This window comes from Kitasatospora xanthocidica (genome assembly GCF_014656195.1).
Classification (GTDB): domain Bacteria; phylum Actinomycetota; class Actinomycetes; order Streptomycetales; family Streptomycetaceae; genus Kitasatospora; species Kitasatospora xanthocidica.
Genome location: NZ_BNBY01000013.1, coordinates 113,237 through 210,510, shown reverse-complemented (window position 1 = coordinate 210,510; position 97,274 = coordinate 113,237). Strand labels below are relative to the sequence as shown.

58 protein-coding genes (1 of these 58 cut by a window edge) are annotated in these 97,274 nt (G+C 75.1%); 16 read left to right on the top strand and 42 right to left on the bottom strand.

The window, feature by feature from the left end:
- Window positions 1-82 precede the first annotated feature (82 nt).
- The 3 genes from IE332_RS23435 to IE332_RS23425 all read right to left on the bottom strand — a co-directional run bounded on the left by IE332_RS23435 (window position 83) and on the right by IE332_RS23425 (window position 3,675).
- Complete coding sequence (locus IE332_RS23435; protein WP_189919751.1) at window positions 83-1,213, bottom strand: aminotransferase class I/II-fold pyridoxal phosphate-dependent enzyme; 1,131 nt, start codon at window positions 1,211-1,213, stop codon at window positions 83-85.
- 95 nt (window positions 1,214-1,308) lie between these two features.
- The gene (locus tag IE332_RS23430) at window positions 1,309-1,944 is read right to left on the bottom strand and encodes a helix-turn-helix transcriptional regulator (RefSeq protein WP_189919749.1); all 636 of its coding nucleotides are present in this window, start codon (window positions 1,942-1,944) and stop codon (window positions 1,309-1,311) included.
- 120 nt (window positions 1,945-2,064) lie between these two features.
- Window positions 2,065-3,675, bottom strand: coding sequence for a beta-propeller fold lactonase family protein (locus IE332_RS23425; RefSeq protein ID WP_189919747.1), 1,611 nt, complete (start codon window positions 3,673-3,675; stop codon window positions 2,065-2,067).
- Window positions 3,676-3,927: 252 nt separating this feature from the next.
- On the opposite strand from IE332_RS23425, the gene IE332_RS23420 reads away from it, so the two are divergent.
- Window positions 3,928-4,371 (top strand): RrF2 family transcriptional regulator, encoded by a 444-nt coding sequence (locus IE332_RS23420; RefSeq protein WP_189919745.1) that lies wholly within the window; start codon window positions 3,928-3,930, stop codon window positions 4,369-4,371.
- Between the two features lie 89 nt (window positions 4,372-4,460).
- Entirely contained in the window at window positions 4,461-5,642 is a 1,182-nt protein-coding gene (locus tag IE332_RS23415; RefSeq protein ID WP_189919743.1) for a globin domain-containing protein, read from the top strand.
- Window positions 5,643-5,822: 180 nt separating this feature from the next.
- On the opposite strand, the gene ddaH is transcribed toward IE332_RS23415, so the two are convergent.
- Both ddaH and IE332_RS23405 read right to left on the bottom strand, forming a co-directional pair.
- Window positions 5,823-6,650 carry a dimethylargininase gene (ddaH, locus tag IE332_RS23410; RefSeq protein ID WP_189919741.1) on the bottom strand — a complete coding sequence of 276 codons (828 nt, stop codon included), beginning with the start codon at window positions 6,648-6,650 and terminating at the stop codon, window positions 5,823-5,825.
- Window positions 6,651-6,902: 252 nt separating this feature from the next.
- A complete protein-coding gene (locus IE332_RS23405) occupies window positions 6,903-7,796 on the bottom strand; it encodes an MBL fold metallo-hydrolase (protein ID WP_189919739.1) in 894 nt (297 codons plus the stop codon).
- 219 nt (window positions 7,797-8,015) lie between these two features.
- Between IE332_RS23405 and IE332_RS23400 the strand changes: the two genes are divergently transcribed.
- Complete coding sequence (locus IE332_RS23400) at window positions 8,016-8,798, top strand: SGNH/GDSL hydrolase family protein (protein ID WP_189919737.1); 783 nt, start codon at window positions 8,016-8,018, stop codon at window positions 8,796-8,798.
- Between the two features lie 7 nt (window positions 8,799-8,805).
- Here the strand turns inward: IE332_RS23400 and IE332_RS23395 are convergent, their stop codons facing one another.
- On the bottom strand, window positions 8,806-9,216 hold the full coding sequence (locus IE332_RS23395; RefSeq protein ID WP_229928847.1) for a ribosomal maturation YjgA family protein: 411 nt from the start codon (window positions 9,214-9,216) through the stop codon (window positions 8,806-8,808).
- A 361-nt stretch (window positions 9,217-9,577) separates the two neighbouring features.
- On the opposite strand from IE332_RS23395, the gene IE332_RS23390 reads away from it, so the two are divergent.
- Entirely contained in the window at window positions 9,578-11,083 is a 1,506-nt protein-coding gene (locus tag IE332_RS23390) for a DUF2252 domain-containing protein (protein WP_189919735.1), read from the top strand.
- Window positions 11,084-11,116: 33 nt separating this feature from the next.
- Here IE332_RS23390 and IE332_RS23385 read toward each other — a convergent pair whose 3' ends face one another.
- Genes IE332_RS23385 through IE332_RS23375 form a run of 3 tightly spaced genes read right to left on the bottom strand, consistent with a single transcriptional unit; the run spans window position 11,117 to window position 13,935 of the window.
- Window positions 11,117-11,803, bottom strand: coding sequence for an alpha/beta fold hydrolase (locus IE332_RS23385; RefSeq protein WP_189919733.1), 687 nt, complete (start codon window positions 11,801-11,803; stop codon window positions 11,117-11,119).
- Window positions 11,804-11,830: 27 nt separating this feature from the next.
- The gene (locus IE332_RS23380; protein ID WP_229928846.1) at window positions 11,831-13,375 is read right to left on the bottom strand and encodes an MFS transporter; all 1,545 of its coding nucleotides are present in this window, start codon (window positions 13,373-13,375) and stop codon (window positions 11,831-11,833) included.
- The gene (locus IE332_RS23375) at window positions 13,372-13,935 is read right to left on the bottom strand and encodes a helix-turn-helix domain-containing protein (RefSeq protein WP_189919731.1); all 564 of its coding nucleotides are present in this window, start codon (window positions 13,933-13,935) and stop codon (window positions 13,372-13,374) included. Before IE332_RS23375 ends, IE332_RS23380 begins: the two co-directional genes overlap by 4 nt.
- Window positions 13,936-14,205: 270 nt before the next feature.
- On the opposite strand from IE332_RS23375, the gene IE332_RS23370 reads away from it, so the two are divergent.
- The gene (locus IE332_RS23370; protein WP_189919729.1) at window positions 14,206-15,459 is read left to right on the top strand and encodes a DUF5685 family protein; all 1,254 of its coding nucleotides are present in this window, start codon (window positions 14,206-14,208) and stop codon (window positions 15,457-15,459) included.
- A 7-nt stretch (window positions 15,460-15,466) separates the two neighbouring features.
- On the opposite strand, the gene IE332_RS23365 is transcribed toward IE332_RS23370, so the two are convergent.
- From IE332_RS23365 to IE332_RS23350, 4 genes are all read right to left on the bottom strand, one after another.
- Window positions 15,467-15,631 (bottom strand): hypothetical protein, encoded by a 165-nt coding sequence (locus IE332_RS23365; protein ID WP_189919727.1) that lies wholly within the window; start codon window positions 15,629-15,631, stop codon window positions 15,467-15,469.
- Window positions 15,624-15,767, bottom strand: coding sequence for a hypothetical protein (locus IE332_RS23360; RefSeq protein ID WP_189919725.1), 144 nt, complete (start codon window positions 15,765-15,767; stop codon window positions 15,624-15,626). Before IE332_RS23360 ends, IE332_RS23365 begins: the two co-directional genes overlap by 8 nt.
- A gap of 96 nt (window positions 15,768-15,863) precedes the next feature.
- Window positions 15,864-16,700: an HAD family hydrolase gene (locus tag IE332_RS23355; protein WP_189919723.1), complete on the bottom strand. Its 837-nt coding sequence runs from the start codon at window positions 16,698-16,700 to the stop codon at window positions 15,864-15,866.
- Between the two features lie 329 nt (window positions 16,701-17,029).
- Entirely contained in the window at window positions 17,030-17,593 is a 564-nt protein-coding gene (locus IE332_RS23350; protein ID WP_189919720.1) for a TetR/AcrR family transcriptional regulator, read from the bottom strand.
- Between the two features lie 103 nt (window positions 17,594-17,696).
- Between IE332_RS23350 and IE332_RS23345 the strand changes: the two genes are divergently transcribed.
- Together IE332_RS23345 and IE332_RS23340 are read left to right on the top strand one after the other, a co-directional pair.
- Complete coding sequence (locus tag IE332_RS23345) at window positions 17,697-18,179, top strand: nuclear transport factor 2 family protein (protein ID WP_189919718.1); 483 nt, start codon at window positions 17,697-17,699, stop codon at window positions 18,177-18,179.
- A 195-nt stretch (window positions 18,180-18,374) separates the two neighbouring features.
- A complete protein-coding gene (locus IE332_RS23340; protein WP_373313805.1) occupies window positions 18,375-19,463 on the top strand; it encodes a hypothetical protein in 1,089 nt (362 codons plus the stop codon).
- A gap of 48 nt (window positions 19,464-19,511) precedes the next feature.
- On the opposite strand, the gene IE332_RS23335 is transcribed toward IE332_RS23340, so the two are convergent.
- Both IE332_RS23335 and IE332_RS23330 read right to left on the bottom strand, forming a co-directional pair.
- Window positions 19,512-20,036, bottom strand: coding sequence for a hypothetical protein (locus tag IE332_RS23335; protein WP_229928845.1), 525 nt, complete (start codon window positions 20,034-20,036; stop codon window positions 19,512-19,514).
- 175 nt (window positions 20,037-20,211) lie between these two features.
- Window positions 20,212-20,748: a MarR family winged helix-turn-helix transcriptional regulator gene (locus IE332_RS23330; protein WP_189919713.1), complete on the bottom strand. Its 537-nt coding sequence runs from the start codon at window positions 20,746-20,748 to the stop codon at window positions 20,212-20,214.
- Between the two features lie 101 nt (window positions 20,749-20,849).
- On the opposite strand from IE332_RS23330, the gene IE332_RS23325 reads away from it, so the two are divergent.
- On the top strand, window positions 20,850-22,184 hold the full coding sequence (locus IE332_RS23325) for an MFS transporter (protein WP_189919781.1): 1,335 nt from the start codon (window positions 20,850-20,852) through the stop codon (window positions 22,182-22,184).
- Between the two features lie 10 nt (window positions 22,185-22,194).
- On the opposite strand, the gene IE332_RS23320 is transcribed toward IE332_RS23325, so the two are convergent.
- The gene (locus tag IE332_RS23320) at window positions 22,195-23,091 is read right to left on the bottom strand and encodes an alkaline phosphatase family protein (RefSeq protein WP_189919711.1); all 897 of its coding nucleotides are present in this window, start codon (window positions 23,089-23,091) and stop codon (window positions 22,195-22,197) included.
- A 334-nt stretch (window positions 23,092-23,425) separates the two neighbouring features.
- Here IE332_RS23320 and IE332_RS23315 point away from each other — a divergent pair, with 334 nt between their 5' ends.
- Window positions 23,426-24,718, top strand: coding sequence for a serine hydrolase domain-containing protein (locus IE332_RS23315; protein WP_189919709.1), 1,293 nt, complete (start codon window positions 23,426-23,428; stop codon window positions 24,716-24,718).
- Window positions 24,719-24,804: 86 nt separating this feature from the next.
- Here the strand turns inward: IE332_RS23315 and IE332_RS23310 are convergent, their stop codons facing one another.
- On the bottom strand, window positions 24,805-27,132 hold the full coding sequence (locus IE332_RS23310; protein WP_189919707.1) for an ATP-binding protein: 2,328 nt from the start codon (window positions 27,130-27,132) through the stop codon (window positions 24,805-24,807).
- A 412-nt stretch (window positions 27,133-27,544) separates the two neighbouring features.
- On the bottom strand, window positions 27,545-30,244 hold the full coding sequence (locus IE332_RS23305) for an AfsR/SARP family transcriptional regulator (protein WP_189919705.1): 2,700 nt from the start codon (window positions 30,242-30,244) through the stop codon (window positions 27,545-27,547).
- 476 nt (window positions 30,245-30,720) lie between these two features.
- On the opposite strand from IE332_RS23305, the gene IE332_RS23300 reads away from it, so the two are divergent.
- Window positions 30,721-33,555 (top strand): AfsR/SARP family transcriptional regulator, encoded by a 2,835-nt coding sequence (locus tag IE332_RS23300; RefSeq protein ID WP_189919703.1) that lies wholly within the window; start codon window positions 30,721-30,723, stop codon window positions 33,553-33,555.
- A gap of 54 nt (window positions 33,556-33,609) precedes the next feature.
- Here the strand turns inward: IE332_RS23300 and IE332_RS23295 are convergent, their stop codons facing one another.
- Together IE332_RS23295 and IE332_RS23290 are read right to left on the bottom strand one after the other, a co-directional pair.
- Window positions 33,610-34,272 carry a sigma-70 family RNA polymerase sigma factor gene (locus IE332_RS23295; RefSeq protein WP_189919701.1) on the bottom strand — a complete coding sequence of 221 codons (663 nt, stop codon included), beginning with the start codon at window positions 34,270-34,272 and terminating at the stop codon, window positions 33,610-33,612.
- A 228-nt stretch (window positions 34,273-34,500) separates the two neighbouring features.
- Window positions 34,501-34,854, bottom strand: a complete 354-nt coding sequence (locus tag IE332_RS23290) for a hypothetical protein (RefSeq protein WP_189919699.1) — start codon at window positions 34,852-34,854, stop codon at window positions 34,501-34,503.
- A gap of 322 nt (window positions 34,855-35,176) precedes the next feature.
- Between IE332_RS23290 and IE332_RS23285 the strand changes: the two genes are divergently transcribed.
- Window positions 35,177-36,139, top strand: a complete 963-nt coding sequence (locus IE332_RS23285; RefSeq protein WP_189919697.1) for a hypothetical protein — start codon at window positions 35,177-35,179, stop codon at window positions 36,137-36,139.
- A 755-nt stretch (window positions 36,140-36,894) separates the two neighbouring features.
- Here the strand turns inward: IE332_RS23285 and IE332_RS23280 are convergent.
- From IE332_RS23280 to IE332_RS23265, 4 genes are all read right to left on the bottom strand, one after another.
- Entirely contained in the window at window positions 36,895-38,154 is a 1,260-nt protein-coding gene (locus IE332_RS23280) for a S8 family serine peptidase (RefSeq protein WP_189919694.1), read from the bottom strand.
- A complete protein-coding gene (locus tag IE332_RS23275; protein WP_189919692.1) occupies window positions 38,151-41,516 on the bottom strand; it encodes a right-handed parallel beta-helix repeat-containing protein in 3,366 nt (1,121 codons plus the stop codon). Before IE332_RS23275 ends, IE332_RS23280 begins: the two co-directional genes overlap by 4 nt.
- Window positions 41,517-41,641: 125 nt before the next feature.
- The gene (locus IE332_RS23270) at window positions 41,642-43,195 is read right to left on the bottom strand and encodes a hypothetical protein (RefSeq protein WP_189919690.1); all 1,554 of its coding nucleotides are present in this window, start codon (window positions 43,193-43,195) and stop codon (window positions 41,642-41,644) included.
- 79 nt (window positions 43,196-43,274) lie between these two features.
- The gene (locus tag IE332_RS23265) at window positions 43,275-43,712 is read right to left on the bottom strand and encodes a hypothetical protein (protein WP_189919688.1); all 438 of its coding nucleotides are present in this window, start codon (window positions 43,710-43,712) and stop codon (window positions 43,275-43,277) included.
- A gap of 96 nt (window positions 43,713-43,808) precedes the next feature.
- On the opposite strand from IE332_RS23265, the gene IE332_RS23260 reads away from it, so the two are divergent.
- Window positions 43,809-44,498, top strand: coding sequence for a DUF6308 family protein (locus IE332_RS23260; protein WP_189919686.1), 690 nt, complete (start codon window positions 43,809-43,811; stop codon window positions 44,496-44,498).
- Window positions 44,499-44,521: 23 nt separating this feature from the next.
- Here the strand turns inward: IE332_RS23260 and IE332_RS23255 are convergent, their stop codons facing one another.
- Window positions 44,522-46,975 (bottom strand): hypothetical protein, encoded by a 2,454-nt coding sequence (locus IE332_RS23255; protein WP_189919684.1) that lies wholly within the window; start codon window positions 46,973-46,975, stop codon window positions 44,522-44,524.
- A complete protein-coding gene (eccCa, locus tag IE332_RS23250) occupies window positions 46,975-50,937 on the bottom strand; it encodes a type VII secretion protein EccCa (protein WP_229928844.1) in 3,963 nt (1,320 codons plus the stop codon). The genes IE332_RS23255 and eccCa overlap by 1 nt, the downstream gene beginning before the upstream one ends.
- A gap of 271 nt (window positions 50,938-51,208) precedes the next feature.
- Between eccCa and eccD the strand changes: the two genes are divergently transcribed.
- Window positions 51,209-52,558 (top strand): type VII secretion integral membrane protein EccD, encoded by a 1,350-nt coding sequence (gene eccD / locus IE332_RS23245; protein ID WP_229928843.1) that lies wholly within the window; start codon window positions 51,209-51,211, stop codon window positions 52,556-52,558.
- A 69-nt stretch (window positions 52,559-52,627) separates the two neighbouring features.
- Here eccD and IE332_RS23240 read toward each other — a convergent pair whose 3' ends face one another.
- The 12 genes from IE332_RS23240 to IE332_RS23185 all read right to left on the bottom strand — a co-directional run bounded on the left by IE332_RS23240 (window position 52,628) and on the right by IE332_RS23185 (window position 88,631).
- Window positions 52,628-53,257: a type VII secretion system-associated protein gene (locus IE332_RS23240; protein ID WP_189919680.1), complete on the bottom strand. Its 630-nt coding sequence runs from the start codon at window positions 53,255-53,257 to the stop codon at window positions 52,628-52,630.
- A gap of 49 nt (window positions 53,258-53,306) precedes the next feature.
- A complete protein-coding gene (locus IE332_RS23235) occupies window positions 53,307-76,277 on the bottom strand; it encodes a scabin-related ADP-ribosyltransferase (RefSeq protein WP_229928848.1) in 22,971 nt (7,656 codons plus the stop codon).
- Between the two features lie 85 nt (window positions 76,278-76,362).
- Window positions 76,363-76,656, bottom strand: a complete 294-nt coding sequence (locus IE332_RS23230) for a hypothetical protein (protein ID WP_189919675.1) — start codon at window positions 76,654-76,656, stop codon at window positions 76,363-76,365.
- Complete coding sequence (locus IE332_RS23225) at window positions 76,649-77,098, bottom strand: YbaB/EbfC family nucleoid-associated protein (RefSeq protein WP_189919673.1); 450 nt, start codon at window positions 77,096-77,098, stop codon at window positions 76,649-76,651. The genes IE332_RS23230 and IE332_RS23225 overlap by 8 nt, the downstream gene beginning before the upstream one ends.
- A gap of 142 nt (window positions 77,099-77,240) precedes the next feature.
- The gene (locus IE332_RS23220) at window positions 77,241-79,637 is read right to left on the bottom strand and encodes a hypothetical protein (RefSeq protein WP_189919665.1); all 2,397 of its coding nucleotides are present in this window, start codon (window positions 79,635-79,637) and stop codon (window positions 77,241-77,243) included.
- Window positions 79,638-79,748: 111 nt separating this feature from the next.
- Window positions 79,749-80,117: a hypothetical protein gene (locus tag IE332_RS23215; protein ID WP_189919663.1), complete on the bottom strand. Its 369-nt coding sequence runs from the start codon at window positions 80,115-80,117 to the stop codon at window positions 79,749-79,751.
- Window positions 80,118-80,133: 16 nt separating this feature from the next.
- Window positions 80,134-80,451 carry a WXG100 family type VII secretion target gene (locus tag IE332_RS23210; RefSeq protein ID WP_189919661.1) on the bottom strand — a complete coding sequence of 106 codons (318 nt, stop codon included), beginning with the start codon at window positions 80,449-80,451 and terminating at the stop codon, window positions 80,134-80,136.
- 32 nt (window positions 80,452-80,483) lie between these two features.
- Window positions 80,484-80,813, bottom strand: a complete 330-nt coding sequence (locus IE332_RS23205) for a hypothetical protein (RefSeq protein WP_189919659.1) — start codon at window positions 80,811-80,813, stop codon at window positions 80,484-80,486.
- Window positions 80,814-80,886: 73 nt separating this feature from the next.
- The gene (gene eccB, locus IE332_RS23200) at window positions 80,887-82,425 is read right to left on the bottom strand and encodes a type VII secretion protein EccB (protein WP_189919657.1); all 1,539 of its coding nucleotides are present in this window, start codon (window positions 82,423-82,425) and stop codon (window positions 80,887-80,889) included.
- A gap of 119 nt (window positions 82,426-82,544) precedes the next feature.
- Window positions 82,545-84,962 carry an ATP-binding protein gene (locus IE332_RS23195; protein WP_189919656.1) on the bottom strand — a complete coding sequence of 806 codons (2,418 nt, stop codon included), beginning with the start codon at window positions 84,960-84,962 and terminating at the stop codon, window positions 82,545-82,547.
- 334 nt (window positions 84,963-85,296) lie between these two features.
- The gene (locus IE332_RS23190; protein WP_229928842.1) at window positions 85,297-86,934 is read right to left on the bottom strand and encodes a serine/threonine-protein kinase; all 1,638 of its coding nucleotides are present in this window, start codon (window positions 86,932-86,934) and stop codon (window positions 85,297-85,299) included.
- Window positions 86,934-88,631, bottom strand: coding sequence for a serine/threonine-protein kinase (locus tag IE332_RS23185; RefSeq protein WP_189919654.1), 1,698 nt, complete (start codon window positions 88,629-88,631; stop codon window positions 86,934-86,936). Before IE332_RS23185 ends, IE332_RS23190 begins: the two co-directional genes overlap by 1 nt.
- 278 nt (window positions 88,632-88,909) lie before the next feature.
- On the opposite strand from IE332_RS23185, the gene IE332_RS23180 reads away from it, so the two are divergent.
- Together IE332_RS23180 and IE332_RS23175 are read left to right on the top strand one after the other, a co-directional pair.
- Complete coding sequence (locus IE332_RS23180; protein ID WP_189919652.1) at window positions 88,910-89,143, top strand: hypothetical protein; 234 nt, start codon at window positions 88,910-88,912, stop codon at window positions 89,141-89,143.
- A 167-nt stretch (window positions 89,144-89,310) separates the two neighbouring features.
- Window positions 89,311-90,147 carry an alpha/beta fold hydrolase gene (locus IE332_RS23175; protein WP_189919650.1) on the top strand — a complete coding sequence of 279 codons (837 nt, stop codon included), beginning with the start codon at window positions 89,311-89,313 and terminating at the stop codon, window positions 90,145-90,147.
- Window positions 90,148-90,302: 155 nt separating this feature from the next.
- Here the strand turns inward: IE332_RS23175 and IE332_RS23170 are convergent, their stop codons facing one another.
- The 4 genes from IE332_RS23170 to IE332_RS23155 all read right to left on the bottom strand — a co-directional run bounded on the left by IE332_RS23170 (window position 90,303) and on the right by IE332_RS23155 (window position 96,508).
- Window positions 90,303-91,343, bottom strand: a complete 1,041-nt coding sequence (locus IE332_RS23170; RefSeq protein ID WP_189919648.1) for an AraC-like ligand-binding domain-containing protein — start codon at window positions 91,341-91,343, stop codon at window positions 90,303-90,305.
- Window positions 91,344-91,466: 123 nt separating this feature from the next.
- Window positions 91,467-92,504: an alpha/beta hydrolase gene (locus IE332_RS23165; RefSeq protein WP_189919646.1), complete on the bottom strand. Its 1,038-nt coding sequence runs from the start codon at window positions 92,502-92,504 to the stop codon at window positions 91,467-91,469.
- A gap of 164 nt (window positions 92,505-92,668) precedes the next feature.
- Window positions 92,669-93,640 carry an AraC-like ligand-binding domain-containing protein gene (locus IE332_RS23160; protein ID WP_189919644.1) on the bottom strand — a complete coding sequence of 324 codons (972 nt, stop codon included), beginning with the start codon at window positions 93,638-93,640 and terminating at the stop codon, window positions 92,669-92,671.
- 138 nt (window positions 93,641-93,778) lie between these two features.
- Entirely contained in the window at window positions 93,779-96,508 is a 2,730-nt protein-coding gene (locus tag IE332_RS23155; RefSeq protein ID WP_189919643.1) for a BREX system ATP-binding domain-containing protein, read from the bottom strand.
- A gap of 288 nt (window positions 96,509-96,796) precedes the next feature.
- Here IE332_RS23155 and IE332_RS23150 point away from each other — a divergent pair, with 288 nt between their 5' ends.
- Window positions 96,797-97,274: the 5' portion of a phosphocholine-specific phospholipase C gene (locus IE332_RS23150; protein WP_189919641.1), read on the top strand. It continues 1,583 nt past the right edge of the window; 478 of the gene's 2,061 nt are visible here — the first part of the coding sequence; it begins with the start codon at window positions 96,797-96,799; its stop codon lies beyond the right edge, outside the window.

Genomic DNA, 97,274 nt, shown 5'->3' with positions numbered 1-97,274 from the left:
CACCGATGGACTCGGTGACCGGCGCCCCGGCCGTCCGGGCGTCCGGTTCATCCGGTACGTCCGGTACGGCCGGCGGGCCCGGTCAGCGCTTGCGGAGCCAGTCGGCGAAGGCCTCCAGGGCCGGGGCCGGATCGCGGCGGGCCAGCCCCAGGCGGAAGCGGTCGGTCGGGGTGGGCGTCAGCTCGGAGCGGAAGATGCTGGCGGGCAGCAGCAGGACGCCCGCCTGTTCGACCAGCGCGGTGCAGAAGTCCTCCACGCCGTCCGCCCCGAGGTACCGCGGGAAGGCGACGCAACCGCCGTCGGGGGCGCGCCACTCGAAGAGGTCGGCGAACTCGGCGAAGAAGGCGTCGAACAGCGGCAGGTTCTCCGCGATGATGCCGCGGTTGCGCTCCAGGATCCGCTCGCGGGCGGTGATCGCGATCCGGGCCAGCACCTCGCTCGGCGCCGAGTTGCAGATCGTGGTGTAGTGCTTGGCCCGCTCCAGGCGGGAGCGCAACTCCCGGTCCCGGCAGGCGATCCAGCCGATCCGCAGGCCGGGCAGGCCGAGCGCCTTGGAGGTCACGTTGAGCGAGAGGGCGCGCTCGGAGAGGTCGGCGGCCTGCGGCAGGGTGCGGGCCGGGTCGCGTTCCAGGCCGCGGTAGACCTCGTCCGAGAAGAGCCGGATGCCGCGCTCGTCGCAGATTTCGGCGAGCCGGGCGAGATCGGCGGCGGGGATCACCGCGCCGGTCGGGTTGTTGGGGAAGTTGACCGACAGCACTTTGGTGTCGGGGCGCAGCGCCGCCTCCACCGCGTCCAGGTCGAGCGCCCAGTCCCGCCGCTCGTCCAGGGCGACGCCGGTGACCTCGCACAGGGCGAGCGGAATGGTCTCGGCGGACTGGTAGCCGGGGGTCACCACCACCGCGTGGTCGTCCGGTTCGAGCAGCACCCGCATGGCGAGGTTGATGCCCTCCTGGGCGCCCCCGAAGCAGATCACGTCGTCCGCGTCGACCCGCTCGTACATCCCGGCGATCGCCCGGCGCAGCCCGGGATCGCCGAAGGTCTCGGTGTAGCCGAGGCTGAGGGACTCCCAGGCCTCGCGGTCCTCGGGGCCGGCCAGGGCGAGCAGTTCGGGCAGCGTCATGGTCTGGGCGTCGGAGGCGGTGAGGTGGTGGCGGGCGGTGAACTCCCAGCGCGAGAGGTGGGTTTCCAGCCGGAAGTCGGGGAGCTGGGGCATGGGGGGCTGTTCCTTCCTGGGGGCTCAGCAGCTCAAGGGCTCAGCGGCTCACGGGCGCAGGGGCGCAGGGGCGCAGAGGTGCGAGGGCGCGGAGCTCACGGGCCGGCCGGGTGCTTGAGCTCGGCGAGCAGGCTGTAGGCGGTCGAGCGGGAGATCCGCAGCGCGGTGGCGACGACGGGGACGGCGCGGCGGACGGCGAACACCCCGGCCTCGTCGAGTTCGCGCAGCACGGCCAGCCGGTCCTCGCGGGTGAAGCGCTCCAGCGGGCGGCCCTGCGCGCGGACGCGGCCGCCGATCACGTCGTTCATCCGCTCCGTCCAGTCTCGTTCGAAGAGCGGTTCGGGGCGCGGTGAGGAGGGGGCGGCGAAGCCGGCCAGCAGCGCGGCGGCCTGTTCCAGCGGACCGCGGTCGAGGTTGACGCAGAGCACGGCCGAGGGCTGTCCGGCGTCGTCGCGCAGCACGGCGCTGACGGAGGAGAGCCGGCGGCCGTCGGGCAGCGCCTTCTCGTACGGGCCGTAGACGTCGGGGGCGGAGGGGTCGACCTCGTCGAGTTCGCCGAGCATCGACGGGTCCCCGGGGGCGCGGGGGGTCATCGGGTTCCAGATGGCGAGCACCCGGTCGGTGGCGGTGTCGTGCAGCACCACCTCGGCGTACGGGCCGAGCAGCAGGGCGACCGCGCGGCAGACCGGGGAGAAGGTCCGGACGCGCGGGTCGGGGTTGTCGGCAGGCATGCTCGGACTGTACGTCCGGTCCGGACGTTTCGTCCAGGGCTTCCGACGGCGGAGGCCCCGCCGGAACGTTCCGGCGGGGCCTCGGCGGCGTCGCGCCCGGGGGTGTCCGGGCGGGCGGCGCTACGTGCAGGTGATCGACAGTCCGAGGACCGAGGAGCAGCTGCGGGTGTCCTTGCTGGTCCCGGGCGACGGGTCGACGGGCGTGCCGGCGGTGCGGGCCACGGTGATGTCCCAGCTGCGGACCAGCGAGAACAGGCCCACGCTGACCGTGAAGTGCCGGGTGGTGCTCGCCCCCTTGGCCAGCGGGGCGGCGAGCGCGCAGGTGAGCTTCCCGGCGGCGACCGCGCAGTCGCTGGAGGTCGTGGTCAGCCCGCTGGGCAGGGCGGCGGCGACCGTGGCGGTGGTGATCGGGTCGGGGCCCTGGTTGGTGAGGGTGACCGTGTAGTCGACCCGGCTGGCGAGCAGCTTGGTCACCGGGGTCGCGGTGAGTGCGACGGCCAGGTGCGCGCTGGGCGCCGTGTAGGTGAAGCGGTCGGCGGCGACGGCCGCGCTGGTGCCGCCCGGGGTGGTGACCTGGACGTCCACCGGCCCGGTCACGGTGGTGGCCGGTGCGGTCGCCGTGCAGCTGGTCCTGGTGCAGCTGAACGAGGTGGCGGCGCCGGCCGCGCCGAAGGTGACGGCGGTGGCGCCGTTCAGGTCGGTGCCGGTGACGGTCACCGTGGTGCCGCCGACCCCGGAGCCGCTGTTCGGGGTGACCGCGGTCACGGCCGGGACGGGCAGCGGGAAGTGCAGCACCTGGACGGCGCCGACGGTGAAGTCGGCGAGGTAGCCGTGCCGCCCGTCGGCGGTCAGCGCCAGGGTGTACGGGCTCGCGCCCACCGGGGCGGTCGCGGTGACGGTCCGGCTCGCGGTGTCCACCACGCTCAGCGTGTTGTCGGCGTAATTCGACACGTACGCGGCCGTGCCGTCCGGGGCGACGGTGACGGCGTACGGGCCGGAGCCGACCGCGACGGTGCCGAGCAGCGTGTTCGCCGCGGTGTCGATCACGGCGGCGGTGCCGTCGTCGCCGTCGGCCACCCAGAGGTTGCCGCCGTCCGGGCTGAGCGCGAGGCCGAAGGCGCCGTGACCGACGGGAACGGTGGCGTTCACCGTGCTGCCCACGGTGTCGACGACGTTCACCGCCTTGTCGGCGGAGGCCGCGACGTAGAGCCGCTTGCCGTCCGCGGAGACGGCCAGCCCGTGCGGCTCGGCGCCGACCGGGACGGTGGCGGTCACCGCGTTGGCGGAGGTGTCCAGCACGCTCACGGTGTTGGCGGCGGCGTTGCTCACGTAGGCGCGGGTGCCGTCCGGCGACAGGACCAGGCCCCAGGGCTGGGCGCCGACCGGCACGGTCGCGGTGACGGTGCCCGTCGCGGTGTCCACCACGCTGACCGTGTTGTCCAGGTGGTGCGTCAGGTAGGCGCGGTGTCCGTCGGGCGAGAGGGCGACGGCGTAGGAGCCGGTCCCGGCGGTGAAGCTTCCGGTCACGGTGTTGCTCGCGGTGTCCAGCACGCTGACCGTGCCGCTGCTCTGGCTGGTCACGTAGGCGTGGGCGCCGTCCGGGGTGAGGGCGACGCCCGCCGGGTAGGGCGCCACCGCCACCTGGGCGGCGACGGTCGGCGGGGGCGCGGCGGCCTGGGCGGACACGGGCTGGGACAGCAGTGCGGCCGTGGCCGCTGCTATCGCGGTCACGGCCGTCACGGTCCGACGGGGTGCTCGGCGCGTTCTCAAGGTCTCTCCAGGAGGATCGGCAGTGAAGATCGGCGGTAGGGGCTCTGGGCCGCACGAAGCGTAGAAGCCGCCCTGACCACCCGTCAGGGAGTGACCACTAATGTCGCCAACTGTTCAGATTCGACCGGTTCGCTTCGACGCCTCCGGGATCGAGCCGGTCGGGATCGTGCAGAAAATTGGAGTTGTGGAGTCGTATTCGCTAGCGTTTCGAACGTGAGGCTGACCAAGAGCACCGACATCGCCCTCCGCATCGCCATGCGGCTGGCGGTCCTCGGCGAGGGCGACAACCCGACCACCCGCGAGGTGGCCGAGTCGGTCGGCGTGCCGTACACCCACGCCGCGAAGGTGGTCAGCCGGCTGCAGCACCTGGGGGTGGTGGAGGCCCGGCGCGGTCGCGGCGGCGGGCTGATGCTCACCTTCGCCGGGCGCACCGGTTCGCTCGGACTGCTGCTGCGGGAGCTCGAAGGCGTCGGCGACGTGGTCGGCTGCGAGGACGACCCGCCGTGCCCGCTGCGGGCCGCGTGCCGGCTGCGCGGGGCGCTGCGCACCGCCCAGGAGGCGTTCTTCGCCTCGCTCGACGGGCTCTGCGTCGACGACCTGGTGGCCGCCCCCACCGGACCGGTGCTGCTCGGCCTCACCGCGCGGCCCATCGACTGATCCCGATCCACTGATCGACCAATTCACCCGCCCAGGGCCGCAGGCCGCGCTTGAATACGAATCTCAGATGCCAGTTAGGAGCCAGACTGATGCTGTCCGCGAAGTCCGCCGAGGTCATCGAGGCCACCCTGCCCGTCGTGGGCGCCGCCATCGGCGACATCACCCCGCGCTTCTACGACCGGCTGTTCGCCGCCCACCCGGAGCTGCTGCGCGACCTCTTCAACCGGGGCAACCAGGCCAACGGCACCCAGCGCCAGGCGCTGGCCGGCTCGATAGCCGCCTTCGCCTCCGCGCTGCTCGCCCACCCCGACCAGCGGCCGGACGCGATGCTCGCGCGGATCGCCCACAAGCACGTCTCGGTCGGCATCGCCGACGACCAGTACAAGACCGTCCAGGAACACCTGTTCGCCGCCATCGTCGAGGTGCTCGGCGAGGCCGTCACCCCCGAGGTCGCCGCCGCCTGGGACGAGGTCTACTGGCTGATGGCCAACGCGCTGATCGCCGTCGAGGGCCGGCTGCGCGCCGAGGCCGCCGCGGGCGGCGACCCGGCCGACCTGTGGCGCCCCTACACCGTGATCACCCGTCACCAGGAGACCGGGACCGTCACCAGCTACCTGGTCCGCCCGGCCGACGGCCGGCCCGTGCCCGCCGCGCGCCCCGGCCAGTACGTCTCCGTGCGCACCGAACTGCCCGACGGCGCCCGGCAGATCCGCCAGTACAGCCTCTCCGGCCGCGCCGACGGCGCCCTGCGCTTCACCGTCAAGCGCGAGACCGGCGGCGAGGTCTCCGGCCACCTGCACGACCACCTGCGGACCGGCGACACCGTCGAGCTCTCCGCCCCGATGGGCGACATCGTCCTGGCCGACGGCGACGGCCCCGTCCTGCTCGTCTCCGCCGGCATCGGCAACACCCCGATGACCGCGATGCTCGACCACCTCGCCGCCAACGGCTCCACCCGCCGGATCGTCTCCGTGCACGGCGACCGCGACCAGCTCGGCCACGCCTTCCGCGCCGACCTGGAGCGGCTGACCGCCGAGCTGCCCGACGCCACCGCCCACGTCTTCTACGAGCACCCGCTCGGCGACTGGCCGGCCGGGCGCACCGGGCTGGTGGACCTCGCCTCCGTCGAGGTCCCGGCCGGCACCACGGCCTACCTCTGCGGCCCGCTGCCCTTCCTGCGCGCCGTCCGCGAGCAGCTGCTGGCCGCGGGCGTCCCGGCCGCGGACATCCACTACGAGGTCTTCGGCCCCGACCTGTGGCTCGGCGCCTGAACCCCGGCGCCCGGGGCTGACTCCGGCCCCGGTAGGTCGAGTTCCCGGCACGGCACCGGCACCGGCACCGGCTCGCTCGTGGTCGTGACGGGCGGGCCGCTGCCGCGGCACGGCAGCGAGCTCGACCGGGCCTTGGGCTCGACCGGGCGGCGGATGCGCACGGGCCGCGCGCCCCGGGGCTCAGGCCTGCCTGAGCTCCAGGGTGCAGCACTTGGCCCCGCCACCGCCCTTCAGCAGCTCGGAGACGTCCACCGGGATCGGCTCGTAGCCGTGCTCGGCGAGCCGGCCGGCCAGGTTCTTGGCCGTCTCCGGCAGCAGCACCCGCCGGCCGTCGGAGACCGCGTTCAGCCCGAACACCTCGGCGTCGGCGCGGTCGGCGAGGATCGCGTCCGGGTAGAGCGAGCGCAGCAGGGCGCGGCTGTCGGCGTCGAAGGCCTCCGGGTAGTACATGACGTGGTCGTCGGCGAGGACGGCCAGCGCGGTGTCCAGGTGGTAGAAGCGCGGGTCGACCAGGTTCAGGCTGACCACCGGGACGCCGAACAGCTCGCCCGTCTCGGCGTGCGCGGCGCGCGAGCTGCGGAAGCCCGTCCCGGCGAGCACCCGGCGGCCCACCACCAGGTGGTCGCCCTCGCCCTCGTTGACGTGGCCGGCCCGGCGGACCTCGCGGTAGCCGCGTTCGCGGAACCAGGCCTGGTAGGCGTCCGACTCGGCGGCGCGCTCCGGGTAGCGGAAGGTCGCCACCAGTGCCCGGCCGTCCAGCACGGTCGCACCGTTGGCGGCGTAGACCATGTCGGGCAGGCCGGGCAGCGGGTCGATCAGCTCGACGGTGTGGCCGAGGCGGCGGTACGTCCGGTGGAGCCGCTCCCACTGGCGCAGCGCGAGCGCGGTGTCGGTGGGCTGGGACGGGTCCATCCACGGGTTGATGGCGTAGTCCACGGTGAAGTGCGTCGGCCGGCACATCAGGTAGTGCCGTGGCCGGGCGGTGCGCACCGGGGTTTGCGTGGGCATGGCTCAACCGTCCTTGGGATCGCGGGGAGTCCGGGTTCCGGCGTGCGGAACGCCGCTCTGTCGCAGAGGCGGCTGCCCCGGCGGCACCGTTCGCACACCCGCGCGGGCGCTCCCGGTGGACGCACGCCCCCGCGCACCCGGCGCGAGCCCCGGCGCACGGGCTCTCCGGCCGTGGCTACCGGTAACCGGCCGTCGGCTGGCGGCACTTGGCCCTCGACCACCCGCCCTTGGCAGTCGGCTCTTGGCCGCCGGCTACCAGCGGACCGCCGTGAAGTCCACCGGCGCCGACCGCAGGGTCCGGCAGCGTTCGGCGAGCGAGCGCAGCCGCCGCTCCGCCTCCTCGACGGGCATCCGGCGCCGGTCCCCGTGGCCGGGCAGCAGCCACTCGAAGCGGAGCGCGCCCAGGCTGCGCCCCAACGAGGCGGCCTGCTCCTCGATCGAGAACCAGGTGATGGCCTCGTGCACCTCCACGTCCCCGGTGGTCCGGGACCAGTAGAGGCTGTCCCCGCTGAAGCAGTACCGCTGGTCGGCGACGAACAGCACGCTGCCCCGGGTGTGGCCGGGAAAGGGGTGCGCGACCAGGCCGGGGGCGATCTCCACCGGCTCGGTGCCGCGCAGCACCCGGTCGGCGTCGGGGGCGGCGTCGAGGTCGCCCTCGTGGATCCAGAGCCGGGCGCCGAGCCGGTCGGCGTACTCCCGGCCGTGCCTGGCGTGGTCGCGGTGGGTGAGCAGGACGTCGGTGACCGGGCCGAGGGCGGCGTAGCGCGCGGCGAGGGGCTCGCTGTAGCGGGGCGTGTCGATCATCACCCAGCCGGTCGGGCGGCGGCAGAGGTAGGAGTTGGCGCCCGCGGTCAGCCGGGAGTTGTGGCCGAGCAGCAGCACGTCCTGGTCGAGCGCCAGCGGGAAGGGGTCGCCCGCCGGGTCGAGCGGGCCGGTGCCGGGGCGGATGGAGCGGGTCGGGCAGGCGTGCGCGGCGGCCCGCAGCTGTGCGCGCTCGGCCTCGTCACGCGGCTGGCGGACCAGTTCGGAGCGGCCGGCGTGCTCGCGGACCAGGTCGGGCGCGAGCTGACGGGCGACGTCGCAGTTGGTGCAGCGGTCGTCGATGGACCAGTTCTCGGGCACGGCGGAGCTCGGGTTCACGGCCATGGCTGTCTTCCCCCAGAAGGACGGCGGCCGGGGCGGCCGCTCCCTCCGAGCATCGGCCGGACGGGCCCGAAAGCGGAAGGGGGTACGGATCTTGTGCTTTCCCGGGCACGGCGCTCTGGGCCGCGCGGAGGGACCGAGGAGGGTACGTGGTCCATCTCACGTGCCACCAGGGTCACCTACGGTGGCGTAGGTCACTTGATTGGGTGAACTATCTCTTTCATGCCGCACCTCCAGGAGACCCTTGACCTCAGTTCGTACGTCGCCCTCGGGGACAGCTTCACCGAAGGCCTGAACGACCCCGGTGCCGACGGCCGGTTCGCCGGGTGGGCCGACCGCCTGGCCGGGCTGCTCGCCGACGGGCGTCCGCCGGGCGCGTTCCGCTACGCCAACCTCGCGGTGCGCGGCCGGCTGCTGGACCAGATCGCGGCCGAGCAGGTGCCGGAGGTCCAACGGCTCCAGCCCGACCTGGTCACCTTCTGCGCCGGCGGCAACGACATCCTCCGGCCGGGCGCCGACCCGGACGAGGTGGCCGAACGCTTCGAGGCCGCCGTCGTCCGACTCACCGAATCCGCCGGGACGGTGCTGATCTGCACCGGTTTCGACACCCGCGACGTGCCGCTGCTCAAGCACCTGCGCGGCAAGATCGCGACCTACAACGGCCACATGCGGGCCGTCGCCGACCGCAACGGCTGCAAGGTGGCCGACCTGTGGTCGCTGCGCGCGGTGCAGGACCGCCGGGCCTGGAGCGAGGACCGCCTCCACCTGTCCCCCGAGGGCCACCAGCGGGTCGCCCTGCTGGCCGCCCGCTCGCTGGGCCTGGCCACCGAGCAGGACCCGGAGGCGCCCTGGCCGGACACCCCCGTCCTCACCCCCGCCGACCAGCGGCGCGAGAACATCCAGTGGGCCCGCGAGTACCTGATCCCCTGGGTCGGACGGCGCCTGCGCGGCGAGTCCTCGGGCGACCACGTCGACCCCAAGCGGCCCGACCTGATGCCTCTCTGACGCTCCGTCAGACCATGCCGGGTGCTGCGGCGCGGACCCCCCGCAGCACCCGGTGCACCAGCGCGCCGAACACGGCGCCGACCAGGTACCAGAACAGGTCCGGCGGATTGAAGGTCGAGCCCAGGACGAGCCGGGCGAGCGTACTGCGGCGGCCCCACGCGTCCGGCAGTCCGGTGAGCTGGAACAGCTCCACGGCCCAGCTCAGTGCGGCGGCCGTCACGGCGGCGCGCGCCGGGCGCACCCGTGGCACGACCAGCACCACCAGGGCGTACACCAGGACGGTGTAGAGCGCGTCCCCCGCGTATTTGGCCACGTCCCCGCCCGCCACCGCCCGCACACCCAGCCCGGCCACCACCGTCACCACCGCCGCCGACGCTGCCACCAGGCGCGCACGCACCGTCCCCCGAAGATCATCCACGCCCCCACGCTACCCGCCCCCCAAGGGCACCCCGACCGGCCCCCGCCGGCGCCACGCACGTGCACCCCTCGGCACCTCGCCACCACCGAACCCGCGCGAACCACACCCGCCCCGCCGGAACCACCGCACCGCCCCGGACGCCCCCGCCGCACGACCACACCCGCGCGCCCTACCCACCCCCACGCCCCCTCAGCACCGCGCCACCGCCGCCCACGCGCGCCCCACCACCGAACCCGCACGAACCACACCCGCCCCGCCGGAACCACCGCCCCGCCCCGGACGTCACTCCCCCCGATGAACCATCCGCGCAGGTCGCGGGCGGGTGAGGACCGGAAGGGACGGGCGGGGCGCGGTGGCGCGGATGACCGAGGCAGTGGACGGGGCGGAGCCGAAGGTGGCGGAGGCCCGGGGCGGGACGGCCGTCGTGCCGCAGCGGAGTGCGGGCGGGGCGGGCGGCCCGGCGGAGCGGGCCCGGCGCGGCTTCGCGGTGGCCGGGTTCGCGTCGGCGCAGGACGGGCGGAACCGGGAGCGAGGCAAGGAGTTGCGGCTGCGGGTACCCCGCGAGCGGCACGCGGAGTTCGCCGCCGCCCCCGGGCGGCCGACGGCCGTGGAGGCGCTGGAGGCCTCGAACGCGGGCCGGATAGCCGAGTTGGTGCCGATCCGGGTGGGGCGGATGGCCGCCACCCCGTTCGCGTTCCTGCGCGGCTCGGCCGGGCTGATGGCCGCCGACCTCGCGGGCACGCCGGTGACCGGGGTCGGCGCGCAGCTGTGCGGCGACGCGCACGCCGCGAACTTCGGCCTGTACGGCGACGCGCGCGGCCAACTCGTCCTGGACATCAACGACTTCGACGAGACCGTGCACGGCCCCTGGGAGTGGGACCTGAAGCGGCTCGCCGCGAGCCTGGTGCTCGCGGGCCGGGAGACCGGTGCGAGCGAGACCACCGCGCGGGAGGCCGCCGAGCACGTGGCCGGCTCGTACCGCCGGACCATGCGCACGCTCGCCAAGCTGCCCGCGCTGGACTCCTGGAACGCCGTCGCCGACGAGCAGTTGGTGTCCTTCGCCGAGGCGCACGACCTGGCGGACGTGCTGCGCAAGGTCGGCGCCAAGGCGCTCGGCAACACCAGCGCGAAGTTCGCGGCCCGCAGCACCGACCGTACGGCGGACGGCGGTTGGCGTTTCGCCGCCGCTCCGCCGGTGCTCACCGAGGTGTCCGACGCGACCGCCCGGGCAGTGGCGCACTCGCTGGGCGCGTACGTGGAGACGGTGCCGGCCGAGGTCCGCACGCTGCTGTCCCGCTACCGGGTGCAGGACGTGGCGTTCCGGGTGGTGGGGACGGGCAGCGTGGGCACCCGCTCGTACGTGGTGCTGCTCACCGACCACCGGGACCAGCCGCTGGTGCTGCAGGTGAAGGAGGCCCGCCCGTCCGTGCTGCTGCCGTACCTGCCGCAGGCCGAGCAGGCGGCGGGGACGGCGGAAACGGCGCGGGACGACCACGAGGGCCGCCGGGTCGTCCTCGGCCAGAAGCACATGCAGGTGGTCAGCGACACCCTGCTGGGCTGGACGACGGTCGACGGACTGCCGTACCAGGTGCGGCAGTTCCGCAACCGCAAGGGGAGCGTCGATCCGGCCGCGCTGCAGCCTTCGCAGCTGGACGACTACGCGCGGATCACCGGCGCCCTGCTGGCCCGGGCGCACGCGCACACCGCCGACCCGGGCCTGCTGGCCGGGTACTGCGGCAAGGGCGAGGCGCTGGACGAAGCGATCGGCGCCTTCGCCGTCGCCTACGCGGACCGCACCGAGGCCGACCACGCCGATCTGCTGACGGCCGTGCGCAGCGGGCGGCTGCCCGCCGAGCACGGCGTCTGACCGTCGGCGCGAGTCGGCACGCGCCGGCGGACGTCAGAGGGACAGGAACGGCGCCACCACGGCGACGTACTCCTCGGGCCGGGCACCGTGCACCAGGTGCCCGGCCTCGACGGTGACGAGCCGGCAGTCCGGGATCAGCCGGGCGAGTTCGGCGATCCGCTCCTGCGGGACGTAGCTGGCCGGGCCGCCGGCGACCGCCAGGGTGCGCGCGGTGATCGAGGCGAGCCCGTCCCGCCAGGCCGGGTCGGGGTCGTCCAGCTGCGCCTTGACGGCCCTGACCATCGCCCAGTCGAAATGCACGCCTTCGTCGGGGTCGTCCGGCACCGCGCTCGCCGGGCGCGGGTACAGCGCGGGGATCTCCTCCAGGACCAGGCGGTCGATCCGCTCGGGCGCGGCCTGGGCGAGGAGGTACGCGACGGCGCCGCCCAGGGAGTGGCCGATCAGGTCGACGCGGTCCAGCCCGAGCGCGTCGAGGAAGGCCAGCACGTCGTCCCGCATCGCCGGCAGGCCGTACGCCCCCGGGCGGCCGCTGTCGCCGTGGCCGCGCAGGTCGAGCGCGTACACCCGGTGGCCGGGGGCGAGCCCGGGCAGCACCACGTCCCAGTCGGAGGCGCGCTCGCCGAGGGCGTGCAGCAGCACCAGCGGCGGGCCGTCGGCGGGCCCGCTCACACGGTAGGCGAGCGTCACCTCGGGCAGGTCCACGGTCCGTACGTCGATCATGACGACCACCGTACGGGCCGGGGCCCGCTAGCGGGCCGCTGTTCGCCCTCGGCCGAGCGCGGCCGACTGCTCCCCCGGCCGGTCACCGTGCTGCTCCTCGGGCCGGTGCCCCGGCCGGTCCTCGGGCCGCTCCTCGGACTGCTCCCGCGCGGTGGCGCGGCCCGCGAACACCGAGGCCAGGGCGGCGAGGCCGGCCACCGCTGCGCAGACCGTGCTCGCGGCGAGGTAGGCGGAGCGGTGCCCGCCGCCGCCGGCCGTCTCCCGCAGGTAGACCCCGGACAGCGCCGAGACCGCGACGGCCGCCGCGATCCGCTGCGCCATCTGCAGGATCGCCCCGCTCACCCCGGCCGCCTCGGCGGGGGCGTGGCGCAGCACGAAGGCCTGGTTGGTGGAGCCCATCAGGCCGATCGCGGCGCCGCCGAGGAGCTGCAGGAACGCGAGCAGCCAGGGCAGGGCGGCGGCGGATGCCGCGTGGGCGATCAGCCCGCCGGCGAGCATGGTGAGGGCGGAGCCGGTCATGGCGACGGTGACGGTGCGTCGGCCGAAGCGCTGGACGACCCGCCAGGCGAGCGCGGAGGCGACGCCCATGGCGACCGCTGAGGGCAGCGCGACCAGTGCGGCGCCCATCGGCGACAGCCCGAGGCCGTCCTGGAGGAACATGGCGAGGACGAGCGAGGCGGCCAGCGAGGAGCCGAACTGGGCCATCGCGGTGGCCGTGCCGAGCGCGTACGGCGCGGAGCGGGTGAGCGCGGGGTGGATCAGCGGGTGGCCGCCGGTGCGGGCGTACCTGCGCTGCCACCGGACGAGCGCGCCGAGCAGGAACAGGGCGGCGGCCGCGAAGGCCAGCCAGCCGGTCCAGCCGGGCGGCTGCACGAAGGGCAGCATCAGGACGAGGGTGAGCGCGCCGACCAGGAGGAGGCCGAGCAGGTCGAGATCGGCGTGCCTTGTGCTGGGGCGGGGCTTGGGCAGGTGGCGGGCGGCGAGGACGACGGTGGCCAGGCCGAACGGGACGTTGAGCAGGAAGGTCAGCCGCCAGCCGTGCTCGGGGCCCGCCGCCGCGAGCACCGCGCCGCCGATCGGCGGGCCGAGGGCGAACGCGAGTCCGCCGGTCACGGCGTACATGCCGAGGGCGCGGGTCCGCAGCTGGCCGTCGAACACGTCCTGGAGGGTGCCGATCATCTGGGAGTTGACCAGGCCGGCGCCCGCACCCTGGACCAGCCGGGCGGCGATCAGCACCCCGGGGTCGGTGGCCGTCGCGGAGACCAGGCTGACCAGGGTGAACAGGGCGAGGCCGGAGACGAAGAACCACTTGCGGCCCTTGACGTCACCGAGCCGCCCGCCGGGGATCAGTGCAAGGCCGAAGGCCAGGGAGTACCCGGCGACGATCCACTGCAGGTCGGCGGGCCGGGCGTGCAGGGTCTCGCGCAGGGCGGGGATGGAGGTGTTGAGCACGGACTGGTCGAGCAGCGTGGTGAAGCCGCCCGCGACGCAGACCAGCAGGACGCGGCGCCCGGCCGCGTCGAAGCGTTCCTTCGCGACCGGGGCCGCTATCGGGCCGGCGGACGCGCTCACGGCTCGACCACCACCAGCGCGTACCGGGCGTCGCCGGGGCCCAGGCTGCGGAACCGGCTGGTCCCGGCCACGTAGCGCAGGCAGTCGCCGGGGGCGAGCGACTGCGCCTCGCCGTCCGTGGTGAGCTCCAACCGGCCCTCGAACAGCCAGAGGTGGTGCTCCCGGCCGGGCACGCAGGCGCGGTCGTACGCGATGTCGGCGCCGGCGGGCAGCCGCCCCTCGATCACCTCCGCCCGCAGCGAGCCGTGCGGCGGCGAGACCGACCGGCGCACGAACCCGGTGGTCCCGTCCCGCCACACCTGCTGGTCCCCGGCCCGCACGAGTCGCGCCGGGCCGGCCTCCACCTCGGCGAGCAGCCGCGACATCGTCCGCCCGTACACCGCGCACAGCCGCCCGAGCAGCGCCGCGGTCGGGCTGACCTCGGCCCGCTCCACCCGTGACAGCGTCGACCGGCTGACGTCCGCCAGCCGCGCCAACTCCTCCAAGGTCCAGCCGCGTTCGAGCCTCAGCTCGGCGAGCCGCTGTGCCAGCCGTTCGTCGGCGGCCGTGTCGATTCCCATATTCGCGATGCTATCCCGAATATGAGATCCACTCTCCCGGATTCCCGTCTCCCGGATTCCCGGCGGCGCCGGGGAACCGCCCGGCGGCCCCGATGAACACGGTCGAGGCCGGACACGGCCGCCCCCGCCGGGGAACCGGCCTCCGGCTCGCGGGCCTCCTGGCCATCGGGGGTCGGCCTTTGACGAGGGGTCGGCCCAGGTGTGCTGCGGATCATATGATGTGCGGCGAATCGTGGCCGGTCAGCGGCCCGAAAGGCGAGGGGGACGATCGTGTTCGGCATCATCAGACCGTGCAGGCACCGGCTGTCCGAACGGCTGCAGACCTCCTGGATGGCCCACCTGTGCGGGCTCTGCCTCGCGCTGCGCGACGACCACGGCCAGCTCGCCCGGACCGCCACCAACTACGACGGCCTGATCATCTCCGTCCTGGTCGAGGCCCAGGCCGCCCGGGAGGACTCCTCCTGGCGCCGCACCGCCGGTCCCTGCCCGCTGCGCGGCATGCGGACCGCCTCCGTCGCCAAGGGCGAGGGCGCCCGGCTCGCCGCCGCCGTCTCGCTCGCCCTCGCCTCGGTGAAGATCCGCGACCACGTCGACGACCGCGACGGCGTGTTCGCCCGCCGTCCGGTCGCCGCCGGGGCCCGGGCGGTCACCCGGCGCTGGGACCGGCAGAGCGCCGGCACCGCCTCCACCGTCGGCTTCGACACCGCCGTCCTGCTCGACGCGGCCTCCCGGCAGGGCGAGCTGGAGCGCACGCTGCGCCCCGGCGGATCCGTCCTGCTGGTCACCGAACCCACCGAGACCGCCACCTCGGCCGCCTTCGCGCACACCGCCGTGATCGCCGGCCGCCCCGGCAACGCCGCCCCGCTCGCCGAGGCCGGGCGGCTGTTCGGCCGGCTCGCCCACCTCCTCGACGCCGCCGAGGACCAGAGCGCCGACGCCGCCTCCGGCGCCTGGAACCCGCTCACCGCCACCGGCACCGACCGCGCCGAGGCCGAACGGCTCTGCCGCGACGCCGTCCACGGCATCCGGCTCGCACTGGGCGAGGTCGAGCTGGCCGACCGGGCCCTGGTCCACGTCCTGCTGGCGCACGAGACCGAGCGCGCCGTCGACCGGGTCTTCGGGGCCCGGCACGCGGCGAGCTGCCGCACCGGGCACGGCGCCGCGGGCGAGCACCCTCACCAGGCACCGCCCCACCAGGCCCCGCCCGGTCAGGACCCCGGGGCGCCCGTCCCGCCGTGGATGCCGCAGGGCCCCGGCTTCACCCCGCCCGGCCAGAAGCCGCCGCGCCCCCGCAACCTGCTCGCCGGCTGCGCGGTGTGGGCCCTGATGGCCTGCACGTGCCAGCTGCTCTGCTGCGACCACAACGACCCGTTCAGCCGCGAGCCCCGCAAGGGCTTCTGCGAGCGGCACGACTGCTGCGACTGCCCGGACTGCTGTGACTGCTGCAACTGCTGCGACGGGTGCGGCGACTGCTGCAGCTGCTGTGACGGGTGCGACGGCTGCGATTGCGGATGCGACTGCTGAACCTCCGTCAGTCGGCGGCCACGGCGCCCACCGTCCCCTCCTGATCGACCGGAACCGGCCCGGGGTGCCCCCGCAGCACCCCGGGCCGCTCCACGTCCGGGTACTCCCGCGCCTCGCCGCGCCGCCACAGCGGAACCACCGCCACCGGGCGCCACTCGACGAGCTCAGGCATCGCGCCCCGCCGCCTCCCGGTCCGCCACCAGCGAGTGCTCCAGCTTCGCCAGCAACTGCCGGAACCGCTCGGCGTCCTGCTCCGTCATCCGCCCCTCGGGCACTGCCCCCGGCCGCTCGGCCGCTCTCTCGTCCATGTGTCCGACCCTAGGCGGTCGCGATCAATGGCCGATAAACGTTCCCTGGAGCCGGAATCGAGCGCCCACGACGGGCGACGGCGGGGGCGGGCGTGCTCAGCCCTCCGGGAAGAGGCCCTCCAGGACGGCCGCGACGCCGTCCTCGTCGTTGCTGGCGATGACGTGGTCCACGCTGGCGAGGACCTCGGGGTGGGCGTTGGCGACGCCGTAGGAGGTGCCGGCCCAGGCCATCATCGGCAGGTCGTTGGGCATGTCGCCGAAGGCGATCGCCCGCTCCCGGGGGATTCCGTACCGCTGCGCCAGCTCGCCGAGCGCGGCGGCCTTGCTCACGCCCCGGGCGACGGCCTCGACCAGCCGCACCCCGTTGGAGTGCGTGACGGTGACCAGCTCGCCGATCGCCGGGCGCACCAGCTCCAGCAGGTCGTCGGCGGAGAGTTCCGGGTGGCGGCCGAGCAGCTTGGGGGCCGGGCGGGCGAACAGGACGGCGTCGTCCAGGCGTCGCACGGTGGTGTCGGCGTCCCAGTCGCCCGCCTCGTAGTGGGCGTCGCCGGCCAGTTCCTGGGCGTACTCGACGGCCAGTCCGATGCCGGGGGCGACCTCGCGCAGCAGCCGGGCGGTCTCGCCGAGCACGTCGACCGGGATCGGGCGCTCGGCGACCACGGTGCGGGTGCGCATGTCGTAGGCGAAGGCGCCGTTGGAGCAGATCGCCACGCCCCGGTGCCCGAAGGCGGCGGCTATCTCTCCCATCAGGCGCGGGGGGCGGCCGGTGACCAGGACGACGTGTCCGCCGGCCCGTTCGACCCGGGCGAGGGCGGCGACGGTGCGGGCGGAGACGGTGCGGTCGCCGCGCACGATCGTCCCGTCGAGGTCGGTGGCCACCAGGCGCGGTGGTCGTAGCGGGGTGACGGTGGCCAGGGTGCCGGGTGTGGTCATGGGTCGGGGCTCCGTGCTGGTCGGGGTCGGTGGAGTCCTCCGGGTGCGGGGCGCGCCTCGCTCGGGCGCCCGTGCCGCGGTGTGCGCGGACGGAGGGGCGCGGGGCTCGCGTGCGGCGACCCGGCGCGGCGGTGCAGGGAGCTCGCGGTCCGGGCCCGGCGGTGGCCGGGGCCGACGGCCGCCAGACGGCAGGACCGTACCACCGGCACGACCGGTTCGGCGACGACCGACCGAGGGGCCGGTTCGGCCGTCCGCCGGCCCGGCGGGCCCTTTGGGCGGGCGTGCGTGCCCCCGGCCGTCGCCCGCCCCGGGAGGGAGACCGCCGAGGGCTAACCCGCCAGCGCGGCGTCCAGCAGCAGGCGGGCGGCCTCCTTGGCGTCGGCGGCGGCCGTCGGGTCGCCGTGGAGGGCGGCGGTGGTGATGGCGCCCTCGGCCAGCAGGGTCAGGTGGGCGGCGGTGGCGGGCGGGGCGCCCGCGGCCTCGGCCAGGCCCGCGAGGTAGCCGCCGAACTCCTCCTTGTGGTGCCGCGCGGCGGCCGCGACGACGGGCGTGGTGGCGCCCAGTTCACCGAAGGAGTTGACGAACGCGCAGCCGCGGAAGCCGGGTTCGGCGAACCAGAGGCCGAGCCAGTCGAAGACCGAGAGCAGTTGCTCCCGCGGCGTGCCGCCGGCCCGGGAGACGTGCACCGCGAGGCTCGCCCGCCAGCGGCCGTCGCGGCGCAGCAGGTAGGCCTCGACCAGGTCGTTCTTGGACGGGAAGTGCTGGTAGAGGCGGCGCATCGTCATGCCGGAGGCGGCCCGGACGGCGTCCATGCCGACCGCCTGGATGCCCTGCCCGTAGAACAGCTCCTCGGCCGCGTCGAGGATCCGGGTCCGCGGGTCTTCGTGCTCCATCTGCCGTGCCCTTTGCGCGAGAACGATAGTTCTCCTATCGTAGCCACTGAAGTGAGAACGATCGTTCTCACTGGTGGAATACCCGTTCTCGAGGAGTTCACCCATGGCCGCACAGCACGACGGACAGCGCCCGCCCCTGCCCCCGTTCACCGAGGAGACCGCCCGGCAGAAGGTCCGGGCCGCCGAGGACGCCTGGAACACCCGAGACCCGCGGCGCGTCGCGCTCGCCTACACACCCGACAGCCGCTGGCGCAACCGCTCCGAGTTCCTCACCGGCCGCGAGCGGATCGCCGAGTTCCTCGCCCGCAAGTGGGACCGCGAGCTGGAGTACCGGCTGATCAAGGAGCTCTGGACGCACGACGGCGACCGCATCGCGGTCCGCTTCGCCTACGAGTGGCACGACGAGGCCGGCCGGTGGTTCCGCTCCTACGGCAACGAGAACTGGGAGTTCGCGCCGGACGGCCTGATGGCCCGTCGGCACGCCTCCATCAACGACGTGCCGATCACCGCCGAGGAGCGGCTCTTCCACTGGCCGCTCGGCCGCCGCCCCGACGACCACCCGGGCCTCACCCGGCTCGGCCTCTGACGGCCCGCGCCCCCGAAGGCACCGGACGTCCCGGAGGCCCCTGGAGCCGCCGCCCGCAGGGCCGCTGACGCCGTGCCGAGGAACCGGCCCGCACTGTTCCACGTCTGTGACACGGCACGAACCGGTCATAGACCTGGCGCTGGGACGCTTCCTTCTCGAAGGCGAACAGCACCTGAGGGGGACCCTGGAATGTCCGTGCGCAACAGATTCGGCACCGCCGCCGCGATCGCCCTGATGACCACCGTCGGCGCGGTCCTGCTCTCCGCCTGCGGCCCGGACACCAGCGGCTCCGGGGCCACCGCGGCCCCGACCGGCACCGCCCCCGGCTCGACGGCGGGGACGTCCGCCCCGGGCTCGACGCCGGGGACGTCCGCGCCCGGCGCGCCGTCCCAGCCCGGCACCCCGTCCCAGGCGGGCAGCCCCGCGCCGGGTGGCAAGGAGGTCAACGGCACCTCCGCCGCCAACCACCTCACCATCAGCACCGGCACCCAGACCGTCGCGATCAACGGCGCCACCGTCGACTTCGGCACCGCCGTACGCGACCTCGCGTGGTCCCCCGACGGCAAGAAGGCCGCGTTCGTCAACGGCAACGGCGACCTGGTGACGGCCAACCCGGACGGCACCGGGAAGGTCACCCTGGCCAAGAACCCCGGCGGGGAGACCTGGTCCCACCCCACCTGGCTGCACGCCACCCGGGAGCCCGGCGACACCTCGGGCACCGAGGGGCTCGAACGCTTCAACACGATCGTCTTCGCCGCTACCAAGGGCGGCGTGCTGAAGCTGGAGCGGGTCCCCACCAAGACCCCCGGCGCCACGCCCGAGGAGCTCACCCCGCACAACTCCGAGGGCGGCAACGACAACCTGCCGCAGCCGCCGCAGACCGGCAACACCTGGGCCAACGCGGGCGGTCACCGCGGCGCGATCGCGTACGCCAACACCCCGGCGAACGAGGTGTACATCTACGACGACTACATCCGGCCCGCGGCCCGCGAGCTGGCCAAGGGCTCCCAGCCGGCGCTCTCCCCCGACGGCGAGCACCTCGTCTTCGTCCGCTCGGTGAACGGGCACGACCACCTGTTCACCCGCTCCACGGCGTGGGACCAGAAGACCGAGAAGGACCTCACCCCCTCGGCCACCACCGACTTCACCGAACCCGCCTGGTCCCCGGACGGCAGGACCGTCGCGGCCCGCACCCCGGACGGCATCAGCACCCTGCCCGCGGACGGCTCCGCCGCGCCGACCCAGGTCTCCACCATCAAGGGCCTGCCCGCCTACCGGCCGTAAGCACCACCGGCCGTAAGCACCACCGGCAGTAGGCACCACCGGTCCCGCCTACCGGCCCTGGCCGGGCTTCGCCAACTCGGCGCGCAGCTCGGCCAGGTGCTCGTCGGCCGACTCGTGCGGCAGGAACTCGACCAGGTCGAGGAAGCGGAACAGCACCCGGGTGTCGGTGACGGCGTACTCGTAGTCGCCGAACCCGACCACCGCGCCCAGCCCGCCGCGCGCCGCGCCGCGGACGGCGGCCGAGGTCAGCTCGTCGGCCGGGTCCTCGGCGGTGGCCCGCCGGCGGGCGTTCGGGCGGGCCAGGTAGGGGCAGACCATCGACGCGTAGAGCATGCAGGCGCGGTGCCCGGGGCCCTCCATGGTCGGGGCGAGGTTGCGGTACGGCCGGCCGGCCGCGAGCGCCTCGGCGATCGCCGCGCTCTCGGCGGGCCCGACGACCCGCCACACCGGCCCGCGCGCCATGAACCCGCCGCACACCGAACACCGGCGCCGCAGCGCGCAGTCGGCGCTGCGCCCGTGGTCCGTCAGCGCGAACTGCGGCTCGCCCCCGTGCCACGGCGTGATCGCCGGCACGGGGTACCCCCGCCCGTCCCGGGGCCGCGCCCCCACACCGTCCGGCATCGGCACAAGTTCGAATCGCACGGCCCTATCGATACCAGGGCCGGACCCGCCCGGTCGACCCCGGCCCGGCCACCCGCCGGGGCCGCCCGTGCCGAACTCGCCCTCGACCCGGCCCACCCGACGGCGGTCAGTCCGACCGGCCGTCCTCCGCCGCCTCCTGGGCCAGCATCACCTTCCGCAGCAGGTCCGACAGTGTGCGGCGCTCGTCCTCGGACAGCACTCCCAGCAGCCGGTGCTCCTCCCGTCCGACCACGTCGAGGGCCTGCTGCCATGCGGCGCGCCCGGCGTCCGTGAGCACGATGTCGACCTTGCGGCGGTCCGCCGTGGAGGGTGTGCGCACGATGAAGCCCCGCCGTTCCAGGGCCTCCAGGCGCCCGGTGACGGACGCCGGGGCGAGGTTGAGGTCGGCGCGCAGGTCGGAGGGGGCGGCGTGGCCGCCGCGGCCGGCGAGCTCGTGGAGGGTGTCGAACTCGTGCTTCTGCAGGCCGTAGTCGGCGACGCCCTGTTCGCGGACCCGACGGAAGTGCCGGGTGAGTTTGGACATCCGGGTGACGGCGGCCTCGATGTCCGGGTCGAGGTCGGGCAGCACCGGTTGCCAGCGCTCGACGTGGCCGTCCGTCCAGTCGCGGGGCGGGGTGCGGTGCTGGTGGGGGTGGTCGGCCATGGCAGGAGTCTACAAACCCGGGGAGACGGTACCCCCACGAAGCAACGGCGCCGAAATATTCGTTGCCAAAATTTCGGCACCGAAATACAGTGCGCCGCGTGATCAACCACCCCTTGCGCCTGCCCGGCTTCCGCCTGCTCTTCCTCGGCCGGACGATCTCCACCCTCGGTGACGCCGTCGTCCCCGCCGCCCTCGCCATCGCCGTCACCCGGGCCACCGGCTCCTCCGCCGCCCTCGCCCTGGTACTGGGCTGCGCGATGGTGCCCAGGCTGCTCCTGCTGCCGTTCGGCGGAGTGGCCGGGGACCGCTTCGACCCGCGCCTGGTCGCGCTCACCACCGACCTGGTCCGGGCCGTCGCCCAGCTGTTCGTCGGCCTGGAACTGCTCGGCGACCGTCCGAGCCTGTCCCACATCGCGCTCGCCTCGGCCGTCGGCGGCGTCGCCTCCGCCTTCGCCATGCCCACCGCCTCGCCGCTGGTCGCGGCCACCGTCCGGGGCGAACTGCGGCTGCGGGCCAACGCGCTGCTCGGCACCGCGACCGGCGCCGCCCGTCTCGGCGGCCCGGCGCTCGCCGGGGTGCTGGTCTACACGGCCGGGCCCGGCTGGGCCTTCCTGCTGGACGGCGCCTCCTTCGTACTGAGCGCCGTGCTGCTCGCCCGGCTCCCCCGGCCCGCCATCGACCGCACCGACCGCACCGATCACGCGGGTCACACTGACCGCACCGACCGCACCCCCGACGGCGGACGCTCGCTGCGCCGGGACCTCGCCGACGGCTGGCGCGAGGTGCGCTCCCGGGACTGGTACTGGACCAGCCTGATCGCCCACGGCGTGTGGAACGGCGCCTCCGCCGTCCTGCTCACCCTCGGCCCGCTGATCGCCGCCACCCGGCTCGGCGGCGACGGCGCCTGGGTGGCGCTCACCCAGGCCGGGGCGGTGGGCCTGCTGGTCGGCTCGCTGATCGCCGGGAAGGTCCGCCCCCGCCGCCCGGTGCTGGCCGGGAACCTCGCGCTCGCGCTGTACGGGCTGCCGCTGCTCGCGCTCGCCGGCCCGGCCCCGGTGGCCGTCGCGGTGGCGGCACAGGCGGTGGCGATGGCCGGGCTCGGCTTCCTCAACCCGGTGTGGGAGACGGTGGTCCAGCAGGACTTCCCGGCCGGGTCGCTGGCCCGGGTCACCTCGTACGACTGGCTGCTCTCGCTGGGCGCCGCCCCGCTCGGGTACGTGCTGGCGCCGCTCGCCGCCGACGCCTGGGGCAGCCGGGTGCCGCTGCTGACGGCGGCGGTGCTGGTCACGCTGGTCTGCGCGGGCACGGCGGCGGTGCCCGGGGTACGGCGGCACGGCGTACGGCAGGCCACCGCACGCGGGCCGCTGTCCGGGCCCGAGCCCGAGCCGGTGACCGAGCGGCCACCGGTCCGGGCTCGGGCTCAGGTCAAGCCCTGATCACCGCGGCTCAGTTCCAGATGCCGGTGATGTCGCTCGCGGTGGCCGCGTTGCCCGCGTGGCCGCTGGCGCCCGACAGGTCCTCCAGGGTGCGCAGCACGTTGTAGTGGTTGTAGGTGGTGGCGGAGCTGCTGCCCGGGGTGACGTGGGCGCCGTAGACCACGGTCGGGATCCGGTTGCCGGACAGCTTGTTGTCCTCGTCGAAGGTGACGACCAGGATGCTGTTGTGGGTCTGGGCCCAGGTCGCGTAGGCGCCGAGGTTGTTCTTGATCCAGGTGTCGCCGGTGGCGACCGAGCAGTCGTGCATGTCGCTGCAGAGGTTCGGCACGACGAAGGAGACGTTCGGCAGGGTGGTGAAGTCGGTGGGGAACTGCGCGAAGGTCTTGGCCGAGCTGAGCGGGACGTTGCCGAAGCCGAACCACGGGTTGTGCTTCTGGGCGTAGTTGCCGCTGCTGCACACGGTGCTGCCCTGGCTGGGCAGGGACTCGTTGTAGCTGGCCCAGGTCTTGCCGGCGGCGATGACCTCGGAGGCCAGGTTGGCGCTCTGGAAACCGCCGACGGTCACACAGCTGTCGTCGACGCGGCCCTGGGTGGAGCCGGAGAACAGCGCGTAGTAGTTCGGCTCGCTCGGGTGGGTGATGCCGAAGGACTGGGTGAGGTTGGCGCCGCCCGCCTTGAGGGTGTTGTTGATGTACGGGGCGCTGCTGCTGCCGATGACCTGGGTGTAGGCGTGGTTCTCCATCACCACGACGACGATGTGGTCGGGCGTGGGCAGCGCGGCCGCCTGCGCGGTCGTGGCGGTCGCGGCCCACAGGCCGGCGGAGGCGGCGACCAGGGCGACGGCGGAGCCGATCGCGGTGGCGGTGCGGCGGGAGCGGGGCTTCAGGGCCTTCGTGGACGAAGTCATGACAATTCCTTGGGTGAGGAGCGGCCCGATGAGGGAGAGCTGCCGAGGGGATCCGGCGGAGCAGGAAGCGGGGCAGGGGGCCGGTGCGGAGAGGGCACCGGACGCGCCGGGAGCGCCCGAACAGCATGGGGCGCGGCCCTTGACGCGGGTAGACGACAGCAGGTGAAACCTTGGCCCCGGAGCGGGAAACGAACGGTGCGGCCCGTCGGCCGGCGCACACAACGGACCATGCGGGCGAACCGGTTCACATTGCCTTTCGGTCGCCCGGCCGGTGATAGTGATCGTCGAACGGCGCGGCCCGACGCCGCGTCAGCTGACGAGAGAACCGAGGAACATGGCGAAGACCAGCCTTCTGCGTCCCCTGGCCGTGGCCGCCGCCGGTGCCGTCCTGATGGCGACCGGTGCCGCGCACGCCGCGGCCGCCGACCGCGGCGCCGCCGACGCGCCGGCCTCCGACCTCACCGGTGTGCGCGCCGCCCTCCAGGCCACCACCAAGGCCGGCGCCCCGGGCGCCTTCGCGGTGATCCGCGACCACGGCGACAAGGAGGAGAGCCGCTCGGTGGCGGTCGGCCTGGCCGACCTGGACGGGACCCCGATGAACTCCTCGTGGAGGTTCCGGGTCGGCAGCAACAGCAAGATGTTCACCGCCGTTCTCGTGATGCAGCTGGCACAGGAAGGCCGCATCGACCTCGACAAGCCGCTGCGCGACTACCTGCCCGCGGGCACCCTGCCCGAGGGCTGGGCCATGACGGGCCGCCAGGTCATGGAGCACCGCGCCGGGATCTTCGACCACACCAACGACCTGCTGGAGCAGGCCGGCGAGGAGACCACCAGCGCGTTCGAGGCGCGGATCCGCAGCACGGTGTACGACCCGAGCGCGCTGGCGGCGATGTCCGTCAAGCACGGCGTGCAGTACACCCCCGGCAGCCGCTACTCGTACTCCAACACCGACTTCGTGCTGCTGGGCCTCGCGGTCGAGCACCTCACCGGCCAGCCGTACGCCGAGGTGCTGAACGAGCGGATCCTCCAGCCGCTCGGCCTGCGCAAGACCACCTTCGTGGTGCCCGACCAGGAGATCCAGGGCGCCCACGTCACCGGGTACCTGACCAACGACGACCGCAGCAAGCCGCTGCTGGACTCCACCCGGCAGAACGGCTCCTGGGTGTGGTCCGCCGGTGCCGTCATCTCCGACGCCGAGGACCTCGACCGCTTCCTCGGCGCGCTGATGGCCGGCGGCGAGGGCGGCCTGGTCACCGACGACTCGCTGCGGCAGATGACCGCCGCCCTGCCGACGCCCACCGCCAAGGTCTCGTACGGCCTGGGGCTGCGCCGCATCTCCCTCACCTGCGGGGACGTGTACGGCCACGGCGGCATCGTGCAGGGCTTCCAGACCCAGTCCTTCGCGACGCCGGACGGGCGGCGCAGCGTGGTGGTCTTCGCCAACGCCTCCAACAACGGCGCGGTGACGCAGGGCCTGATGAACACGCTGGAGCCGGCCTTCTGCGGCGCGAAGCCCGCGGTCGCGCCGAAGACGCGCTTCGCGCCGAGCAACGTCGCCCCGAACGGCGACGCCCCGCGTGCCGTCCCGGCGAACCAGGTGCCGGTGGTGGAGGACACCCGGATCTGATCCGGCGGCACTGACGACCGAACGCCCGCTCCCCGGCCGGGGGGGCGGGCGTTCGCGTCGGCGGCAGGACCGCCTCCGGCCTCGACTCAGGGCCGCGGCAGCCCCGCCCGGGGGCCGTCCGCGCTCAGGTCGGTCAGCGCCTCGGTGAGCAGTTCGCGGGCCTCCTCGGCGCGGCCCTGTTCGATCAGCGCGGTGCCGAGCTCGGTCAGGGTCTTGGTCATGCTGTCCGGCCGGCCGACCGCCTCGTAGTGCACCAGGGCCTGCCGGTAGGCCTTCTCGGCGGCCGGCCAGCGCTTCAACGCCGCCCGGTCCAGGCCCAGTTCGTGCGCGGTCATGGCCGCCAGCAGGTTCATCAGCGGTGCGGACCAGCGCTCCACCAGCTCCAGCGCGCCGGCCAGTGCCCGCCGCCGGGTGTCCACGGCCTCCTCGGCCCGGCCGGACTCGCGCAGGCAGTTGGCGGCGCCGCGCAGGGTGACCAGCCGGCCGATCAGCGCGGCGCGGCTGTCGAGCTCGGCGAAGGCGTCCGCGGCCCGGTGGAAGGCGTCGGTCGCCTCGCGGTGCCGCCGCAGGTAACGGAGCCCGGAGGCGAGGTAGGTGAGCGCCCAGCCCTGCTGCTCCCGGTCGCCCAGCTCCTGCGCCAACTCCAGCCCCTGGGAGGCCAGTTCGATGCCGCGCTGGTAGCGGTGCAGACAGGTGACGTAGGTCCAGGCCAGGTAGTTGACGTGCACCGCCTCGGCCCGCCGGTCGCCCAGCGCGCGGGCGGCGTCCACCGAGAGCTGGAACACCTCCGCCCAGATCCCCCAGCTCAGCAGCCGGTCGGAGAACCAGTGCATGGCCTCGGCGGTGTCGATCACCTCCCGGTACCGGCCGGCCCGCTGGGCGTGGTGCAGGGCGGCCAGCCACTCCGGGTGCTCGTACTCCAGCCAGTGCGCCGCCTCGGTGAGGTGGGCGGGCGCGGAACCGGTCGGCCCGGTGTCGTCCTTGGCGTGGTCCGGGTCGAACCGCAGCCCGTAGGCGGCGGCCCGGTCGAGGATCCAGCGCCCGGCCCGGGTGCGGGCCTCGGCCAGCTCCTGGGCCGACTCGTCGACCGCCAGCCGCTCGCCCGCGTAGAGCCGCACCAGGTCGTGCAGCCGGTAGCGGTCCGGGGTGGCGGGCTGCACCAGTCCGGCGTCCACCAGCTGCTCCAGCACCAGTTCGGTCCGGGCCGCCGAGCGGCCCGCGTAGGCGGCGGCGACCACCGCGGTGAAGTCCGGCCCGGCGGTCAACGCGCAGCGGCGGAGCACCAGTTGGGACTCGGCGGGCAGCCGCCGGTAGGACAGTTCGAAGGCCGGGCGGACCGCCAGGTCACCGGTCTCCAGCAGGTCCAGGCGGTTCTCCTCGGCGGCCAGCTGGCGCACCAGGTGGGCGACCGGCTGCTGCGGCCGGGCCACCAGCCGCTGTCCGGCGATCCGCAGCGCGAGCGGCAGGTAGCCGCAGAGCGCGGCCAGTTCGGCGGTGGCGTCGGGCGCGGCCTCGATCCGCTCCCGCCCGGCGATCCTGGCCAGCAGTCCGGCCGCCTCGGCCGGGGCGAGCACGTCCAGGCTCAGCCGGTGCACCGACTCCAGGCCGGGCAGGGCGTTGCGGCTGGTCACGATGGTCACGGCCGGTCCGGAGCCCGGCAGCAGCGGACGCACCTGGCTCTCGTCCGCGGCGTCGTCCAGCACCAGGACCAGCCTCCGCTCGCGCACCAGCGCCCGGTAGAGGCCGGCCCGCTCCTCCGTCCCGGCGGGCACCGCGGCGTCCGCGACACCCAGGGCGCGCAGCACCTGGCCGAGCGCGTCCCGGGCGGACAGCGGCTGGCCGGACATGGCGCCGAGGCCGAGCGAGAGCTGGCCGTCCGGGAAGCGCTCGGCCAGCGCGTGGGCCGCGTGCAACGCGAAGGCCGTCTTGCCGAGGCCGGGCTGACCGCTGACCAGCACCACCCGCGGGTGGGCGGGCCGGTCCTCCGCGGCCAGGCCGGCCAGCACCGCCAGCGCGCCCTCGCGGGCGGTGAAGTCGGCGATGTCGCGGGGCAGGGCGAGCGCGCTCTGGCCCGCGGCGACCGGCGGCACTCCGGGGGCCGGATCCCGGGGCGCGGACTGGGCCACGACCTGCGCCGGACCGGGCCGGACGCCGCGCGGGCGCCCGCACTGCGCCGCCCGGTCCAGCACCTCCGCCTGCTCCCCGTCCAGCCCCAGGGCGACGGCGAGCGCCCGTACGGTGCGCCGCTGCGGCCCGCGGGTGCGGCCGCGCTCCATGTCCCCGAGGGCGCGCAGGCTCACCCCGGCGGCCGCGGCGAGCTCCTCCTGGGTCAGCCCGGCCGCCACCCGGTACCCGGCCAGCAGGCGGCTGAACTCGCCCGTGTCCGCGCCTGCCCCACCGGCCTCAGCCGCCATGCCCGCCCCCACTCACTCGGTCCTGCCACTTCCGCACTTCTGCCTGACGCGCTTCCGCCTGTGGCGCTTCTGCCTGTCGCGCTTCTGCCTGGACGCGTGTCCGGCAGGCGGCACCAGGCAGAAGTATGCCCCGGTGGCGGAACTCCCCGTCATCGGTCCTTCGTCGACGTCCCATCCCTGCTCGGACGGGCCGGCCGGGTCTCGGCGGTCCGACGGCGAAGGCGGTTCCACTTCCCGGAACTGCCGATACTTCCGCCTGCGGTTCCGCTCTCTGGTCAACGGCTCGACGGCGGGGCGCGGTTCACCCGGGTTTCCGGCACGGCCGGGGGTTCCGTCGTACGACCCCGGTTCCGGCGTACGGTCCGGACCACGGGCGGGCGGGAAGCCGGTCGGGCGGTCGGTCAGCCGGACATCAGCCGCCGTCGGCCGCCAGCGCCTCGGCCCGGCGCCGGGCCTCCGCGCCCTCGACCCCGCGGCCCAGCTCGCACAGCAGGTCCGCGAGCAGGCCGTGCGAACGCGCCTCCAGCCCGGGGTCGCCGACGGTACGGCCGAGGGCGACGGCGAGCCGGGCCGAGGAGAGCGCCGCGTCGCGGCGGCCCAGGGCGTGCAGGGCGCGGGCGCGGCTGTGGGTGGCGAGAACAGCATCGGCGCCGCCGGTACGGGCGGTGGCGGCCCGGACCGCCTCGTCGGCGTGGGTGAGGGCCGGACCGGGGGCACCGGCCAGGACCAGGGCGTCGGCCAGGCCGGTGAGCGAGTGCACCAGCAGGTGGTCGGTGGCCGGGGTGCGGGCGGCGGTCACCAGGTCGGTGAGCATGGGCAGGGCCCGCTCGTACCGGCCGGCCCGCAGCAGTGCGGCGGCCACCCGGTCGCGGCAGTGGTGGCGCAGCGCCACGTCGCCGGCCCGGTCGGCCGCGGCGACAGCGCGGTCCAGGTGCTCGGCGGCGGTGCGGTGGGCGGCGCGGGCGACGTGCAGGACGGCGAGGTCGGTGCCGAGCCGGGCGACGGCCGACTCGTCCCCGTCCGCGTGGGCGGCGCTCAGCCCGGCCTCGACGACGGCCCGCCAGTGGGTCCGGTCGTGGCCGGTGGCCTCGTACAACAGGGCCGTCCGGTGGGCGAGTTGCCAGCAGGCGGCGGTCCGGCCGTACTGCTCGGCACAGACCACGACGGCCCGCAGGGCGCTCTCCTCGCGGCGGAACCAGGCCGCCGCCCGCTCGCTGCCGCCGTCGCCCGCCGCGCAGGCGGCCGTCCAGCCGGCGGTGACGTCCAGGTAGTGGGCGATCAGCCGGTCGAGGGCGACGAACCGTTCGTCGCAGGTGAGTTCGGCGGCCTTCCGGGCGGCGTAGCGGCGTACCAGCTCGCGCCGGGCGTAGCGGCCGGGGGCCGTCTCCTCCAGCAGGTGGACGGCGTCCAGCGCGGTCAGCAGGGTGCGGGTGGCGGCGGGCGGGAGGTCGGCGAGGGCGGCGGCGGTGTCGGTGTCGATCACCGCGCCGGGGTGCAGGCCGAGCAGGGTGAACAGCCGGGCGGCGGCGGGCGGCAGCGTCCGGTACGTCCGGTCCAGGGCGGTGGTGAGGCCGACCGGGCCGCGACCGCTGCCGGTGCTGTTGCCGGCGGCGGTACCGGAGAAGGCACCGGAGAGGACGGCCAACCCGGTCTCCTCGTCGGCGAGTTCGCGGGTGAGGTCGCCCGGGGACCAGTCCGGCCGGGCGGCCAGCCGGGCCGCGGCCAGCCGCAGGGCGAGCGGCAGGAGGTCGCAGGCCTCGGCGAGCGCGGCGACGGCGTCCGGGTCGTCCTCCGTCCGGTCCGGGCCGAGGGTGCGGGCGAGCAGCGCGGCGGCCTCCTCTCCGGTCAGCCCGCCCAGCGGGAGCGGGACCCCGCCCGCGCGGACCAGCAGGTGGCGCAGCCGGCTGCGGCTGGTGACGACCGCGACCGGCCCGGCCGCCTCCCCGCCCGCGGGATCCGCCGCCGGCGGGTCGGGCAGCAGCGGGAGGAGCTGCTCGTAGGAGGCCGCGTCGTCCAGCAGGACCGCCATCCGCCGGCCGGCGAGGAGGTCGCGGTAGCGGCGGGAGCGGTCGGCGGTCGAGACGGGCAGGGCGTCCGGGGCGACCCCGAGGGCGATCAGGAACTCGCCCAGGACGTCGGCGGGTTCGCGCGGCCCGTCCGGGTCGAAGCCGCGCAGGTCGGCGCGGAGCAGCCCGTCCGGGAAGTGCCCGGCGCCGCGCTGCGCCGCCCAGTGCCGGACCAGGGCCGTCTTGCCGGCCCCGGCCGGGCCGGTGACCAGGACCGGGCGGCCGGCCCGCGCGGCGGGCAGGGCCGCGTCCAGCCGGTCGAGTTCGGCCTCGCGGCCCACGAACCTGCGGTCGGGGGCTGCCGCCCGGGCCGCGAACCGCTCGCCGGCGCGCCGCAGTTCCGGCCCGGGCGGGCCGGAGAGCCGGGCCACCGCGCGCTCGTACCGCTCCCGCGCCTCCGCGTGCCGCCCCGACTGCTCCAGGCAGCGGACCAGCCGGGCGGTCAGCGTCTGCCGGGACGGGTGGGCGTCGGCCGCCGCCGCCAGTTCGGCGGCCGACTCGCCGCCGCGGCCCGCCCCCAGGAGCCCCTCGGCGAGCTCCTCCAGGGCGCGCAGCCGCAGGTCGGTCAACTGCGGGACGGCCCGCTCGCGCAGCAGGGCGGAGCCGCAGTCCGCCAGCGCCGGACCGCGCCACAGGTCCAGCGCGGCGCGCAGCAGCGGCAGCGCCGGGCCGCCCGGGGCCGCCTCCCCCGGGACCGCGGGCCCGGGCAGCAGCACACCGGCCTCCTCGCACAGCCGGGCGAAGCGCTGCACGTCGACCCGCTCGGGCTCGCCCGCCAGCACGTACCCGGCGCCCCGGGTGTCCAGCACCAGGCCCGGCCCGTCCAGCAGTTGGCGCAGCGCGGCGACGTGCCCCTGCAACGCGGCCCGCGCGGTGGGCGGCGCCGCGCCGTCCCAGACCAGCTCGATCAGCTCCTCGGTGGCCACCGTCTGGTTCAGCCGTACGGCGAGCGCGCTCAGCAGCGCCCTCCGTTTGGGGGCCGACGGCGTCACCGCCGCCCCGTCCTCCCGCCGCACCACCACCGGACCGAGCAGATCGATGTGCACGCGCCCCTCTCCTCCCCCACCCGCGGAATCCCGTCCGAGGATAGGCCCGACCTGGCCGTTCACGCTCGCGCGGAACGGTCGAACGCCGCCGGCCCGGCCCGGTGTGCCGACCGGACGGGCCTGGCACCGGCTCGCGACCCGGGCTCCGGGGCCGGCACCGGCAGCCCGGCGGCGGGCCCGTCCCACGGCCACCTCACCCGCCACGACGGCAGCTCGACCCGGGCACCGGGGCCCACGTCCCGCGCTTCCACCATGGCCGCACGGTATCCGCAGGGTCCGACACGAAGGACCGGGCCCCCTCCCGCCGTCCGCCCCGCCGAGGGCCCGAGACCGCCCACGCAACCTCCGGGCGCCCCCGCCACGTCCTCCCAGGGCAGGGGCGACGAGCCGGCGCGGTCAGGACAGGTTCGCGCATTACACTGCTCCACCCCGGGGGCCACCCCGGGTGTGGTGTGCGGCGATGGTGGGGGTACTCGGTGCGGATTCGGCTGCTCGGCCCGGTGGAGTTGCGGGTCGGGGCGGACGGCTTCGACACGCTGGCTGGGGCGCAGCGGCGGGCGATCCTGGCGCTGCTGGCGCTGGAGCTCGGACGCGTGGTCACCGTGGACCGGCTCTGCGAGGTGCTGTGGGACGAGTGCCCGCCCGCCAGCGCGCGGGCCGCCGTCCAGGGGCACGTCGCCGCGCTGCGCAAGGTGCTCTCCGACACCCCGTTCGAACTGCACACCCGGGCCTCGGGCTACCTGCTGACCGGGCCGTCCGACGAGGTGGACGCGCTGCGCTTCGAAGCCCTGACCGCCCGGGCCGCCGGGCACGCCCGGCGGGACGACCCCGGCGCCGACGCCGAGGCCACCGCACTGCTGGAGGAGGCGCTGCGGCTGTGGCGCGGCGAGGCCCTGGCCGACCTGCCGGACACCCCGCTGCGCACCGCCGCGGTGGACAGCCTGGCCCAGTCCCGCACCGCCGCCCTGCTCTGCTGGGCCACCCTGCGGCTGCGCGGGGGCACCGGAGCGGCCGCCGTCGCCGTCCTGGAGCAGTACGTGCGGACGGACGGGCTGCGCGAGGAGTTGGTGGCGCTGCTGATGCGCTGCCTGCGCCAGGCCGGGCGCCCCGCCGACGCCCTCGCCGCCTACCACCAGGCCCGGCAGCGGCTGGACGAGGAGCTCGGGATCCGGCCCGGGACGGCCCTGCGGGCGGCGCTCGCCGAGGTGCTGGCCGACGACCGCCCGGAGCAGCTGCCCGCTGCTCCGCCCGCGCCCGGGCCCGGGCCCGCCGCCCGGGTCCCCGAACAACTCCCCCGCCGGCCCGTGGACTTCGTCGGACGGCAGGCCGAACTTGACCGGCTCGACCAGGACTGCGGCCCCGACCGGCCCGGCGACGGCCCCGTCCTGGTGGTCGGCCCCGCCGGGGTCGGCAAGAGCACGCTGGTCACCGCCTGGGCGCACCGGGCCGCCGTCCGCTTCCCCGACGGCCGGCTCCACGCCGACCTGCACGGCCTCGCCCCGACCGGCCCGGCCCGGCCCGAGGCCGTCCTCGCCGACTTCCTGCACGCGCTCGGCGTGCCCGCCGGCACCATCCCCGCCGACCGCCCCGCACGCGCCGCGCTCTACCGCGAACACACCAGGGGCCGACGGCTGTTGGTCTTCCTGGACGACGCCGCCGACGCCGACCAGGTCGCCGACCTGCTGCCCGAGGGGCCCGGCTGCGCCGCAGTCGTCACCAGCCGGGGCTCGCTCGAGGACCTGGTCGCACTGGACGGGGCCGCCCTGCTGCGCCTGACCGCCCTGCCCGAGGAGGACGCCCTGCTCCTCCTGGAACGCGCCCTCACCCCCGAACGCGTACGCGCCGAACCGGAGGCCGCCGCCCGCCTCGCCCGCCTCTGCGACCGGCTGCCGCTCGCCCTGCGGATCGCCGCCGCCCGCCTCGCCGCCCAGCCCGACTGGACGCTCGCCGAGCTGGCCGACGAACTCTCCGACGAGCACACCCGGCTGGCCGTCCTGGACGCCGACGGCACCCTCGGACTCACCCCGCACCTTCATCTGACGTACCGTCAACTCTCCGCATCCGCAGCCGAACTGCTCACCTCCCTGGCCGTCCACCCCGGCGGCGAGGTGGACACCCTGGCGAGCGCCGCCCTGCTGCGCACCGACAGCGCCACCGCCCACCGGGCACTCGGCGAACTCGCCGCCCACCACCTGCTCACCGGCACCGCCCCCGGCCGCTACGGCCGCACCGAACTGGTCCGCCTCTACAGCGCCGGGCTGCTCGCCGAACAACCCGAAGCACGGCGGCGGCTGCTCCACGAACGCCTCGCCGACTACTACCTCGCGGCCCTGCAGCACTGCGGCTTCTACCTCGACCCCGGCCAGGAGGGCTCCGACCCCCCGGCCCACCCCCCGCAGGCCCTCCCGCCCGCCGTCGACATCCGCACCGCCCTCGACTGGTTCCGCGCCGAGGAACCCACCGTCCGCGCACTCGTCGACGCCACCGCCGCCACCGACCCCGAACGCGCCTGGCGGCTCGCCCTCACCAGCGGCTCGCTCTACTACGGCGCCAGCCGCTTCACCGACTGGCTCGCCCGCGCCCGGGCCGGCCAGGAGGCCGCCGAACGGTGCGGCGACCCGACCGCGGTCGCGCTGCTGCACAACTGCCGGGCCCAGGCCCTCGTCGCGCTCGAACGGCGGCACGAGTCGGCCGATGCGGCACGAAAGGCGGTCGCCGCCACCGACACCGAGGACGGGCCCCGGGCCGCGTCCGCGCGCGTCCGCGCGCTCGCCACCCTCGCCCTGGTCACCGCGATGCTCGGCGACTCCACCGAGGCCGAACGGCTGGCCGCCGCCGCCACCTCCCTCGCCCTGACCTCCGGCAACCGGCAGCGGCTCGTCGACGCCAAGGTCCACCAGGGCTGGGTCAGCCTGGCGGCCGGCGACCGGGACGGCGCCCAGCGCCACTCCCGCGAAGCCCGCGAACTGCTGCCGCCCGCACCCGTCACCCAGGTCCACCTCTGGTCACTGCTGACCGAGGCGCAGGCCCTCCCGCCGACCGTCCGCGACGACACCGCCGACCTCGCCTGGCACCGCCTCCTCGCCGCGTGCGAGGAGGCGGGCCTGCTCTACCTGCACGCGCTCACCGAGCAGTCCTACGCCGCCCACCTGCTGGCCCGCGGCCGGGAACCGGAGGTCGGCGCCCGGCTGCGCACCGCGCTCGACCGCTTCCGAAGCCACGACCGGCAGGCCGGCTACCGGAGCGAGTTCACCGCCGGCCTGGAGGAGTCGCTCAACCTCCGCTCGGGCGACTGGGGGGCGGGGCACTGAGCGGGGCGGGGCGGGCGGTCAGCCGAGCCCACGAGTGAACCGGGCCCGGAGCCGCTATCCGGCCACCTGGGCGGCGCCGCTCTCCGCGGCCGCCCCCCGCTTGACCGGCGCGTACCCGTGCTCCGCCGCCAGCACCGGGCGCAGCGCCCGGATCGCGTAGAAGTTGCGGGACTTGACCGTCCCCGGCGGCACCCCCAGCCGGGCCGAGGCCTCCAGCACCGACCGGTCCTTCAGGTGGAGCTCCACCAGCACCTCCCGGTGGTGCTTCTGCACCCGCCGCAGCGCCAGCGATATGTCCCGGGCGACCACCACCGTCTCGTACGGGTCCTCGGCCAGCGGCCGGTCCTCCAGCGGCTCCCCGATCACCTCCTTGGCGCGCGCGGACGCCATCCGGTAGTGGTCGATCGCGATCCGCCGGGCCACCGTGAACAGCCACGGCCGGCTCTGCTCCGGCCCGGCGCTCAGCGCCTCCGGGTGCTGCCAGGCGCGCAGCAGGGTCTCCTGCAGGATGTCCTCGGCCTTGCCCCGGTCCCCGCCGGTGGCCCGCAGCAGCGCGCGCAGCAGGTAGCCGCCGTGCAGCCGGTGGATCTCGGCGAGTGTGTCCGGGTCGAGGGTCGGACGGGCGGGACGGGCCGGGGCGGTGGCGGCCCCCACCGCGTCCGACGGGCCCTCGGGCTCGGCGACGGGCGTGGACTGGGCGACGGACGGCTTCGACACGCGCTACCTCTCAGGTCGGGCAGGGGCACGGCACGGGCAGGGCGCCGCTGACCACCGGCCGGACCTCCCCGGCGGCGGCTACGACAGCACACTGCCGGAGCCCGCCAAGTCCTCACCAACGATCCGCCAACGCCCCCGCTCACGGCACCCGGACCGCTCCCGGATGCCGCGTGAGCGCCTGCCCGGACGGCCCTGACGGCCCCGCCCGGGTGCCCCCACCGCCCGTGCTCAGCCGCCGTTGAGCGCCGCGACCAACTCCTGCACCCCGTCCTCACCCCGGTGCTCGATCAGCAGCGCGACCCACGTCGCCAGCCGCCCCCGCTCCGCCGCCGACCACCCCGACACCGACGGATGCTCGTCCACCACCAGCGCCGCCGCCACCCCCAGCAGCCCCGACGGCGCCGAACCCGGCCGCCACCGCCCGTCCGGCACCGCCCGCAGCGCCAGCCGCCGGGCGACCGCGATCACCTCGTCCGCCGCCGCCTCCGGCACCCCCAGCCCGGCCGGACCCGCCACGATCGGCGCGCCCGCCCGCACCAGGGCCGCGACGAAGTCGCGCGCCTCCGGCCCGTCCGCATCCATCCGGTGCCCCTCCCCCGTCCCGATCCCGGGACTCACGCTCGTTCGACCTCGATGGCACCCGACGGGCGCCGGGTGCCACCGGACGACGGTACCGAGCGGTAGCCGGTCGAGCAGGGGAATTGGCGCGGCCCGGCCGTACCGGCGGCCGCGCGGCCCGGCCTCCCGGTACGACGAGGGGCGCCCGGTGCGCCCTGCCCAGCTCAACGGGCCCACCACCACCGGCGGTTCAGGTGAACCGGAACGACTCCTTCGACCGTAGTCCCGGCTGTACGGGACGACCGGAGGCGCCGGTCCGACCCGGCACGGACCGGGAGGTCAGGCGATGGCGTTCACCGACGGCACCCCCGGCACGGGCACCGGCACGAACACCGGCACCCCGGCCGCCCCCGACTACTCCCCCGCCGCCTGGCCCGAACCCGTCGAACTACGGCCCCGCCCCGCCCTCGACCCACTCGGCACCGTCCTGATCCCCGCCCCCGAACGGCAGCTGTTCACCCGCGGCCCCGGCCTCCCCGAGGCACACCCCGCACCGGCCGCCCCCGCCCCGGTGGCCTGGCCACCGCCCGTCCACCGCGCGCCCACCGTCCCCCGCACCACCACCTTGCACGCCCGCCGGCTGCCCCTCCCCGGCGGCGGGACACGGCACCGGCACCTCCTCGACCGCATCCGGGTACCGCTGCGCGCCTGCCACCGGATCGCCGTCCTCGGCAGCCCCGCCGAAGGCCTCACCACCGTCCTCGGCGCCCTCCTCGCCGAACACCGCGCCGACCAGGTCCTCGTCCTCCTCCCCGGCAGCCCGCCCCCGGCGGCGGGGCACGGCACCGGCGGCCGGCTCGTCGTGCACGCCGTACCACCGGACCCCGCCTCCTTCCCCGGCACCCTCACCGAACTCAGCGGCCACTACCCCGTCATCCTCACCGACACCACCACCTCACCCGTGGACCTGCGACCGCCCGCCGTCGGACTCGCCGACCAGCTCGTCCTCTGCGAACCCGCCACCCCCACCGGCGCCCGCAACGCCGACGCCCTCCTCGCCCACCTCACCGCCCTCGGCCACCACGGCCTGGTCCACGGCGCGGCCACCGTCTTCACCCCCGCCCCGCCCACCGACCACCCCCTCGCCGCCCGCGACCTCCTCCCCCACTTCCGCGCCCGCTGCCGCGGCGCCGTCCTCCTCCCGCCCCACACCCCGGCCGACCCCGCCACCCTCCGCCCCCGAACCCGCACCGGCTACCTCGAACTCGCCGCCCTCATCGGCGACGCCATCGCCGACCGCCACCCCTGACTCCGCCCACGGTCGCCTGAGGCGCCGGCGGACGGCGGACGGCGGACGGCGGACGGCGGACGGCAACGAATCACCACATCTCACCGTCCCTCAGCCCGACCCCGAGCCGGGCAGAGGAGGTCCACAGGACGGACACCCCCTCAGCCCGCACCACAAGCCCCGACAGACACCAGCCGCGACAGGCCACCAGCCCTCCTCCACCCGCCACGGATGCCGGCCCCGCAGCAGCCCCCTCCTCATCCGTCATCCGCCCGGACCGGGCCCCATGCGGACACCCCAGCCCTCCTCCCGTGCCGGCCCCGCCGCTGCCGCCGGGCCCGGCGGCAGCGGCGGCGACCAGAGCCGCAGCGGCGAGGAAACAAGGGTGATGCCGGCGGCTTGGGAAGAGGCGGCACTGGCCGGGCGCGCCAGAGGGCAGGGCGAAGGCGCCGCTATGGGGACAGGTCAGTGGGGGCCGGGTCGGTAGAGCAGGTGGCGGCGACGACCAGGACCGCAGCGGCAAGGGCGGCGGGAGCAATGGCGCCAGCGGAACGGGGCCGGCACCCGCCAAGCGGGCGCCCCCTCAACCGTCCTCCCCCTGCCTCGGGCGGCGGCCGCCGTGGCGAGGAAGGCAAGGGCGACGGTGGCGGCTTGGGTCGGGGCGGTGCTGCCGGGGGCATGGCAAGGGTGGTGCGGTGACGGCCGGGTCGGTAGGGCAGGTGAGGGCGGCGAGGGCGGCCGGAACGGGCCGTCCGCCCGCCGGGCGGACCGGACCCTCAGTGCTCCTCCGCGCGGCCCGGGCGCCAGTTGCGGCGGCGGGCGCGGGGGGTGATGGCGGCTGCGGCGGCGATGAGGGCGGCTGTGGCGAGGGAGGTGAGGGCGATGGTGGCGGCTTGGGTGGGGGCGGTGCTGGTGGGGCGGGCCGGGGGCATGGCGAGGGTGGCCGGGGTGGGGGGCGGGGTGGTGGGGGCCGGGTCGGTGAGGCGGGTGACGGCGGCGATGGGGTCGACGGTGCCGTAGCCGTACTGCGGGTCGGTGCTGTGGTAGGCGGTGGATTCGAGGCGGCGGGTCAGTTCGTCGACGGTGAGGGTGGGGCGGTAGCCGAGGGCGAGGGCGGCGGTGGCGGCGACGAAGGCGGTGGCGAAGCTGGGGCCGACGCCGGTGTAGTAGCCGCCGGGGGTGGGGCCGGGGCCGGTGACGGCGTCGCCGGGGGCGGTGAGGTCGACGCGGCCGCCGACCGGGACGGCCGAGGCGCCGTCGGCGAGGGCGCCGCCGGGGGCGAGGTCGCGGACGGCGAGGACCTCGGGGTAGGCCGCCGGGTAGGCGGGTCCGGGTTTGGCGCCGGTCTGTGCGGTGTCGGCGGGTGGGGTGTCGGGTGCGGCCGGGGCGACGATGAGTGCGCCCTTGGCCCGGGCCGCCTTGACCGCGCCGGCCAGGGCGTCGTTGCCGGTGGGCAGGGCGATGCCGACGGTGATGATCCGGGCGCCGCGGTCGGCGGCGGCCGTGATCCCCTGGGCGAGCAGGTCGGGTGTGCCGACGCCGGCCTCGTTGGTGACCGAGACGGCGAGGATCCTGGCGCGCGGTGCGAGCCCGGCGAAGCCGGTGCCTTCGCGCTGGTCGGCGGCGATCAGGCCGGCCAGGAAGGTGCCGTGGCCGACGCAGTCCTGGGTCGGGTCGGCGCCGCCGGGGAGCGGGGCGTGGTCGAGGCGGCCGGTGAGCAGGCCGCCGCCGTCCTTGACGCCGGAGCCGAGGACGGCGACGGTGACGCCTTCGCCGCGGCTGAGCGGCCACACCCGTTCGGGGCGCAGGAAGGTCTGCGGCCAGGGGACGAGCTGGGTGCCCTTGGCGGACGGCGGCAGGCAGCCGGCGGGTCTGCCGCCGGGGTCGCGCCGCTGCTGGGTGACGCCGGGCAGGGCGTCGGGGGTGTCGGCGGCGGCCGCGGTGCCCGCGGTCGGCAGCAGCAGCGCGGCGGCGAGCGCCACAGCGGCGGCCCGGGCAGGGGCAGTGGCCCTGGCGGTGGCGGCGGTGTCCCTCACCCGAAGCTGCCGATCCGCTCGACCGGGATGTCCTGCGGCAGCAGGAGGCTGAGTTCGTCGAGGTCCGCGATGTCGAGCCGGGACAGCCGTCCGGCCTGGCGGGTGATCATCGCTTCCAGGACCTGCCGGGCGAACCGCCCGTTGCCGAAGGAGCGGTCGCGCGGGACGGCGGCGAACAGGGTGCCGAGCGCGGCCAGGGTCTCCGGGGTGCAGCTGTACCCGGCGGTCTCGGCCTGCAGCCGGACGATGGTGACGAGTTCGTCGTCCGCGTAGTGGTCGAAGGTGATCTCCCGGGAGAACCGGGAGGCCAGGCCGGGGTTGGAGGCGAGGAAGCCGCGCATCTCCTCCTGGTAACCGGCCACGATGACGACGACCTCGTCGCGGTGGTCCTCCATCAGTTTCATCAGGGTGTCGACGGCTTCCTGGCCGAAGTCGCCGCCGGCGCCGTTGCGGGGTGTCAGGGTGTAGGCCTCGTCGATGAAGAGCACGCCGCCGCGGGCGCGTTCGAAGGCGTCCCGGGTGAGCTGGGCGGTGTGGCCGATGTAGCGGCCGACGAGGTCGGCGCGGGCGGTCTCGATGAGCTGGCCGGCGGGCAGTACGTCGAGTTCGGCGAGGAGTTCGCCGTAGAGCCGGGCGACGGTGGTCTTGCCGGTGCCGGGCGGGCCGGAGAAGACCAGGTGGTGGCTGATGGTGGCGGCGGGCAGGCCGGCTTCGACGCGGCGGCGGGTCTGCCGGGTGAGGTTGACGAGGTCCTCGACCTGTTCCTTGGCGGCGGCGAGGCCGACCATGGCGCGCAGCCGGTCGAGCAGGCCGGGTTCGTCGGACTTGCCGTTGCCGGCGACGGCCGCGGCGGCCTGTTCGCCGACGTCGGCGGGCAGCAGCTGGGTGAGGGCGTCGTTGTCGAAGTGTTCGAGTACGGCGAGCCGGGAGGCCTGCCGGTCGACCATCTCCTCGAACACCTTGCGGGCGGCCCGGCCGTTGCCGAAGTCGGCGCCCTTGGGCATCCGTTCGAAGTGGACGGCGAGCGCCTCGCGGGTGCCTTCGGCGAGTTCGTAGCCGTGGCCGCCGGCGTTGTGTTCGACGATGGTGGTGAGTTCGTCGACGCTGTAGTTCTGGAATTCGACGGTCCGGCTGAAGCGGGAGGCCAGGCCCGGGTTGGAGGCGAGGAACTCGCGGATCTCGGCCTCGTACCCGGCGACGATCACCACCAGGTCCTCGCGGTGGTCCTCCATCAGTTTGACCAGGGTGTCGATGGCCTCGCGGCCGAAGTCGGGGCCGGTGCCGCCGGATCCGGCGGACAGGGTGTACGCCTCGTCGATGAACAGCACGCCGCCGAGGGCCTCCTTGACGACCTCGGTGGTCTTCAGGGCGGTCCCGCCGATGATGGAGGCGACGAGGTCGGCGCGGGCGACCTCGACCAGGTGGCCGCTGCGCAGCACGCCGAGTTCGGCGAGGATGGCGCCGTAGAGCCGGGCGACGGTGGTCTTGCCGGTGCCGGGCGGGCCGGCGAAGACCAGGTGCCGGCTCATCGGGAGGGCGGGCAGGCCGGCCTGTTCGCGGCGCCGGGCCAGCTTGTTGAGGTTGACGAGGGTGGCGACCTGCTCCTTGACGCCGTCCAGCCCGACCAGGGTCTGCAGGACGGCCTGCGGGCCCTGCGGTCCGGGGTCGGCGGGTGCGGGCGTGGCCGTCCCGTCGGCGGGCTCGGTCCCGCCGTCAGCGGTGGCGGCGGTGCCGGGCGCGGCGGCGGCGACGGCCGCGGACCCGTGGGCGTCGGGCGACCGGTTGTCCCGGCTGTCGAGGTTCTCGATCGCGAGCCGGTCGCTCGGCTCGGTCTGCCGCAGCCCGGCGCCCTGGTTCTCGGCGGTCAGGCAGTCGGTGAGCCGGACGGGCTCCGCGGTTTCGGAGCGCAGCCCGTCCACGGTGTTGTCGGTGAGCTGGCAGGAGGTGAGCGTGGCGCGGGCGCCGCCCGTCAGATGGAGTCCGTGGCGGCGGTTGGTCCGCAGCCGGGAGCGGGTGGCGGTGAGTTCGCCGCCGCGTTCGACGCTGGCGCCGTCGAAGGCGTTCTCGGTGGATTCGACGTCGCGCAGGGTGGCGACGCCCTCGGGGCCGACCGAGACGCCGCAGGACTTGCTGCCGCGCACCTGGCTGCCGCCGAGGTAGGTGTTGGCGCCGTCGCTGATCCGCACGCCGTGCTGCCCGGAGTCGAGCACGGTGGCGTCCTCGATCCGGCCGCGCCCGTCGCGCAGCACCTCGATGCCGTGGCCGCCGGCGGCGGTGACGGTGGTGCGGCGCAGCAGCGGGTTGGCGCCCTCGCGCACCACGATGCCGGTGCCGGCCGCGTCGCGGACCTCCAGCCGGTCGAACTCGGCGGCGCTCTCCCCGGTGAGTTCGACGCCGTCGGTCTCGGCGTCGCGCACCACGGCCCGGACCAGGCCGGGGCCGGCGGACTCGCCGACGTGGATGCCGACCTGGGCGGGGGCGGTGACCTCGCAGTCCTCGAAGGTGCCGCGGGAGCGGCCGGTGATGTGCAGGCCCTGGCCCTGGGGTCGGACGGCGCGGCAGCGGCGCAGCAGCGGGTCGGTGCCGTTGGTGAGCACGTAGCCGTGGCCGCGGACGGCGGTGACGGTGCAGTCCTCCAGGACGACCCGGGCGGTGGAGCCGATGAACACGCCGAGGGCGCTGTCGCGGATCTCGGTGCGCAGCAGGCGCGTGGTGCTCTGCTCCTCCAGGGCCACGGCGGGCTTGTCGGTGGCGGAGATCTCGCAGTCCTCGATCACGCCGCGCGCCTCGCCGTTGGCGCAGACGCCGTTGCCGCGGGCGTCGCGCAGCACGCAGCGCCGTACGGTCGGGTTGGCCCGCTCGCCGATCACCAGGGCGGAGGTGCCCAGGTGCTCGATGACGCTGTCCTCGATGACGCTGGTGCCGGTGGAGGTCTCGACCAGTCCGGCGCCGGCCGGGTTGACCACCCGGCAGCCGCGCATGGCGAGTTCGCCCTGCTGGCGGGTGAGCACGGCGGTCCACGCGTTGCCGGCCACCTCGCAGTCCTGGAGGGCGAGTTGGCCGCGCGGGACGTCGACGGCGGGCAGTTCGTCGTCCTGCCCCTGGAGCACCAGTCCGGTCAACTGGACGGCTTCGGTGAGCACCTGGACGACCGAGCCGCGTCTGGGACTGATCCGCACACTGCCCCGGACGTCCTCGGCGGTGATGCTCACCACCTTGGTGAGGACCAGGTTCTCGTCGTAGCGGCCGGGGCGTACGGAGATCACCGCGCCGCTGCGGGCGGCCTGGAGGGCTTCACCGATCGTGCGGTAGGAGCCGGGCTCCCGCTGCTCCGCGCAGACCGTCAGCACCGGGCGCGACATGCCTGGGGTTCCCTTCGTCGTGGGGCGTGGTGGTTCTCCGCCGTCCGGCCGGGGTGGTTCCCGGCCGGTGTGCGGGCGTGCGGGTCGGACCGGGTCGGACCAGGTCAAACGTGGTCGGACCGGCGTCAGGGCGTGCAGGTGGCCCGGACGGCACTGGCGGCGTGGTGGGCGCCGGCGGCGGCGCCCCAGTCGATGCCGCGGTCGTGCAGGGTGAGGGAGATCGGACCGCGGTAGGTGAACGGCCCCTTGGTCACCCAACTTCCCTGACTGGCCGTCTGGTTGATGGTGAAGGAACCGGCCGAGCCACCGCCGCTCTGCACCGTGTAGTAGCTCGGATTGCCGCCGACCTGCTTGAGGTTGCCACTGGCCGGGATGTAGACGGCCAGGGTGCAGCTGGTGACCTTGTCCAGGGTGAAGCTCCAGACCACCGAGTTGCCCTTGTCGTTGCCGTCACCGGACATCGGCATCGCGGCGTAGGTGCCGTTGCATCCCTCGCCGCTGTAGCCGCCGGAGTAGTTGCGCCAGCCCTTGTCGCCGTCGTCGTACCAGCCGTTGGTGCGGTACCCGCCGCAGTACGGGCCGGCGATCGCGGTGACCGGCGCCGGCGGCTTGGCGGCCACCGGCGGCGGGGCCGGGTTCTGGGCGCCGGCCGGCGGCGGGGCGGGGTTCTGGGCCCCGGCCGGCGGCGGCGTCGGCTGGCTGGGGGCGGGCTTGGTGCCGCCCGCGGCGGCGCCACCGCTCGCGGCGGCCCCCGAACCGCCCTGGGCCTGACCGGTCCCGGCAGCGGAACTCCCGGCGCCCGTACCGGTGTTGACCGCTCCCTTGGCGGGCTGCGCGGCGCCGCCGCCCCCGCCCGACGCGCCGCCCCCGGAGGCGGAGCCGCCGGAGCCGTTGGGCACCGAGCCCGGCTGGTCACCCGGCGCGGAGGAGGCCGCACCGGCGTCCACCGGCGGCACGACCGCCCCCGGCTGCCCGTCCGGGGCGGGGGTGCCCGCGCCGCCGGTGCCGCCGTGCTCGTCGTACCCGGGCACGAAGCCGTTGCCGCCGTCCCCGCCGCCCTGCCCGAACCCGGGCGGAGCGTCGGCCTGGGCGGGCCCCTTCTTGTGGTCGTTGCCGCCGAGCTGGGTCACCACCACCGAGGCGCCCACCAGCACCAGGCCCACGGCGACGGCCGCCGCGATCATCGGACGGGAGACCCGCCCGGGCCGCGGGCCGGGGTCCGTACCGGACTCGCCGGCCGGCTCGGCGACCACGGTGGCGGCCAGCGCCTCGGGCGTGGCGGCGGCGGGCGACACCGTGACGGCCGCGGCGGCGGGTACGGGGGGTGCGGCGGGTGCGGCCGACGGGGTGGCCGGCGGCGCGACCGGGGTCGCGGACGCGCGCTCGGCCGGCTTGCCGCCCTCGGTCCGGGCCGGATTCTCCGTCGGCGTCCCGGCAGGCTTCCCGGCCGGCTTCCCGGTCTCGGCGGCCTTCTCGGCCCTGGTCCCCGTCCCCGTCCCGCCGGGGGCCGCCGCCTGCGCGGGCAGCACCACGGTCGGGGCCCCCGGGGCCGCGGCCGTCTCCGCGGCGGAGGCCGTCTCCGTGGACTCCTCCTCGGCAGCCAGAGCCCAGTTCACCGCCGGAAGCCGGAAGCCGGACGGCTCCCGCCCCGGCTCGCCGCGCTGCTCCTCGCCCACCATGCATCCCCTGTGTTCGACGACACTCCTGTGGGGAGCTACGGCCGGACGGCCCCGATCGGTTCAGCCGGGTCCTGGACGTTCAGCTTCCGACCGTCCAGACCGGTTCCTCGGTCTCCTCCGGCGGGGTCAGCACGAAGGACACCGCCCGCTCCAGCACCGCCGGTTCGGGCTCCGCCCACGGGCCGTCACCCTGGGCGCGGACGTGCGCGAGCAGCTCCGGGTCGGGCGCCAGCCCGTACTCCTCCAGGTAGTACGTCACCGTGTCGGTCCAGATCCACCGGCCGTCGGTGCGGAAGCCCATCGGCACGACACCCCGCCGGTCCGGCTCGACCACGTCGTCCATCAGCATCGTGGTCAGCAGCACCGCCGCGCCGGTCCGCAGGTAGCGGGCGACGGCCTCGCGCTCCTCCCCGGGCTCCAGCCGCGGCCGGTCCGGCGCGAAGCCCGGCCCGGTCACCGGGTCCACGACGTCGAACACCGCCGCCAGCCGGAACCCGTCCCGCACCGTCTCGGTCATCCCGCGCTCCTCCTGCCGAACTCTTCCCTACGCTACGTCCCACGGACGGTCCGGGGTCCGGGGTTCACCGGGCCGGGCACGAGGAGGGAGCCGTCGATGACGGGACTGTGGATCCCGGAGGTCTACCGGGACCGCGAGGAGTCCCTGCGGCTGCTGCGGACGTACTTCACCCGACGCCGGGAGCGGGGCGACCTGTGGTACTCCGGCGCGCACTTCGAGCGGCTCGACGGCGGCGGCGACCGGGCCGGGGTGGCGGACCGCTTCACCGCCGACGACCTGGTCGCCGTCACCATGCTGAGCGTCCAGGTGAAACCGCACGGCGCGGTCGATCTGCTCACCGACCCCGAGGGCCACTGGCACCGGCTGCTGTCGGCGATCCCCCGCGGCGCCCGCCTGGAGGACCCCGCCTCCGACGCCCTGGTGGCACCGGGCGGCCCGGCCTGGGAGCTCTGGGAACGGCTCGCCGACCCGGCGAAGACGTACCCCGCCAAACCCGACGGCGGCGGCCCGGTCGTCGCGGGCAAGCTGCTGGCCCGCAAACGCCCGCACCTCGTCCCGGTCTACGACGAGCGGATCAAGGCGCTCTTCCGGCGGCCCCGGACGGACCGCACCTTCTGGGCCGACCTGGCCGCCGCCCTCCGCGCCGACGGCGGCGCGTTCCGGGCCGACCTGGCGGAGGTGCGCGCCGAGGCCGGGATCGGCGAGGAGATCGGCGTCCTGCGGGTCCTGGACGTCATCGGCTGGATGCACCAGGGCGAACGGGAGCGCGCGGCCGGAGCCCATTGACGGCTCCGGCCCGGGCGCGACCGTCAGTTCGGCCCCGCGCCCAGGTCCAGCAGGTAGCGGGAGGGGTCGGCGGGACGGACGCGGTCGGCGGGGGCGACGGCGTCGCGGCGGGCGAGCCAGGTGCGGAGGCGGTCGGGGCCCGGGCGGACCCCGCCGATCTCGTGCAGCAGGACCCGGGCCGGCTGCCCGCTGTCCGGGTCGGGCGGCTGGACGTCGATCACCTCGAACTCCGTTCCCGGGGCGAAGATCACGGTCGGCGGGTCGCCCGGCTCGCCGAAGGCCGAGCTGCGGCGGCCGCCGACGGACCAGATGGCGAACTCGATCCCGGCGTCCTCGCCGAAGTCCGCCCCCGGCGCCGCCAGGCCGGTCACCGGCGCCCGCTCGGTCACCACCGCACCGGGGGTGTACGCGGCGAGGTCGCACCCCTCGGCCGGGCCGCCGACCAGCACGCCGCCGTAGTGGCTCGGCAGCCGCCGCAGGCCGGCGGCCAGGCAGCGCAGGTACGGGCCGAAGCGGCCCGGTGCACCGGAGCGGGCCGCCGCCAGGAGCTCGGCACGGGGGGCCAGCGGGGTGCAGTCGCCGTGCTGGAGCAGGACGGCGACCAGTTCGGGCCGCGGGTCGCCGGACTCCGTACGGGAGCGGAGGCTCGGCAGCCGGGTGGCGACGTCCTCGGCCCGCCGCGCGAGCCGCTGGTAGGCGGGGCCGAGCTGGGCGACCAGCGCCCCGCGGTCCTGCCCCGGGGTGGCGGGCGCCTCGGCCACCGGCGGCTCGGGCGCGGCGGGTACGGGGTCGGGCTGGGGGTCGGGCTCCGGTTCGGGTTCCGGCTCGGGTTCGATGACCGGGTCGGGTTCAGGCTCTGGCTCGGGTTCGACGACCGGCTCGGGCTCGGCTTCGGGTTCGACGACCGGTTCGGGCTCGGCTTCGGGTTCGACGACCGGCTCGGGCTCGACCCCGACCGCCTGCTCCGGCTCCTCGACGGCAGCGGGTTCCTCGGCAGCCACCGGGCGGGGCTCCGCGGGCACCTCCTCGTACTGCCCGCCGGAGGTCGCCACGGTCACGGCGGGCGTCGGTGCGGCCACCACCTCGGGCTCGGGCTCCACCTCGGGCTCCGGCTCGGGTCCAGGCTCAGGCTCGGGTTCAGGCTCAGGCTCCGGCTCGGGCTCGGGTACGGCCTCAAGGGCAGGCACCGGTTCGGGCTCCGCCTCAAGCACCGGCTCCGCCTCCACCCCCGCCCAGTCCAGCCCGTACAGCCGCGCGCAGAACCGCCCCACCGCCCCGGACTCGACGTCCAGGGTTCCGGCGACGGCGAGGGCGAGCCGCGCCGTGCCGTGGGGCAGGGCGCCGAGGAGGGTGCCGAGGTGGTCCCAGAGCGTTTCGGGGACGGGGCGGCCGGGGGCGCCGATGACGAGCACCGGCTGGGCGGGGTCGGGGCGGCGCAGGCGCGGGCCGCGGTCGGGGGTGGCTTCGGGCCGGAGCCACAGGCCGGCGGCGACGGCTTCCAGTTCCCAGCCGGGGAAGGCCGGGTAGCGGGCCGGGCCGGGTGCCGGGGGGAGGTCGGGGCGGGTGCGCCAGCCGGTGGCGGTGACGGTGCGGTCGCTCGGGCGGGCGACGAGTTCGGTGAGGTACGGTTCCCAGCCTTCGGCGCCGTCCGGGCCCAGGTGGACGTTGCGGGTGCCGACCGGGCCGTTGCGGACGGGGAGGCCGACGGCCGCGCGCACCTCCTGGCGCAGGGTGGCGGACAGGACGGCGACCAGTTCGACCAGCCGGACCGGGTCGGCCCAGGGCGCGCTGAGGGTCAGCCGCCGGTCGGGCTTCCCCGCGGCGGTCTGCAACAGTGCGGCGGCGTTGGCGAGTTGGGGGCCGCTGGGGAGTGGTCCGGCGGGCTCGCCGAGGACGAGCAGCAGGGTGTCGCCGGGTGCGGCGGCCCGGTCCAGTACGGCGGGCCGTTCCGCTCCGACGGCGGCTTCGGTGATCCAGTACGCGCCGCCGGCGAGCGGGGTGACGGTCGCGGCGGCGGGCCAGTGCGGGCCGAGCGGCGCGGTGGCGCCGCCGGGCGGGCAGCGCCACCAGGTGCCGTCGACGGCCGGGAGCGTGCCGTCCGCCTCGACGCTGATCACCGTGTCCGGCGCGATGACGGTCAGTCCGCTGCGCTTGGCGAGCAGTTCGGCGGGCCGTCGGCCGTCGGGTCCGGGCGCGGCGAGTCCGGAGGCGGCGAGCACCAGTGCCTCGGCGCCCCGTTCGCGCGCCGCCCGGGCGAGTTCGTCGAGTGAGGCCAGCAGGACGGGTGCCGCGTCGGCGGCGGCGGCGAGCAGCAGCAGCGCCCGCGGTTCGGCCCGGACGGGCTCCAGTGCCTCGGCCAGTCCGGCGGCCTCGGCACCGGGCGGCGCGATGACGTAGTGCGGTCCGAGCGCCCGCAGCGTCGAGCCGCCGGTCGCGGGAGCCGAGCCGCCGGTCGCGGGGGTCGTGGCGGTGGTCATCAGCCCTCCTCCCCGAGGTGTCCGGTCTGCACCTGGACGGTGCGCCGCCGGGTGATGTACAGCCCTCGCCCGGCCGGGAGCTGCCGGGGCTTGAGGTTGCCGAAGAGGTAGCCCTCCGAGGGCGGGCAGGACATCAGCAGCGAGGGCGAGTTGACTTCCTGGAGCTTGCGCAGCAGCGGGTCGGAGAGGGCGCGGCCGATGCCGTTGGCGCCGCGGGCGACGACCAGGTGGAGGCCGATCTCGGCGCCCTGGGCGAGGTCTTCCAGCAGGGCGGCGAAGGGGTGGTTGCCGCCGGTGGAGCCGACCAGGTCGTAGTCGTCGACGAGGATGAAGAGTTCGGGGCCGGTCCACCAGTCGCGCAGTTTGAGCCGGGCGGGTGTGATGTCGGCGGGCGGGATGCGGTTCTTCATCGCCCGGGACGCGCCGTCGACGATCTGGCGGAGCTTGTCGACGGCCACCGCGTAGCCGAGCCGGTACTCCTCGGGGACGGCGTCGTACAGGCCGCGCCGGTAGTCGACCAGCATGATCCGCGCTTCGGCGGGGGTGTAGGCGGTGGTGATGGCGTTGATCATCAGCCGCAGCAGGTTGGTCTTGCCGGACTCGCTGTCGCCGACCACCAGCAGGTGCGGGCTCTCCTCGAAGTCGTGCCACAGCGGGGAGACTTCGGTGTCCTCCAGTCCGATCGGGACGCGCAGCCGTCCTTCGGCGGCGGGGAGCCGGGCGGCGTCCAGGACCAGTGGCAGCATCCGGACCTCGGGGGCGCGCGGGCCGGTCCAGTGCGCGGCGACGGCGTCGACCAGGTCGGCGACGCCTTCGCCGAGGTCGTCGGTGCGGCCGGAGCCGTCGATCCGGGGCAGGGCGGTGAGGAAGTGCAGCTGCTCGTCGGTGAGGCCGCGGCCGGGCAGCTTGGGGACCTTGGCGGCGGCCCGCATGTTGATCACGGAGTCGATGGCGTCGCCGAGTCGCAGCTCGAAGCGGGTCTGCAGCTGGTCGCGCAGGCCGCCGGTGATCTCGCCCCACCTGGTGGTGGCCACCACCAGGTGGACGCCGTAGTTGAGGCCGCGCTGGGACATCAGGGTGAGCGGCTGGACGAGGTCGTTGAACTCCTGGCGCAGGGTGTTCCAGCCGTCGATGACCAGGAACACGTCGCCGTGGTGCTCGTCGGGCAGTTCACCGGCGGCCCGGCGGCGGCGGAAGGAGGCGACGGAGTCGATGCCGAGTTCGGCGAAGTACTGTTCGCGGCGGTTGATGACGGCGTTGACCTCGGCGACGGTGCGCAGCACCCGCTCGCCGTCGTGCCGGCCGGTGACGCCGCCGACGTGCGGCAGGCCGCGCAGGGCGGAGAGCGTGCCGCCGCCGAAGTCCAGGCAGTAGAACTGGACTTCGCGCGGGGTGTGGGTGAGGGCGAGGCCGGTGATCAGGCCGCGCAGCAGGGTGCTCTTGCCGCTCTGCGGGGCGCCGGCGATGCCGACGTGGCCGCCGGCGCCAGCGAGGTCGGCGGTGAGCAGGTCGCGCAGCTGGTGGAAGGGGCGGTCGACCACGCCGACGGGCAGTGCGAGGGTGCCGTGGCCGCTGGTGTCCTCGGTGGTGAGGCCGCGTTCGGGGTGCGGGACGAGCGGCGGCAGCAGTTCGTCGAGGGTGGGCGGGACGTCCAGCGGCGGCAGCCAGACCCGGTGGGCGGGCGGTCCGGCGTCGCGGAGCCGGTCGGCGGCGACTTCCAGCAGGGAGCCGGCGGAGACCTGCTCCTCCTCGGACTCCTCCTGGGCGACGGCCGGTTGGCGCGGCATCACGTAGTCGGTGCCGTAGGCGACGACCTGTCCGGCGATCGCGGCCTGCTGGGCGGCGCGGCGCTTGGGCCGGTACGGGCCGGAGACGTAGGCGGCCTTGAAGCGGGTGAGGGTGGAGATGTCGCTGCGCAGGAAGCCGTTGCCGGGCTGGGAGGGCAGCTGGTAGGCGTCGGGGACGCCGAGGACGCCGCGGCTCTCCATGGCGGAGAAGGTGCGCAGGCCGATCCGGTAGGACAGGTGGGACTCCAGCGCGCTCATCCGGCCCTCGTCGAGCCGCTGCGAGGCGAGCAGCAGGTGGACGCCGAGGGAGCGGCCGAGGCGGCCGATCATGATGAAGAGTTCCATGAAGTCCCGGTGCGCGGACAGCAGTTCGCTGAACTCGTCGACGACGACGAAGAGCGTGGGCAGCGGGCGCAGCGGGGTGCCGGCGGCGCGCGCGGTCTCGTAGTCCAGGAGCGAGGCGTAGCCGGCGTCGCGCAGCAGCTCCTGGCGGCGGACGAGTTCGCCGTGCAGGGCGTCGCGCATCCGGTCGACGAGGGAGGCCTCGTCGGCCAGGTTGGTGATCACCGCGGAGGTGTGCGGCAGGGTGTCGAGGCCGAGGAAGGTGGCGCCGCCCTTGAAGTCGACCAGGACGAAGTTGAGCACCTCGGAGGAATGGGTGACGGCCAGGGCGAGCACCAGGGTGCGCAGCAGTTCCGACTTCCCGGAGCCGGTGGCGCCGATCAGCATGCCGTGCGGGCCCATGCCGCCCTGGGCGGACTCCTTGAGGTCGAGGTCGACGGGGCGCCCGTCGGGGCCGAGTCCGAGCGGGACCCGCAGCCGCTGCGGGATGCCGCGCTGGGCCCAGAGCCCGTCGACGTCGTGGGCGTGCAGGTCGGGGATGCCGAGCAGGGCGGTGAGGTCGAAGTCGGTGGCGAGCGGTTCGGCGGAGTCGACGCCGTCGGCGATGCGGTAGCGGGCGAGCTGGGCGGCGAGGCGGGTCGCGGCGGGCAGGGTGAGCGCGTCGGGCCGGCCGAGGTCGGTGACGACGTCCTTGCGGTTGCGGTCGGAGCCGACCATGGTGAGCCGGCCGTCCTCGATCCGCAGCCGCAGGGTGGTGCGGCCGGGGCGCCACTCCAGGCTGTCGGAGAGGTCGATCAGGACGGCGTTGCGGTAGCCGGTGAGGGCGGCGCGGCTGCCGGTGTGCGCGCCGGGGCCGTCGAGGACCAGGACGGTGAAGGGTTCGTCGCGGTCGGGTACGGCGTCCGGTTCGAAGCCGGGGCGGCCGGTGAACTCCTCTCCGAGCAGCTGCTCGACCTCGCCGAGGCTGCCCGCGACCAGCCGGACCGGGCCGGCGCCGTCGGTGTCGGTCGGGTGCAGGGCGTGCGGCAGCCACTTGGCCCACTCCCAGTCGGCCCGCCGTTCGGCGTCGGTGACGACGGCGACGGCCAGCTCGTCCGGGCCGTGCACCACGGCGAGTTGGGCGAGCACGGCGCGCACCATGGCGCGGGCGGCGTCCGGGTCGTCGGAGCGCAGCAGCAGGTGGGCGAAGCCGCGCAGGTGGATGGCCATCGGCTGGTCGGCGAGCGTGCCGTAGGCGTGGATGAAGCGGCGCAGGGCGTGGGCGCAGAGCGGCTCCAGGTCCTCGACCGGCTTGGTGGCGAGCGGGGCGAGCGGGGTGGCCAGGCGCTGGGAGCCCAGGCCGATCCGGACGTCGCTGAAGTCCGGGTGGGCGGCCCGGCGTTCCCACAGCCGGCTGGTGCCGACCAGCGACCACAGCTCCTGCGGGGCGGGGTGGCGCCAGGCGAGCGCCTGCCGTTGGGCGTCGATCGAGCGGCGCACCTGGCGGCGCATCTGGGAGAGGTAGCGCAGGTAGTCGCGGCGCTCGGCGCGCAGCTGCTGCTTGCGGTCGCTGGAGCCGCGGATCAGCTGGGTGACCAGCATGCCGACGGCGGACAGCGCCATCATGCCCATCGCGACGTAGCTGAGCGCGCCGCCGCCGTCGCCGCTGCCCCCGGGGTGCAGGAACATGAAGACCATCGACAGCGAGCCGAGCGCCATCGGGACCATGCTGATCACGCTCGCCATGCCGCTCTGCTTCTCCGGCAGACCCGGCGGCTCCTGCAGCTGGATCTCGCCGTCCGGCATCTCGGGCCCCGGACGCCGGGGCGTCCGCTTGACCAGCACCACGCTCACTCAGGGACTCCTTACCGCCGGGACCGTTCCCTCTGGCTGACGGACGGCGTGGCGCGGGAGGTTCAGCGGGCGGCGGGCCGGTTTGAACGCGCCGCGCCGGACGAGCCGTTCAACGGGCGGGAACGCGCAGTGCGCAGAAGCGGTACGCGGAAGCAGTACGCGAAAGCAGTACGCCGAAGCAGTACGCCGAAGCGGTGCGCGCAGGCCGAGAGCAGCACCACCGAGCCGGAGGACAGGCGTGAGCAGCAGTGTCGTCGCAGGACTGTGCCGATTGAGGTTCCACGCGCCGGAGGCGGTCTTCGAACTGTCCGTCCCGGCCGACGTGCCGCTGGCCGACCTGCTCCCCGCGATCCTCGGCCACGCCGGGCCCGACCTCGCCGAGGAGGGGCTGGAGCACGGCGGCTGGGTGCTGCAGCGGCTCGGCGAGGACCCGCTGGACGAGGAGCGCAGCGCCGAGTCCCTGGGCCTGCACGACGGTGACGCGCTGTACCTGCGGGAGCGGCACGGGACCCTGCCGCCGGTGCACTTCGACGACCTGGTCGACGGCGTCGCCACCGGCATGAACGAGCGCGGCGACACCTGGCGCCCGGGCCTGACCCGGATCCTGGCCCTGGCCCTGGCGCTGACCGCGCTGGCGGCCGGCTGGGTGCTGCTGGCGCTGCCCGGTCCGGCCGCGCCGCGCGAGGCGGCCGCGGCGGCCGTCGCGCTCCTGCTGCTGCTCGGCGCCGCCAGCGCCTCCCGGGCGATGGCCGACGCGGGCGCGGGCGCCGCGCTGGGCGCCGCCGCCGTGCCGTACCTGGCGCTGGCCGCGCTGCTGCTGCCGAGCGGGCCGGGCGGTGACGACCTGCTCGGCGCCCGGGTGCTGGCGGCCTCCTCGGCCGGGGCCGGGGTGGCGGTGCTGGCCCTGGCGGCGGTCGGCGCGGCGGCGCCGCTGTTCCTCGGGGTGGCGCTGGTCGCGCTGCTCGGGGTGGTGTCGGGGGTGCTGGTGCTCGCCGGCCTGACGCCCGCCCAGCTGGTCGCGGTGGTCGCGGTGGTGGCGGTGCTGGTCGGCGCCTTCGTGCCGTCGACGGCGTTCCGGCTGTCCGGGTTGCGGCTGCCGATGCTGCCGCGCAACGCGGAGGAGCTGCAGGAGAACATCGAGCCGGTCCCGGCCGAGGCCGTCCTGCCCCGCGCCCTGGTCGCCGACGACTACCTGATGGCCCTGCACACCGCGGTCGGCCTGGTCTGCGCGGCCTGCCTGGCCGTCCTGCCGTTCGCGGACGGCTGGGCCGGGCCCGCCGAGGCCGCCGCCCTGAGCCTGCTGCTCCTGCTGCACGGCCGGGCCGTCGGCAGCATCCGCCAGCGCCTGGCCGTCCTGCTGCCCGGTGTGCTCGGCGCCCTCGTGCTGCTCACCCGGGCCGCCACCACCGCCTCGGCGACCGGGCGGCTCGCCCTGGTGGGCGGCCTGCTGACGGTGGCCGTCGCGCTGCTGGTCGTCGCCTGGACGGTGCCCGGCCGCCGGCTGCTCCCGTACTGGGGGCGCCTCGCCGACATCCTGCACACCCTGTGCGCCCTCGCCCTGCTGCCGCTGGCCCTCCAGGCCTGCGGCGTCTACCACGCGCTGCGCGGGCTCGCGGGCTGAGCCCGACAAGCGTGAGGGCCCGCCACCGTGACGGTTGGCGGGCCCTCTCGTCGTCCCCGGGCGGGGGCGTCAGTCGAACGGGCGCGGCGGGTGCGCCGGCTCCCCCGCGCGGTCGCGGGCGTCGAGGGCGGACCAGAGCGCACCCGGATCCAGCCGCATGGCCGCCGGGGCACCGGGGTTGACCACGATCCCGAGGCCCGGGGGCAGCCGTTCCAGCAGCGTGCCGGGCCCGATCACCGCGTGGTCGGGGTTCCCCGCCGCCTCCAGCCAGGACCGCGCGGAGTACACCACCACCGCCGGCGCGCCGTCCGGGAGCCCGAACCCGCCGACGCCGCCGGACCCGTCCAGCAGCACGGCGAAGCGGGCGGCGGCCAGCGCGCGGTAGACGTCCTCGGCCGGCCCGTACCCGGTCGCGGCCAGCTGGACGGCCGCGTCCACCGGGTCGGTCGGCGCCGGCCACTCGCGCGCCAGCGGCGAGGGACGGTACTCCCCGTTCTCCGCGAACTCCTCGACCGAGCCGTCCTCCCCCGCGCGCCACCGCCCGATCACCGCCCAGTCCGGCGGCTCCCCCTCGCCCCGCCAGTACGGGTCGACCAGCCCGATCCACTGCCCGGGGGCGGCCTTCGCGGCGGCCAGGATCCGCTCGGGCACCGGCGGCGCGGGAACGGGCCCAGTGCGGCCCTGGTCGGAAGCGGTCATCGCGGTCCTCTCGGTCTTCCCGGTCTTCTCGGTGGGGTGGGGGCGGGGATCAGTCACCGTAGTCCTCGAACTCGTCGTCGGAGTACACGGGCGGGTCCTCCAGCTTGCCGTAGACGATCCACTGGCTCTCCGGCGGCACCGGCTCCTCCCCGTCGTCCAGGGGCCGGTTCAGGGGGACGAGCGGCGGGATGATCCGGGTGGGGACCCAGCGCAGGCCGCCCCCGAAGAGGATCTCCAGCTCGTCCGGGCTCTCCGAGAGCCCCGGCAGGTAGGCGCCCCTGGAGTTCTCCGGCACGAACAGGTGCATCCGGATCAGCCGTTCGGCGAAGGACGGGTGCAGGTGGCCCCCCACGGTGGCGGAGACGTAGGTGGGCTCCTCGACGAACTGGTCGTACCGCAGGTTCTCCGGGTGCCGGCGGAGCCCGATGAACGGCGCGCCGCGGCTGACGAGGAGGGGGGTGGTCACCGGGCACTGCTCGATGGCCTCGTCGATGGCGGTGATGTGCTCCTGGATCGCCTCGCCGTGCGGCAGCGCCGTCGCGATGTCCAGCTGGGGGTTCACGGCCCGCGCCATCTGGGCCTGCTTGACCTGGAAGTACGAGAGCTCGTCGGCGGCGTCGCCCTCGCCGTCCTCGCTCGGCTGCGTGTAGAACTCCAGGGACTCCTTGTGGTGGGGTTCCAGGTCGACGACGTTCTGCGTCATCTCCGCCAGTGCCTCGTCCCGGGCCTCGGCCTCGTGCGGCTGGTAGCCGATCCGGCGCAGGAACTCCACCTCCGCGTAACGGGCCTGGAAGTCCCGGGGCATGGCGTGGAACTGCTGCGGGGTCAGCTCCCAGCCGCCGTTGGCGAGGAACCCCTCGGCGGCCTGGTGGCCGGTGATGCCGTGCTGCTGCCAGAGGCCGGTGTTGAGCCAGGCCGCGGACGGCGGCAGCTGGCCGCCGCCGGTCGGCGGCACGGCGCTGTTGTCCGAGTCGGAGCCCACCGCGAGGTCGTTCAGCACGTTCGCGATGTCGTCGACCGAGTGGTCGCTCGCCGAGTCGCTGTCGGTCGAGTGCTCGGCCTCCGCGTCAGTGGCGTCCGCGTGCTCGTCCGAGTGCTCGTCGGCGTGCTCGTCGGCGGTCTGGGCGGTCAGCACCCGCTCCCGCATCAGCTCGACCTGTTCGAAGTCGCGGTGGCTGGGCCAGTACGCCTCGTTCGGGATGAAGACGACCTCTTCGGCGTACACACCCGTCGCCGGGTCCAGGGGGACGTCCTCCACCAGCTCGACGCCCACGACGTACTGCGGGTCGATGCCGCCGGGGAACGCGACCTCGTTCTCCAGCTCCGTGAGGCCCGGCTGCTCCAGCGTGGCCCGGACGTCGATGCCGCCCGGCGCGTCGATCACGTAGCGGCGGTGGGTGCCCCAGTCCACGTGCTGGGCCCGGTCGGAGCGGGTGGTGCTCACGAAGGAGGACGCCTCGTTGTTCCCCACGTAGTCCCGCAGGTCGACGTGGCGGTTCTCCTGCCTCGGCGCCAGGCCCTGCTCGAAGACGTGCTCGTAGTCCTGCATGCCCGGCCGCTGCCGCTCCCAGCGGTACAGGAGGCCGAGGTCGTGGCGCCACATCGGCGGGGTGCTCTGCTCGGCCAGCAGCTCGGCCACGTCGAGGTCGCGGTCGGTCGCGAGGGGGCGGGCGGGCAGCTCCGGACCGGCCAGCGCCTCCTGCGGCGGCGGCACCGCGTACCGGGGCTGCGGGAGGTCGGGGTCGACGCGGACGCCCCGGTCTGCGAGGACGTCGGCCAGCAGGCGGTACCCGGGCTCCTGCGACTGCGACTGCGACTGCACGTGCTGGACCAGCTGCCCGTCCACGTAGTGGAGCTGCTGGCCGTCCGTCAGGTAGTGGACCTCGACTCCGTCGTGAAGGTAGTGGACCTGCTCTCCCCCCGGGAAGAAGTGGATCTCGACGTCGTCCGGGTAGCGGTGGACCACGCGGTCCGCGTACTCCTCGACCACCGGGCCGGCCTGCTCCTGGCCCTCGCCGTGCTCGCCGTTCCACATGTTGTCCAGCGCGTCACCCGCGGGGCGCGGCCCATTGGTCGGGCCACCGGATGAGGGCCCCGACGGCGGTGGCGTGCCCGGGGTGTCGCCGGCGGGGTCCGGGTGGAAGGTCCGGAACAGCCCGGACGAACCGTCCGGGGCGGCCTTGACGTACAGGGCGGCGGTCGACGGACCGTCGGGGCCGGCGGGCCTGCCGCTGACGCCGGTGCGGCCGGTCGGGGCGTGGACGGGCAGTCCGGTCTGCCGGGCGACGGCCTGGGCGTGCTCGGCGGACTCGCAGCTGAGCAACGTGATCGAGGCCGGCCTGCCGTCGACCGGGTCGTGCGCGTCGGCGGCCTTCAGGGCCAGGTCGGCGAGCTTGCGCTTGAGCAGCCCGCCGACCTCGGTGCCGGTGACCCCGTGGGCCTTGGTGCCGTCGGCCAGCGGGAGGTCGAACCCGTGCGGTCCGGCGTGGGCGGCGAAGAAGTAGGTGTGCTTCCCGTCCCACGGCACCCGCTGCGGCGCACCGGTGGCGACGCCGTCGGCGGAGCGGGGGACGAAGGTGGTGACCTCGCTCAGCTCGGGGTAGAGCGCCGACCGCGACGCCCAGTCACCCTCGTCGAAGAGCGCCTGTCCGCGCTCCCGGCCGGTGGCGTCGGTGATCGGGTGGGTGAGCAGCTGCCCGTCGGGGACGGTCCGGCCGTCGTCCAGCCGTACTCCGCCGGACGGCGGCGCGGGCTGCTCGGTGCGGTCCGGACGGGTGCCCGGACCGGCGGTGCCGGCAGTGTCGTCGGTGTGCGCGGTGTGCGCGGTGTGCGCGGAGTTGTCGGTGTGCGCGGTGTCGTCGGTCCCGGAGGTGTCCTCGGCCGGCTCCTCGCGCGCCTTGAGCCGGACGTACGGGACGCCGTCCTCCGCCTCCAGGAGCGTGCGCTCGGTGACCCGCATCCGGGCGCCGGGCAGGAAGAGGACCTCGTCCTCCGCCATGTGCGAGGAGAACGGCGCGATGTCGCGGCCGTTGACGCCGGTGGCCTCCACCTCCAGCAGGACCCGGTACTCCGTCGTCCCGTCGTACTTCCGCATGAAGACCAGCGAGGTGTTCTCGTTGCGGCTGAAGCTCGCGAAGGTGCGGTGCAGGATGACGTCGCCGCCGTAGTCCGGTCCGGCCGGGCGGCCGTTCGGCCGCGACGGGTCGACCAGGGTGCCGTCGCCGCGGAACAGCGTCCCCGTGGACGCGGGCAGCAGCTCCAGGGCGTCCGCCAGCAGGTGGCTGTGCAGCGCCATCTCCTTCTGGATGGCGCCGAGTCGCTCGTCGGTCAGGGACCTGGCGAGGGTCCACGGGTCGGTGCGCCCGGACGTGCCCTCGGCCTGCCGCGCGAGGTCCTCGATCGACTTCGGGAGGGCGGTCCCGTCCTTGTAGTGCTTGGCGATCAGTGTCGCGATCTTCTCGCGGAGCGCGGGTACGGCGCCGGGGCCCGGGTTCTTCAGCAGCACGTTGATCAGCGAGTAGGCCGGCCCGGTGTAGGTGTAGAGCGCCACGAAGTGGGCGTGGCCGAGCCGGTCGGTCACCTCCTTGGCGTTCTCGACGCCGTTACGGGCCATCCAGTCCTGGTAGGCGGGCACACCCTGCGCGGGGGCGGGCTCGGTCTCCGCCAGCATCTCCCGGCGGTTCGTCGTCTCCGCGAGGACCGCTCCGTCGACCTCCCGCGAGGTCGCGGCCCAGTCCAGGTAGGCGCGCTCGTGCGGCAGCCCGTCCGTCAGCGCCGCGGGCGCGGGGTGCTCGGAGACCGGACCGATCGGGCTGCCGTCCCAGCTCTCCACCGGCGGGCGCAGCTCGTACAGCGGCACTCCCGGCAGGTCGCGGTACAGCCCGGTGCCGTCGGCGTGCCCGTGCTCCGGGAACGCCCCGGCGAGCTTCATGCCCGCGACCACCTCGTGCAGCGAGTGCCCGCCGTCCGGCAGCAGCCAGCCGTACAGGGCCCGGGCGAACGGCTCGGGCTCGGCGCCGCCGAGCTTCCGGTAGGCGTCCATGGCCTCGGCCGCGGCGCGGGAGACCCCGGCGACGGTGCGGATGCCCCGGCCCGCGAGGTCCGCGTGCCAGGCCTCGTCGGCCTGCGGGACCTCGGGGCGGTCGGCGCGGAAGCGGGCGGCGGCCCGCTCGTGGAACGCCCGCATCACCTCGGGCAGGCTCCCGTCGGTGAGGAGGCCGGCGGGCTCCTCCGTCCCGGTCTCCTCGGCCACCCGGCGCAGCGCCTCGCGGGCCGCGTGGAGCGCCCTGGGGTCTCCGGCGGCCCAGGTGCCGAGCGCCTCCTCGAAGTCCTCGGCGTGGGTGCGGTAGCCGGGTTCGTCGAAGACGGTGTGCCGCACCGCGGCCGCCACGGGGGGCGTGACGACGGGCGCGAGGGTGAGCTCCTGGAACGGCAGCGCGTCGGGGCCGGGCCCGTCACCGGGGTGCTCCCCCGGCGGGGTGTGCTGCTGGTCGAGGACGGGGGTCTCGTGGCCGAAGCTCACCGCGCCGGTGAGCCGGCCGTGGAGGCGGTACTCCTCGACGGTCGGGTACTCGGCGCCGGCGTGGTCGCCCGTCAGGTAGGGGCCGAGCACCTGGGTCTCGGTGTCCCGGGCGATGCGCAGCCAGGTGCCGCCGGGGACGACGACCGGCCGACCGGACGCGGTCACGCCCACGTCGGAGGCGACCACCAGGTGGCCGGGACGCCCGGGGTCCACCGCGCCGTGCGCGTCGCGCGCCGGGGTGAACCAGACCCGGCCGTCGGCGGCGTAGGCCACCGCCTCGTGCAGGCCGGCGTCCCAGACGAACTGCATGACCTCCCGGACGTACTCCCGGTTCGGTACGGGGTTGAGGTCGCACCCGACGAAGCGCAGCGGCTTCACCCCGTCCCAGGCGTCGGCCTCGTGGAGCTTGAGCAGTCCGCGCGCGATGTCCGCCGGCGCGACCGTGACGTGGTCCAGGACCGGTACGCCGCCGGAGGTGTGCATGGCCAGGGTGAGGTAGGAGGCCGCGTCCGGGAAGTGCGGGAACACCGACTCGGTGAGCGTGCGCCAGTCGTCGCCCCGGCCGCCCACCCAGTAGAGGTCCGGCCGGTCCAGCGGGAGCAGTTCGGAGGCCGGGGCGTTCCCGGGGTCGCGCCAGGCGTGCTCCAGCGCGCCGACGGTCACCGCGTGGCCCGGTCGCTTGAGCCCGTCGACCAGGGTGACCAGGTGCTCCAGGTCGGCAGCCGCGACCTCGTCGCCGTTCGATCCGCGCAGCTTCCGGACGTAGTCCTCCAGGTGCGCCTTGGTGACCGGGTGGCCCGCCGGTACCGGCAGGGCCTCGCGGACCAGGTCGGCGGTGCGGCGCACCCGGGTGAGGCCGTCCAGGGTGATCCGGTCCGCGCCCCGCAGTTCCAGGGCGAGCTTCGCGGTGTGCCAGGCGTTGGTGCTCGCGTCGCGGCGGGCCGCCTCGCCCGACAGCAGCTCGCCGAACCGGCCGGAGAGCGGGCGCCGGTGGTCCGCGCCGATGTGCTCGGCCAGCGGCCACAGGTCCTCGTGGGTGCGCAGCACCGGGATGTTGGCCAGCTCGGCCAGCTTCTCGTGCAGCTTCAGGTCCTCGGGAGTGGCCTTCGGGAACGCCTCCGGCACCGGCCGCTCGGTGAGCTCGATCTGCTCGAAGTACTCCCGGGACGCCGGGTCGAGGACGATCGTCCGGTCACTGAGGTCGAAGGTGCTGCCGGGGCGGAGCAGGACCTCGTGCTCGCCCTGCTGGTGCGAGAACGGCTGGATGTCGAAGCCGCTGCCGCCGCCGTCCACGGTGTAGTGCACCAGGGCGGGGTGGGTGATCGCGAGCTGCGGTCGGGTCTGCATGAAGTTCCGGGCGACGTTCCGTTCGGTGCTGGTGCTGACGAAGTCGCGGTTGCGGTAGGTCGACCCGGCGTAGGTCGGCGACAGCCTGCTGCCGATCGCGTTCAGCGGGCCCACCACCCGCTCGCCGCGCCAGAGTTCCCCGCTCCAGGCGGGCAGCTTGGCCAGTGCCTCGTTCAGCAGCTCGGTGTGCACGAGGAGTTCACGTTCGATCCGGGGGAGCTGCCGCTTCACGGCGGGCCGCAGGGCCTTCCGGTCCGCCTCGGAACGGGCGTGCGGCGGCTGGGTGAGCAACGGTTCGAGCACCGGGTCGTGCCGGAGGACGGACGGCAGGAGCTGCGGGAACCCGTTCTCCAGCAGCCGGTTGATCTGGTACTCCAGCGCGGTCCGCCGGCTGAGCGGGCCGAACCGCAGCATCACGTTGATCAGCGCGTGGGAGGGACCGCTGTAGTACGCGAGCGCGTCGAAGTGCGCGGGGGTCAGCCGGTCGAGCACCTCGTGGGCGGTCATCGGGTTGCGGCCCAGCCAGCCGACGACCGGGGCCGGGACACCGGCCTCGCCGTCACGGGCGGCCTGGAACGCCGCCCGGTTCGCCCGCGAGGCCGCCGCCGTCACGTCGGACCAGCCGCCCTCGGCGCGCGGCGTGGACATCAGCTCGTGGTAGGCCGCCTCGTGCGGCAGCATGCCGTCCTCGCCGAGCGCGGCGCGGACCTCGTGCTGCGGGATGCCGGGGATGTGCTGGTACATCGAGGACACGTCGCCCAGGGCGTGCGCCGGGACCGGGGGCAGGTCGCCCAGCAGCTCGGCGCCCTTGAGGATCTCGTACAGCGAGTGGTCGCGCAGCGGCAGCATCCAGCCGGCCAGGGCCAGCAGCATGTCCTGCGGCCGGCTGTCGCGGACGTCGAGCAGCCGGAAGGCGTTCAGCATCTTGGCCGTGGTGGCCGAGATGCCCGTGCTGACCGGCATGTTCTTGTCGAGGTGGGCCTCGCCGTACCAGGCGGACTTCTCGTTCATGGTGTTGAGCGAGTGGCCGGACTTCCAGCCCAGCGGGGCGTCGCCGCCGTCGTGCTCCTGGAACGTCAGCTCCCTGGGGCTGAGCGGCATGCCGTGCTCGGCGAAGTGCGCCGCCGTCAGGTCGTTCAGCGGCTCCGGGCGCCGCACCCGGGCGTCCAGGCTGGACAGGTACTCCTTGCCGGCCTTGAGCGGCTGTGCGCCCTGCTTGATGACGACGCCGGTGCCGAAGTGGTCCTTGGTGAACATCGAGTCCAGGCCGGGCACCTTGCCGAGGACGGTGACCAGGCCGCCGTTGAGGAAGTCCGCCTGGGTCTTCAGCTCGCGCAGGTCCAGGCCCATCGCCTCGGCCCGGGCGGAGCCGGCGTCCCCCGACTCCAGCAGCGCCTGCAGCACCTTCTTCAGTCCGTGGTCGGAGTCGTTGATGTACGCCGCGTTGTAGAAGGCGGTCATCAGTTCGCGGGTGTTGCCGGTGTCCACCATGGTCCGGAACTCGGCCAGGGTGAGGTCCGTGCCGACCTGGCCGGCGGAGCCCTTGTCGTCCCGGAGGAAGACCTTGTACAGCGTCTCCTGGCCGACGTCCGGGTGGGCGGCCCGCAGGGCGTCGTAGAGCCGCTGCACGGCGTTGCGGGCCGCGGCCCGCGCCTTGGGGTGGTGGTACGCGTAGGCGCCCAGCTTCGCCTCGAAGGCCTCGGCCCGCTGCCGGTGCTCCGGGGTGGCGTGGAGCGCCTGCTTGGGGTCGGTGCCGAGCGGCTGGAGGCCGCGCCGGTCGGTGATCGGGTGCTCGGGCGTGGCCTCGGCCAACGGGTGCGGGTCGTGCAGCGCCGGGCCGTGGACCGCGACGACCTGGACGACGGGCCCGTGCACGGCCTCGCCGGCGCCGACGCCGGCGCCCTCGTTCGCCGGCCCGGCCTGCTCGTGCTGGGGACCGGCCTGCTCGTTCGCGCCGGCCGGGGGCACCCGCAGGTGCAGCCATTCGCCGCCCGGCTCCACCCGGGGCCGGCCGGCGGCGTCCCAGCCGACGTCCCGGCTGACCACCAGGTGCGTACGGCCCTGGTGCGGGGCCACCCAGAGCTTGCCGTCGGTGACGAACGCGTCCAGTTCCGCGTCCGGGAGCCGTTCGCGCAGTGCGGTCAGCACCTGCTCGGCGTAGGCCCGGGCGTCGCAGGCGGCGAACCGCAGCGGCCGCCCGTCCCACTCGCCGCTGCGGTGGAGCTCCGCCAGCCGGTCGGCCAGCGCGTCCGGGTGCAGCGTCCCGCCGTTCCAGCCGGGCGCCCCGTCCTCGGTGACGGCGTGGTAGGCGATGGTGAAGTAGCGCGGGTCCTGCTGGATCCAGCGCACGTTCCGCTCGACCTGCTCGCGCGCGGCGGGGGCGGCCGTCGGGTCGTGCAGCACGTGCACGCCCCCGTCGTGGTGCGGGGTCAGCGCACGGGCCACCTGGACCGCGAGCGGGAGGGCCTGCGGCAGGGCGTGGCCGCCGGGGTGGTCGGGCGTGAACTGCGTCCAGTGGTCGGCGGGCGAGAGGCCCAGGGTGGTGTGGGCGTGCGGGATCTCCAGCTCGATCGGCACCAGGCCGACCGGCGACCCGTCGCCGCCGAGCTCCCGCGCCGTACCGGTGTCGCCGTTGCGGAGGTCCAGTTCGACCTTGACGTAGCCGGTGTACCGGGCCATCGGGGTGGCCGCCTTGGCGTTGGCCACGGTGCGGCCGCCGGCCTCGGTGACCACGCCCGCGCGCTGCCGGTGGGTGACCCCGCCGAGCAGCGAGGCGGTGCCCTCGACGTTGCCGCCGAGGTCGCCCTGGGCACCGGCCTGGGCCCGGACGTTCCACTGCCGCCCGGTCAGCCGGGTGCTCCGATGGCCGCCGCCCGACTCGTTCGCCGGGCTGAGCGCCGCCGCGGCGTTGTCCCCGTGGTACTCCAGCTGGACGAGGGAGAGCCGGACGGTCACCTCGGCGTCGTCGACGAACCAGCGCCGGCCGACCGACGGGGTGGCAACCGGCCGCTGCTGCCCGGCCGGCCCGGTCGCGGGCGCCAGCAGCGAGGAGAGCTGGGCGTGGCTCAGGCCCGCGCTGACGATAGGTTCCAGCCGCTTCCAGGTGCCCTCGCCGAAGAACCGCGGGCCCTCGATCCGGAGCAGGGCGCGCAGGCCCGAGGTGTCGCCGGCCCAGCGCAGCACGTCCCCGGGGCGCAGGCCGGAGGTGAACACCTCGGCCGGCGGCACCCGCACCTCCCGCGCGGCGACCACGCCCTGCCGCTGCCCGCGCGCGGTGGGCCCGTCGGCGGCGCGGTCGCGCTCGGTCAGCACGTCGGCGTGGACGACGGTCTCCGCGACCGTACGGCGCAGCCGCCACTGCGGGACGACGGCGTTCCCGGCCTCGGCCAGGCCGTGGACGGCCGCGCGCAGCCCGGACCGCGGCGGCTGGACGGGGGTCGGCACCGGCCGCCCGTCGCCGGGCAGGTGCACCGCGGGCCGGCGCTCCATCAGCACGGACAGCCGGACGTCGGCCCGGTGCGCCTCGGCCGCGACCTTGGACTTGACGGCGGCCCCGGTCACCAGGACGTCCCGGCGGTGCTCCAGCGTGTCCTGCCGGCGGGTGTGGGTGACACCGCCGCCGGCCACCACGGCCACGCCGGCGCCCAGCGGGTCGGTCGTCGCCAGCACGGTGACGCCGACCGAGTCCGCGTGCCCGCTGCCGGAGTTGGTGCCGACCTCGGAGCTGGTGAAGGCGGTCTGGGCGCCCGCGCCGATGTTGAACTCGACCTGGGGGGCGTCGCCGGACTTGGTGATCCGGTCCACCGAGGCGGTGATCCGCACGGTGCTGCGGCCGTGCGTCAGGACGATCTCGTGGCCGGAGGTCATCGGCTTCAGCAGCGGGTGCAGCCGGTCGAAGTCGAGGGCTTCGAGGAGCTTGGCCCGCATCCCCGTCCAGTCCCGCCCGAGGACCGCCCGGCCCCGGTCCTCCAGGCTCGTGACCACCCGGGTCACGGCTCCCGGCCCGGTGTGCACCAGGCCGTTCCCGCCGTCGAGGTGGATCCGGGTGACGATGTCGGAGGAGCCGAACCGCCGGTCCGGCAGGTGCCGGACGGGCGGGCCGTCGACGACCGGCGGCCGGACCACCTCGCGGTGCGGCGCGGCGATCACGACGGGTGCCACCGCGGTGGTCCCGGCCAGCGGCCGGTGGAGCAGGTCCGGGGCGAAGCGGATCGTGAACGCGGCGTCGCCGTCGAAGAGTTCGGCCGTCTCGGTGCTCTTGCCGCGGCTGTTGGTGCCGCCGGTGCGCTCGATGGTGAGGCCCCGGACGCCGTCCCGGGTGCGGGCGTACTCGCCGGAGACGCTCACGTGCGGGACGGTGCCCTTGAGCGAGAGGCCGCCGCGCCAGCGGCTCATCCGGTCCCAGCTGTAGCCGACCGTGGTGCGCTGCTGGCTGCCGAGCTCGAACTCGAACCCGTCCACCGTGCGCCGGTGCCGCAGGGCCAGCGGGGCGACGGAGACCTCCACCGTGCCCTTCCAGTTCCCGGTGTCCACGGCGAGCACCATCCGGCCGCCCCGGCTGAGCCGGGACAGCGAGGCGGTCAGGCCCGCCGTGTCGAGCTGCGCGGCGAGCCGGGCCGAGGCCCGGGCGCTCACCGGGCCGGCCGTGGCGAGGACCCGCTCGACCTCGCTCAGCACGCTCGGGCCGCGCCGGCCGACGCTCAGCACCACGTCGGAGTGGCCGAGCCGGTCGGGCACGCGCAGGTGCGCGGGGGGCTGCCCGGCGGCGGCCGGCTGGACCGGAGGCTGCGGACGCGCCCCGTCCAGCCGGGGCGCCACCCCGTCGAAGGGGTTGGCGATGACCCGGCTGCCGCGGGCCCGGGGCTCGGTGTGCGCCTGCTCCATGCTCAACGAGGCGTCCAGCCGGACCGGGTCGCCGTGCGGCTTCCCGTTCACCGTCAGGTGCAGCTCGAAGGTCGCGTCGTAGAGCACCTGCGCGCTGCGGTACTTGCCGTTCGCGTAGCTCTTGGCCGAGTCGCCGCCCCGCCAGCCGTCCCGGTCGCGCACCTCGTGGGTGACCGTGGCGGTGCCCTGGAGCGAGTCCTGGAACGGCTTGCCGTTCCCGTCCAGGACGTCCTCCCGGGTGTGCACCGGCCCCTTGCCGAAGCCCTGCGCCGTGACGTTGCGGCTGTCGGAGTTCAGGAACCGCTGCGAGGCGAAGGTGGTGCTCTCCCGGACCGGGTTGAGGTCCGCCGAGGCCTGCTCCCGCCGGTAGGTCAGCGCGGTGGCGTGCGCGGTGACGCCGATGCCGAGCTTGCTCAGCGCGCCGAGCGTGACCGCGGGGGTGCGCAGCGGGACGTCGTGGGTCATGCCGACCAGGTGGGCGCCGACGGCGGACTGCGAGAACGCCCGCAGGACGTCCTGCCGGACCTCGCGCCAGGCCTTCTCGCCCAACTGGGCGCGGCCGATCTCGTCCAGCCGCGCGTGCAGCGGGGCGACGCTGTGCACGTCGCGGACGACGGTGGTGACGGGCAGCCCGGTGTACTCGGCCGCGCCGTGCCAGATGCCGGTCGGCGGGTGCGGGACCAGGGTGCCGGGCGGCAGCGCCGTGGACTCCTGGTGCGCGACGGGGCCCGCCTGCTCGTGGCCCGCCTGGTCCCCGCCGGCGTGGACGGGGGCCTGGACGGTCTCCGAGCGGTCGACCACCACCCGGAACCCGAGCCCGGCGTCCACCGTACGGGCCTGGACGGTCTGCGGCCCGCGGCGCCGGGCGCCGAACTCGACCTCGATCCGCGCCTCGCCGTCGAACACCGCCGCCGTGGACTTGACCTTGGTGCCCAGCCCCAGGTCGTCGCCGCCGCCGTGCAGCCCGACCTTCTCCCGGCCGGTCCTGGCACCCGCGCCGGCCCCGCCGCCGCCGTTCTTGGCCGATCCGCTCGCGCTCAGCGGCAGCGGGAACTGCCACCCCGAGCTCCTGGTGGACTGCTCGACGTGCGTACGGGAGGTGCCGGTGGCGATGTTGAACTCGGTGGTCGGCAGGTCGGCCGTGTGCTCGATCCGGTGGATCCGGGCGTTCTTCAGGGTGAGGACCGTGCTCGCCCCGAGGAGGCCGTCCAGCTCGACGGTGCGGGTCTCGCCCGACATCAGCGCCTTGAGGTCCTGGTGCAGCGTGCCGAGGTCGATCTCCTCGATCAGCTTGGCCTTCAGCGCGGGCCAGTCGCCGCCGAAGTGCTCGGCCGCCTGCTCCTCGAAACCCGCGATGAACCCGGTCATGCCCTTGGCCTCGGGCCGGGGCGCGTTCAGGTCTCCGAGCGGGATCCCCGCCTCGGTCTCCACCGGCGCCGGCCGGTGCGGCACCGCCCACACGTCGGTGACGATGTGCGAGCCGGCCAGCCGCCCGCCCGCCCGCGAGCCGGGCGGCGGCAGCAGCGGCGGTCCGTCGAGCGGCAGCGGCCCACCGGTCTCCCGGAGCGGGACGGCGACCTGCGCCGTCACGTCCACCGGCCCGACCGGCCGCGGCACGGCCGCGCCGGGCACCTCCGCGCCGTGGTGGACGAGGTCCAGGAACGACACCGTCAGGTGGAACCCGGTGTCGTACAGGGCGGCGGTCTCCACCGTCTTGCCGCGGGCCACCATCCGGCTGGCCTGCGCGTCGGTCACCCCGTGCTGCCGGCCGTGCTGGTAGCCGGCGGTCTCGGTGAGGTCGGCGGGCTTGCCGAACTTGAACTTGCCCTGGGCGGCGGCGTTCAGCTGCCAGAGCCGGTCCTTGGTCACGCCGACCGAGGTCTGCCGCTCCGAGCCGTACTCGAACTCGAAGTTCTCGGCCGTCCGGACGAAGCTGCTGCGGCCGACCTCGGCCTCCATCCGCACGGTGCCGGACCAACTGCCCACCGAGAACGGCACGTCCCACCGCTCGCCGCGGGACAGCGCGGCAAGCTTGGCCTGCAGCGTCTCCGCGCCGAACAGGCTCTCGGCGAGCGTCCTGGCCGCCGGCTCCTCGCCGTGCAGCACCTGGCTGAACCGCCGGGTGAGCTGGTCCAGGATCTGCGTACGGGTGCTGCCGAGCCCGATCAGCACGTCCGAGGCGGCCAGGCCGTGCTCGTCGATCCGCGGCGGACGGGCGGGCCCCACCGGGCCCTGGACGACGTGCCCGCCGTCCGCCTCCACCACGGTGTGCCCGGGCTGCGGCACATCCTCGCCGGTGTGCATGTCCTCGCCGGTGTGCACGGACGCGTCGTCGTGCTGCGACGCGACGTCCTCGTGCACCTCCTCGATCCCGTCGTGGTTCGGCGGGACGTCGTCGCGGGCGAACCTCAGGTCGCCGGAGAGTTCCGTGACGACCTGGTGGGGATCGACCTGCTGGTAGCCGCTCGCGGACAGGTCGACCGCGTAGTTCTCCTGCGCCCGGGCGGCCCCCGTGACGTAGGGGTGGATCTCCAGCCACACGCCGGCTCCCTTGGCGATCACCGGGAATCCGCCGGCGTCGAACCCCACCTTGGCCGCCGCCACGAAGGCCCGGCCCCCGGTCGGCTGGAGCTGCTCGTCGGCGTGAGCCGCCGGGACGGGCGCGAACCAGACGTCCTGCCTGGCCGCCCGGATCCTGATGTTCAGGCCCGCGTTGTGGAGCTCCCGCTGAATGGACCGCAGGTAGTTGCCACGGTCGGCCTCGGCGAGGCGGCACGCGTCGAACTCGATGTCCTTCCGACCGTCCCAGTGCCCGTCCCGCTGCAGCGACTGGATCATGGCGCGCATCTCCGCGGGGGCGGGCCGGTATCCGCCGACCGTGGGGTACCCCTCGTGGTCGGTGTGCACGACGATCCGGAACCAGGCGTCCGACTTGCTGAGGAACCCGAACTCCGGCAGCGCACTGCCGTCCAGCACCCATCCGTGCTTGCCGCCCGCACCGTCGTGGAGCGGCCGGCCGGGATCGGACCAGTGCGCGACGGTCATCACGAGCGGCCCGGTGTGCGGCGGCGCTCCGGCCCCGACGGCGTTCCCCGCGGGCAGGCCCGCGTTCTGCGGCGCCACGTTCTGCTGCGGGTCCACCCCGGCCTGGTCGAGCGCGGCGTGGTCGGCCCAGAAGTTCGGCGGGGCGGTGCCGCCGCCGACCGGCAGGGTGTGGAGCGCCGGACCCGCGATGTCGCCCTTGGCCACCGGGTTGACGGTGAACTGGGTGAGCTCGCTGTCGAAGTAGGCAGGAGTGCTCTCCGGGGGCACGCCGTACTTCAGCCGGATCCACGTACCGGGGTCGGCGTACACGGTCTCCCCGGCTCCGTTGACACCGGCCTGCTCGGCGGCGACGACGTGCCAGGTGTCGAAGTCCGTCCGGACGAGCCAGACCTTCCCCCGCGCCGCGTACGCGGTGATCCGGTGGTCCATCCGCCACAGGTGCTCGAGGACCTGTTCGGCGAACGGCCGGTGGCCCTCCGGGTACAGGTCCGTCGCGAGCAGGCGCAGCGGTGTGCGGGCGGGGTCCCACCCGCCCTCGGTCGTCAGCTTGTAGACGGCGTGCGCGACCTCGGCCGGGGTCAGGGGGGCGCCGCCCAGCCGGGGCACACCGTCGACGGTCGGCATCAGGACGCTGAAGTGGTCCCCCCCTTGGAACACGCTCGCCCTCAGGGCCCGCGCGACGGCCACGTGGTTCGGGGAGGCGTCACCGAGCAGGTGCACGGCCTGTCCGACCTGCTCGGTGGTGGCCAGGTCCGCCGCGGCCAAGGCCCTCCGGAGCTGCTCCATCGCCGTGCCGTGGTCGGTGTACGTGATGTCCCGGGCGACCGCCACCAGCCGGCGGAGATCGCGCTTGTGGGCCTCGGTGTTCTGGGTCACCTGCATGGAGAACAGGTGCAGGTCGTCGAGGGTGATCCGGCGGTCGGGCGGGAACCTCAGTTCGGTCCGGGCGAGTGTCACGACCAGCGAGACGTCGGTGAGTTCGGCGCGGCTGGTACCGGCCGCCCCGTGCAGGGTGGCGACGATCCTGGCCGTGTCCCAGGCGTGTTCGGTCGCCCGCCGGACCAGGACCGGGTCGGGCGTGGTCGCCTCGGCGCCGTCGGCGCCCGGCATTCCCCGGTGGGCGCCGATCGCCTTCGCCAGCGGCCACAGGTCCTTGGCGTACCGCAGGTCGGTCCCGTTGCCGAGGCGGGTCAGCTCGGACCTCAGCTCCTCGTGCAGCTTCCGGGGCCACTCGGGCGACCCCTCCGGCCACTCGAACGGTCGCGGTGCCCCGGTCTCCACCTGGTCGACCCGCTCGTACGGTCCGGTGTAGGAGGATCCCCTGCCGATGTGCGTGGACGTGAAGACCGCTCCCGGCTTGACCAGGATCTCCTGTTCCTCGAGCAGGAAACGGGAGAACGGCGTGATGTCGACACCGCCCTCCCCCGCCAGTCGGATCCGGCGGAGGACGCGGTGGGCCAGCCAGTACTTGGTGAGCTCCCGGTCGGGCAGCAGGAACCTCTCCGCCGTCTCGACGAGTCGGCTGGTGCTCAGCAGCGCCGCACTGCTGTGGGTGCTCCCCGCCCCGGTCCCGGCCAGGAGCATTCTCTCCAGGCCGTCCAGCCGGCCGGGCGCCCATTCGCCGCGGTAGACGACCCCGGTCGCGCCCGGCAGCTTGTCCAGCGCCTCCACGATCATCTCGGCGTGGATCCGGAACTCCGTCTTCAGGGCCGGAAGCATCGCCATCGCCATCGCGGAGACCCGCGCGGACTCCTCGGCCGTCCGTGCCTGCGGACCGCTCGCGAGCAGCGGCCCGAGGACCTGGTGGTCCCGGAAGACCGAGGGGAGGTTGTCCACCGGCCCCTTCAGCAGGTTGTCGATCTGCTTGCCGAGCGCGTAGTCCAGTGTCACCGCGCCGTCGTGCGTGAGCAGCACGTTGATCAGCGGGTACGCCGTCCCGGTGTAGATGTTGAGGGCCTCGACGTGGGCCAGGCTCAGCCGCGCCCGGAGCTTGGCGGGCGTCAGCCCGATGGTGCCCAGCCACTCCCGCTCGTGCGGGAGGAGATTGGCGGTGTTGTCCGCCGTCATGCGCGCCCACACCACGGCCACCTGGGCCAGTTCCGCCTCGTGGTACCCGCCTTGGTCGCGCGGCCGGCTGACCAGCTGGTGGTAGACCGACTCGTGCGGGAGCATCACGGACGCCTCACGCAGCGTGCCCTCGGGCAGGCCGGGCACGTGCCGGTACATGACGGCCGCCTCGGTCAGGGTGTCGGCCGGCACCGGCGGGAGCTCCCGGGCCAGGTCGGCGCCCTTGAGGATCTCGTAGAGCGTGTGGTCGCCGAGCGGCAGCATCCAGCCGACCAGGGCCAGCAGCATGTCCTCGGGAGAGACCTCGGGGACCTTCAGCGCCTGGAACGCGGTGAGCATCTTGGCCGTCGTGGCCGACAGACCGACAGTGAGGTGCAGTCCCTTGTCGTTGCGGGTCTCCCCGTACCACGCCGACGCCGTGTTGAGCTCGTACCGGGATCCGCCCGGCACCCAGTGGACGCCGCCGGGCGGATTCGTCACCTGGAAGCTGCGCTCGCGCGGGCTCAGCGGCATGTCCCTGTTGATCACCGCCACGTCCACCGGGATCGGGGTCGGGCGCTCCTTACGGGCTTTGGCGCTGCTCTGGAACTCCGTCTGTTCCGTGAAGGTGGCCTTGTGGAAGGTCGCTCCCGTGGCGAAGTAGTCCCTGGCGAAGTAGCTGGCCTTCATGGACAACGTGGAGGACAACCACCGGCTCGGACTGTTGAGGAACTCCAGCCGCTGCGGCACCTGGGGGTTGTCCATGCCGAGCATGGACAGTCGGTAGTCGGCGGACCCGGGCTGACGGTCGGCCAGGTCGTTCAGCAGGTGCTTGAGGGTGAGCGGGGCCGTGTCCTTGTTCCCCTGGGCGTAGGAGGCGTTGAAGAACGCGGTCATCAGCTCACGGAGGTTGCCGTTCGTCTCGATCATCGTGTGGAACTGGTCCAGGGTGAGGTTCTCGCCGACCTGCCCCGCCGAGGTGACGTCTCCGCCCAGGAAGACCTTGTACACCCGCTCACCGGTCGGGTCCTCGTGCGCGCGCTTCAGCACCTCGTACAGCCGGTTCACACTGTTGCGCGCGGCCCGCAGGGCCCTCGGGTCGTCGTAGGCGAGCTTGCCGACGGCCTCCTCGAACCGCCGCACCGCGGCGTCGTACTCGGGCCTCGCGTACAGGTCCTGCCGTCCGACGCCGAACTCGTGGGCCTCCGGGTCCGGCTCGACGATCCGGTGCTCGGGCCCGGCCGGGTGCTCGGGGGCCGGGTGCCCGGGGTTCGTCGGCACCGGAGCGGAGTCCTCGCCGGGGTGGCCGGTCACATGGGTGACCCGCACCTCGGCGTGGTCCGGCGAGGCGGACAGTCGCACCCAGGACCCGCCGCCCTCGACCCGCGGGAGTCCGGCGGAGTCGAAGCCGACCGTGCGGGCGACCACCAACTCGTGCGTGCCGTCGGCCTTCCCGCGGTCCGGCCGCGACCAGAGCGAGCCGCCCGGCGCGTCCACCTGGACCTTCAGCTCGGGCCGCAGCTCCCGCAGCGCGCCGGCGAAGCGGGCGGCGTACGAGTCCGCGCCGCCCCGGCCCGCGTCGCAGCCGGCCAGGCGCAGCGGACGGCCGTCCCACACGCCCCGGTCGTACAGGTCGAGGGCGGCCCCGGCGAGCTCGTGCGGCGTGACGGGCCGGCCGTTCCGGCTCGGCGCGCCGTCGGGGCCGGTGCCGTGGAAGGCGAGGGTGAAGTGGCCCGGGTCGGCCGGGAAGTGGGCGAGCGCCCGCTCGGTGGCCCGGGGGGCGGGCCCGAGGTCGGCCACCCAGTGCACGCCGGGACGGACCTCGGTGGTGTGCACGGCGTCGGCGGACTCGTGCGGGGCGACCGGACCGTGGACGACGGTCGGCGCCACGACTGGTGCCTCGACGTGCCCGGCCGGCGCGGGGGTGTCGTCCGCGTTGCGGCCGACCGTCCGGACCGGCTCGGCGGGAGCGACGGGCTCCCCGGTCTCGGTCGTGGTGCGGGGGTCGTTCCCCTCGTGCGCGGGGTCGTTCCCCTCGTGCGCGGGGCCATTCTCCTCGCGCGGTTCCGCGTCCTCGCGCGGTTCGGTGTCCTCGCGGCTCTCCGGGCGCTCGCGGCGCCCGCCGCCGGACTCGCGCTGGACCGGGGCCAGGACGTCGAGGATCTCGTCGACGGCGCGCTCGCGGCCGCGGTCCTCCGCCTCGTCGAGCCGGGGCTCGTCGGCTCGGGGCTCGTCGGCACGGAGTTCCTCGGGCCGCGTTTCCCCGTCGGCCCGGGCCTCCTCCGACCGGGCCTCCTCCGACCGGGGCTCCTCGCGGCGGGCGAAGGCGTCCTCGTGGGTGCGCTCGTGGCTGCGCCAGGAGACCTCGTCCAGGTGGGCGAGGGTCCACAGCTCGCGGTAGCGGTCGAAGAACTCGTCACCGTACTCGCGCTTGAGCACGGCGGCCCGGTCCTCGGCGAGGACGTGCGGCCGGGCCAGGTCGTCGAAGCCCCGGGCGGCCTCCCGGAGGGCGGGCGCGACCTCCCGCTCGAAGGCGGCGTGCTCGGCCAGTTCCTCGGCCAGCTCGTCCTGGCGGCGGCGCCATTCGTCCCGGCGGGCCGTCAGGTCCTCACGGGTGCGGAACACCTCGTCGAAGGCGCGGCCGGTCCGGTCGGCGTGACCCTCGGTCAGCCGCTCGGCGGCGTGCTCCGACAGGCCGTCGTGGGTGCGGGCCGCCACGTCGGCGGTGGTCCGGGCGACGCGGTGGGACGCCTCGCGGACGGCCCGGTACATCAGCAGGTCGCGGACGTTGCCCGTGTCGGTGAGACCGTCGATCGCGCGCCGCAGGACGTCCGGGCGGTCGGCGTACTCGGTGACCTCGCGGTCCAGGGCCTCGGCGAGGTCCCGGGCCGCGTCCTCCTTCGCCCGGTGGACGTCCCCGGCGGTGACGCCGAACTGCTCCGCGAGAGCGCTGTCCTCGGGCTGCAGGTGCCAGGACCCGGCCGCCTGCTCCGCCTCGGCGAAGGCCCGGCGGATCGCCGCCTCGCGGGCCGCGTGGACGGCGAACTCGTGGGGCAGCCCGCTGATGTGGCCGCCCAGGGCCAGGGTGAACCGCTCGACGGCCTCCGCACGCCCGCGGCGCGGTCCGGCGGAGGGGTCGAGCGGGCCGGCGATCTCGGCGAAGTCCTGGGTGACCCGCTCGCGCAGCTGCTCCTTGACCGCCTTCACGGCGGCGTCGGACAGCTTCACCGGCCCGGTCACCCCGGCGGCGGCCAGCAGCTCGCGGTCGGTCGCCGACAGCCGGTCGTGCCAGCCCGAGTCCCGGGCCGCCAGGTCGGCCAGCCGGTCGGCCTCGGCGAGGGCGCGTTCCCGGTCGGCGCGCACCGCGAGTTCCTCGCGCAGGCGCTCGGTGAGCCGGTCCAGCGCCTCGCCCGCCCGTGCCCTGGCCTCCTCGACGACGTCCTCGGCCTGCCGGACCGGCCCGGCGTCCTCCGCCGGAGCCGCCGTCGGATCGGGGACGTCCTCCGGCCGGGCGTAGAGCCGGGCCGCCTCGTCCTCCGACCGCTGGAGGAACCCGCCCTCGGCGTCCGCCCGGATCGTGCCCAGGCCGGCCTCCGGGATCCGGCTGGGCTCGTGGGTGGGCCGGGTGCCGTCGCCGATGAGCCGCTGCGAGCCCAGGGAGTCCAGCGCGTGGTCGAACCGCTCGCGGGCCATCCGGACGAAGGCCTCACGCACGGCCGCGACGCGCACCAGGCCGTCGAGGTCGGCGAGGATCCGCTCGCGCTCCTGCGGCCGTTCCGCCAGCTCCCGGTACATCAGGTCCCTGGCCCTGCGGCGCACCGCCGCGGGCAGGTCGGCCGGGGCGTGCTCGGGGAAGCGCACGGAGCCCTCGGCGAACTGTTCGGCCAGCCGTGCCTCCGCGCCCTCGTCGTACGCGTGCCCGCTGTCGTCGGGATCCCTCAGGTGCTGCTCGGCCGCGTCGGAGAGCTTCCTCTCGTAGGTGTCCTGGAGGTCCTCCTGGGTCCGCCGCCACCGCGCCTCGCGCTCGCCGTCCGCCTCGGCGCGGACGTGCTCGGGCGCCTCGGTGTAGTGGTACTCGTGCCCGGGCGTGGATCCGCGCGGCGGCGCCTGCTCGGACCGGGGTTCGTCGCCGAACCGCCCGGTGTCGGGCATCGGCTTGTCGACCGCGCCGCGGAGGTAGTTGTCCGGCAGCTTCGAGGGCTTCGTGGTCACGTGCAGCAGGGGTTCGTTGACGGGCCCCTCGGTGGGCTCCTCGGTGGGCGTCGTCCCCTCGACGGGCGGCTTCTGCTCGGCGTTCCCGTTGGTGTACTCGTGCCAGTTGCCGCCACCCTCGACGACCGGGCGGCCTTGCGCGTTGAAACCGACCTTCCGGGCGACGACCAGGTGTCCGCTGCCGACGCCCGGCGCCGTCATCGTCTTCGCGCCGCTGAACCCGGGCACCACCCAGACCGGCCCGTCGGCGGCCCTCGCCCCGAGTCCGGTGAGCCCCTTGACCTGCCAGACGTGCTCCATCACCTCGGCGACGAACTCGACGTGCTCCGCGCCGTTCAAGCCGCAGGCGACGAAGTCGAGGACCTTCCGGCCCTTGAGCTGCCCGTGCTCGTCCAGGGCGACGATGACGTCGGCCACGTCCTTCGGGGACAGCTCGGCCCCGTCGCGGGTCGGCAGGCCGTCCGCGTTGGTGTGCATCACCAGGGCGTAGCGCGCGGCGTCGTCGGGCCGCTGCTTGAGGGCCCGCAGGGCCGCTTCGGAGGGCGGGTCGCCGACCACCCAGGCGTTGCGGTCCTCCCGGGACAGCGGACGGCCGTGCGTCGAGGCCGCGCCGTAGCCGGGCGCCGACGGGTGCTGCATGTGCTGCGTGGTGGAGCCTTCCGGCGCCGGGTGGGTGGCCGGGGCGTCGTTGCCGGACTTGTCGCCCTGCACGGTGTGGTCGATCTGGGTGGTCTGCTGCCGGGGCGGGTCCGGCTCCTCGTGGACGACCGGCCGCTGCTGGTCCTGCCCCTCGTGCTCGCCGGTGGTCGGCACCCGGCCGGGCGTCTCCGCCGCGGAGCTCGTGGCGTGCGCGGGGGGCGTCACGGGCTCGGCGGACTCCTCCGGCGTCCGCTTCGGTCCCGTCTCCTCGCCGCCGACCGTCGAACTCCGCTTCGGCGGCTCGGGCGTGGAGGTGTCGGAGGACTTGGGCCCGCCGGAGGGGTTCTTCGCCCCGTCGTCCCCGCCGGTCATCTTCGTCCGGTTGCCCGCCGGGGGCTCCGCGGCCGTCTTGTCCCCGCTGCTCCCGCTGCTCCCGTTGTTCCCGCTGTTCCCGCTGTTCCCGGACGACTTGGAGGAACCGTCCGAGTCCGTCTTCAGGTTCTGCGGCCGGGCGCCGTCGAGCGGGCCGGTCCCGTGCTCGTTGTCGCCGACGAAGATCCCCTTCGGCGGCCCGCCGACGCCGCCGCCTCCCTCCGGGCGGGAGACCCAGAGCGAGGTCGGGTGGCCCATCAGGTTGGAGACCACGGCCAGCGGGAAGCGGGCGTAGTTGGGAAGGTGCAGGTCCTGGAGCTTGAGCCGCAGCGGGCCGCCGGCCATGTGGCCCAGGTGGCCGAGCGCGCCCATCGCGACGCCGCCGTAGAAGCTCTCGGCGGAGACGGTGAACTTGTGGTCCTCGCCGAAGGTCAGGTTGTAGCTGCCCTCGGTCAGGATGTTCTGGACGCCGCCCTTGAGGTAGCCGCCGACGCCCTCGCCGAGCCGGAACAGGAACTGCCCGGCGGTCTGCGGGTGCAGGCCGTCCATCAGGCCCACCGCGCGCTGGGCGAGGTCCTGGGTGGCCTTGACCGTCTCCTTGAGGTGCTGCTCCTCCGCCCTGAGGAAGCCCAGGTCCTTCAGCCCGCTGTCCAGCGAGCTGCCGCTGAGGTGCTTCAGCTCGTTCTGGACCTGGCTGATGTTCTTGACCACGGCGTTCAGGTCCGCCTTGATCGCACCGAACTCGACCTTGCCACTGGCCTCGGCCAGTGTCCTCACCAGCTTGTTGAAGGTGCCGAGGTCGATGGCGTAGCGGGCGCCCTCGCTGGCGAGCCGCGAGGCGAGCAGGCGCCCGGCGGCGTTCGAGAGCTGCGGGTCGATGCCCAGCTTCACGAGCTCCTGCTCGAAGGTCTCGCCCATCTGCTTGGTGAGCGTCTCGACCTTGGTGAGCTTCTCCTCGACCTCCTTGCCGACGTCCTTGGTGACGTTCTTCTCCAGGTCCTTCGCCACGTCCTTGGTGACGTTCTTCTCCAGGTCCTTCGCCACGTTCTTCGTGACGTTCTTCCCGAGGTCCTTGACGGCGTTCTTCTCGACCTGCGCGATGGCCTGCTTGAGGGTGAGGGTGGCGTCGTTGCGCAGCAGCGTGACGACCTGCCTCAGCTCGGCCGTCCCGAGCGACTTCAGCTCGTTCTCCGCGAGGTTCTTGAGGTCGGCGCCGGCCAGCGCCTTGAGGTCGGCCTGCAGGTCCTTGCTGAGGCCGCGGCCGAAGATCCGTCCGAAGGCCTTGCCGAGACCGAAGGTGAGCAGCTCCAGCGGGCCGGTGAGCAGGCCGTTGATCGCGCCCATCTCGATGGCCTGGATGAAGGACTCCTTCTCCCAGTGGTCCTTGTGGCCCTTGCCGATCTGGATGCCCTGGATGATCCCGTCCATCACCATGCCGGTGGTGATGGAGAGGAACTCGTGCAGGAGGAGCTGCTTGAACAGCCAGATGAAGATCTGCTTGATCAGCTCGCCGGTGATCTTGTACGCGGCGAAGACCTCCGCGATCGAGCCGCCGAAGGTGATCGGCAGCATCGCGATGGCCCAGGCGATCTGGGCCACCAGCTGGATCAGCTGGGCGATGATCATCCACTTGGCGTACTCGACCTGGTTGGCCACCTTGTGGGCGAAGTCCCCCAGCTGCTTGGCCACTTGCCCGGCAGAGGTGACGTAGTCGGAGCCGCCGGTGCCGCCGATCAGCTGGTTCATCTGGGCCACGAAGGCGTCGGCCGCCTCGCCCTCGAAGCTGTCCTTGCAGACGGCGACGAGCTCCACCAGGTAGGCACGCAACTCGGGGACCTTGCCGGCGATCACCAGGTAGTCGTCGCCCGCGGTGCGCAGCTTGTCCTCGTCCGCCTCCGGCCACTTCATGCCGGTCACGATCCCGAAGAACTTCGCCAGGCCGGGCGGCAGCATGATCGACACGGGGGTGACTCCTGGCGGTGGTAGAGCGGGGGATCGGGGGTGCGCCGCGGCACCGGGATCTGACGGACGGTCAGATCTAGCCGCCGGCCTCGTGGTCGGCGTCGTTCATGATCTGGGACGTGTTCTTCCCGCCCTTGCCGGCGGTGTCGACGGTGTGCTGCACCTTCGCGAACAGCTCGGTGATGGTGGTGGTCGGCTCGTCCACGTTCTCGTGGTACGTCTTGCCGAGCTCGTCGTGGCCGGCCGAGTTCTTGTTGAACTCGTTGATCTCCGTGGTCTTGGCCTGGATCTCCTTGAACAGGTCGGCCAGTTCCGGGTACTTGGCGAACTTGTGGATCAGGTCCGACAGCGCGGTCAGCTTCTCAGCCACGGAACTCCTCCTGCCGGTCGCGCTTGCGGCGCTCCTCGGCGGCGGCCTTGTCGGCGAAGCCGGGGCGCATCTGCCGCAACGGGGTGAAGAGGTCCTCGAGTTCGCTGCCGCCGGTCATCGAGGCGGCCAGGGTCTCGCCCAGGCCCTTGAACCCGGCCATCGTGGTGGCCACCCGGTCGCCGAGGTCGGCCCGTGCGGTGTTCAGCAGGTCGGTGAGCACCTTGCCCAGTTCACCGGGGGCCATCGTGCGGTAGGCGTTGGTGTGGAAGGTCAGCGAGACCACCTGGCCCTGGGCGCCCACCACGGCGGTGACCATCCGGTCCTTGGAGGTCACCGAGGCGGTCGCCGCCTCCAGCTCCTTGGCCGCCGCGGCCATCTTGACCTGCTGCTCCTCCAGCGCGGCCATCGCCTGCTCGATCTGTTCGGCGAAGGACAAGTCCATCCGTCCGCTCCTCCTTCTCCTGCCGAGGGTGCGTCCCGGGCCCGGAGGTGTCGGGCCCGGAACGCACCGGTCCATGGGGTCGTACGGTCCTCTCTACGGCCGCACCCGGCCCGTGGGTTCGACGGCGGCGGGGAACCCCTGCTCAGCGGCCGATGACGCCCGTCACACCGCCCGTGTCGGTGCCCCAGACCTCCTCGTCCTCGGACAGCCAGGTGGTGCGCTGCCGCTCCTTCTCGCCCTGGCCGCCCGCACCCGCGCCGGCACCCGCCCCGGCGCCCATCGGGGGCATCATCGGGCCGCCCATGCCGCCGGTGGTCGGGACGCCCCGGCCCATCAACTGGGACTCCTCGGCCGCGGCCGAGGCCGCGCCCCGTCCGGCGGCGGCCCGGGCCGCGGCGGCCTCCTCGGCGGCCGCTTCCGCCGTCGGCCTGACGCCCATGGCGTCGGCGAGCCGGCCGCCGACGCCGACGCTCGGCGGCCCCGACGCGGCCAGGCCGCCGACGGTCTTGGCCGAGATGCCGCTCTTCCCGGCGAAGGGCTCGCCGAAGAGATCGGTCCCGCCCTTGAGCGAGCCCGCCCCGCCCGAGCCGAAGGAGACGCCCGAGCCGAAGGAGTCGCCGCCGCTGCCCCCGATCGAGCCCGGCAGCCCGATCGATCCGCCGCTGCCCCGGCCGCCGGTGCCGACGCTCCCGGAGCCGCCCGCGTAGGCGTGCTCGGCGTCCGTCAGCAGCTGCTCGAACTGCGAGACGGGGCGGCCGTTGGCGTCGCGGACGGTGCCGTCGGTGTCGATGGTCCGGTCCTTGCCGAGGATCACCGGGTAGCCGTTGGCGTCCTTCAGCAGCGTCCCGTCGGGGCCGGTGACGGTGCCGTCCTCGTTCTTCTTGGAGCCCACCGGCACCTTGAACGGCGCGCTGGAGCCGGTGTTCCCGGTGTTCCCGGAGTTGCCGCCACCGGTCGAGGGCTGGCCGACCACGGTGCCCAGGGGTACGTGCCGGGGCTTGCCGTCCTTGTCGAGGAGCGGCTTGCCGTCCTTGCCGATCAGCTCGCCCTTGCCGTTGACGGTCGTCCCGGCCGGGACGTACATCGGCTTGCCGTCCTTGTCGAGGAGCGGCTTGCCGTCCTTGCCGAGCAGCGGGACCTGGCCGTTGTTGCCGCCGATGCCCCCGATACCGCCGATGCCACCGATCCCGCCGGTGCCCTTGCCGCCGGTGCCGTTCCCGCCGCCGATCCCGCCGGGGCCGCCCTTGATGTTGGTCGGCGGCGGCGGTCCGCCGTTGCCGCCGATCCCGCCGGGGCCCTTGCCTCCGGCGCCGCCACCGCCGGGATTGTTCGGGTCGGGGGCGCCCTTGGGGGGATCGACCTTGTCCTTGGGGAGGTTCATGGTCGGGTTGCCGAACGGGTGCAGCAGTTCGTTGGCCGCCTGGTAGGCGTCCCACACGAGGTTCCCCGCCGCAGTGGCCGCCTCGTCCAGGACGTCGACCACGTGCTTGGTCCACAGAGCCGTCGCCTGGTTGTTGACGAAGTCGGTGAAGGACTGGACGCCCGAGGCGATGGGGCCGGACTCCTTCGACGAGAGGACGTAACCCGGCCCGCTGACGTCCGCCTCGATCTTGGTCGTGTCGAGCACCACCGTGGTGATCTTCTCGACCTCCCGCTGGAAGGCGTCCCGGACGCAGGCGTACGGCCAGGCCCACGAGTTGTTGTGCTCGTCCGACGGAGCACGCGCGATGTCCTCGGCGTAGTCCTTGTAGTTCCAGTCGGACGTCTTCTTCTCCCGGGCGGCCGCCCCCCGCCAGGGGTTGTAGCCGAGGTTGTACATGTTCTGCTGTGCCAGGAGCAGTTGCTCCCCGGCCTTCTTCAGCTTGTCGGCGATGCTGTTTCCCGCGGCCGGCGGGGTGGCGCCCTTCGCGTCGTCCCGGTAGGAGGCGACGGTCCCGTTGAGGCGGAAGTGCAGCTCCCGGACCTCGTTCTCCAGCCCGATCAGCACCTCCTTGAACCGGCCGGCGGCGCTGCCCTGGAAGTCGCTGCCCGCGCCGTCCACCCGGTCCGCGAACGCCTGGATGCGGGGCCGCAGGTCCCCGATGGCGGTCTCCACCTTGACGAGTTCGGCCGCGGCCGTCTCCAGAGACTTCGGCGAGGTGTTCTCGTTGCCCGGTCCGCCGTTCCAGATGGACGGCCCGAGGACGTCACCGGGGTCGGTGTGGAAGCGGTGCAGCACGGAGCCGTTCTGGTTCCCCGCCTTGTCGTCCCAGAACGGCCAGTTGAGGGTGATGCCCAGGATGGTGGTGTAGGTGAGGCCGTTCTGCGTGGCGTAGGTCCACTCCGCCCACATGTCGTAGCCGGAGTTGCCGCCGGCGAGGCCGTCCTTCGTCTTGCGGCAGTTGTTGTTGTACTGCGAGTCCGTCACGAGCTGCCGGCCGGTGATCCAGGGCGTGCCGGTGACGTCCGTCCGGTGCACCACGGTGGTGTGCGCCTCCCCCGCGAACGCCTCCAGCATCTGTTCCCAGGTGAAGGTCCTGGCGGGCTTCGGATCGGACATGGTTCCCTCCGGACGGGACGTGACGGGTCGGTTCGGGCAGGGGGTGCCGTCGGACCGGACGGTGCTCCCGGTCCGACGGCGGACGGCCGGACGGCGCGGTGCGCCGCGGCGTCAGGCGGCGGGCGGCTTGGGCGGGCCGCCGCCGTTCAGGACGTCACCGATGACGTCCATCATCTGGGCCTCGGTCAGGGCTTCGCCGTTGCCGAGGTGCAGCCGGTCCCGGGCGCGCAGGAGGTCCATCATGATCTTGTCGACCTCGCCCCGGACAAACTCGATGGAGCTGCTGACGCTGCCGGAGAACGCGTTGAAGTTCTCCTTGAGCGTCTTCGCCTGGGGGAACACGTCGCGGCCGGGCTTGATACCCGCGGCCTTGACGCCGTCCCAGACGCTCTTCTGGCCGTTGACGTCGCCTTCGAGCGTGATGAGTTCGGCGACGAAGCCCTCGAGCCCCTCGACCGTCATCTTGATCTGGTCGGCCATGCGTGGGGCTCCCGCCTCAGTGGATGAACTGCTTGCTCGCGTCCTGGTCGGCCTGGCTCATGATGTGGTGCATGCTGGTGAGCTTGCCGCCGGCGGCGATGATGTCCTGGTTCATCTGCCCCGCGTTGGCCGTCACGGCCATCTTGAACTCCGTGAAGGCGTTGGCGGCGGCGCCCTGGAAGTTGCCGCTCTCCTCCAGGGTCTTCAGCTTCTGCTCCACCTCCCACAGGGCCTCGTCCATCAGGCTGCCCGCCCGGCCCAGTTCGCTCGCCGCCTGGGCGACGGTCTCGTGGTGGAGCTGGATGCTCCCGAAGTTGTCCATCGGCTGGCTCATGTGTCCGCTTCCTTCCCGTCGGTGACGCGCCGTCAGGCGCCGTTCAGCACACCCTCGATGAACCCGTCCGCGGCGTGCAGGCGGGCCTCCTCCTCGGCGTGCGAGATGGTCTGGTCGGCGACCTTGGTGGCCTCCGCGAAGCGCTCGAACGCCCCGATGACCTGGTGGTAGCGCTGCATCCAGTCCTCGACCTTCTGCTGGAAGGTGGAACTGGCCCCGGAGATGTAGCCGGAGGCCAGCTCCTGCTTGATCCGCTCGACCGTGCGGCCGGCCGTGATCATCCCTTCGATCTGCTGCTCGATGTCGGACAGCGCCTTGCGGATCGCCTCGTCCTGTTTGGTCAAGTTCGCTGGCGTGCTCACCGGGGCTCCCTTCTCTGCGCGCGGGGGTCGCGCGTGCTCTGATCGACTCAACGGGACTGTCCGGACCGGTGGTTCAGTCGCAGGACGACGACCCCACTGCGGGCTGGGCGGCCGTCCCGGCGGGCAGGGCGGGGACCGCCCCGGCGGGCAGGGCGGCCGCTCCGGCCGACAGGGCGGGGACCGTCCCGGCCGTCGGTGCGACGGAGGCCGCGGCCGCGAGGGCCGCCGGGTCGAGGCTGGGCCCGGCGGGCAGCAGGCCGAGCACCGGCGCGGGCACCGCGACGGGGGTGGTGCCCCCGTAGCCGAGCTGCTTGGCCACCGCCGCGGCGGGCAGCGGGTAGCGCACCCCGGCCTCGGTGACCAGGTACTCGGTGCTGCCCGCCCCGGCGCCGGACAGTGCCCGCACCAGGGCCCCGCGGCCCGGCCGGACGGCGATCCGGTCGGCGACGGCGCAGGTGCCCGGGGGCGCGCCCACCGGGGCCGTCGGGGGCCGTCCTGCCTCGGCCTGCGCGGCGGGCAGCATCGTGACCGCGGTCGTCGGCGCGCCGGCGCCGGTGTGCAGGTCGGCGCAGACGCCTTCGCCGCGCAGCGGCAGGACCAGGGCCGGCGGCGTCTCCGGCAGGCCCGGGGCGGGCGGGCCGCCGGGCGCGGTGTGCGCGGCCAGGTCCATCGCGCCGATCGACGCGGGCGTCGGGGCGTCGCTGCCGTACGCCTCCTTCTGGGTGCGCGGGTCGCCGAGCAGCAGCGCGTACAGGGTCGGGCTGAGCGGGGCGAGGCCGTCCTTGGTGAGCAGGTAGTGCGCACCGCCGACGGCCGTGAAGAGCTGGCCGATCCTGGTCGGCTTGCCGCCCAGCACCGGGCCGCCCTCGCCGCGCCGGGCGACGGCGGGCGAGGCCAGGTCCGGGCCGGCGGGCAGCGCGTTCAGCACGCCGGCCGGGACGGGGAAGGGCGTCGCGCCGCCGTAACCGAGCGCCTGCAGCGCCTGGTTGGCGGTGTCCACGCGCAGCCGCTGGCCCTGCCAGAGCAGGTGGACCGAGCCGTCCGGCGGGGAGACCAGGACGCCCTGGGCGGCGGTCAGCGCCCGCCCCTCCGCGGCCGGGTCCATCAGCAGGCCGAGCCGGGGCGCGGGGGCGCCGGTGGGGCCGGGCTGGACGGTGCCGCAGACCAGCCAGGTGCCGCCGCCGAGTTCGCTGGCCGGCGGCAGCCCGTCGGGGGCGCCGACGATCCCGACCGGCCCGCCGCGCGGCACGTCCGCGATCGAGTCCCGGCTCACCTGGCGTACCGTCATCTGGTCGCCGGCCAGGAGTCTGGCACTGGTGTCGTTCAGCACCGGGTGCAACTGCCCGCCGATCGACAGGTAGCGGGCGCCGGTCTCCTCGACCACCACCAGGGTGCCGGGTTTGGCCCAGCCGTCGTTGCCGCCGGGCTTGATCACCCCGTACACCGTGACCCCGAGCCCGATCAGCACCGCCACCGCCAGCCCGGTCATGGTGCCCCGGGTGGTCCGCCCGGTGGGGGTGTCCGGCGCGTCGGGCTCCGCTCGCAGCATGCCCGAGGCCAGCCTGCTCATCACGAACAGGTGCGCCTGCACCTGGTCGCGTCGGGACTGCATCCGGTTCCTCCCCGCCTGTTCGGGCGCACCCGCCGCTCCGGGGGCGGACGGTGCGCGCCCTCTTCGGTGCTACGGACGGCGGGGGCGGTCCGGTTCAGCGGTCGGCGGGCGGCCCGGGTTCAGGCTTCGACGGGAGGCCCGGGGTCCGGTTCCTGGTCCGGGTCCGGTTCCCGGTCCAGGTCAGGGTCCGGGAGGGCGTCCAGCCGGGCCCGGACGGCGTCGGCGTCGCGGTGCTGCAGGTGCTCCAGGATGGCCAGGCCCCGCAGCCAGGAGGCCCGGGCGGCGCCGGTGTCCCCGAGGGCGAGGTGGGTGTCGCCGATGTGGGTGTGGATGTCGGCCTGGAGGAAGTAGTCGCCGACCTCCTGCCGCAGTCGCAGCGACTCCTGGTAGGCGGGGAGGGCCTCCCGGTACTCGCCGAGCTGGTGGTGGATGAACCCTATGCTGTCCCGGATCGACGACTGGGCGGGGAGGTTGCCGGTCTCCCGGGCCAGCTCCAGGGCGTGCCGGCACGCGGCGAGCCCCTCGCGCGGCTCGCCCTGGTGCGTCAGATACCAGCCGATGCTGTTGAGCGCGAGGGCCTGGCCGTTGCGGTCCTCGATGGTCCGGAACAGTTCCAGGGCCCGGCGGGACTCCGCCACCGCCTCGGCGTTGGCCTGTTCCTCGCCGAGGGCGAGGGCGAGGTCGAGCCTGGTCCTGCCCTGCCGCGGCCGGTCCCCGAGCGCCTCGAACAGGTCGAGGGCCAGGCGCAGTTCGTGCCGGGCCTCGGGCTGGCGGCCCTGGGAGCGGTGCACCTGGCCGAGCCAGCGGCGCGCCTGGGCCTGGCCGCGGAGGTCCCCGGTGCGCTCGGCGGCGGCGAGCGCGGTCTCGCTGGCCCGCTGCCACTGCTGCCACAGGCCCGACTTGAGCAGGTAGGACACCTGCGCGTCGACGAGCTGCCAGGCGTGCCCGTCGAGCCCCTCCCGGTGGGCCAGGTCGACGACCCGTTCGAGCACCGGCTGCTCACCCCGGTACCAGGCGAGCGCCTGCGCCCGGTCGGTGAGCTCCTCGGGCCCGACCCCGGCGGCCGGCTCGGCGAGGGGCAGCGGCTGCCAGGAGGCGTCGTCGGCGTAGGCCAGGCAGCCGGCGCGGTGCGCGGTGTGGAGGTAGTGGTCGAGCACCCGCAGGGTCGCCCCGGCCCGCTCCGGCGCGGGCTCGTCGGCGGCGGCCCGTTCGGCGGCGTAGGCGCGCAGCAGGTCGTGCAGGGTGTAGCGGTCCCGGTCCGTCTCGGCGATCAGGTGGGCCCGGTGCAGGTCCGCCAGCAGCCGGCGGGCCTCGGGCAGCGGCAGGCCCGCGAGGCTCGCGGCCGCGGCCGTGCCGATGTACGGGCCGGGGTGAAGGCCGAGCAGCCGGAACAGCCGGGCGGCGCCGGGGTCCAGGGCGCGGTAGGACCAGGAGAGCACCACCCGGACGTCCGCGTGGTCGTCGCCGGTGGAGAGCAGGTCCAGGCGCGCGCGGGAGTCGCGCAGTTCGCGGGCCCAGACGCCGAGCGGGGTACCCGGGTGGTCGGCCGCCCGGGCGGCGGCGATGTTCAGGGCCAGCGGCAGCCGGGCGCACAGTTCGATCAGTTCGTCGGTGGCGTCCGGCTGTTCCTCGACGGGCGTGGCGCCCAGGCGGCGGGCGAGCAGTTCCCGGGCCTCGGCGTGGGAGAGCACGTCGAGGGCCAGCGGGACGGCGCCGTCCAGGGCGACCAGTCCGGGCATCCGGTTCCGGCTGGTGACCATGACCAGGCAGGTGTCCGAGCCGGGCAGCAGCGGACGGACCTGTTCCGCCTCGCGGGCGTTGTCGAGGACGATCAGCGTCCGGGTGCCGGCCAGCCGGCTGCGCAGCAGCGCGAGCTGCCCGTCCGGGTCGGCGGGGATGCGCGGGGCCGGGACCCCGAGCGCGTCCAGGAAGCCGCGTGCCACGTCGGCGGCGTCGAGCGGGGCCCTGGCCGGGTCGAAGCCGCGCAGGTTGGCGAAGAGCTGCCCGTCGGGGAAGCGCTCGGCCACCCGGTGGGCGAAGTGCACGGCGAGGGTGGTCTTGCCGACGCCCGCGGTGCCGGCGATGGCCGAGATCACGACCGCGCCGCAGCCGGGGATCCGGTCGCCCAGCAGCTCGTCGAGCGCCTGGAGTTCCCGGGACCGGCCGGTGAAGTGCCGGATGGCCATGGGTAATTGCTGCGGCACGGTCGGCCCGCCCGGCCCGGCCGGGGAGCGCGGGAACGGCGGGGAGTCCGCCGTACCGGACTCCCGGCCACCGGACGGCCGGGCACCGGCCGGGGCGTCCGCTCCGCCCGGCTCCTCGGCGCCCGCGTCCCGGGCCGCCGCCAGCCACCGGGCCCGGGTGTCCGGGTCGACGCCGAGCGCCTCGGCGAGCCGGACCACCGAGGACATCCGCGGCCGCCGCCCACCGGCCTCCAGTGCGCTGATCGACCGGGCCGAGACGCCCGAGCGACCGGCGAGTTCGTCCTGACTCCACCCCGCCGACAGTCGTCGCTCCCGCAACAGTTCGGCGAACACCGCAGCCCCCACGCATCCCCCCGGTCCCCCGGCCTCGGCATGCGGCCACTCCGCACCGCCACTCCGACGCGGACCGCGAACGAGCGTAGCGGGAGCGGGGCGAAGTGTCAGGACAATGACGGGTCAACGTCAGGTCAACGTCGTGGCGCTGCCGACCGCCCCGCACGGAGGATGAACACCCGACGGACCCGCCCCAGGAGGCACCTGCCGGCCCCCGCGCCCTCACGTGCCCCGCGGGGCCCGACCAGCCCGGGCCGGGGTCGCACCGCGGGCCGCGGTCACGGGGGTGCCGCGGCCCGCGGCGCTCCGGGGAGGGCTCGTCGGCGAGAGGGCCTCAGTGCGGCATCGCGGCGAGGGCCGCCCGGGCGACCGTCGCGGCGTCCGCCTCGCAGCGGTCCGCCGGGTGGTCCGTGCCGCCGAGGTCGACCGAGAAGATCAGGTTCCCGTCGCGGACGGCCAGGGAGCAGTTCGCGCCCCTGATCGGCTGGTCCCAGTACGCCTCCTCGCCGATGCCGACGCCGCTCGCGCTCCGCCGGCCGTCCACCAGTGCCCGGAAGTCCTTGTGCTGGACCTGGGTCGCGTTGTCCGCGCTCCCCGCGCTGCGCTGGAGCCTCCAGCGGAGCATCGCGGACGGCTCCTGGTCCTCGTAGGTCAGACCGCCGACGACCGACGTGCCGTACCAGTGGCACACGGTCTCGGCGGTGGAGGACCGCTCGGAGTAGACGTCCTTCTCCGGCTTGCGCTCGGCGGGCGGGAGCGGGAGCTTCCCGGTGATCTCCGCGCAGACCGGCGCCTTGAGGTACTTGTCCGGGACGGCCGGGCCGTCCGGATCGCCCGGATCACGCAGCCACAGGTAGCCGCCGACGCCCGCCGCGGCCACGACCGCGGCGGTCACCAGGACGGCGGCGGTCCGGCGCGACCGCCGGGGCGGGGTGTCGGCGGGTGCCACGGCGTTGGGGGCGGGGGTGGGAAGCCTCCGGTCCAGCGCCGTGGCCAGGGCGGTGCCCCCGGGCGCCGCCAGGTGGTAGGAGGTGGGCTCGCCGCCCCGGGGGCGCGGCGGCACGGCGGCCCGGGGGCCCGCGAGCAGCGCGTCCACCGCCGTCTGCTGCTCGGTGATCAGCCGGTGCACCGCCGCCGGCCACTGCCGGGCCGCCGGGGCGACCGGGCCGAGGAGGTCGAGCAGCCGCGCCGGGGTCGGGCGGGCGGCCGGGTCCTTGGCCAGGCAGGCCGCGAGCAGCGGCCGGGTGGCGGCCGGTACGGCGGTGAGGTCCGGCTCGGTGTGCACCACGTTGTACAGGGTCTGCAGGGTGGAGGCCCCGGCGAAGGGGCTGCGGCCGGTCAGGGCGAGCGCCAGCACCGAGCCGAGCGAGAACACGTCGGCGGCCGGGGTGAGCGCCCGGCCCTCGGCCTGCTCGGGCGACATGTACGCGGGCGAGCCGATCACGCCGCCGGTGTGGGTGAGTTCGGCGTCGTCCTCGGCCGCCCGGGCGATCCCGAAGTCGATGACGCGCACGCCGTCCTCGGCGAGCAGCACGTTCTCCGGCTTGAGGTCCCGGTGGATCAGCCCGGCCCGGTGGATCTCCACCAGCGCCGTGGCCAGTCCGACGGCGAGCCGGTGCACGGCGTCCTCGGGCAGCGGTCCGGCGGCCTCGACGGCGGCGCCGAGCGAGGGCCCGACCACGAACACCGAGGCCAGCCAGGGCGTCGGCGCGTCGACGTCGGCGTCCATCACGGCAGCCGTGTACGCCCCGGACACCCGGCGGGAGGCGCCGGCCTCGCGCCGGAACCTGGCCCGGAAGCCGTCGTCGGCGGCGAACCGGTCGTGCACCCGCTTGACCGCCACCAGCCGCCCGTCCGGCGCGGCGCCCAGCAGCACCCGGCCCATCCCGCCGCGCCCCAGTTCGGCGAGGACCCGGTACGGGCCGACCTCGGCCGGGTCCGAGTCCCGGCGGGGCCTCATCGCGGTCGCCATCACCGCACCGCCGTCGGGGTGAGGGTGGTGTCGGGCACCGATCCGTGGGCGCTGACGTCCTTCGCGACCTTCACGGCGCCCTCGGCGAGGGCCTTGGTCATCTCCTCGCAGCGGCCGCGCGGGTAGGTGGCACCGGTCACGGCGACGAACACGTACAGGTTGACGTCCCGGACGTAGAGCACGCAGTTGTTCAGGTCCAGGTTCTTATTCGGCAGCCAGAAGGCCTCTTCGGCGAAGGTGATGCCGGTGTCACGCGTCCGGCCGCCCATGTAGAGGCCCTCGTAGTGCTGCTTCGCCCGTTCGGCGCCGGTCTTCCCGCCGGGGATGCTCGGGAAGACGTCCCAGGCGATCTGGATCTTGTCGCCGGAGCGCGTGTTCCAGTCGCAGAACTTCGACGGGTGCTTGCCGTTCTCGTCCGTCATCTGGAAGGTGCCGGGGTTGCCGGCGGGCGGCCCGAAGTCCGCCGGCGCAGTCACCTTGGCGGCGTCCACACAGCTCGGCGCCACGGCCGCGTACGCGTCCTTGACCTGGGAGAGCGGGACGTTGCCCGGGGTCGGGACGGGTTCCGGGTGGAGGTCCACCACGCCGGTGGCGACCAGGCCGCCCGCCACCCCGGCCAGCGCCAGCACGACCGCGCCCGCCACCAGGGCGATCCGCCGGCCGCGGCGCCGGACCGGCCGCGCCTGCGGCTCGGTCGGGCCCAGGCCGGACGCCAGGGGGTCCGCGGACACCGTGGGAAGCGTGGGAGCGGCGGACACCGTGGCGGCCGCGTCCACCGCCGTCGGAACCGGCGGGGCGACCGCCGGGGCAGCCCCCAGCAGCCCGGCGATCTCCGCCGCCTGCGCCGCCAGCAGCCCGTGCACGGCCTCCGGCCACGGCCGCGCCGAGGGCGCGATCAGCCCGACCGCCGCGAGCACCCCCTGCGGGGTCGGCCGGGCGGCCGGATCCTTGGCCAGGCAGGCCGCGAGCAGCGGCCGCAGCCGCTCCGGGACGTCGGCCAGGTCGGGCTCCGCGTGCAGCACGTTGAAGAGGATCCGCGGCAGCGACTCCCCGGTGAACGCCGGCCGCCCCGTACAGGCCACCGCCAGGGTCGCGCCGAGCGAGAACACGTCGCTGGCGGGCGTCAGTTCGCGCCCCTCGACCTGCTCGGGCGACATGTAGCCGGGCGAGCCGATCATCGCCCCGGTGCGGGTGAGCTTGGTGTCCTGGCCCTCCGCCGCCCGCGCGATCCCGAAGTCGATCACCCGGACGCCGTCCTCGGCGAGCAGCACGTTGGAGGGCTTGAGGTCCCGGTGGATCAGCCCCGCCCGGTGCACGTCGACCAGCGCCTGGGCCAGCCCGGCCGCCAGCCGCCGCACCGACTCCTCGGGCAGCGCCCCGGCCGCCCGCAGCGCCTGGTCCAACGCCGGCCCCGGCACGAACTGCGAGGCCAGCCAAGGGGTTTCGGCCTCCGGGTCGGCCGCGATCACCGCCGCCGTGTACCCGCCGGAGACCCGTCGCGAGGCCTCCACCTCACGCCGGAACCGGACCCGGAACCCCTCGTCCTCGGCGAACTCCGCGTGCACCTGCTTGACCGCCGCGGGCCGCCCGTCCGGCGACACCCCCAGCAGCACCCGGCCCATTCCGCCCTGTCCGAGCACCGCCAGTACCCGGAACGGGCCCACCTGCGCCGGCCCGTTCGGCCCCACCGTCTCCACGTCGCCCCTGCCCCCTGCCGCTGCGTGCGAACAGATGATACAGACGGGTGGTTCGGGCTCCCCGGCCTCCTCCGACCACCACCGAACCTCCCGGTGGCCTCCCCGCGGCCTCCCCGCGGCCTCCCCGCCCCGTGCACCGGCGTCAGCGGCCCGCCGGCGGCCCGTCAGCAGCCCGTCAGCGGAGCGTCAACAGCCCGTCAATCCGGGCCCCGGCCCGGGCGGACGGGTGGAAGCTGGACGTCCCTGCAGGTCCGCAGGCCGTCCCGGAGGTGAGCCGCATGTCCGTCAGCGCAGCGTTCCATTCCGTCGTCCCCGACGTCCGCCACCGCAGCCGCGGCCTGCGCACCGCGCTCGCCCGGGTCCTGGACCGACTGTCCGCCAGCCCGCTGGACAGCTCCGTCCTCGGCGCCCTGGGCGCGCCCCGCCCGGCCCGGCCGCACGCCCGCTGGTACCCCGTCACCCGGCCGGACGGCACCACCGCCCTCGAAGCACGCTGGGAGACCGACCACTGACGGCCCGGCACCGGTGCCGTGCCGGTGCCGGGCGCTCTCGGACGACACGCCGTGCCCGCAGCGGAAACCGTCCGCACACGCCCGGGCCTAGCGTGTGCTGCGGAGCGGCCCACACGCCGCACCGCACCGCATGGACCGTACGAAGCGCACCGAGAGAGAAGGGCCCCATGGCGTTCATCACCGTCGGCCAGGAGAACTCCACCCCCATCGACCTCTACTACGAGGACCACGGCACCGGGCAGCCGGTCGTCCTGATCCACGGTTTCCCGTTGGACGGGCACTCCTGGGAGCGGCAGAGCGCCGTGCTGCTCGACGCCGGCTACCGGGTGATCACCTATGACCGCCGGGGCTTCGGCCAGTCGTCCCAGCCGACGACCGGCTACGACTACGACACCTTCGCGGCCGACCTGAACACCGTGCTGGAGACCCTGGACCTGCGGGACGCGGTGCTGGTCGGCTTCTCGATGGGCACCGGCGAGGTCGCCCGGTACGTGTCCGCCTACGGCTCGGCCCGGATCGCCAAGGTCGCGTTCCTGGCCTCCCTTGAGCCCTGCCTGCTGAAGAGCGACGACAACCCGGACGGGGCCGCGCCGAAGGAGTTCTTCGACGGCATCGTCGCGGCGGTGAAGGCCGACCGCTACGCGTACTACACCGACTTCTACAAGGACTTCTACAACCTGGACGAGAACCTCGGCACCCGGATCAGCGAGGAGGCCGTCCGCAACAGCTGGAGCGTCGCGGCGGGCGGCGGCTTCTTCGCCGCGGCGGCCGCGCCGTCGACCTGGTACACCGACTTCCGGGCCGACATCCCGGCCGTCGACGTGCCGGCCCTGATCCTGCACGGGACGGGCGACCGCATCCTGCCCGTCGACAACACCGGCCGGCCGTTCCACCGGGCGCTGCCCTCCGCCGAGTACGTGGAGATCGAGGGCGCCCCGCACGGCCTGCTGTGGACCCACGCGGAGGAGGTCAACACGGCGCTCCTCGCCTTCCTGGCCAAGTGAGCCACGTGAGCCAGGTGAGCCGGGGTCAAGCCGGGCATCCGCGCACCGGCTGACCGGCTGACCGGCCGGACGCACCACCGAACGCCGACGGGCCGTCGGGCGCACCGACGCCCGGCGGCCCGTCGCCGCGTCGGCCCGTCGCCACGTCCCGGGTCTCACACGGCGACGCCGTACCCGGACGGGGCGGCGCCCGGCCCGGGGCGGTCGGCCGAGGGCGACAGCCGTACGGTGCCGGGCGTGAGGCCCGCCCCGGCGTAGGCCTGCCACTCGCGCGGGGAGACCCCGTAGGCGGCCCGGAACGCCCGGCTGAAGTGACTGGCGCTCACGAAGCCCCAGCGGCCCGCGACCGCCGCCACCGTGGCCCGGTCGGCCGTACGGCGGGCCAGGTCGCGGCGGCACAGCTCCAGCCGCCGGTGCTGGATCCAGCGGGCCACCGTGACCCCCTCGAAGCGGAAGAGCTTGTGCAGGTGGCGCACCGACACGTGGTGGGCGGCCGCGATCCGCTCCGGGGAGAGGTCCGGGTCCCCGAGGTGGCGCAGGATGTGGTCCTTCACCCGGGCGAGGGTGGCCAGGGCCGCCTCGGGGGCCTCCGGGACGGACCGGCCGCGGCGTTCGTGGGCGAGCACCGCGAGCAGGTCCAGCGCCGTGGTAGCCAGCCAGGCCGCCTGCTGCGGCGCCATCGTGCCGGCCGAGCGGGAGAGGCAGTCCAGGTACGCGGCGACCAGCCGGGCGGTGCCGTCGGCGGTGTCGAAGACCGTCGTGGTCAGCACCCGCAGGTCCTCCTCGGAGACGCCGACGGCCGAGCGCGGCCAGTGCAGGGCGGTGAAGGCGAACGGGTCGGGCAGTTCCTTGGCGAACGGCCGGCCGGCGTCGGAGACCGCGAAGGTGCCCGGCCGCAGCACGACCCGGTGGCCGTCCTGGGCCAGGCGGGCGGTGCCGCGGTGCTGGAGCGCCAGGGTGAGGTGGTCCTCCCCGCCGCGGGCGATCAGCCCGGCGCTGCGCTCGACCCGCTGCGGCCCGGCCGCCACCCGGCAGACCTGGAGGTCGCCCAGCCGGTGGCTGGTGATCGTCGCGGGGGCGGGCGCGCTGTCGAGCAGGGCCACGTCGAGCGGGATGAAGGTGCGGGAGACGGCCTCGTGCCAGTACTCCGCGCGGTCGGCGGGCGGTATCTCGGCGGTGTCGAGGACGACGGGCATCGGTGCTCCTCTGGTGGCTGCCGGCCGGGCGGGGCCGGTCCGGCGCCGCGTGATCGGGGACGGGCGGTGAGGTCGGGCGGGAAGGGCGGGGCGGGGGTTCGAAGACGGGCCCTGGGGCCGGGGTCACCAGGACCGGCCGTGCAGCGCCATGTGCACGGTGTCGACGATCTGGATCAGCGCGGCCCGGGCGGTGCCGGTCGGGCAGTGTCCGGCGAGCAGCAGGAAGCCGTGCACGGCGCCCTGGTAGCGCGTCGCCACCACCGGTACGCCCGCCGCCCGGAGCCTGGCCGCGTAGGCCTCGCCCTCGTCCCGCAGCACGTCGGCCTCGGCGGTGACGACGAGCGCGGGCGGCAGCCCGGTGAGCTGGTCCAGGGTGGCCCGCAGGGGCGCGGCGGTCGCCTCGGTCCGTTGCCGCGGTTCCGGCAGGTAGTCGTCCCAGAACCGGCGCATGTGGTCGCGGTGCAGGAAGTAGCCGGTCGCGAACCGGCGGTAGGACGGGGTGTCGAAGTCGGCGTCGGTGACCGGGCAGAGCAGCACCTGGTGGACCAGCCGGAGGTCCCCGCGCCGGCGGGCCAGCAGGGTCAGCGCCGCCACCAGGTTGGCCCCGGCGGAGTCGCCGACGGCGGCGATGCGGCCGCCCTCCAGCCCGAGCTCGTGGCCGTACGCGTGGATCCACCGGGCCACGGCGTAGCACTGCTCGACGGCCACCGGGTAGCGGGCCCCGGGCGACCGGGCGTAGTCCACGCAGACCACGGCGGCGTCGGCGCCCAGTGCGAACTCCCGGACCAGCGGGGCGTGCCAGGCGGCCTCGCCGGGCGACCAGCCGAGGCCGGGCAGGAACAGCACCACGGGGGACGGCCGGTGGGCGCCGACCGGTCTGGTGATCCGGACGTGGACCCGTCCGGTCGGTCCGCAGGGCAGGGCGAGCCACTCCGTGGCGGTGCCGTGGGGGTCGTCCGGGTCCTCCGGCTGCTCCTCCCACCCGGCGCCGGGCCCGCCGGGCTCGGGTCCGGCCGCGGGCCCGTCCTCCGCTCCGCCCGGGGCGAGGAAGGAGAGGTCCGGGGGTTCCGTCGCGGACCGGCCGGCCCGGGCGTCCAGGAACTCCTGGAGCGCCCGGTCGAGGACCGGTCGCCGGTCGGGCAGGGGGGTGGGGTCGGACAACGCTTCGCTCCTGGCTTCGGTCGGTGGACGCGCCGGTGCGGGTACCCGGGGCGCCGGTCGGCTGCCCGGCGCGCCTCCGGGGGGCGCCGCCCGGCCGTACTGCGGGGGCGGGGGCGCGCCGCCAGCCTGACCCGGCCCGCGTCCGGCGCCCGGCCGCCGGTGCGTCAGCCGGCCGCGCCGGCCGGCGCCTCGCGCCACTCCCGGGGGGAGACGCCGTACGCGGCGCGGAAGGTGCGGCTGAAGTGCGCCGGGTTGACGAAGCCCCACCGCTGGGCGACCGCCGAGACGGTCGGCGCGGTGCTGCCGCGGCGGGCCAGTTCGCGGGCGCACGCCTCCAGCCGGCGCCGGTGGATCAGCCGGCTCACCGTCACCCCCTCGCCCTCGAAGATCCGGTGCAGGTAGCGCACCGAGATGTGGTGGGCGTGCGCGATCCGCTCGGGCGCCAGCTCCGGATCGGCCAGGTGCCGGTCGATGTACTCCCGCACCCGGAGGACCAGGTGGGCGTTGGGGGCGTCGGTCTCCCCCGCCGGCCGGGCGCCGGCCAGCTGGGCCACCAGGGTGCCCAGCAGGTCCGCGACGCTGCCCGCCAGCCGGTCGCCGACCGGCGCCGGGTATGAGTGCGCGGAGGCGGCGAGGACGCCGAGGAACGGCAGGATCACCGGTCCGCAGCCCTCCGTGGGGCCGACGGCCGTCGCCGCCGCCTGCCGCAGGTCCCGTTCCGGCACGCCCAGCAGCCGGCGCGGCAGGTGGAACAGGTGGGTGCGGAACCGCTCCGGGTAGTGGACGGCGTACGGGCGCGCCGTGTCGTACAGCACGAGGCCGCCCGGTGGCACCTCGGCCTGGCGGCCGTCCTGCTCCAGCACGGCCCGGCCCGTCTCCTGCACGCCGACGCCGACCTGCGGTTCGCCGCCCGGGGCCCGTTCGATCAGCGCGGCCGTGCGGGAGACCCGGGCGGCGTCCGCCTCCAGCGTGGAGATCCGCAGGTAGCCGAGCCGGTGGGAGACCAGCAGCCCGTCGAAGGGCTGCCCGGTGAGCGGGCGCACCTCCACCGGGACCACCGCCCGGGACAGCGCCCCGGTCCAGTACGCCGCCTTCTCCTCGTCCGCGACCGACGCCGTCGTCACCCGCTCGTCCATCCGACCTCCCGTCCGCCGAAGCCCTGCGGTCCCAGCGTGGGGTGCGGGCGCGGCGGGGGGTTAGGTCATCTGACTGCCCTTCCGGCCGGGGCGGGCGCGGGCCGCTCCGGTACCGGGCCGGACGGGCGTCGGGGCAGGTCAGGCGGTGTCGAGGGCGTGGGCGATGGCGGCCCGGGAGGTGATGCCGAGCTTCGGGAAGATCTTGTAGAGGTGAGCCGCGACGGTACGGGGCGACAGCTGCAGCTGACGGCCGATCTCCTTGTTGGTGAGACCGGTCGCGGCAAGCCGGGCTATCCGCAGCTCCTGTCCGGTGAGGCCGGACGGCTCCGCGGCCGGGACGCCGGGCGGCGGCGCCACCGGCTCCCCCGCGGCCCGCAGCTCCTCCTCGCAGCGCTGGGCCCACGGGTCCGCCCGGAGCCGGCGGAACACGTGGTGGGCGGCGCGCAGCGGCTCCCGGGCGCCGGGCCGGTGGCGGCGGCGCAGCCACGAGCCGTGCGCGAGCCGCAGCCGCGCGAGGTCGAACACCCATCGTTCGGCGTCCGGGACGGCGTACGCGGCCCGGTAGGCGGCCTCGGCCTCCTCGTCCTCGGCGGCCAGCGCGGTGGCCGCCGCGCACAGGAAGGCGTGGCGGGCGGAGATCTCTGCGGAGCGGGCGGCCCGGCCGGCCGCGAGGTGGGCCCGGGCCTCCTCGTGCCGGCCGGTGTGCACGGCGGCGGTGACCAGGTCGAGGACGAGCGCGTGGCGCCAGGGCGGGCCGCCCGGCGGCCGGCCGGGCGGGGTGAGCTCGCAGAAGTGCGCGTACGCCTCCTCGTGCCGCCCGTGGGCGAGCGCGGCCAGTCCGCGCAGGTGGGTCAGCCGGTCGAGGACGTAGCGCAGCCGCCCCCGGGTCGCGGTCGGCCGGATGGCCCGGTCGATCTCGCGCAGCCCCTCCTCGTCGCCGCGCCCGGCCAGGAAGTGGGCGTAGTACTGGCGGAACATCAGGGCGTTGGTGTGGTAGCCGAGCTCCTCGGCGATCTCGGCCTCGCGCAGGCAGACGGCGGCCCGGTCCCAGTCGCCGAGCAGGAAGTCCTGGTGGCACTTGGCCTTGGCGACCGAGCCCTGGGTGGCGTAGCCGTGCAGTCCGGTGAAGCGCTGCCACAGGTCGCCCTCGGGGCAGTCCAGCGCCGAGGCGGTCCACAGCAGCAGCCAGGCGGCGCCGGCCTCCTGCTCCTGCGTCATGCCCTCGGCGACGGCGCGCAGGGTGACGGCCGCGTCCGGGCCCGGGTCGGTCCAGGCCCGCAGGCAGAGCCGGCCCGCCTCCGAGACCTCGTCCCGGTGCCGTTCCAGGGCCCGCCAGGCCCACGGGTCGTCCGTGTACGTGGCGGCCAGCAGGAGCTTGAAGTAGACCTGTTCGGTCAGCCCGCCGAAGGTGTCGGCGCCGGGGGCGGTGAGCGCGTCGAGGGCCGCCGGCAGCAGGGCGGCGGAGGACTCGAAGTCGACGTGGTGGCTCTGGTCGGCGTAGACGACGGCGTACGCGAACAGCGGGGCGACGTCCGGCGGCACGGTGTCGCTCTTCAGCTCCTCCACCAGGGCGGCGGTGTGGCGCAGCTGCCCGCCGCGGGCCGACATCACGGCGGCCCAGGTGAGCCTGCGGACGCGGTCGCAGGAGCTGGGGCTGAGGACGGCGGCGCGTTCGAGCAGCAGCGCGCCCTCCGCGTCGCCGCCGCGGCGGGCGAGGTCGCGGCCGGCCTCCTGGAGCCGGTGCGCGAGGTCCTCGTCGGGCAGCAGCGCGGCGGAGGCCTCGTGGGTGAGCCGCCGGGGGTCGTCGGGCGCGAAGGCCTCGGACAGGGTGCGGTGCGCCGCGCGGCGTTCGGTGTCGGAGGCCGCCGTGACGACGGCGGTGCGCACCAGGGGGTGGCGGAACACCAGGCGCCCGGCCGGGTCCACCCGGGCCAGCCCTTCCGCCTCGATCCGGGCCAGGATCTCCTCGCCCGCCTCGCGGTCCACGACGGCGCGCAGCCAGCCGCCGCTGCTGGAGTCCGGGCAGCCGGCCAGGGCGCCGAGCAGCAGGAAGCGGCCGACCTCCGGAGTCACCTCGCCGAGCCGGTCGGCGAACATCCGCTCCAGCTTCCGGCCCAGCGGCAGCCGTTCGGGCAGCGGGGCGGTGCCGCGCCGCTGGGCGGTGGCGAGCTGGCGGGGCAGTTCCACCAGGGCCAGCGGGTTGCCGGCCGCCTCCGCGAGGACCCGGTCCCGGGCGGGTGCGGCGAGTTCGGGGTAGCAGGTGCCGAGCAGCAGGGCCGCGTCGGGCCCGGGCAGGGCCCGCACCTCGACGGCCTCGGCCGACCAGGTCTGCGCGGCCGGCCCGTCGGGGCGGGAGGCGCCGACGATCACCATCGGCAGGTCGGCGCTGCGCCGGTGGAGGAAGGCGAAGACGGTCGCGCTCGACGAGTCGATCCAGTGCAGGTCGTCCAGGAGCAGCAGGACGGGGGCGGTCCGCACCGCCTCCTCCAGCAGGGCGAGGGCGGCGGCGCCGACCGCGAAGCCGCTCGGTGTTCCGGAGCGGACGCCGAGCGCGCTCTCCAGGGCCTCCCGCTGGTGGGCGGAGAGCGCCTCGGAGTGCTGGAGCAGTGGCCAGAACACCTGGTGGAGGGCGCCGAAGGCGAGGTCCGTCTCGGCTTCGGTGCCGACGGCCCGCAGCACGGTGAACCCGCGGCCGCGGGCGGCGCGCTCGACCCAGGCCAGCAGGGTGCTCTTGCCGACGCCGGCCTCGCCGCGCAGCAGCACCGTGGACCCGCTGGCGCCGTCCTCGGCCTGCACGAGGGCCGCGGTGAGCAGTTCCGTCTCCCGCTGCCGTCCGACCACGGCCGGGACCCGGCTGTCGTGCTCCACTCCGCTGTTCCCCTCGGGTCGACCGGACGGTCCGCCCGCCCCGGGGACCCAAGGCTAACGCCCGTCAGGACCTGCCCTCACCACGCTGGGTGTGGCTCCGACCACATGCGGCGACCCGGCTCGGCGCGGCCGCCCGGACGCCACCGCCCGACAGAACGTGTTCAGACAACTCAAGGCGTTCGTCCGCCGTACAGCGGGCAGTCATGAGTGGTCCGCCGGAAGGTACCCCGCAGGCGCTGTCCTTGGGGCACCGTCCTCCACCCCGTGACACCCAGAGGTCTCCCACCCATGGCAGAGCTGAACCGTCGTCGTTTCCTCCAGCTCGCGGGCGCCACCGCCGCGTTCACCACGCTCTCGGAGAGCATCGCGCGGGCCGCCGCGATCGCCCCGCAGGGCGCCACCGGCACCCTCCAGGACGTCGAGCACATCGTCGTCCTGATGCAGGAGAACCGTTCCTTCGACCACTACTTCGGCGCCATGAAGGGCGTCCGCGGCTTCGGTGACCCCCGCCCGGTCACCCTGCCGAGCGGCAGGTCGGTGTGGCACCAGACGGACAGCGCCAAGAAGGAGGTGCTGCCGTTCCGCCCCCAGGCGAACGACCTGGGCATGCAGTTCGTCCAGGACCTCAACCACGACTGGGCCGGCGGCCACAAGGCCTTCAACAACGGCAAGTACGACCAGTGGGTGCCCGCCAAGACGGCCACCACCATGGCCTACCTGACCCGCCAGGACATCCCGTTCCACTACGCGCTCGCCGACGCCTTCA

Excerpts from the sequence above, each read along its gene's own strand:
- IE332_RS23235 (WP_229928848.1), bottom strand. The coding sequence starts at position 76,277 with ATGCTGCCGCCCGGCCTGGCGAAGTTCTTCGGGATCGTGACCGGCATG.
- eccB (WP_189919657.1), bottom strand. The coding sequence starts at position 82,425 with ATGCAGTCCCGACGCGACCAGGTGCAGGCGCACCTGTTCGTGATGAGC.
- IE332_RS23345 (WP_189919718.1), top strand. The coding sequence starts at position 17,697 with ATGGCCGCACAGCACGACGGACAGCGCCCGCCCCTGCCCCCGTTCACC.
- IE332_RS23210 (WP_189919661.1), bottom strand. The coding sequence starts at position 80,451 with ATGAGCCAGCCGATGGACAACTTCGGGAGCATCCAGCTCCACCACGAG.
- IE332_RS23240 (WP_189919680.1), bottom strand. The coding sequence starts at position 53,257 with ATGACCGCTTCCGACCAGGGCCGCACTGGGCCCGTTCCCGCGCCGCCG.
- IE332_RS23285 (WP_189919697.1), top strand. The coding sequence starts at position 35,177 with ATGGCGTTCACCGACGGCACCCCCGGCACGGGCACCGGCACGAACACC.
- IE332_RS23390 (WP_189919735.1), top strand. The coding sequence starts at position 9,578 with ATGACCGAGGCAGTGGACGGGGCGGAGCCGAAGGTGGCGGAGGCCCGG.
- IE332_RS23320 (WP_189919711.1), bottom strand. The coding sequence starts at position 23,091 with ATGACTTCGTCCACGAAGGCCCTGAAGCCCCGCTCCCGCCGCACCGCC.
- IE332_RS23290 (WP_189919699.1), bottom strand. The coding sequence starts at position 34,854 with ATGGATGCGGACGGGCCGGAGGCGCGCGACTTCGTCGCGGCCCTGGTG.
- IE332_RS23435 (WP_189919751.1), bottom strand. The coding sequence starts at position 1,213 with ATGCCCCAGCTCCCCGACTTCCGGCTGGAAACCCACCTCTCGCGCTGG.
- IE332_RS23360 (WP_189919725.1), bottom strand. The coding sequence starts at position 15,767 with ATGGACGAGAGAGCGGCCGAGCGGCCGGGGGCAGTGCCCGAGGGGCGG.
- IE332_RS23225 (WP_189919673.1), bottom strand. The coding sequence starts at position 77,098 with ATGGACTTGTCCTTCGCCGAACAGATCGAGCAGGCGATGGCCGCGCTG.
- IE332_RS23310 (WP_189919707.1), bottom strand. The coding sequence starts at position 27,132 with ATGGCGGCTGAGGCCGGTGGGGCAGGCGCGGACACGGGCGAGTTCAGC.
- IE332_RS23315 (WP_189919709.1), top strand. The coding sequence starts at position 23,426 with ATGGCGAAGACCAGCCTTCTGCGTCCCCTGGCCGTGGCCGCCGCCGGT.
- IE332_RS23350 (WP_189919720.1), bottom strand. The coding sequence starts at position 17,593 with ATGGAGCACGAAGACCCGCGGACCCGGATCCTCGACGCGGCCGAGGAG.
- IE332_RS23375 (WP_189919731.1), bottom strand. The coding sequence starts at position 13,935 with ATGGGAATCGACACGGCCGCCGACGAACGGCTGGCACAGCGGCTCGCC.
- IE332_RS23385 (WP_189919733.1), bottom strand. The coding sequence starts at position 11,803 with ATGATCGACGTACGGACCGTGGACCTGCCCGAGGTGACGCTCGCCTAC.
- IE332_RS23415 (WP_189919743.1), top strand. The coding sequence starts at position 4,461 with ATGCTGTCCGCGAAGTCCGCCGAGGTCATCGAGGCCACCCTGCCCGTC.
- IE332_RS23215 (WP_189919663.1), bottom strand. The coding sequence starts at position 80,117 with ATGGCCGACCAGATCAAGATGACGGTCGAGGGGCTCGAGGGCTTCGTC.
- IE332_RS23190 (WP_229928842.1), bottom strand. The coding sequence starts at position 86,934 with ATGGCGACCGCGATGAGGCCCCGCCGGGACTCGGACCCGGCCGAGGTC.
- IE332_RS23170 (WP_189919648.1), bottom strand. The coding sequence starts at position 91,343 with ATGCCCGTCGTCCTCGACACCGCCGAGATACCGCCCGCCGACCGCGCG.
- ddaH (WP_189919741.1), bottom strand. The coding sequence starts at position 6,650 with ATGCCCACGCAAACCCCGGTGCGCACCGCCCGGCCACGGCACTACCTG.
- IE332_RS23275 (WP_189919692.1), bottom strand. The coding sequence starts at position 41,516 with ATGTCGCGCCCGGTGCTGACGGTCTGCGCGGAGCAGCGGGAGCCCGGC.
- IE332_RS23220 (WP_189919665.1), bottom strand. The coding sequence starts at position 79,637 with ATGTCCGATCCGAAGCCCGCCAGGACCTTCACCTGGGAACAGATGCTG.
- IE332_RS23400 (WP_189919737.1), top strand. The coding sequence starts at position 8,016 with ATGCCGCACCTCCAGGAGACCCTTGACCTCAGTTCGTACGTCGCCCTC.
- IE332_RS23265 (WP_189919688.1), bottom strand. The coding sequence starts at position 43,712 with ATGACCGAGACGGTGCGGGACGGGTTCCGGCTGGCGGCGGTGTTCGAC.
- IE332_RS23270 (WP_189919690.1), bottom strand. The coding sequence starts at position 43,195 with ATGGTGGGCGAGGAGCAGCGCGGCGAGCCGGGGCGGGAGCCGTCCGGC.
- IE332_RS23175 (WP_189919650.1), top strand. The coding sequence starts at position 89,311 with ATGGCGTTCATCACCGTCGGCCAGGAGAACTCCACCCCCATCGACCTC.
- IE332_RS23160 (WP_189919644.1), bottom strand. The coding sequence starts at position 93,640 with ATGGACGAGCGGGTGACGACGGCGTCGGTCGCGGACGAGGAGAAGGCG.
- IE332_RS23180 (WP_189919652.1), top strand. The coding sequence starts at position 88,910 with ATGTCCGTCAGCGCAGCGTTCCATTCCGTCGTCCCCGACGTCCGCCAC.
- IE332_RS23260 (WP_189919686.1), top strand. The coding sequence starts at position 43,809 with ATGACGGGACTGTGGATCCCGGAGGTCTACCGGGACCGCGAGGAGTCC.
- IE332_RS23430 (WP_189919749.1), bottom strand. The coding sequence starts at position 1,944 with ATGCCTGCCGACAACCCCGACCCGCGCGTCCGGACCTTCTCCCCGGTC.
- IE332_RS23365 (WP_189919727.1), bottom strand. The coding sequence starts at position 15,631 with ATGCCTGAGCTCGTCGAGTGGCGCCCGGTGGCGGTGGTTCCGCTGTGG.
- IE332_RS23330 (WP_189919713.1), bottom strand. The coding sequence starts at position 20,748 with ATGGCCGACCACCCCCACCAGCACCGCACCCCGCCCCGCGACTGGACG.
- IE332_RS23355 (WP_189919723.1), bottom strand. The coding sequence starts at position 16,700 with ATGACCACACCCGGCACCCTGGCCACCGTCACCCCGCTACGACCACCG.
- IE332_RS23405 (WP_189919739.1), bottom strand. The coding sequence starts at position 7,796 with ATGGCCGTGAACCCGAGCTCCGCCGTGCCCGAGAACTGGTCCATCGAC.
- IE332_RS23255 (WP_189919684.1), bottom strand. The coding sequence starts at position 46,975 with ATGACCACCGCCACGACCCCCGCGACCGGCGGCTCGGCTCCCGCGACC.